Source organism: Rhodococcus sp. NS-SX18 (assembly GCF_057367935.1).
Window position 1 is genome coordinate 2,502,294 of sequence record NZ_CM170633.1, and the last position, 114,957, is coordinate 2,617,250.

Annotated in this window: 108 protein-coding genes and 2 pseudogenes (2 of these 110 running past the window's edge); 73 read left to right on the plus strand and 37 right to left on the minus strand. The window is 70.9% G+C overall.

Features of this window, described 5'->3' with window-relative positions; genetic code table 11:
• On the plus strand, positions 1–411 hold the 3' portion of the coding sequence (locus AC2IPW_RS11715) for a shikimate dehydrogenase (protein WP_486376883.1). It extends 432 nt beyond the left edge of the window; the window shows 411 of its 843 coding nt (coding positions 433–843); its start codon lies off the left edge, out of view; the stop codon is at positions 409–411.
• A gap of 173 nt (positions 412–584) precedes the next feature.
• Here the strand turns inward: AC2IPW_RS11715 and AC2IPW_RS11720 are convergent, their stop codons facing one another.
• Entirely contained in the window at positions 585–977 is a 393-nt protein-coding gene (locus tag AC2IPW_RS11720) for a DUF7144 family membrane protein (RefSeq protein WP_225222415.1), read from the minus strand.
• A 364-nt stretch (positions 978–1,341) separates the two neighbouring features.
• Between AC2IPW_RS11720 and AC2IPW_RS11725 the strand changes: the two genes are divergently transcribed.
• A complete protein-coding gene (locus AC2IPW_RS11725; protein ID WP_040271283.1) occupies positions 1,342–1,791 on the plus strand; it encodes a DUF6325 family protein in 450 nt (149 codons plus the stop codon).
• Positions 1,792–1,847: 56 nt separating this feature from the next.
• Complete coding sequence (locus AC2IPW_RS11730; protein WP_040271286.1) at positions 1,848–2,141, plus strand: SHOCT domain-containing protein; 294 nt, start codon at positions 1,848–1,850, stop codon at positions 2,139–2,141.
• A 148-nt stretch (positions 2,142–2,289) separates the two neighbouring features.
• On the opposite strand, the gene AC2IPW_RS11735 is transcribed toward AC2IPW_RS11730, so the two are convergent.
• Positions 2,290–5,088: a cation-translocating P-type ATPase gene (locus AC2IPW_RS11735; RefSeq protein ID WP_486376884.1), complete on the minus strand. Its 2,799-nt coding sequence runs from the start codon at positions 5,086–5,088 to the stop codon at positions 2,290–2,292.
• A 43-nt stretch (positions 5,089–5,131) separates the two neighbouring features.
• Positions 5,132–6,019: a polyphosphate kinase 2 gene (ppk2, locus tag AC2IPW_RS11740; RefSeq protein ID WP_003935454.1), complete on the minus strand. Its 888-nt coding sequence runs from the start codon at positions 6,017–6,019 to the stop codon at positions 5,132–5,134.
• 102 nt (positions 6,020–6,121) lie between these two features.
• Between ppk2 and AC2IPW_RS11745 the strand changes: the two genes are divergently transcribed.
• The 9 genes from AC2IPW_RS11745 to AC2IPW_RS11785 all read left to right on the plus strand — a co-directional run bounded on the left by AC2IPW_RS11745 (position 6,122) and on the right by AC2IPW_RS11785 (position 16,441).
• A complete protein-coding gene (locus tag AC2IPW_RS11745; protein WP_486376885.1) occupies positions 6,122–7,693 on the plus strand; it encodes an MFS transporter in 1,572 nt (523 codons plus the stop codon).
• Between the two features lie 409 nt (positions 7,694–8,102).
• Positions 8,103–8,519 carry an SHOCT domain-containing protein gene (locus AC2IPW_RS11750; RefSeq protein WP_003935451.1) on the plus strand — a complete coding sequence of 139 codons (417 nt, stop codon included), beginning with the start codon at positions 8,103–8,105 and terminating at the stop codon, positions 8,517–8,519.
• A 166-nt stretch (positions 8,520–8,685) separates the two neighbouring features.
• Positions 8,686–9,018 (plus strand): three-helix bundle dimerization domain-containing protein, encoded by a 333-nt coding sequence (locus tag AC2IPW_RS11755; RefSeq protein WP_486376886.1) that lies wholly within the window; start codon positions 8,686–8,688, stop codon positions 9,016–9,018.
• A gap of 31 nt (positions 9,019–9,049) precedes the next feature.
• On the plus strand, positions 9,050–10,795 hold the full coding sequence (locus tag AC2IPW_RS11760) for an alpha/beta hydrolase (RefSeq protein WP_486376887.1): 1,746 nt from the start codon (positions 9,050–9,052) through the stop codon (positions 10,793–10,795).
• A gap of 199 nt (positions 10,796–10,994) precedes the next feature.
• Positions 10,995–12,731, plus strand: coding sequence for a SulP family inorganic anion transporter (locus tag AC2IPW_RS11765; RefSeq protein ID WP_048773552.1), 1,737 nt, complete (start codon positions 10,995–10,997; stop codon positions 12,729–12,731).
• 106 nt (positions 12,732–12,837) lie between these two features.
• Entirely contained in the window at positions 12,838–13,374 is a 537-nt protein-coding gene (locus AC2IPW_RS11770; protein WP_003935447.1) for a hypothetical protein, read from the plus strand.
• Between the two features lie 105 nt (positions 13,375–13,479).
• Positions 13,480–14,301, plus strand: a complete 822-nt coding sequence (locus AC2IPW_RS11775) for a class II glutamine amidotransferase (protein ID WP_003935446.1) — start codon at positions 13,480–13,482, stop codon at positions 14,299–14,301.
• A 78-nt stretch (positions 14,302–14,379) separates the two neighbouring features.
• Entirely contained in the window at positions 14,380–14,577 is a 198-nt protein-coding gene (locus AC2IPW_RS11780) for a DUF4177 domain-containing protein (protein WP_003935445.1), read from the plus strand.
• A gap of 85 nt (positions 14,578–14,662) precedes the next feature.
• Positions 14,663–16,441: a glycoside hydrolase family 15 protein gene (locus AC2IPW_RS11785; RefSeq protein WP_029540090.1), complete on the plus strand. Its 1,779-nt coding sequence runs from the start codon at positions 14,663–14,665 to the stop codon at positions 16,439–16,441.
• A 62-nt stretch (positions 16,442–16,503) separates the two neighbouring features.
• On the opposite strand, the gene AC2IPW_RS11790 is transcribed toward AC2IPW_RS11785, so the two are convergent.
• From AC2IPW_RS11790 to AC2IPW_RS11830, 9 genes are all read right to left on the minus strand, one after another.
• On the minus strand, positions 16,504–16,878 hold the full coding sequence (locus AC2IPW_RS11790; protein WP_486376888.1) for a carboxymuconolactone decarboxylase family protein: 375 nt from the start codon (positions 16,876–16,878) through the stop codon (positions 16,504–16,506).
• Positions 16,875–18,461, minus strand: coding sequence for a long-chain-fatty-acid--CoA ligase (locus tag AC2IPW_RS11795; RefSeq protein WP_486376889.1), 1,587 nt, complete (start codon positions 18,459–18,461; stop codon positions 16,875–16,877). The genes AC2IPW_RS11790 and AC2IPW_RS11795 overlap by 4 nt, the downstream gene beginning before the upstream one ends.
• A 35-nt stretch (positions 18,462–18,496) precedes the next feature.
• Positions 18,497–19,102, minus strand: coding sequence for a 3-oxoacid CoA-transferase subunit B (locus AC2IPW_RS11800; RefSeq protein WP_052455262.1), 606 nt, complete (start codon positions 19,100–19,102; stop codon positions 18,497–18,499).
• 49 nt (positions 19,103–19,151) lie between these two features.
• Positions 19,152–19,910, minus strand: a complete 759-nt coding sequence (locus tag AC2IPW_RS11805) for a CoA transferase subunit A (RefSeq protein ID WP_040271309.1) — start codon at positions 19,908–19,910, stop codon at positions 19,152–19,154.
• Between the two features lie 71 nt (positions 19,911–19,981).
• Entirely contained in the window at positions 19,982–20,569 is a 588-nt protein-coding gene (locus tag AC2IPW_RS11810; RefSeq protein WP_003935439.1) for an RBBP9/YdeN family alpha/beta hydrolase, read from the minus strand.
• Positions 20,570–20,611: 42 nt separating this feature from the next.
• The gene (locus tag AC2IPW_RS11815) at positions 20,612–21,970 is read right to left on the minus strand and encodes an MFS transporter (protein ID WP_003935438.1); all 1,359 of its coding nucleotides are present in this window, start codon (positions 21,968–21,970) and stop codon (positions 20,612–20,614) included.
• A 153-nt stretch (positions 21,971–22,123) separates the two neighbouring features.
• Positions 22,124–23,176: a beta-keto acid cleavage family enzyme gene (locus tag AC2IPW_RS11820; RefSeq protein WP_048773550.1), complete on the minus strand. Its 1,053-nt coding sequence runs from the start codon at positions 23,174–23,176 to the stop codon at positions 22,124–22,126.
• Positions 23,177–23,229: 53 nt separating this feature from the next.
• Positions 23,230–24,120 carry a TauD/TfdA dioxygenase family protein gene (locus tag AC2IPW_RS11825; protein ID WP_048773549.1) on the minus strand — a complete coding sequence of 297 codons (891 nt, stop codon included), beginning with the start codon at positions 24,118–24,120 and terminating at the stop codon, positions 23,230–23,232.
• Between the two features lie 48 nt (positions 24,121–24,168).
• The gene (locus AC2IPW_RS11830; protein ID WP_048773548.1) at positions 24,169–25,143 is read right to left on the minus strand and encodes a quinone oxidoreductase family protein; all 975 of its coding nucleotides are present in this window, start codon (positions 25,141–25,143) and stop codon (positions 24,169–24,171) included.
• 268 nt (positions 25,144–25,411) lie between these two features.
• Here AC2IPW_RS11830 and AC2IPW_RS11835 point away from each other — a divergent pair, with 268 nt between their 5' ends.
• The 3 genes from AC2IPW_RS11835 to AC2IPW_RS11845 are packed head-to-tail and all read left to right on the plus strand — an operon-like array spanning position 25,412 to position 28,093.
• Positions 25,412–26,491, plus strand: coding sequence for an AraC family transcriptional regulator (locus tag AC2IPW_RS11835; RefSeq protein WP_054372775.1), 1,080 nt, complete (start codon positions 25,412–25,414; stop codon positions 26,489–26,491).
• A gap of 17 nt (positions 26,492–26,508) precedes the next feature.
• Positions 26,509–26,862: a YciI family protein gene (locus AC2IPW_RS11840; RefSeq protein WP_054372773.1), complete on the plus strand. Its 354-nt coding sequence runs from the start codon at positions 26,509–26,511 to the stop codon at positions 26,860–26,862.
• A gap of 7 nt (positions 26,863–26,869) precedes the next feature.
• Entirely contained in the window at positions 26,870–28,093 is a 1,224-nt protein-coding gene (locus tag AC2IPW_RS11845) for an RNA polymerase sigma factor (RefSeq protein WP_486376890.1), read from the plus strand.
• Here AC2IPW_RS11845 and AC2IPW_RS11850 read toward each other — a convergent pair.
• Positions 28,086–28,460 (minus strand): DUF1622 domain-containing protein, encoded by a 375-nt coding sequence (locus AC2IPW_RS11850; RefSeq protein ID WP_486376891.1) that lies wholly within the window; start codon positions 28,458–28,460, stop codon positions 28,086–28,088. The two genes, AC2IPW_RS11845 and AC2IPW_RS11850, sit on opposite strands and share 8 nt — an antisense overlap.
• 163 nt (positions 28,461–28,623) lie before the next feature.
• Here AC2IPW_RS11850 and AC2IPW_RS11855 point away from each other — a divergent pair, with 163 nt between their 5' ends.
• The 5 genes and pseudogenes from AC2IPW_RS11855 to thrS all read left to right on the plus strand — a co-directional run.
• Positions 28,624–29,229, plus strand: coding sequence for a prepilin peptidase (locus AC2IPW_RS11855; protein WP_486376892.1), 606 nt, complete (start codon positions 28,624–28,626; stop codon positions 29,227–29,229).
• A gap of 47 nt (positions 29,230–29,276) precedes the next feature.
• Entirely contained in the window at positions 29,277–30,464 is a 1,188-nt protein-coding gene (gene aroC / locus AC2IPW_RS11860; RefSeq protein ID WP_003935429.1) for a chorismate synthase, read from the plus strand.
• 4 nt (positions 30,465–30,468) lie between these two features.
• The gene (locus AC2IPW_RS11865) at positions 30,469–31,053 is read left to right on the plus strand and encodes a shikimate kinase (RefSeq protein WP_010595143.1); all 585 of its coding nucleotides are present in this window, start codon (positions 30,469–30,471) and stop codon (positions 31,051–31,053) included.
• Complete coding sequence (aroB, locus tag AC2IPW_RS11870) at positions 31,050–32,159, plus strand: 3-dehydroquinate synthase (protein WP_003935427.1); 1,110 nt, start codon at positions 31,050–31,052, stop codon at positions 32,157–32,159. Before AC2IPW_RS11865 ends, aroB begins: the two co-directional genes overlap by 4 nt.
• Before the next feature lie 402 nt (positions 32,160–32,561).
• Positions 32,562–33,797, plus strand: a pseudogene (thrS, locus tag AC2IPW_RS11875) (threonine--tRNA ligase); the annotation flags it as partial.
• Between the two features lie 115 nt (positions 33,798–33,912).
• Here thrS and AC2IPW_RS11880 read toward each other — a convergent pair.
• The 3 genes from AC2IPW_RS11880 to AC2IPW_RS11890 all read right to left on the minus strand — a co-directional run bounded on the left by AC2IPW_RS11880 (position 33,913) and on the right by AC2IPW_RS11890 (position 35,532).
• Positions 33,913–34,470: a hypothetical protein gene (locus AC2IPW_RS11880; RefSeq protein ID WP_040781594.1), complete on the minus strand. Its 558-nt coding sequence runs from the start codon at positions 34,468–34,470 to the stop codon at positions 33,913–33,915.
• A 136-nt stretch (positions 34,471–34,606) separates the two neighbouring features.
• The gene (locus tag AC2IPW_RS11885) at positions 34,607–34,750 is read right to left on the minus strand and encodes a hypothetical protein (protein ID WP_162919312.1); all 144 of its coding nucleotides are present in this window, start codon (positions 34,748–34,750) and stop codon (positions 34,607–34,609) included.
• Between the two features lie 161 nt (positions 34,751–34,911).
• Positions 34,912–35,532, minus strand: coding sequence for a TetR/AcrR family transcriptional regulator (locus tag AC2IPW_RS11890; RefSeq protein WP_432794045.1), 621 nt, complete (start codon positions 35,530–35,532; stop codon positions 34,912–34,914).
• Between the two features lie 110 nt (positions 35,533–35,642).
• Here AC2IPW_RS11890 and AC2IPW_RS11895 point away from each other — a divergent pair, with 110 nt between their 5' ends.
• Positions 35,643–36,527 carry a DUF2236 domain-containing protein gene (locus AC2IPW_RS11895; RefSeq protein WP_301915452.1) on the plus strand — a complete coding sequence of 295 codons (885 nt, stop codon included), beginning with the start codon at positions 35,643–35,645 and terminating at the stop codon, positions 36,525–36,527.
• 21 nt (positions 36,528–36,548) lie between these two features.
• On the opposite strand, the gene AC2IPW_RS11900 is transcribed toward AC2IPW_RS11895, so the two are convergent.
• Entirely contained in the window at positions 36,549–37,769 is a 1,221-nt protein-coding gene (locus AC2IPW_RS11900; protein WP_301915453.1) for a patatin-like phospholipase family protein, read from the minus strand.
• A 78-nt stretch (positions 37,770–37,847) separates the two neighbouring features.
• The gene (locus AC2IPW_RS11905) at positions 37,848–38,408 is read right to left on the minus strand and encodes a B-4DMT family transporter (RefSeq protein ID WP_486376893.1); all 561 of its coding nucleotides are present in this window, start codon (positions 38,406–38,408) and stop codon (positions 37,848–37,850) included.
• 101 nt (positions 38,409–38,509) lie between these two features.
• Between AC2IPW_RS11905 and AC2IPW_RS11910 the strand changes: the two genes are divergently transcribed.
• The 18 genes from AC2IPW_RS11910 to AC2IPW_RS11995 all read left to right on the plus strand — a co-directional run bounded on the left by AC2IPW_RS11910 (position 38,510) and on the right by AC2IPW_RS11995 (position 58,696).
• Entirely contained in the window at positions 38,510–39,601 is a 1,092-nt protein-coding gene (locus tag AC2IPW_RS11910) for a M24 family metallopeptidase (protein WP_040271343.1), read from the plus strand.
• Between the two features lie 35 nt (positions 39,602–39,636).
• Positions 39,637–40,200 carry an elongation factor P gene (efp, locus tag AC2IPW_RS11915; protein ID WP_040271344.1) on the plus strand — a complete coding sequence of 188 codons (564 nt, stop codon included), beginning with the start codon at positions 39,637–39,639 and terminating at the stop codon, positions 40,198–40,200.
• A complete protein-coding gene (nusB, locus tag AC2IPW_RS11920) occupies positions 40,201–40,710 on the plus strand; it encodes a transcription antitermination factor NusB (protein WP_486376894.1) in 510 nt (169 codons plus the stop codon).
• 191 nt (positions 40,711–40,901) lie between these two features.
• Positions 40,902–41,501, plus strand: coding sequence for a bifunctional pyr operon transcriptional regulator/uracil phosphoribosyltransferase PyrR (gene pyrR / locus AC2IPW_RS11925; protein WP_010595132.1), 600 nt, complete (start codon positions 40,902–40,904; stop codon positions 41,499–41,501).
• Positions 41,498–42,442 (plus strand): aspartate carbamoyltransferase catalytic subunit, encoded by a 945-nt coding sequence (locus AC2IPW_RS11930; protein ID WP_003935416.1) that lies wholly within the window; start codon positions 41,498–41,500, stop codon positions 42,440–42,442. Before pyrR ends, AC2IPW_RS11930 begins: the two co-directional genes overlap by 4 nt.
• A 65-nt stretch (positions 42,443–42,507) precedes the next feature.
• Positions 42,508–43,827 carry a dihydroorotase gene (locus AC2IPW_RS11935; protein WP_289380750.1) on the plus strand — a complete coding sequence of 440 codons (1,320 nt, stop codon included), beginning with the start codon at positions 42,508–42,510 and terminating at the stop codon, positions 43,825–43,827.
• Complete coding sequence (locus AC2IPW_RS11940) at positions 43,827–44,333, plus strand: PH-like domain-containing protein (RefSeq protein ID WP_003935414.1); 507 nt, start codon at positions 43,827–43,829, stop codon at positions 44,331–44,333. Before AC2IPW_RS11935 ends, AC2IPW_RS11940 begins: the two co-directional genes overlap by 1 nt.
• 96 nt (positions 44,334–44,429) lie before the next feature.
• Positions 44,430–45,593 carry a glutamine-hydrolyzing carbamoyl-phosphate synthase small subunit gene (gene carA, locus AC2IPW_RS11945; RefSeq protein ID WP_003935413.1) on the plus strand — a complete coding sequence of 388 codons (1,164 nt, stop codon included), beginning with the start codon at positions 44,430–44,432 and terminating at the stop codon, positions 45,591–45,593.
• The gene (carB, locus tag AC2IPW_RS11950) at positions 45,594–49,004 is read left to right on the plus strand and encodes a carbamoyl-phosphate synthase large subunit (RefSeq protein ID WP_416063527.1); all 3,411 of its coding nucleotides are present in this window, start codon (positions 45,594–45,596) and stop codon (positions 49,002–49,004) included.
• Positions 49,001–49,825 carry an orotidine-5'-phosphate decarboxylase gene (gene pyrF / locus AC2IPW_RS11955; RefSeq protein ID WP_450121698.1) on the plus strand — a complete coding sequence of 275 codons (825 nt, stop codon included), beginning with the start codon at positions 49,001–49,003 and terminating at the stop codon, positions 49,823–49,825. Before carB ends, pyrF begins: the two co-directional genes overlap by 4 nt.
• A 400-nt stretch (positions 49,826–50,225) precedes the next feature.
• Positions 50,226–50,546 carry an integration host factor, actinobacterial type gene (mihF, locus tag AC2IPW_RS11960; RefSeq protein WP_003935409.1) on the plus strand — a complete coding sequence of 107 codons (321 nt, stop codon included), beginning with the start codon at positions 50,226–50,228 and terminating at the stop codon, positions 50,544–50,546.
• A 67-nt stretch (positions 50,547–50,613) separates the two neighbouring features.
• Positions 50,614–51,261 (plus strand): guanylate kinase, encoded by a 648-nt coding sequence (gmk, locus tag AC2IPW_RS11965; protein ID WP_289380749.1) that lies wholly within the window; start codon positions 50,614–50,616, stop codon positions 51,259–51,261.
• A complete protein-coding gene (gene rpoZ / locus AC2IPW_RS11970; protein ID WP_003935406.1) occupies positions 51,258–51,560 on the plus strand; it encodes a DNA-directed RNA polymerase subunit omega in 303 nt (100 codons plus the stop codon). The genes gmk and rpoZ overlap by 4 nt, the downstream gene beginning before the upstream one ends.
• The gene (gene coaBC, locus AC2IPW_RS11975) at positions 51,557–52,840 is read left to right on the plus strand and encodes a bifunctional phosphopantothenoylcysteine decarboxylase/phosphopantothenate--cysteine ligase CoaBC (protein WP_289380740.1); all 1,284 of its coding nucleotides are present in this window, start codon (positions 51,557–51,559) and stop codon (positions 52,838–52,840) included. Before rpoZ ends, coaBC begins: the two co-directional genes overlap by 4 nt.
• 193 nt (positions 52,841–53,033) lie before the next feature.
• A complete protein-coding gene (gene metK / locus AC2IPW_RS11980; RefSeq protein ID WP_003935404.1) occupies positions 53,034–54,248 on the plus strand; it encodes a methionine adenosyltransferase in 1,215 nt (404 codons plus the stop codon).
• Positions 54,249–54,269: 21 nt separating this feature from the next.
• Positions 54,270–56,288, plus strand: a complete 2,019-nt coding sequence (locus AC2IPW_RS11985) for a primosomal protein N' (RefSeq protein ID WP_486376895.1) — start codon at positions 54,270–54,272, stop codon at positions 56,286–56,288.
• 180 nt (positions 56,289–56,468) lie between these two features.
• Complete coding sequence (locus AC2IPW_RS11990) at positions 56,469–57,455, plus strand: esterase/lipase family protein (protein ID WP_486376896.1); 987 nt, start codon at positions 56,469–56,471, stop codon at positions 57,453–57,455.
• Between the two features lie 98 nt (positions 57,456–57,553).
• Positions 57,554–58,696 (plus strand): phosphatase PAP2 family protein, encoded by a 1,143-nt coding sequence (locus AC2IPW_RS11995; RefSeq protein ID WP_486376897.1) that lies wholly within the window; start codon positions 57,554–57,556, stop codon positions 58,694–58,696.
• Here AC2IPW_RS11995 and AC2IPW_RS12000 read toward each other — a convergent pair.
• Positions 58,596–58,976 (minus strand): annotated as a pseudogene (locus tag AC2IPW_RS12000) (rhodanese-like domain-containing protein); the annotation flags it as partial. The gene AC2IPW_RS11995 and the pseudogene AC2IPW_RS12000 overlap by 101 nt on opposite strands.
• Positions 58,977–59,202: 226 nt before the next feature.
• Here AC2IPW_RS12000 and fmt point away from each other — a divergent pair.
• The 3 genes from fmt (at position 59,203) to AC2IPW_RS12015 (ending at position 62,589) form a co-directional block, all read left to right on the plus strand.
• Positions 59,203–60,126, plus strand: coding sequence for a methionyl-tRNA formyltransferase (gene fmt, locus AC2IPW_RS12005; RefSeq protein WP_289380737.1), 924 nt, complete (start codon positions 59,203–59,205; stop codon positions 60,124–60,126).
• Positions 60,123–61,568 carry an RsmB/NOP family class I SAM-dependent RNA methyltransferase gene (locus AC2IPW_RS12010; protein ID WP_289380736.1) on the plus strand — a complete coding sequence of 482 codons (1,446 nt, stop codon included), beginning with the start codon at positions 60,123–60,125 and terminating at the stop codon, positions 61,566–61,568. Before fmt ends, AC2IPW_RS12010 begins: the two co-directional genes overlap by 4 nt.
• Before the next feature lie 91 nt (positions 61,569–61,659).
• Entirely contained in the window at positions 61,660–62,589 is a 930-nt protein-coding gene (locus AC2IPW_RS12015) for a 1-phosphofructokinase family hexose kinase (RefSeq protein WP_003939456.1), read from the plus strand.
• Positions 62,590–62,610: 21 nt separating this feature from the next.
• On the opposite strand, the gene ppsA is transcribed toward AC2IPW_RS12015, so the two are convergent.
• A complete protein-coding gene (gene ppsA, locus AC2IPW_RS12020; protein WP_450121905.1) occupies positions 62,611–64,890 on the minus strand; it encodes a phosphoenolpyruvate synthase in 2,280 nt (759 codons plus the stop codon).
• Between the two features lie 172 nt (positions 64,891–65,062).
• Between ppsA and rpe the strand changes: the two genes are divergently transcribed.
• From rpe to AC2IPW_RS12100, 16 genes are all read left to right on the plus strand, one after another.
• On the plus strand, positions 65,063–65,746 hold the full coding sequence (gene rpe, locus AC2IPW_RS12025) for a ribulose-phosphate 3-epimerase (RefSeq protein ID WP_450121906.1): 684 nt from the start codon (positions 65,063–65,065) through the stop codon (positions 65,744–65,746).
• A complete protein-coding gene (ribD, locus tag AC2IPW_RS12030) occupies positions 65,743–66,786 on the plus strand; it encodes a bifunctional diaminohydroxyphosphoribosylaminopyrimidine deaminase/5-amino-6-(5-phosphoribosylamino)uracil reductase RibD (RefSeq protein ID WP_486376898.1) in 1,044 nt (347 codons plus the stop codon). Before rpe ends, ribD begins: the two co-directional genes overlap by 4 nt.
• 12 nt (positions 66,787–66,798) lie before the next feature.
• Positions 66,799–67,407 (plus strand): riboflavin synthase, encoded by a 609-nt coding sequence (locus AC2IPW_RS12035; protein ID WP_003939460.1) that lies wholly within the window; start codon positions 66,799–66,801, stop codon positions 67,405–67,407.
• Positions 67,408–67,467: 60 nt separating this feature from the next.
• On the plus strand, positions 67,468–68,718 hold the full coding sequence (locus AC2IPW_RS12040; protein WP_003939461.1) for a bifunctional 3,4-dihydroxy-2-butanone-4-phosphate synthase/GTP cyclohydrolase II: 1,251 nt from the start codon (positions 67,468–67,470) through the stop codon (positions 68,716–68,718).
• On the plus strand, positions 68,719–69,201 hold the full coding sequence (gene ribH / locus AC2IPW_RS12045) for a 6,7-dimethyl-8-ribityllumazine synthase (protein WP_416063534.1): 483 nt from the start codon (positions 68,719–68,721) through the stop codon (positions 69,199–69,201). It abuts the gene before it with no gap.
• Entirely contained in the window at positions 69,198–69,671 is a 474-nt protein-coding gene (locus tag AC2IPW_RS12050; protein WP_003939463.1) for a PH domain-containing protein, read from the plus strand. The genes ribH and AC2IPW_RS12050 overlap by 4 nt, the downstream gene beginning before the upstream one ends.
• Positions 69,672–69,680: 9 nt before the next feature.
• Complete coding sequence (uvrC, locus tag AC2IPW_RS12055; RefSeq protein ID WP_486376899.1) at positions 69,681–71,858, plus strand: excinuclease ABC subunit UvrC; 2,178 nt, start codon at positions 69,681–69,683, stop codon at positions 71,856–71,858.
• Positions 71,859–71,929: 71 nt separating this feature from the next.
• Positions 71,930–72,784: an RNase adapter RapZ gene (gene rapZ / locus AC2IPW_RS12060; RefSeq protein ID WP_193788772.1), complete on the plus strand. Its 855-nt coding sequence runs from the start codon at positions 71,930–71,932 to the stop codon at positions 72,782–72,784.
• A complete protein-coding gene (locus AC2IPW_RS12065) occupies positions 72,781–73,836 on the plus strand; it encodes a gluconeogenesis factor YvcK family protein (RefSeq protein WP_486376900.1) in 1,056 nt (351 codons plus the stop codon). Before rapZ ends, AC2IPW_RS12065 begins: the two co-directional genes overlap by 4 nt.
• Complete coding sequence (whiA, locus tag AC2IPW_RS12070; protein WP_193788773.1) at positions 73,833–74,810, plus strand: DNA-binding protein WhiA; 978 nt, start codon at positions 73,833–73,835, stop codon at positions 74,808–74,810. Before AC2IPW_RS12065 ends, whiA begins: the two co-directional genes overlap by 4 nt.
• Before the next feature lie 155 nt (positions 74,811–74,965).
• Positions 74,966–75,985, plus strand: coding sequence for a type I glyceraldehyde-3-phosphate dehydrogenase (gene gap / locus AC2IPW_RS12075; RefSeq protein ID WP_003939468.1), 1,020 nt, complete (start codon positions 74,966–74,968; stop codon positions 75,983–75,985).
• A gap of 20 nt (positions 75,986–76,005) precedes the next feature.
• Complete coding sequence (locus AC2IPW_RS12080) at positions 76,006–77,232, plus strand: phosphoglycerate kinase (RefSeq protein WP_450121893.1); 1,227 nt, start codon at positions 76,006–76,008, stop codon at positions 77,230–77,232.
• A gap of 1 nt (position 77,233) precedes the next feature.
• The gene (gene tpiA / locus AC2IPW_RS12085; RefSeq protein ID WP_450121894.1) at positions 77,234–78,016 is read left to right on the plus strand and encodes a triose-phosphate isomerase; all 783 of its coding nucleotides are present in this window, start codon (positions 77,234–77,236) and stop codon (positions 78,014–78,016) included.
• Positions 78,017–78,090: 74 nt separating this feature from the next.
• Entirely contained in the window at positions 78,091–78,324 is a 234-nt protein-coding gene (gene secG / locus AC2IPW_RS12090) for a preprotein translocase subunit SecG (RefSeq protein WP_003939471.1), read from the plus strand.
• 70 nt (positions 78,325–78,394) lie between these two features.
• A complete protein-coding gene (ppc, locus tag AC2IPW_RS12095; protein WP_486376901.1) occupies positions 78,395–81,166 on the plus strand; it encodes a phosphoenolpyruvate carboxylase in 2,772 nt (923 codons plus the stop codon).
• A 115-nt stretch (positions 81,167–81,281) separates the two neighbouring features.
• Positions 81,282–81,692, plus strand: coding sequence for a nuclear transport factor 2 family protein (locus AC2IPW_RS12100; RefSeq protein WP_054373456.1), 411 nt, complete (start codon positions 81,282–81,284; stop codon positions 81,690–81,692).
• 39 nt (positions 81,693–81,731) lie between these two features.
• On the opposite strand, the gene AC2IPW_RS12105 is transcribed toward AC2IPW_RS12100, so the two are convergent.
• Both AC2IPW_RS12105 and AC2IPW_RS12110 read right to left on the minus strand, forming a co-directional pair.
• Entirely contained in the window at positions 81,732–83,618 is a 1,887-nt protein-coding gene (locus AC2IPW_RS12105) for an alkyl/aryl-sulfatase (RefSeq protein ID WP_486376902.1), read from the minus strand.
• Positions 83,619–83,710: 92 nt separating this feature from the next.
• Entirely contained in the window at positions 83,711–84,193 is a 483-nt protein-coding gene (locus tag AC2IPW_RS12110) for an SRPBCC domain-containing protein (RefSeq protein WP_289380523.1), read from the minus strand.
• 148 nt (positions 84,194–84,341) lie between these two features.
• On the opposite strand from AC2IPW_RS12110, the gene AC2IPW_RS12115 reads away from it, so the two are divergent.
• Positions 84,342–84,503: a hypothetical protein gene (locus AC2IPW_RS12115; protein WP_161628506.1), complete on the plus strand. Its 162-nt coding sequence runs from the start codon at positions 84,342–84,344 to the stop codon at positions 84,501–84,503.
• A gap of 3 nt (positions 84,504–84,506) precedes the next feature.
• Here the strand turns inward: AC2IPW_RS12115 and pgl are convergent, their stop codons facing one another.
• The 5 genes from pgl to tkt are packed head-to-tail and all read right to left on the minus strand — an operon-like array spanning position 84,507 to position 90,962.
• Positions 84,507–85,274, minus strand: coding sequence for a 6-phosphogluconolactonase (gene pgl / locus AC2IPW_RS12120; RefSeq protein WP_371383226.1), 768 nt, complete (start codon positions 85,272–85,274; stop codon positions 84,507–84,509).
• On the minus strand, positions 85,267–86,175 hold the full coding sequence (gene opcA / locus AC2IPW_RS12125) for a glucose-6-phosphate dehydrogenase assembly protein OpcA (protein ID WP_003939477.1): 909 nt from the start codon (positions 86,173–86,175) through the stop codon (positions 85,267–85,269). The genes pgl and opcA overlap by 8 nt, the downstream gene beginning before the upstream one ends.
• Positions 86,172–87,713: a glucose-6-phosphate dehydrogenase gene (gene zwf / locus AC2IPW_RS12130; RefSeq protein WP_486376903.1), complete on the minus strand. Its 1,542-nt coding sequence runs from the start codon at positions 87,711–87,713 to the stop codon at positions 86,172–86,174. Before zwf ends, opcA begins: the two co-directional genes overlap by 4 nt.
• 4 nt (positions 87,714–87,717) lie before the next feature.
• Positions 87,718–88,854, minus strand: a complete 1,137-nt coding sequence (tal, locus tag AC2IPW_RS12135) for a transaldolase (RefSeq protein ID WP_054373467.1) — start codon at positions 88,852–88,854, stop codon at positions 87,718–87,720.
• A gap of 5 nt (positions 88,855–88,859) precedes the next feature.
• The gene (gene tkt / locus AC2IPW_RS12140; RefSeq protein ID WP_486376904.1) at positions 88,860–90,962 is read right to left on the minus strand and encodes a transketolase; all 2,103 of its coding nucleotides are present in this window, start codon (positions 90,960–90,962) and stop codon (positions 88,860–88,862) included.
• Positions 90,963–91,146: 184 nt separating this feature from the next.
• Here tkt and AC2IPW_RS12145 point away from each other — a divergent pair, with 184 nt between their 5' ends.
• Positions 91,147–92,124, plus strand: coding sequence for a heme o synthase (locus tag AC2IPW_RS12145; RefSeq protein ID WP_003939481.1), 978 nt, complete (start codon positions 91,147–91,149; stop codon positions 92,122–92,124).
• An 18-nt stretch (positions 92,125–92,142) separates the two neighbouring features.
• Here AC2IPW_RS12145 and AC2IPW_RS12150 read toward each other — a convergent pair whose 3' ends face one another.
• Positions 92,143–93,108: a quinone oxidoreductase family protein gene (locus AC2IPW_RS12150; protein ID WP_486376905.1), complete on the minus strand. Its 966-nt coding sequence runs from the start codon at positions 93,106–93,108 to the stop codon at positions 92,143–92,145.
• 22 nt (positions 93,109–93,130) lie between these two features.
• Here AC2IPW_RS12150 and AC2IPW_RS12155 point away from each other — a divergent pair, with 22 nt between their 5' ends.
• Positions 93,131–93,472 (plus strand): hypothetical protein, encoded by a 342-nt coding sequence (locus tag AC2IPW_RS12155; protein ID WP_486376906.1) that lies wholly within the window; start codon positions 93,131–93,133, stop codon positions 93,470–93,472.
• Positions 93,473–93,550: 78 nt separating this feature from the next.
• Here AC2IPW_RS12155 and AC2IPW_RS12160 read toward each other — a convergent pair whose 3' ends face one another.
• From AC2IPW_RS12160 to mptB, 4 genes are read right to left on the minus strand one after another with little or no spacing between them, the layout of a single operon-like run.
• Positions 93,551–94,516, minus strand: a complete 966-nt coding sequence (locus tag AC2IPW_RS12160) for a COX15/CtaA family protein (RefSeq protein ID WP_054373461.1) — start codon at positions 94,514–94,516, stop codon at positions 93,551–93,553.
• 49 nt (positions 94,517–94,565) lie between these two features.
• The gene (locus tag AC2IPW_RS12165; protein WP_486376907.1) at positions 94,566–95,363 is read right to left on the minus strand and encodes an ABC transporter permease; all 798 of its coding nucleotides are present in this window, start codon (positions 95,361–95,363) and stop codon (positions 94,566–94,568) included.
• Positions 95,360–96,304: an ABC transporter ATP-binding protein gene (locus tag AC2IPW_RS12170; RefSeq protein ID WP_486376908.1), complete on the minus strand. Its 945-nt coding sequence runs from the start codon at positions 96,302–96,304 to the stop codon at positions 95,360–95,362. Before AC2IPW_RS12170 ends, AC2IPW_RS12165 begins: the two co-directional genes overlap by 4 nt.
• Positions 96,301–98,043 (minus strand): polyprenol phosphomannose-dependent alpha 1,6 mannosyltransferase MptB, encoded by a 1,743-nt coding sequence (mptB, locus tag AC2IPW_RS12175; protein WP_486376909.1) that lies wholly within the window; start codon positions 98,041–98,043, stop codon positions 96,301–96,303. The genes AC2IPW_RS12170 and mptB overlap by 4 nt, the downstream gene beginning before the upstream one ends.
• A gap of 96 nt (positions 98,044–98,139) precedes the next feature.
• Here mptB and AC2IPW_RS12180 point away from each other — a divergent pair, with 96 nt between their 5' ends.
• The 8 genes from AC2IPW_RS12180 to AC2IPW_RS12215 all read left to right on the plus strand — a co-directional run bounded on the left by AC2IPW_RS12180 (position 98,140) and on the right by AC2IPW_RS12215 (position 105,112).
• A complete protein-coding gene (locus AC2IPW_RS12180; protein ID WP_371383229.1) occupies positions 98,140–98,880 on the plus strand; it encodes a helix-turn-helix transcriptional regulator in 741 nt (246 codons plus the stop codon).
• Positions 98,881–98,970: 90 nt separating this feature from the next.
• The gene (sufB, locus tag AC2IPW_RS12185) at positions 98,971–100,416 is read left to right on the plus strand and encodes a Fe-S cluster assembly protein SufB (RefSeq protein ID WP_003939489.1); all 1,446 of its coding nucleotides are present in this window, start codon (positions 98,971–98,973) and stop codon (positions 100,414–100,416) included.
• Positions 100,417–101,646 (plus strand): Fe-S cluster assembly protein SufD, encoded by a 1,230-nt coding sequence (gene sufD, locus AC2IPW_RS12190; RefSeq protein ID WP_003939490.1) that lies wholly within the window; start codon positions 100,417–100,419, stop codon positions 101,644–101,646.
• A 44-nt stretch (positions 101,647–101,690) separates the two neighbouring features.
• A complete protein-coding gene (gene sufC, locus AC2IPW_RS12195; protein ID WP_003939491.1) occupies positions 101,691–102,488 on the plus strand; it encodes a Fe-S cluster assembly ATPase SufC in 798 nt (265 codons plus the stop codon).
• Between the two features lie 14 nt (positions 102,489–102,502).
• On the plus strand, positions 102,503–103,756 hold the full coding sequence (locus AC2IPW_RS12200; protein ID WP_054373466.1) for a cysteine desulfurase: 1,254 nt from the start codon (positions 102,503–102,505) through the stop codon (positions 103,754–103,756).
• A complete protein-coding gene (gene sufU / locus AC2IPW_RS12205; protein WP_486376910.1) occupies positions 103,756–104,244 on the plus strand; it encodes a Fe-S cluster assembly sulfur transfer protein SufU in 489 nt (162 codons plus the stop codon). Before AC2IPW_RS12200 ends, sufU begins: the two co-directional genes overlap by 1 nt.
• Positions 104,244–104,627, plus strand: a complete 384-nt coding sequence (locus AC2IPW_RS12210) for a metal-sulfur cluster assembly factor (RefSeq protein ID WP_486376911.1) — start codon at positions 104,244–104,246, stop codon at positions 104,625–104,627. Before sufU ends, AC2IPW_RS12210 begins: the two co-directional genes overlap by 1 nt.
• An 8-nt stretch (positions 104,628–104,635) precedes the next feature.
• Positions 104,636–105,112: a MarR family winged helix-turn-helix transcriptional regulator gene (locus AC2IPW_RS12215; protein WP_486376912.1), complete on the plus strand. Its 477-nt coding sequence runs from the start codon at positions 104,636–104,638 to the stop codon at positions 105,110–105,112.
• 59 nt (positions 105,113–105,171) lie between these two features.
• Here AC2IPW_RS12215 and ku read toward each other — a convergent pair whose 3' ends face one another.
• The 3 genes from ku to AC2IPW_RS12230 are packed head-to-tail and all read right to left on the minus strand — an operon-like array spanning position 105,172 to position 108,118.
• The gene (ku, locus tag AC2IPW_RS12220) at positions 105,172–106,146 is read right to left on the minus strand and encodes a non-homologous end joining protein Ku (RefSeq protein ID WP_486376913.1); all 975 of its coding nucleotides are present in this window, start codon (positions 106,144–106,146) and stop codon (positions 105,172–105,174) included.
• Positions 106,147–106,198: 52 nt separating this feature from the next.
• Positions 106,199–107,308: a lycopene cyclase family protein gene (locus AC2IPW_RS12225; RefSeq protein ID WP_486376914.1), complete on the minus strand. Its 1,110-nt coding sequence runs from the start codon at positions 107,306–107,308 to the stop codon at positions 106,199–106,201.
• A 3-nt stretch (positions 107,309–107,311) separates the two neighbouring features.
• Positions 107,312–108,118 (minus strand): SDR family oxidoreductase, encoded by an 807-nt coding sequence (locus tag AC2IPW_RS12230; RefSeq protein ID WP_486376915.1) that lies wholly within the window; start codon positions 108,116–108,118, stop codon positions 107,312–107,314.
• 106 nt (positions 108,119–108,224) lie between these two features.
• On the opposite strand from AC2IPW_RS12230, the gene AC2IPW_RS12235 reads away from it, so the two are divergent.
• Both AC2IPW_RS12235 and AC2IPW_RS12240 read left to right on the plus strand, forming a co-directional pair.
• Complete coding sequence (locus AC2IPW_RS12235) at positions 108,225–109,853, plus strand: ABC-F family ATP-binding cassette domain-containing protein (RefSeq protein ID WP_003939499.1); 1,629 nt, start codon at positions 108,225–108,227, stop codon at positions 109,851–109,853.
• Positions 109,854–109,990: 137 nt separating this feature from the next.
• A complete protein-coding gene (locus AC2IPW_RS12240) occupies positions 109,991–110,236 on the plus strand; it encodes a helix-turn-helix domain-containing protein (protein ID WP_003939500.1) in 246 nt (81 codons plus the stop codon).
• Positions 110,237–110,242: 6 nt separating this feature from the next.
• Here AC2IPW_RS12240 and AC2IPW_RS12245 read toward each other — a convergent pair whose 3' ends face one another.
• Both AC2IPW_RS12245 and acnA read right to left on the minus strand, forming a co-directional pair.
• Complete coding sequence (locus AC2IPW_RS12245; RefSeq protein WP_416063547.1) at positions 110,243–110,815, minus strand: TetR/AcrR family transcriptional regulator; 573 nt, start codon at positions 110,813–110,815, stop codon at positions 110,243–110,245.
• A gap of 113 nt (positions 110,816–110,928) precedes the next feature.
• Positions 110,929–113,733 carry an aconitate hydratase AcnA gene (gene acnA / locus AC2IPW_RS12250; protein ID WP_054374954.1) on the minus strand — a complete coding sequence of 935 codons (2,805 nt, stop codon included), beginning with the start codon at positions 113,731–113,733 and terminating at the stop codon, positions 110,929–110,931.
• Positions 113,734–113,990: 257 nt separating this feature from the next.
• Here acnA and AC2IPW_RS12255 point away from each other — a divergent pair, with 257 nt between their 5' ends.
• Both AC2IPW_RS12255 and AC2IPW_RS12260 read left to right on the plus strand, forming a co-directional pair.
• Positions 113,991–114,536, plus strand: coding sequence for an Rv1476 family membrane protein (locus AC2IPW_RS12255; protein WP_486376916.1), 546 nt, complete (start codon positions 113,991–113,993; stop codon positions 114,534–114,536).
• Positions 114,537–114,873: 337 nt separating this feature from the next.
• Positions 114,874–114,957, plus strand: partial view of an NlpC/P60 family protein gene (locus AC2IPW_RS12260; protein ID WP_486376917.1) — the start only. It continues 1,749 nt past the right edge of the window; 84 of the gene's 1,833 nt are visible here — the first part of the coding sequence; the start codon lies at positions 114,874–114,876; the stop codon falls past the right edge of the window.

Below are 114,957 nucleotides of genomic sequence, written 5' to 3' on the forward strand. Positions count from 1 at the left end.
GCCCTGGTGGGGCTCGCCGAGCTCGGGGTCACCTCGGTGACCGTCGTCGCCCGCAACGAGGTCCGGGCCGCCGAGACGTTCGACTGCGCCGAGGCGGTGGGTATGAAGCCGCGTTGGTTGCCGTTCGGCGCCCCGGAACTCGCGGACGTGTGTGCGAGCGCGGGTGCGCTCGTGAGCACCGTGCCGGCGGCCGCGGCGGCGCCCTACGCGCAGCAATTCGGCCGCGCACCGTTCGTCCTCGACGCGATCTACGACCCGTGGCCCACCCCGCTCGCCGAGGCCGCCACGGCGCACGGATCCGTCGTGGTGGGCGGCCTGCAGATGCTGCTGCATCAGGCATTCGGCCAGGTCGAGCAGTTCACCGGTCGACCCGCACCGAAGGCGGAGATGGCCGCGGCCCTCGCCGGTTGACGACGCGGCGGGTTCGGCTCCGGCCCGCACCGGCGACGGTCGTCGCATCCGGGGTGATCGATGGAGCGGGGTCGATGCAGTACTGAGGAACGACTGCATCGACGCCACCCGCGCGACGCCGCGGATCGTGCGACGGGACGGATCGCCGTCGCACGACCCGGTGCCGGGCGCGGTCAGTAGTAGTCGGCCCGGGGGTTCCACGTCGAGATCGCCCAGATGACCACGACGTCCAAGGCGATGATCAGGATCGACCACCACGGGTAGTACGGCAACCACAGGAAATTCGCCAGAATGGACAGCGCGGCGATGATGATGGCCGCCACCCGTGCCCACGTCGCGCCGGTGATCAGCGCGATGCCGACGACGACGATCACGACACCCATGACGATGTGGATCCATCCCCAGGTCGTGAGATCGAACTTGAAGGTGTACTCCTGGCCCTGGACGATCACTTCGTCCTCGGCGACCGCCGCAATCCCCTGGAAGAACTGCAGGACTCCGATCGTGGCCATGATGACCGCGGCTCCGATCGACGTCCCCGCCGCGACGGCCTGTTTCGTGGACATGGGTTCCGGTTCGACATGCACGTTGTGTGACACGGTCGTCTCCCTCTCCGAATGGATCTGACGGGTCGAGTGTGCGCCGGGTTGCACAGGTCCAGCAGGGACTTTCGTCCCATTCTCGGTATCGGCGCGGTCACGCACCCCTCGCGCTCCTCCTTTCGGCGACGAGGCGGGAGCGATCCGGTTGCCTGCCCGAAAACGGCCTGCCCGAAAACCGGATGCGTGCAGACGTGTGCGAGCTATCGTCGAACATGCGGTGGACTGGTTCTCCGTTTCCCGGTCGGCGTCGCCATCTCGCGGGCGTGGCGCCGTGAAACCTCCCGAACTGCTGCCGAAGACCGATCCCGTCGCTGAAACGAGGCCTCCGGTGACCGATACCGACATCGACGAAATGGGTCCGGTGGACTATCTCGTCATCGAGTTCCCCGCCGACCGTCCGCCCGACGGGTCGGCGCTGCCCCTGCTGCGCGATCTCGTCGAGCGCGGCATCGTGCGAGTGCTGGACCTGGCGTTCGTCCGGAAGGATCCGGACGGCTCCGTTGCCGGGATCGACATCGCCGACGTCGGGCTCGAGGGCGAGGTCGATGTCACGCTGTTCGCGGAGGCCGCCTCCGGTCTGCTCGACGACACCGACTTCGCCGAAGCCGGCGCAGCACTCGAGCCGGGTTGTTCGGCGGCGGTGCTCGTGTACGAGAACACGTGGGCAGCGCCATTTGCTCGCGCTCTGCGCCGCAACGGCGCCCAGCTCGTCGCGTCGGGCCGGATTCCCGTGCAGAGTATCCTGTCGTCCCTGGATCGGATCGAGTCCGAAAGCTGAGAACAGCCAGAGGGATTCGGCTAAGTCGATCCTTCGAGTATGCAGAGGAGTGCGTCATGCCCGGACTGCTGCGGGGCGTCGCCCGAACGGCCGTGGTGGCGGGAACCGCCACCGCCGTCTCCAACCGTGTATCCCGGCGACAGGGTCAGCGCTGGGCGGGGCAGGAGCAAGCGCAATACGAACGCTACGAGCAGTATCCGCCTGAACCCGCACCGCCGCCGGCCGCCCCGGCCGGCCAGGGAGGGACGGACCGGATCGCCGCATTGAAGGACCTCGCCGAGCTGAAGGCGCAGGGCGTGCTCACCGAGGCCGAGTTCGAAGCCGAGAAGGCCCGAATCCTGGCTTCCTGACCAGCCGACGGCACGCCCGACCGCGGTGAATCATCCTGCGGGCGGGCGTGTCCCGGCGCCTTCGGGCCCCACATGCTCGAAGTCTCGGTCATCCGCTTCCCGAGTCGTACGTGCGGCCGGATCGTAGGTGCGCGATCGTGATTCGCTGTCAGCGGTGATGGACACGCTGCGGTGCCACTGCGGCCGCGACGGGGATGGGGGCCGTCGGCGCCGAACGTCGGCGTCGCCGTAGTACCTTCTCGCCTTCGATGACGACCGGAACGAGGAGCGACCAACCCACGCAGGCGAGCCACTGGCCGCCGGTCAGTGAGGTGGTCATCAGCAGATCCTGGAGGAAGCCGGCCTCGACGGCGAACACTGTGACGACGACGGGGATGGACAGGATTCCGAGCGCCCTCAGGACCGGAGCGGTCATCCCCGAGTCCGGGTCTCGGCGCAGGGCGAGTCCGCTCAGGATGGAACCGAACGACAAGACCACGAATGCGGTCGTCATCGGGACGTTGGCCGCGGTGGGGCTCATCTCGCCGGGAGCGAGGAGCATCGCAGCGAGGGTGACGGCGAACTGCAGGATGCCATATGCCAGCCACTGCAGTAGCGCCGTGCGGTTCGCGATCGGCACCCCGGGGTCGCGGGGCGTCTTGGTCATCAGGTTCGGCGGTGGCGGGTCGAGCATGATGACCGCAACCGGAAAGAGGGTGATGAAGAAGTGCTGGAACAGCACCATCAGCGGCGTGAGCGCGACGCCGTCGTTGATGTCGAAGATGCTCGCGACGAGGAACAGCAGGACGAGTGAGAACAGCTTGGACATCTGGTAGCGGATGTAGGACACGATCTTGTCGTAGATGCTGCGGCCCAACCTGATCGCGGTGATCAACGTCCCGAAGTTGTCGTCCGTGAGCACCATCTTGCCGGCCTGCTTGGTGACCTCGCTGCCCGAGCCCATGGCCACCCCGATGTCGGCCTTCTTCAGGGCCGCGGCGTCGTTGACGGCATCGCCGGTCATGGCCACTACCGCGCCGCTCCGCTGCATGAGGTCGGCCAGCCGCAGCTTGTCCTGCGGAGTGACGCGGCCGAAGACGTGCAGGTTCGGCAACGCTGCCGTCAGTTCCTCGTCCGACATGGCGTGCAGTTCGGCCCCGCCGATCGCGCCCGGCCCGAGACCGAGTTCGGCACCGATCGCCGACGCTGTGATCGCGTGGTCGCCGGTGATCATGCGGACCTCGATGCCGGCCGCTCGCGCGGTGCGGACCGAGTCGACGGCCTCCGGGCGAAGCGGATCGATGATGCCGACCATCCCGACGAAGATGAGCTCACCGACGAACGACATCGGGTCGGCCTGCACCGCCTCTTCCCGACCGTCGAGCAGGCGGACCGCGAACGCCAGCACGCGCAACCCCTGCTCCGAGAGAGTTCGGTTGGCCGCGGCCAGGTCGTCGCGGACCTCCTCGATCGGTACCTCCCGACGGCCCGGCTGGTAGGCGCTGGTGCAGCGGGCGAGGACGACATCGGGTCCACCCTTGACGAGTTCCACGAATCGGGTGGTGCCGTCGACCGGTAGGTGGTGGAACGTCGCCATGAACTTGTAAGCGGAGTCGAACGGCACCTCCGCGACCCGCGGATACGTCCGCCGGGTCAGCGGAGCGTCGATCCCGATCTTCGCGGCGAGCACCACGAGCGCGGCCTCGGTGGGATCGCCGACGATGTCGCCGGTGTCGGAGACGGTGGCGTCGCTGTCCAGGCACAGGCCGTACGCGAGCAGGGTGAAGTCCGGAACCTCCAGGCCCGCAGCCTGGGCAATCCTCCCCGTCTTGTCGTAGCCCTCGCCGTCCACGGTGTACCAGCGGCCGTGGAAGTACAGGGACCGGACGGTCATCTGGTTCATGGTCAAGGTGCCGGTCTTGTCCGAGTTGATCGCGCTGGTGGCACCGAGTGTCTCGACGTCGGTGAGGTTCTTCACGACGGCCTTGGCGTCCGCCAGCTGACGGGCTCCGAAGGCGAGCATGGCCTGAACGAACGTGGGCAGACCGGTGGGGATGGCGGACACCCCCATGGAGATGCCCAGCAGCAACAGCGTCGCCAGTTCCTGCCCCCGAACCAACCCGATGATCACGATGATCGCGACCGCAGCCCACGCAATGATCCCGAGAATCTTGGTCAGCGAGTCCAGCTCGCGCTGAAGGGGCGACTTGCTCGGTGCGACGGCGGACAGCATCGACGCGATCCGGCCCATCTCCGTGTGCATGCCGGTTTCCGTGACGATCATCGTGGCGGTGCCCCGGGTGACCGACGTGTTCTGGAAGACCATGTTGCTGCGGTCGCCGAGGGCGACATCGGCGGTGTCGAGCGTGTGTGGGTCCTTCGGGACGGGGGTGCTTTCACCCGTCAGCGCCGCCTCCTGCGTCTCGAGGGTGGCCGTCGTGAGCAGCCGGCCGTCGGCGGGCACGATGTCGCCCGCCTCCACTTGCACGATGTCGCCCGGGACGAGGTCGGTGGCGGCGAGCTGAACCAGGATGCCGTCACGGATCACGCGCGTCTGCGGCGTCTGCATCCTCGCGAGCGCATCGACGCTGGCACGAGCCTTCAGTTCCTGTTGCGTGCCCAGCACGATGTTGAGTCCGACGAGCACCACGACCACGATCGCCGTCGGTACCTCACCGATGACGATGCTGACGACGGCGACCGCGACCAGCATCAGGTTCATCGGATCTTCGAGCTGCCGAAGCGCGATCGCCCACATCGACGGTCCGGGCTCGGAGGCGATCTCGTTGAGGCCGTACCGGCGGCGGCGGGCACCGGCTTCTCCCGCGGTCAACCCCGAGTGCCGATCCGAGTTCAGCGCCGCGACGACGGTATCCGACTCCTGAACGTGCCAGGTGTTCCGCTCGGCCTGCACTTCGCCGGTGTCGGTGGGACGCCCCTGATCCGGGGGACGTGCGGTGAGGGCCATGATCGCTTCTCCTCGCCGGAGACGACTCGTCGGAGACGACTTTTCAGAAGGGCGTGGGTATCCAGTGCAATTGCTGCCTGGGCGTCCGGTATCCGTGCGGACCCCGACGCTCCGGCAGGGTGATGTCGCGGTGTTCGAGCGGTTCGTAGGGAATCTGGCTCAGCAGGTGGCTGACGACATTGAGCCGGCCGCGCTTCTTGTCGTCGTTGTCGGCGACATACCAGGGTGCCCAGCCGGTGTCGGTATAGCGGAACATCTCGTCGCGTGCCCGCGAATAGTCGTACCACCGGCTGTACGACTGTAGATCGAGGTCCGAGAGTTTCCAGATCCTGCGCGGGTCGTCGATCCGGCGTTGCAGCCGCACCGTCTGCTGTTCCTGACTCACCTCGAGCCAGTACTTGAGCAGAACGATGCCCGAGTCGACGATCGCCCGTTCGACCGCGGGCGTCATCTCGAGAAAGTGCCGCGCTTCCTCTTCGGTACAGAACCCCATCACGCGCTCGACTCCCGCGCGGTTGTACCAACTGCGGTCGAAGATCACCACTTCACCACCGGCCGGAAGGTGCGGAAGGTACCGCTGCACGTACATCTGGCTCTTCTCGCGCTCGGTCGGCGCGGGCAGGGCGACCACGCGGAACACACGCGGGCTGACGCGTTCGGTGATCGCCTTGATGACGCCGCCCTTTCCGGCGGTGTCGCGGCCCTCGAACAGAATGCAGACTTTCGCGCCCGAGGATCTGACCCATTCCTGCATGGCGACGAGTTCACCCTGGAGCGGTTTGAGACGTCGTAGATACTCCTTGTTCTTCATCGGTTTCTTCGCCGGCGTTCCCGGTTCCGCGGCAGGCGAACGGAGCTCCCCGGCTTCGGCAACGCGCTTCCGGCCGTGGCCGCCCTTCGGTGCCTTCTTCCGGGCGGACTTGGAACCCATGACCGACTCTCCCGACGTGTGGACTGGAGGCGAGGGGCCTCATCGAACGGCCGGCACTTCCGGAGCGATCGCCGGAAGGTGCATGGAAGCGATTTTCCATCAGTGCCGAGAAATCCGCCGGATTTCGACCATTTCGCCGGCTCGATCGGGGCGACGCAACGGCGGTGGACGCTCGAAATTGCCACCTTGGGTTCTTCGAATGCCCCAGAATGTCACTGGCCACGTTGTGCACGAGTCAGTGCATCTCTTTGTCGAGCGGAAGGGCTCGCCATGCCGGACAGTCTCGACTCTCCGCGCCCGTCCTCGACCCTGCGGCGGATGCTCGTGCCGCTCGCTCTGGCACAGTTCATCTGCAGCTTCGCCGGGTCGAACATGAACGTGATGATCAACGACATCAGTGCGGATCTCGGGACGACCGTGCAGGGTGTGCAGACCGCGATCACCGTGTTCCTGCTGGTGATGGCCGCGTTCATGATCCCCGGAGGCAAGCTGACCGACCGGTGGGGGCGTAAGCGGTGCTTTGTGCTCGGTCTCGTTCTGTACGGCATCGGAGCATTGATCAGCGCGGTCTCGCCCAACCTCGGGGTACTGATCATCGGCAACTCGATCCTCGAAGGGGTGGGCACCGCGCTGCTGATTCCGCCGGTGTACATCCTCACCACGATGCTCTTCAGTGATCTGACCTCTCGAGCGCGGGCATTCGGTGTCATCACCGGGATGGGCGGCATCGGAGCGGCAGCAGGTCCGCTGATCGGTGGTGTCATCACCACCGGCATCGACTGGCGCGCGGCCTTCGTGTTCCAGGCGCTGATCATCGGAGTCATCCTCGTGCTCAGCCGGGGGATCGTGGACCCGGTCCCTCCCGATCCGGCGCGACCGTTCGACGCCGTAGGCGCCCTCCTTTCCGCCGCCGGTCTGGTCTGCCTCGTGATGGGGATCCTGCAGGCCGACACCGATGTCGTTCTGATGGCGATCCTGGTCGTGGTAGGAGCGCTGTTCATCATGGGGTTCCTGCTGTACGTGCGGGCTCGTGAACGGGCAGGCAAGGAGCCACTGCTGTCGCTGTCACTGTTCCGCAACCGCACCTCGAACCTCGCGCTGGTGACGCAGAACATCCAGTGGCTGCTGCTGATGGGGATCGCGTTCGTCGTTTCCGCGTTCCTGCAGGTCGTCCGGGGATACAACGCGATCGAGACCGGCGTGATCTTCACCGCGGCCACCGCCGGCATCCTCGGTGCCTCGCTCGTGGCGGAGCGACTGACAGCGAAGTACCCGCAGCGCACGCTGATCACAGCCGGGTTCGTCACCACTCTCGCGGGTGTCGGTGTCCTTCTCCTGCTCGTGCGGGCTTGGACGAGTGCATGGGCGTTCACGCCAGGGCTGCTGCTCATCGGCATCGGACTCGGGACGATGCTGACGCCGTCGGTCAACGTGGTGCAGTCCGCATTCGCGGAGGAGCGTCAAGGCGAGATCTCGGGGTTGTCGCGGTGCGTCTCCAATCTCGGATCGTCGCTGGGTACGGCTGTGGCGGGTACCGTCCTGGTCGCCGGGTTGACATCGCCCGACCGCGCGTACGCGCTGGCCATGACAGTGCTGGCCGTCCTCGGTCTGATCGGGTTGGTGGCGGCACTGCGTCTCCCCGGGACACCTGATCGAACTCCGGCACCACGTTGACGGTTTCGGGGGCTTTGCGTATATGGGCGGCGTACGATATGTACGGTCGTCCCGCAAAAGGGGCTACATGGATGCGAGATGAGCATGCCGGGTGCTGGTGCCGACGCTGTCACGGTCGATCGGCTTACCACCGATTTCGGTGGCGATGTACCACCCGCGGTCCTCGAGGCCGCGGTGATGGTGGTGGACGTCGGTAATCGAGCGGGGTTCCGGAGTCGGATCTGCCGGAACCCGGGGGACGGTTCCTCCGTCGGGGTTCGCTGAACCGTCGGGGTCCGCTCAACTCGGTCGAGTCGCGGACGACGGCGGTACCGTAGCGCGCCGGGATCGCCGTAGCAGGATCCGAGAATTTCATTCCGGCCGGATTCGAGTTGATCACCTTGCCGGTCCGATCGAGGAGGCTGACCTGATGGATTCCTTCTGGGATTACGTGTGGTACACGGTCGTCGTATTCGCCTTCGTGGCGTATCTGATCGTGCTGTTCCAGATTCTCGTCGACCTGTTCCGCGATCACACCGTATCCGGCTTCGCCAAGGCGGTGTGGGTGGTCGTGCTGGTGCTCTTCCCGTACATCAGCGCACTGGTCTACCTGATCGTCCGAGGCCGGGGGATGGCGCTACGGGCGCAGCAGGCACAGGCGGAAGCCAAGCAGGCCACCGACGAGTACATCCGGAACGTCGCGGCCGGCAAGTCCCCGGCCGAGCAGATCGCCGACGCCAAGGCGCTACTCGACTCGGGTGCGATCACGGCCGCCGAGTTCGAGCACCTCAAAGCTCAGGCGCTGGGACGGGGTACCGCTGGTCGTGACGGCGTCCCCGTCGGCTGAGTCGCGAGCGGGACCGGAAGTCCGGTGCGATCGTCCTTTCATCATGTCGGTGAGGGCAGGTGGCCGGCAGTCGAATTCGTGATCGGGTCCGTTGCGGCAGAAGTAGATTCCAACTCTCGGGGACGGATCCGGCGGAGTCGGCCGGTGCACGCGGAAGGAGTGCGACATGGTCTACAGTGCCCTCAACCCGAGGAGCGATGTCCGTCCCGCGTCGGCGCGGTCGGCTCCGCAGCCGGCCACCAGCGACCTGAGGCGGGTCCGCACCCGGGACGTGCCCCCACCGGGCGGGGACGAAGCCGTGCAGCTCGAGCTGATCGTCACTCGCCTCGCCGTGCGCTTTCCGTCGATGTCGCGCGGCGACATCGAGGTCGTGGTGCGGACCGTCGAGAAGCGGTTCGCCGACGCGAAGGTCCGGGACTTCCTGTCCCTGTTGATCGAGAAGGCAGCCCGCCGCGAGATCGATGAGGGCACAGCGTCGTCTCGGATCGAACTCGCGTAGGCGGACGGCGATGACAGCGCACGGACCCAGGGTGGAGGACGAACCGGCGGCGAGCACGCCCGGGAAGCAGAACAGCGGAGTCCGTGCTGCCGGCACCGAGCCCCAGGACGCGCCGAGTGCGGACGACACGGATCGCGAGACCGGGCGCCGCCGGAGGTTGCTGTTCGTCACCCTTCCGGGGTGCTGGGGCGCACTGCTCTTCGCGTGCCTGTCGTTCACGCCGTCGCTGCTGCCTCGAGGAGGCCTGCTCCAGGGCGTGATCTGCGGCATCACCGCCGCGATCGGCTACGGGCTGGGAGTACTCGCGGCGTACGTGTGGCGCGCCTTCGCCGATCGCGGTCCCCGGCGCCCGCGGCGCGGCTCCTGGTACGTCTTCCTCGCCGCGGCGACGGTGCTGTTCGTCGGCTCCTTCGCCGCCGGACAATACTGGCAGCACCAGATCCGCACGTTGATGGGAGTCACCGAGTACAACGTCGCGCTCGTCGTCCTCTCGCCGTTCGTGGCAGTGCTCGTCTTCGGTCTCCTGCTCGCGATCGGACGTGGCGTGCGGGGCGCGTACCGGTGGCTGACCACTCTGCTCGACAGATGGATCGGGCATCGCGCGGCGAGGGTGCTCGGGTGGATCGCGGTCGCCTGGCTGGTCTACGCGGTCGTCTCGGGTGTGCTGCTCGGTGGCCTCGTCAACGTCGCCAACTCCGCATTCTCTCTGCGCGACACCACGACTCCCGAGGGCGTGCAGCAACCCGAGACGAGCCTGCGATCGGGTGGACCGGGTTCGGTGGTGCCGTGGGACTCGTTGGGGTACCAGGGGCGCACCTTCATCGGCTCGGGCCCCACCACCGAGGAGATCGCACAGTTCGTCGGCCGCCCGGCTGTGGAGCCGATTCGGACGTATGCCGGTCTGGCGTCGGCGGACGACTCCGAGGCTCGGGCAGCGGCGGCGGTCCAGGATCTGGAGCGTGCCGGAGGCTTCGAGCGGGCGAATCTGCTCGTGGTCACGACCACGGGGAGCGGGTGGGTGGACCCGGCGCTGGTGGATTCGTTCGAGTACCTCACCGGGGGCGACGCGGCGACCGTGACGGTCCAGTATTCGTACCTGCCGTCGTGGATCTCCTATCTGGTGGACCAATCGAAGGCTCGGCAGGCCGGTCGCGATCTGTTCGACGCGGTGTACGACGTGTGGTCGAAGCTGCCCCAGGACGCCCGTCCCCGACTGTTCGTCGCCGGAGAGAGTCTCGGCTCGTTCGGCGGCGAGACCGCCTTCAGCGGCGAATACGATCTGCGTAACCGCACCTCGGGAACCGTGTTCGCCGGGCCCCCCAACTTCAACACGCTGTTCCGGGAATTCAGCGACCGGCGTGAACCCGGCAGTCCGGAGGTCGAACCGGTCTACAAGGACGGGCGCACCGTGCGGTTCACCAACGATCCGCAGGGCGGCATTCCTCCCGCGGATCGTCCGTGGGACGGCAGCCGGGTGCTGTACCTGATGCATCCGTCCGATCCCATCGTGTGGTGGAGCCCGAATCTGATTCTCCGCGAACCGGACTGGATCGGGGAGGCGCCCGGCCGGGACGTGCTCGAGGACATGGTCTGGATTCCGTTCGTCACGTTCTGGCAGGTCACCGCAGATCTGCCGTTCTCTACCGGAGTGCCCGGCGGCCACGGCCACAAGTACACCGGCGAATATGTCGACGGCTTGAACACGGTCGTGCAACCGGCGGGGATCACCACCGAGCAACTCGCCACCCTCCGGGACATCATCGACGCGGGGGAGTAGGGCACCGGTCGGTGCAGATCGCCGTCCTCCCGCGCACGGCGTTCGGGACCCGATCGACGCAGCCCGGCACGAGCGGCCGCGTCCCGTCGGATGCCGGCGAGGCCGTGCCACGAAATCCGTTCGCGCGGCACCGAGTGCGAAGGTATGCGGACTGCCCGAAGTGCGGTGAGCGCCCCGTGGGCGGTGCCATACTTGCGGAATGTCTCGGAGGCGAGCTCTCGCTCGACTGCCCGGAGTCGAGACGGTACGCGGCTACCGTCGGGACTGGCTGCGCTCGGATCTCGTCGCGGGTCTCGTTCTCACTGCCCTGTTGATCCCTGCCGGCATGGGATACGCCGAGGCGGCGGGACTGCCCGCGTACGCGGGGCTCTACGCGACGATCGTTCCGCTGCTCGCCTACGCGATCGTGGGGCCGTCCAAGATCCTCGTCCTCGGCCCCGATTCGTCGCTGGCGCCGTTGATCGCGGCGGCGGTGGTGCCGCTGGCCGTGACCGACGACCCCGAGAGCGCCCTCGCTTTGGCCGGCGTCCTCGCCGTGCTCGTGGGCGCCATCATGATCGCCGGCGGATTCCTGAACCTCGGCTTCGTCACCGAGCTGCTGTCCAAGCCGTTGCGGCTGGGATACCTCAACGCCATCGCGCTCGTCGTCATCGTCGGGCAGTTGCCGAAGCTGCTAGGTCTCTCGGTGGACGCGTCCGGGTTGCTCGGCGAGATCGGCGCGATCGCCCGCGCGGTGGGGGACGGGCAGGTCGATCCGACAACTGCCTGGGTCGGAGTCGCATCGTTGCTGGTCATCGTGGTTCTCAAGGTGCTGCATTCGAGGGTCCCGGGGGTGCTCGTCGCGGTCGTGGGAGCCGTGATCGTGGCCGTGGTGGCGGATCTGAGCGACGACATCGACATGGTCGGCGCCCTGCCCGAGGGGCTGCCGCGTCCCTCGTTCGGCGGGGTCGACTGGGGTGACGTCGCGTCTCTGGTGGGACCGGCCGCGGGCATCGCGCTGATCGCATTCGCCGACTCCGGTGTGCTCTCCCGCACCTTCGCTGCCCGGCGGGGAGAGAACGTCGACGGGAACACGGAGATGAAGGCGATCGGGGTCGCCAACGTCGCCAGTGGCATGTTCGGGGGGTTCCCCATCTCCGCCAGTGGATCGCGCACCCCTGTGGCCGAGCAGAGCGGGGCTCGCACCCAGCTTGCCGGTGTGGTCGGCGCCGTGGCGGTGCTGCTGTTCGTCCTCCTGGCCCCGGGAGTGACCGCGTACCTGCCCCAGGCGACCCTCGGAGCGGTGGTGATCGTCGCGGCGACGGCGCTGGTCGACGTCCGCGGGCTGGTGCAGATGTGGCGTATGAGCCGGACGGAGGCGTTGCTCGCGGCCGCGGCATTCGTCGGCGTCGCGCTGGTGGGAGTCCTGCAGGGCATCCTGGTCGCGATCGGACTGTCGTTCCTCGCGGTGGTGGTGCGGGTGTGGCAGCCGTACCGGGCCGAATTGGTGGCCGTGCCCGATCGGGAGGGCTTCCACGACCTCGCCCGTCATCCCGAGGGCCGGCGCATCCCGGGATTGGTCATCGTCCGATTCGACGCCCCGCTGTTCTTCGCCAACGGCGAGATGTTCGATCGCTACGTCCGCTCGCTGGTGACCGATTCTCCCCGTCCGGTCGAATGGGTCGTGCTCGCCGCCGAACCCATCATCGGATTGGACACCACCGCGGTCGACGAACTCGTCGACCTCGACCGTTACCTGGAAAGTTGCGGCATCAGGCTGGTATTCGCGGAGATGAAGGGCCCGATCAAGGATCGGCTGGTGCGGTTCGGGGTGGGCGACCGCTTCGATCCGTCCCGCTTCCATCCCACGCTCGAGGCTGCCGTGGACGCCTTCGAGTCCCGTGATCGGCTGCACGACCCGATCCGACCGGGAGACGACGACGGCGCGGAATCGTGACACCCGGAGCGGTCCGCTCGACCGAACGGCACGTCGCTGTACGACGGTCCCACGATGTGACCTGCGAGCCACGGCTCGATCCGGTTGAGGAGAAAGATGGGATCCGATGGGAACCGATACGCACGCGCTGCTTCACGGCCCGTTGTTCTCGCGCCGTCGACCGTTGGACCGCGAGAACGCGGCGAGTCGGATCAGCGCCTACGTCTACGGCAATGTCCTCGTCCTTGCGGCGCTGGTGCCGATCGCCACTTCGAGTGAGCACGTCGGGATTCTCGTCGTCCTCGGCACGGCCCTGTCCACCTTCCTTGCCCATGCCTTCGCCGAGGGCGTGGGTCAGAGTGTCCGAGAAGGAATCACGGTGACTCGAGCGGACAAGATCCGCGAGCTGCGCAACTCCGTGCCGATTCTCAGTTCCGCTGTGCTGCCGTGTGCAGTCCTCGGGACCGCGCTGCTGGGATGGCTCGAGCCGAGGACCGCCCAGATCGTGGCCGAAGTCGCGGTGCTGGTCCGCATCGGAGGAATCGTGTGGGTCATCGGCCGGTTGAAGGGCGAACGTCCCACCCGTGCGTCGGTGGTTGCTGCTGCGCTCTTGACCGCGATCGCGACCGTCGTCGTGATCGTGAAGATCGTGCTCACTCACTGACCCTTGTCACGAGGGGGTACCGGACCGCTCGGTTCCGGCGGCAACCTCGGCATTCTCGAGCCGGGGACGGCGCCGGTGTGATGCAATGAGGTGGTGTGCAGATGGATGGCCTACTCGGGCGATCCGATCCTCGTGGAGGACTTGCTGTTCAAGCCCGAGCATTCCCTGATCGACCAGAGCCTGCATTCGCGGCTCGGGGCGACCACCACCAACGGTGACGGATTCGGGATCGGGTGGTACGGCGAGGAGGACGAGCCGGCCGTGTTCAAAGGGGTCGATCCGGCGTGGAACGACCGCAATCTCCGGGAACTCGCCGCCCATGTGCGCACCCCGCTGCTCCTCGCGCACATCCGCGCCTCGACGGGCACACCGGTTCAGCGCAGCAACTGTCATCCGTTCCGTCACGGCCGTTGGCTGTGGATGCACAACGGGGTGCTGAGCGAATTCCGGCGCATCAAACGCGATCTGGTGCTGGCGGTCGATCCGGAACTGTATCCGGACATCGAGGGATCGACGGATTCGGAGGTACTGTTCTTCCTCGCCCTGACCTTCGGCTTGTCGGACGATCCGATCACCGCGGTCTCCAGGGCCGTCGGGACCGTCGAACATGTCGCTCGCGCCAAGGGCGTCGACGACCCGGTGCAGATGACCGTGGCCACCACCGACGGCGAATCCCTGTGGGTCTTCCGGTACTCGAGCGTGGGCCGCAGCCGCTCGCTGTTCTTTTCCACGGCGGTCGACAAGGTCCGGGCGCTGCATCCGGAGGTGGAGGTGCTGCATCGCCTCGGCCCCGAGACCCGCTTCGTGGTCTCCGAACCACTGCGCGACCTGCCGGGTGCCTGGAACGAGGTGCCCGAGGCGTCCGTCGGAATCGTCCGGCCCGGGGCGGACGAGATCCTCCCGTTCCGGCCGCTCGAACCGGTCTGACATTCACCGGAAGGAATGTCGCGAGTCGTGCTGGGCACCCGGCCCGGCGGACACATCCGGCAATCAGGAGGAGGCGGCGTGTACACGTACAAGGTGATCGAAGTTCGCGAGAAGATGCTCGGCGGCAAGATGTCGGGTGACAAGCTCGAGCGGCTCCTCAACGAACAGGCCCGACAGGGGTGGCGCTTGAAGGCGATCACGTCGGCGGACATCAAGGGCCGGCTCGGTCCAGGCGGCGTCGAGGGAATGCTCGTGACGTTCGAGCGCGAAGACTGAGACACGCCGGCGGCGCCCGGCGCGTCACCGGAACCGCACGTGTGTGCATCACCGGCGGTACACGACCGACCAGCGGGAGTATGCGATGCGTATCGAAGACTACGGTCTGATCGGAGATCTGCAGAGTGCCGCGCTCGTCGGCCGCGCCGGCAACATCGACTGGTTGTGCCTGCCTCGGTTCGATTCGCCGTCGTGCTTCGCCGCGCTGGTCGGTGACGATCGGCACGGGCACTGGAGTCTGCGCCCGGCAGCCGAGATCACGGGGGTCACGCGGCGGTACCGCCCCGGAACGCTCATCCTGGAGACCGACTTCGAGACCGCGGACGGTGCGGTCCGCGTGATCGACTTCATGCCGCGCCGCGGCGACGGACCTCCGCGGCTCATGCGCATCGTCGAGGGGTTGCGCGGCAGGGTGTCGATGCGGATGCGTCTGTCGCTCCGACCGGACTACGGCACGATCACGCCCTGGGTCGAGCCCGCTGCCGACGGTGTACTCGCCACCGCGGGACCCGACTCGTTCCGGCTGAGTACTCCGGTGCCGCTGGGGATATCGGATGGTGATGCGACGGCGGACTTCACCGTCGCCGAGGGGCGACGCGAGCGCTTCACGCTGTGCTGGCACTACTCCTTCGGTCCCCCGCCGTCGGTCGAGGACGCGGACTCGGCGCTGGCCCGCACGCAGGCGTGGTGGCACGAGTGGAGCAGCCGGCTCGAGTACGCCGGACCTTACCGGGACGAGGTACTCACCTCCCTCATCGTGCTCAAGGCCATGACCTACGAGGTGACCGGCGCGCTGATCGCAGCGCCGACGACGTCCCTGCCCGAGGACATCGGGGGAGTGCGCAACTGGGACTACCGGTTCTGCTGGATCCGTGACTCTGTGCTGGCCCTGGAATCCCTTCTCGCCGGCGGATACACCGAGGAGGCGTTCTCGTTCCGCAGTTTCCTCCAGCGGGTCGGCACGGGAGACCCCGCGAAGATCCAGATCATGTACAGCATCGGCGGTGAGCGGCGCTTGACGGAGTTCGAGCTGCCCGACATGCCGGGATACGAGGGATCCGCCCCGGTACGGGTCGGCAACGCCGCCTCGGAACAGTTCCAGCTCGACGTCTACGGCGAACTGATCGGCGTCGCCTTCCTCAGCACCGAGGCCGTGGGGCGGGTCGAACCGCACCTGTGGCCGCGCTGGCGCACTCTGATCGAATACGTCGAGTCGATCTGGGGTGAACCCGACGACGGAATCTGGGAGACCCGCGGGCCGCGGCGGCACTTCACCCAGTCGAAGGTGATGGCATGGGTGGTGTTCGACCGGGCGGTCCGCCTGGTCGAACGTTACGACCTGGACGGTCCGGTCGAACGGTGGAGGCGGCTACGGGACGAGATCCACGACGAGGTGTGCGAGCGCGGCTACGATGCGCAGCGCAACACCTTCACCCAGTACTACGGATCGGAGGAACTCGACGCCAGCGTGCTGACGATTCCGCTCGTCGGCTTCCTGCCGGGCACCGACGAGCGGGTGACTGGCACGATCGACGCGGTCACCCGCGAACTCGGGCGCGACGGGTTCGTCTCGAGGTACTCGACCTCCCGGACGGACGACGGTCTGCCCGGCGACGAAGGCCAGTTCCTGGCGTGCTCGTTCTGGCTGGTCGCTGCGCTCGCCCGCAACGGCCGTGTCGAGCAGGCTCGGACGTTGTTCGAGCGGCTCGCCGCCTTGAGCAACGATCTCGGGTTGCTGGCGGAGGAGTACGACGTCGGACGTCGTCGCCAGGTCGGCAACTTCCCGCAGGCGTTCAGCCACCTGACCCTGATCGGTGCGGCCTACGCGATCGCCGCGGCAGAGGGCGCAGCCGACGAGAGGTGACCGGTACGCGGCACGAGATGTCAGGACTGCCGGCCTCGGTGCCTCGGCACGGCCGGTGGAGGTCAGGACGAGTCTCGCGCGGACAGTTCCTCCAGCAGGATCGGCACGCCGAGGTTGAGCGAGTGGATGCCGACGGTCGTGGCGAGTTTGAGGACTTCGAGAATTTCGTGTGCGGTGACGCCCAGATCGAGTGCGGCCCGGATGTGCCGCTGCAGTCCGGGGCCGTACATGTGGGTGCAGGAGGCATCGACCGCAATGCACAGCAACTGGACGACCTGCGGCGGGAGCACACCGCTTTCGTAGGGTTGCATCGTCGCAGTCAGGTAGTGCTCGGTCCATCCGGGATCGAGTTCGTCGAGTCCGTCCCACATCGGATTCCAACTGCCCTCGCGCTTGAGGCGGTCGACGATGGACGAAGCTGCGTCGTGGGTTGTCATCGGCCACTGCCCTGACCTGCGACGGCTGGAACCAGTTCGCGTTTGAGGATCTTTCCGGTGGCGGTCATGGGCAATACGGTGGCGAACTCGATGTGACGGGGATACTTGTAGCCGGCCATCTGCTCCCTGCACCAGGCGATCAGCTCGGGTTCGGTGATCGGTGCGCCCGGTTCGCGGATGACGAACGCCTTGACTTCCTCGCCGTGACGATCGTCGGGGACGCCGACGACGGCGGCGAGGGAGACGGCCGGGTGGGTCATGAGGACCTCTTCGATCTCGCGGGGGTAGACGTTGAAGCCGCCGCGGACGATGAGGTCCTTGGCGCGGTCGACGATGTAGTAGAACCCGTCCTCGTCACGCCGGGCCAGGTCGCCGGTGCGCAGCCAGCCGTCGCGCATTACCTCGGCGGTCGCCTCGGGTCGTCCGAGGTAGCCGGTCATGATGTTGTGGCCGCGCAGGGCGAGTTCTCCGACGCCGTCGTGGACGGGATTCCAGTGTTCGTCGACGAGGGCGGCCTCGATGCCCCACACCGGTACGCCGATCGAACCGGGACGCGGGGCGCGTTCGGGGTCGCTGAACATCGCCAGCGGCGAGGTTTCGGACAGTCCGTAGCCTTCGAGGATCTGGACATCGAACCTGTCCTTGAACTGCGTGAGGATCTCCACCGGCAGCGCCGCGCCGCCGGAGATCGCCCGACGCATGGTCCGCGCGATCTTTTCGACGTCGACGCCGGCCGCCTTCGCGGCGTCGAGCGCACCGAGCAGCGCCCAGTACATTGTCGGCACCCCGGCGAACACGGTGATGTCGTGCTCGTCCATCAGTTGCAGCGCCGCGGGGGCGTCGAAGCGGGGCATGAGCACGCAGGTGGCACCGACCGACAGTGCGGCGTTCATCGTCACGGTCTGGCCGAAGGAGTGGAACAGCGGCAGGGTGAGCAGATAGGTGTCCGGACGCTGCGGGGTGCTGTCGAACAGGCGGTTCGCGGTCAGGGCGTTGAGCACCATGTTGGCGTGGGTCAGTTCGGCGCCCTTGGGCCGGCCGGTGGTGCCGCTGGTGTAGAGGATCACGGCGGTGTCGACGGGTTCGCGCACGGCGGTGGCGAACGTGTCCGGCTGTTCGGCGGTGGCGTGGGCCAGGGTGGCGACGCCGTCGAGCGGGGACGGGGCCTGCGGATCGCCGGTGATCAGCAGCATGGTGCGGCAACGGTCGGCCCGGTCGAATCCGGCCCTGCCGTATTCGCCGACGGGCAGTTCCGCGGTCCCTTCGAAGCAGAGGTAGAGGGCGGCACCGGAATCGTCGAGGTGATAGGCGATCTCGCGAGGCTTGAGCTGAACGTTCAGGGGCACGACCACCGCGCCGGCCTTGAGGATGCCGTAGTAGGCGGCGGGGAACTGGGGGACGTTCGGGCACGAGAGCGCGACCTTGTCGCCCGGCGCCACGCCCTCGGCGACGAGCAGATTCGCGATCCGGTTGGCCTGCGCGTCCAGTTGCGCATAGGTGAGGCGTTCGCTGCCGAGGACCAGCGCGGTCCGGTCGGGGTAGCGGCGCGCGGAGTCCTCCAGCAACACGGAGAGATTGAGCATACGAGTCGATGTCCTGTCGGAAGGGGACGAGGGGGTCAGACGAGGGGGGCGCCGGTGGCGGCGCGGACCTGCTCGGCGGTGACGCCGGGCGCGGTCTCGACCAGGACCAGTCCGTGGTCGGTGACGTCGACGACCGCGAGATCGGTGACGATGCGCTGCACCACGGCTCGGCCGGTGAGGGGCAGCGTGCACTTCTCGACGATCTTCGGATTGCCGTGCTTGTCGGTGTGTTCCATGAGCACGATGACCTTGCCGGCGCCGTGGACGAGGTCCATCGCCCCGCCCATGCCCTTGACCATCGCGCCGGGCACCATCCAGTTCGCGAGGTCACCGGTGGCCGAGACCTGCATCCCGCCGAGCACCGCGGTGTCGATGTGACCGCCGCGGATCATCGAAAAGCTCGTCGCCGAATCGAAGAACGACGCGCCGGGCTCGACCGTGACGGTCTCCTTGCCCGCGTTGATCAGATCCGCGTCCACCTGCTCCTCGGTGGGGTAGGGGCCGGTGCCCAGGATTCCGTTCTCACTGTGCAGGGTGACCTTCACCCCGACGGGCAGATGGTTCGGGATCAGGGTCGGCAGTCCGATGCCGAGGTTGACATATTGGCCTGGCGAGAGTTCGGCCGCGGCGCGGGCGGCCATCTCGGTCCGCGACCATCCGAGGATCCGGGGTTCTGCTACTACGGTCACGTCAGGCTCCTTTTCCCGTCGAGACGGTGCGCTTTTCGATCTGCTTGTCCTGGGCGCCGGTGTGCACGATGCGGTCGACGAAGACGCCCGGCAGGTGCACCTGGCCCGGGTCGATCTCGCCCGGTGCGACGAGCTGTTCGACCTGGGCGATGCAGATGCGTCCGGCCGTCGCGGCGAGCGGGTTGAAGTTCATCGCGGCCTTGTTGAACACCAGGTTGCCCTCGGTGTCGCCGCGCAGGGCGTGCACCAGTGCATAGTCCGCGGTGATGGACTCTTCGAGCACGTACTGCTTACGGCCGAACTCGCGGATCTCCTTCGGTGGGGACGCGACTGCCACCGAGCCGTCGGGGTGGTAGCGCCACGGCAGGCCACCGTCGGAGACGGGGGTGCCGACACCGGCCGGGGTGAAGAAGGCCGGGATGCCGGCGCCGCCGGCGCGCAGCTTCTCTGCCAGGGTGCCTTGCGGCGTCAGTTCCACTTCGAGTTCACCGGAGAGGTACTGCCGGGCGAACTCCTTGTTCTCGCCGACGTAGGAGGCGGTCACGCGCCGGATCCGTCGTCGTTCGAGGAGGATTCCCAGTCCGCGGCCGTCGACGCCGCAGTTGTTGGAGAACACCTCGAGGTCGGTCGCGTCCCCGGCGGCGATCGCGGCGATCAGCTGGTCCGGGATGCCGGACAGGCCGAACCCGCCGACGGCGAGGGAGGCTCCGGAGGGAACGTCGGCGACCGCCTCGGCGGCCGTTGCATAGATCTTGGTCATTTCCTGGTTTTCGGGACGTGAGCGAGGCGCTCGGAGTGTGGACGGGGACGGGGTCGCGGTGCCGGTGGAGCTCAGCTGTGTACCGGGAGGGCGGTGCTGTCGAGCAGTTGCCGGAGCAGGTTCTCGGCGTCGGGCCAGTAGCCGTATCCGGCGGCGGGATTGAGGTGCCCGACGTCGCCGAGGTCCACCAGGCGGCTGCCCCACGTTTCGGCCATGCCGGCGATGCGCCGGTAGCCGCCGAGCGGATCGGTGCGGCTGGCGGCGACGATGCTCGGAAACGGCAGCCTGCGGCGGGGGATGGGGTTCCATCCGCCCCGGTCGAGGTCGTCGGTGGTCGGGTAGCCCTCGGGCAGGGGTAGTTCCAGGTCTGCCGGCGTGGCCAGCAGCGCGCCCTGGATCGGACGCGTCGGGTTCTGCGCCCAGTGCACGGTGATCATCACGCCGGCGCTGTGGGCGACGAGCACCACGGGTCCGTCGATCTCACGCAGGACCTCGTCGAGTGCGGCGACGCGGGCAGCGCGGCTGAGCTTGTCGCGCTCGAGCGGAGGAACGGTCCGGACGTCGGAAAGACGTTCGGCGAGCAGGGTCTGCCAGTGATCGGCGACGTGGTCGCGCAGGCCGGGGACGATGACCACGGTCGGGGAGTGGGAGGGGTTCACGGGGGACTCCGGGAGATGGGGTGGGAACGGGACGACAGTCGTTCAGGCAGCCGCGCCGGAGCCGGTGCCGAGGGTGGTGAACTTGCGCAGGCCCAGCGGGTAGAGGCGTTTGCCTGCTACCAGTGCGCCGATGGCGAGGACGTAGACCAGCGGGGACAGCTGCAGCGCTTCCCGCAGGCCGAGGCGGTCGGCGAGGATGCCCACCACGAACGGGCCGAGGGCGAGGCCGAGCAGATTGTTGGCCACGGTCAGCGTCCCCATGGCGGACGCGCGGACGGACGAGTGCGTGAGGTTGGCGACCATGGCCGCGGTGGGTCCGGAGGATCCGGCGGAGAAGAACGCACCGATCCCGAGCAGCACCAGTTGCGCGGTGCCCGTGTCGAGACGGAACGCGAGGGCCAGGCACGCCAGGGAGATGGCGCAGAAGGCGATCGCGGTGGTCCACTTGCGGGTGATGTCGTGCCGTCCGACGCGGTCGGTGACGATCCCGCACACCACCATGCCGCTGCCGACGAGCAGGACGACGATCGAGGCGGCGACGCCGGCCTTGTCCGGGGCGAGGCCGTAGTAGCGGTTGAAGAAGCTCGGCGTCCACGACAGCAGGACCGCGGCGGTGAACATCTGGAGGCCGCCGCCGACGTAGGCGCACAGCACGGCGGGGTTGGTGAACAGGCTCGACACCGGCGCGCGGAATCCGTCCGGCGGTGTGGTCGCGGCACCGGCGGCTCGCTCGTCGACGGCAGCGGGCCGGTCGTCGGCGGCGTGCGCGGCGAGCTTGCGCTCGGTGACCAGGGCGCGGAACAGTGCCACCAGGATGAGCCCGAAGACCGCCATCGCCGCGAACGACCACCGCCAGCTCAGATGAACGGCGATGACGCCGCCGAGGGCGACACCGAGGACCGAGCCGAACGAGCCGCCGGCCATGAACGCCCCACTGAGGGAGGCGTGGACCCGGGGAGCGAACACGCTCAGCACCACCGCGATTCCGACACTGCCGTAGGCGGCCTCGCCGACGCCGACGAGAAATCGCGCGCCGAGCATCTGCTCGAAGTTGGTGGCCACCGCACACATGAGAGTGGCGACCGACCACAGCACCGCCATGAGCACCAGGCTCTTGACCCGGCCCCAGCGATCGGCCAGCAGCGACAGCGGAAGCGTGAGCAGGCCGACCATGAGCGCCACGATGCTCGTCAGCGATGCGAGCTGTGAATCGGTCAGGGCCCATTCGGCTTTGAGGAACGGGAAGACGGCACTGAGAACCTGCCGGGACATGTAGTCCGACAACAGCAGTCCGAAGGTGAGAGCGAACACGAGCCACGGGTACTTCCGCGATCGGGTCCTCGGACCGGCGGGGGTGCTGGTGGCGGTGTGGTTCTCCAGGGAGGAGGTGGACGATCCCATGGGTGCTCCTGCAAGGCTGGGGCGGCGGGCGGGGATGCGCATCGGGGAGCGCCCACCGCGAGAGGGGCGAGGACAGGGAGGGCTCGACGGACTCGGTCACCGGCCGGGTCCCGGGGCACACGGTGCGGGTCGCGTGCCCCGGGGGTCCGTGGTTCAGCCGTGGTGGGTGAAGCCGACCTGTCCGGGCCGGCGATTGGGGGCGTAGCCGAGCTTGGCGAGGGTTTCGTCGGCGTCGCGGTAGGTCTCGCCGATCCGGTAGATCTCGCGGGCCTCCTTGCCGGTGGCGACCTCGCGGCCCAGTTCCTCGGCGATGCGGACCAGCTGCCGGATCTGCTCCACCGAGGTCATCTTCTCGCCCTTGCGGCCCCAGATGGTGTCCTCGTTGCCGCAGCGGGTGTGCAGGCCCATTGCGATGGCCATCGCGTTGACCGGGAGCACGGACCGCATGAGCGTCTCGAGGGTCAGGCAGGCGCCGTCCGGAACCCGCTGGACGAAATTCATGATGTTGTACGGATTGGGGCCGTCGAAGCCGCCGCCGATACCGACCCACGTCAGGTTCAACGGTCCGGTGTAGACCCCGCGCCGGATCAGGCGTTCGACCGTCTCGAGCTGCGGGATGGACGAGAGCTGGAAGTGCGGCTGAATACCCTTGGCCTGCAGTCGCTTCAGATGCTCCGCAACCCATTCCGGACCGGCGGGCACGGTCATCTCCCGGTACGTCGCCGCGAGTTCCGGACGCTCCATCGAGGTGCCGGCGATGTCGTCGGCCGTCATCAGCTCCATGATGTTCATCTGGCTGGTGTTGATGGCGATGGTCACCTGGTCCGGCGCCGGGTCGAGTTCGGCGAGCATGTGCCGGGTGTCGTCCGAGAGCCACTTCGCCTCGGCGCCTTCACCTTCGGGAGCAAAGGAGATGGATCCGCCGACCTGCAGGATCATGTCCGGCACCGCTTCGCGCAGGCCGGCGAGCAGCTCGTTGAACTTCGAGAGCCTCTTGCTGCCCTTGCCGTCGAGTTCACGGACGTGGATGTGCAGCACGGTGGCGCCCGCCTCGTAGCAGTCCACCGCCTGCTGGACGTGCTCGTCCATGGTCAGGGGAAGATCCTCGCGGAAGTCGTCGAGCTCCCATTCCGGGCCGTAGGGCGCGGCGGTGATGACCAGCTTCTCCTGGTTCTCGGGGAAGAGGGCGTCGTCGTGGAAGTGCATTGTCGGGTCTCCGTTTCGGAATGTGGACGGTGTAAGGGAAGGAAGGGAAGAGCTCAGAAGGGCCGGTCGCCGACGATCCCGGCGCGTTCCATCTTGCGAACGGCGGGCCAGTAGTCCTGCACCGCGTAGTGCTGCGTGGAGCGGTTGTCCCAGATGGCGATGCTGTTCTCCGTCCAGCGCCAGCGCACCTGGTACTCGGGAATCGACGCCTGGCTCGTCAGGAACTGCAGCAGGTTGCCGGCACCCGGGGCGTAGTCGATGCCGAAGCGGACGTTCTCGGCGGTGTGGTAGTTGACCAGGTGGGTGGTGAAGGAGTTGACGAACAGGATCTTCTCGCCGGTTTCGGGGTGGGTACGCACCACCGGATGTTCCGCATCCGGGTAGCGGGCGTGCAGCGCATGGCGCTGTTCGAGCGGCAGCTGGGCGCCGAAGCTCGCCTCGATGCTGTGCCGGGCCCGCAGGCCGGCGATCTGCTCCTTGACCGAGCCGGGCAGGCGCCGGTAGGCCTCGGCCATGTTCACCCAGATGGTGTCCCCGCCCACCGGCGGGGTCTGGACACAGCGCAGCACGCATCCCAGCGGGGGGTTGTCGCGCCAGGTGGCGTCGCAGTGGTAGGCGTTCTCGTAGTGCTCGGGCGCGCTGTCGAGGTCCTTGTAGATCCGCACCAGCCCGGGATGGTCGGGGTCGCTGCCGACCACCGGGTGATCCTCGAGTGGGCCGAACCGCTCGGCCAGGGCGACGTGCTCGGCACGGGTGATGTCCTGGTCGCGGAAGAACAGCACCTTGTGCTCGAGCAGCAGGGCCCGCAGCTCGGCGAACAGCGCGTCGTCGCGCGAGACCTCGCCGAGGTCCACGTCGAACAGTTCGGCGCCGATCGTGCAGGTCAGTGGTTCGACCCGGAAGGCCGTGGAGACCGGACTCGGCGGTCGGGTGGTGGTGGTCATGGATGGTCCTTCGGAAGTGGGCGGACTCCGGGTACGGCCCGGACGGGGTCAGAGGGCGAAGACCGACGAGCCGATGCTGCGGCCGGCCTCGAGATCGCGATGCGCCTGCACCGCGTCCTCGAGTGCGTAGCGCTGGTTGATCTCGATCGCGATTTCTCCGGTCGCGACGTGCGAGAACAGCTCCGCGGCGAGGGCGGCCCGCTCGGCCGGGTCGGCGATGTAGTCCGCCAGCGCCGGACGGGTGACGTACACCGACCCCTTGATCGCCAGCTGCATGGCGTCGATCGGCGGAATCGGCCCCGAGGCGGTGCCGAAGCACACCAGCAGGCCGCGGCGGGCCAGCGAGTTCAGCGAGGTCTCGAAAGTCGTGGCGCCGATGCTGTCGAACACCACGGGAACGCCCTTGCCGTCGGTCAGTTCCCGCACCCGCTGCGCCACATCCTCCTCGGTGTAGATGACGACCTCGTCGCAGCCGTGTGCTCGGGCGACCTGCGCCTTGCGCTCGCTCGAGACCGTGCCGATCACCCGGATGCCCAGCAGCTTCGCCCACTGAGAGAAGATCAGGCCTACGCCGCCGGCGGCGGCGTGCAGCAGCACCGTGTCCCCGGCCGCCAGCGGCCAGATGCGCCGCAGCAGGTAGGCGGTGGTCAGGCCGCGCATCGTCATCGCCGCGGCCGTGTCGAAGCCGATGGCGTCGGGCAGTGCGATCAGGTGGTCGGCGGGCATCACCCGTTCGGTGCTGTAGGCCCCGAGTGGGCTGCCGGTGTAGGTCACCCGGTCGCCTTCCCGGACCGACGTCACGCCTGGACCCACCTCCTCGACCACCCCGGCGGCCTCGACGCCCATCCCGGCGGGCAGCGGTGCCGGGTACAGGCCGGTGCGGAAGTAGGTGTCGGCGAAGTTCAGGCCCACCGCCTCGTGCCGGATGCGGACCTCGCCGGGGCCCGGTTCGCCGACCTCGACGGCCTCCCACTGCAGAACTTCCGGACCGCCGGTCTCGTAGAAGCGAACAGCCTTTGCCATGTTTCCTCCTGAACGCGCACTCGCAGGCCACGATTGGCCGGCGGAGGGCGGATGTGTATGAATTCGGTGAGCCGGTGGCGGCGATCCCGGTTCTCGGCCGTGGGGTGCGGCCGAGGCGGTGGAAGCGGAGCCGCTCGGGGGTCCGGACTCTCGATCCGCTCCGTCACACTTCGCCGTACCTTGTGATGCAACTAACAGTAGGGGATCTCGAGGCGGTACGCTTATCCCACGGGGACGGATTGTCATTCATTTCGGGACAGGGAGGGCAGTGAAACCACTGGCGCGCTACGCCGCACTGAACAGCTATGTCGAGGTGGCACACTCGTCGAAGATCGATCCGGCGACGCTGCTCCGCGCGTCCGGTCTCGACCCGGCCGGCTTGAGCCTGCAGGACCGGTGGGTGCCGGCCGAGGCGATCGCGGACCTGCTCGAACGGTCCGCCGCGGCAGCCGATCGCGACGACTTCGGTCTCGAGCTGGCCGAGCGACGGCGGTTTTCCAATCTGGGCCCGCTGAGCCTGGTGGTCCGCGAGGAGCCGGACGTCCGCAGCGCGCTGCGAATCCTCGTGCGCTACGAGCACATGTACAACGAGGCCCTGCACACCCGCCTGACCGAACAGGACGGTGTCGCCACCATCCGCATCACCCTGGACGTCGGCCGACCGGGGGAGTTCCACCAATCCGTCGATCTCGCGGTAGCGGTGATGCATCGACTGCTGCAGGGCTTCCTCGGTCCGCAGTGGCGTCCGCTGTCCGTCTCGTTCGCACATCCCGCCCCCCGGCGCCTCGACACGCACCACCGCGTGTTCGGCACCGCCGTCGACTTCGGCCGGGACTTCGACGGAATCGTCCTCTACACCGCGGATCTGGACGCGCCCAATGCCATGTCGGATCCGCTGCTGCGGTCGTACGCGCAGCAGTTCCTCGACTCGGTCGGAAGTCCACGCGAGACGACCACGGTGGACCGGGTGCGGGAGCTGATCGAGTTGCTCCTTCCCACCGGCCGGTGCTCGGTCGACCAGGTGGCCCGCAGTCTCGGCATCGACCGCCGCACCGTGCACCGCCGGCTCGCGGACGAGGGGGAGACGTTCTCGTCCGTCCTCGACGCCACCCGCGCGGACCTGGCGATGCGGATGGTCGGCAGCGGACGGCACTCGCTCACCGAGGTTTCCGACCTGCTGTCGTTCTCCGCGCCCAGCAATTTCTCCCGCTGGTTCCGGAACCGGTTCGGGTGCAGTCCGAGCCGATGGCGCGCGGAGGAGGGGGGACGCCCCGAGCCGGCGAGTGCGATGTCGATTCGGCGGCCCGCCGATCGTGTAGAGGGTGGATCACCGGCGCCGGTCCGGTGATCGTGAGGAGGAGTGCCATGACCCAGTACCTGCTGAGCATCTACCAGCCGGACGGCGACCCGCCACCGGCGGAGATCCTCGAACCGATCATGCGCGACGTCGAGGCCGTCGACGCCGAGATGCGCGCCGCCGGCGCCTGGGTGTTCGCCGGTGGCCTGCACCCGCCGAGCACGGCCACCGTGCTCCGGCTCGACGGCGACGAAATCCTCACCACCGACGGCCCGTACCTCGAGGGCAAGGAGCACATCGGTGGGTTCACCGTCGTCGAGGCGCCCGACCTCGACGCCGCCCTCGAATGGGGCCGCAAACTCGCCCGCGCGATCACACTGCCGATCGAGGTGCGGCCGCTGCAGGGCGGGCACTGCGGGTGAGGCGGCCGTGGCCGCGGTGACGGACGCGGAGATCGCGCGCGTGTTCCGCAGCGAGCACGGCCGCGCGGTCGCCGTGCTCGTCCGTGCATTCGGGGACATCGACCTTGCCGAGGAGTCCGTGCAGGACGCGTTCGCCGTCGCCGTCGCCCGATGGCCCGCCGACGGACTGCCGCCGAGCCCGGCCGGCTGGATCGTCACCACCGCCCGGCGCCGTGCGATCGACCGGATCCGCCGGGAGAACGCCCGCGCAGGCAAACACGCCGAGGCCGCCCGCCTGCACGAGGCCGGGACCAGCGCCGTCGACGAGGAGAATGCCGTGCCCGACGACCGGCTGCGCCTGATCTTCACGTGTTGCCATCCCGCGCTGGCGCCCGCCGCCCGCGTCGCTCTCACGCTCCGGTTGCTCGGCGGCCTGAGTACCGCCGACATCGCCCGCGCCTTCCTCGTTCCGGAGAAGACCATGGCGCAGCGGCTGGTGCGCGCCAAGGGCAAGATCCGCGACGCCCGGATCCCGTACCGCGTTCCGGGCCCCGCGGAACTGCCCGCCCGCCTCGCCTCCGTCCTCGCCGTCGTCTATCTCGTCTTCACCGAGGGGCACACCGCGGCCGGTGGGGACCGCCTGGTCCGCGACGACCTGTGCGTGGAGGCGGTCCGGCTCGCCCGCCTGCTGGCCGAGCTGCTGCCCGACGAGCCCGAGGTGCTGGGCCTGCTCGCGCTGCTGCTGCTCGCCGACGCGCGACGACCGGCCCGCACGAACGCCGACGGCGACCTGATCCCGCTCGCCGCGCAGGACCGCACGCTCTGGGACCGAGACTTGATCACCGAGGGACAGTCCCTCGTCCGCCGCTGCCTGCAACTGCGCCGGCCCGGCCCGTATCAGCTCCAGGCCGCGATCGCCGCCGTCCACAGCGATGCCGCCACGGTCGAGACGACCGACTGGCGGCAGGTGGTCGCGCTCTACGATCAGTTGCTCGTCGTCGCACCCACCCCCGTCGCCGCCCTGCACCGGGCCGTCGCGGTGGCCGAGGTGGACGGCCCCGCCGCGGGTCTGGACCTGGTCGATTCCCTCGACCTGGACCGGTACCACCTGTGGCACGCGGTGCGGGCCGACCTGCTCCGCCGGCTCGGTCGTCTCCCGGAGGCCGCCGCGGCATACGACGCCGCGCTCGCCCGGGCCACCAACGCCGCCGAGCGCGGCTTCCTGCAACGTCGCCGCGCCGAACTCAGCTGACCGGTGCCTTCTCGCTCTGCGGTCCGCTCCTGCTGTTCTGCCACGGCCACCGGCCGGAGATCTCGAGCTGCAGCGACCAGCTGAGGAAGGTCCGGATCAGGACGATGATCGCCAGGACCCCCACCGACGTGAAGGTGGGGGTCACGGCGACCGTTTTGATGATGTCCGCGGCCACCAGGAATTCGAGGCCGAGCAGGATGGACCGTCCCAGATCGCGCCGGTAGCGTTCGTAGATCGGCGCACCCGGCGAGCGGCGCCAGGACCGTAGGGCGATCCAGCTCGCCACCGCCGCCCCGACGACGATCACCGCCACCCCGACCACGTCGACGGCGCCGCCGACGGTCTCGAGAACGCGGGCCAGCTCCATGCGAACCTCCGGGATGCGGACGGGACGATTCGGTCATGGTTGCAGGTCCGGCTCGATCCGTCCCGGCAACCGGGTTGTCCACACCCGGCCCGTTCGTCCACAGATTCCGGCCGTGGGCGGCGAGAGCGCCGTTCGGGTGCCACCCGGACGGCACGCTGACGCCATGACCGTTGTGGTGTTCGCCGTTCTCGGTGCCGTGGCCGGAGCCGGCATGCGGCGGCTCGTCGCCCGCCTCGTCCGGCGTCTCCCACCACGAGGGATGTGCGAGGTGGCCGGCGCGGGCGGCGGTGCCGTGGCCGTGCTCGGGACCTCGACGATGCCGGGGGCGGTTAAGGTCGCGGCGCTGACCTGGTGGTGCCTGTGCCTGAGCGCAGCCGACCTGTCGGCGCGGCGGCTGCCGAACGTGCTGACCGTACCGGGCACCGGCGTCGTCCTCACGGTCGCCGCGGCAGCGGGGCAGGCAGTCCCGGCGCTCGTCGGCGCGTGCCTGCTGGCGGGACCGTACCTGCTTGCCCACCTGGCTGCCCCGCGCAGTCTCGGCGCGGGCGACGTGAAGCTCGCGGCCGGGCTGGGGGCAGCCGCGGGCGCCGCCGGCGCGGGAGCGTGGACGACGGCGGCCCTGCTGCCGCCGCTGCTCACCGCCGCGGTGGGCGTCGTCGTCGCCGCCGTGGGTTGGGCACGGGCACACCGTCGCCCGCGCGGTGTGGTGTTGCCGCACGGGCCGTCGATGTGCGCGGCAGCCGTCGCCGGGGTCCTCGCGGCGGCTTGACCGGGGCGGCGTCCCGCCGGTGGCGGCGAACGTGGAAGGATGGTCCTGTGCTGCGCTGGATAACTGCTGGAGAGTCCCATGGTCCCGCCCTCGTCGCGATGCTCGAGGGGATGGTCGCCGGTGTCGAGGTGACGTCGAGCGACATCTCGGAGCAGCTCGCGCGGCGGCGCCTCGGCTACGGCCGCGGCGCGCGCATGAAGTTCGAGGCCGACAAGGTCACCATTCTCGGCGGCGTCCGGCACGGCCACACCCTCGGCGGCCCGGTGGCCATCGAGATCGGCAACACCGAGTGGCCCAAGTGGGAGACCATCATGTCCGCCGACCCGGTGGACGCCGAACTGCTCGTCGGACAGGCCCGCAACGCACCGCTCACCCGCCCGCGACCCGGCCACGCCGACTACTCGGGGATGCTCAAGTACGGCTTCGACGACGCTCGTCCCGTCCTCGAGCGCGCCAGCGCCCGGGAGACCGCGGCCCGGGTCGCCGCCGGCACCGTGGCCCGCAACTTCCTGCGGCAGGTGTTCGGCGCGGAGGTCGTCTCGCATGTGATCTCCATCGGAGCGTCCGACCCCTACGTGGGGGCGGAGCCGACCGGGGCCGATCTCGCCGCCATCGACGCCAGCCCCGTGCGGGCCTTCGACAAGGCGGCCGAGGAATCGATGATCGCCGAAATCGAGGCCGCCAAGCGCGACGGTGACACCCTGGGCGGTGTCGTCGAGGTCGTGGTGCACGGCCTGCCCGTAGGCCTCGGCTCGTTCATCAGCGGGGCGGACCGGCTCGACGCCCGGCTCGCCGCGGCCCTCATGGGCATTCAGGCGATCAAGGGTGTCGAGGTCGGCGACGGCTTCGAGACCGCACGCCGGCGCGGCAGCGTCGCCCACGACGAGATCCGGCCCGGCCCGGACGGCGTGCTCCGCTCGACCAACCGGGCCGGCGGTCTCGAGGGTGGCATGACCAACGGCGAGGCGCTGCGGGTACGGGCGGCGATGAAGCCGATCTCGACGGTGCCGCGCGCCCTCGCCACCGTCGACATGGCCTCCGGCGAGGAGGCCGTGGCGATCCACCAGCGCTCCGACGTGTGCGCTGTGCCTGCGGCCGGTGTCGTGGCCGAAGCGATGGTGGCGCTCGTCGTGGCGCAGGCCGCGCTCGAGAAGTTCGGGGGCGACTCGATCGACGAGACCCGCGCCAACGTCCGCAACTACCTCGAGGCCGTCGCGGCCCGGGTGCCACGGTGACGCCATGACGCCACGCGCAGTCCTGATCGGGCCGCCCGGGGCCGGCAAGTCGACCATCGGCCGGCGGCTCGCCCAGGCGCTCGATCTGCCGTTGCTCGACACCGACGCCGAGATCGAGCGCACCACCGGCCGCACGATCCCGGACATCTTCGGCACCGACGGCGAACCGGCGTTCCGGCGGATCGAGGAGGAGGTGGTGGCCGACGCGCTCGCCCGGCACGACGGCATCGTCTCGCTCGGCGGCGGCGCGATCCTGTCCGAGCGCACCCGCGCCCTGCTCCAGGACCGAACGGTGATCTACCTCGAGATCAGCGTCGCCGAGGGCCTGCGCCGCACCGGGACCAACACCACACGACCGCTGCTCGCCGGGGCGGACCCCGCGGCGAAGTACCGGGAGCTGATGCGCCGGCGCCGCCCGCTCTACCGGCAGGCGGCCACCATCCGCGTGCGCACCGACGGACGCAGTCCGGGCCGGGTGGTGCAGCAGGTCCTCGCCAAGCTGGAGGCCCAGTCGGATCTGGCGGCCACCGGCGCCCACCCGTCCGCGCCCAGCACGACCAGTACAGAGAATCGGAGCAATCAATCGTGACCGAACCGGTACGCGTCGACGTCCAGACGGCCCAGCCCTACCCGGTGATCATCGGCCGGGGCCTGCTCGGTGAGCTCGTCGACGAACTCACCGGCACCCGCACCGTGGCGATCCTGCACCAGCCGCCGCTCGCGGAGACCGCCGAGGCGGTGCGCGCCGCGCTGGCAGAGAAGGGCATCGACGCTCACCGCGTCGAGATCCCCGACGCCGAGGACGGCAAGGACCTCGCCGTGGCGGGCTTCTGCTGGGAGGTGCTCGGCCGCATCGGGCTGACCCGATCCGACGCGATCGTCAGCCTCGGCGGGGGAGCAGCCACCGACCTGGCCGGGTTCGTCGCCGCCACGTGGATGCGCGGCGTGCGGATCGTGCACGTCCCCACCACGCTGCTCGCCATGGTCGACGCCGCGGTCGGCGGCAAGACCGGCATCAACACCGAGGCCGGCAAGAACCTCGTCGGTGCCTTCCACGAACCGTCCGCGGTGCTCGTCGACCTCGCGACGCTCGAGACGGTGCCGCGCAACGAGATCGTCGCCGGTCTCGCCGAGGTGATCAAGACCGGCTTCATCGCCGATCCGAAGATCCTCGAACTGATCGAGGCGGACCCGGAGGCCGCGCTCGACCCGACGGGAAGCGTGCTGCCCGAACTGATCCGGCGCTCGGTCGAGGTCAAGGCGAAGGTCGTGGCCGCGGACCTCAAGGAGTCGAGCCTGCGCGAGATCCTCAACTACGGGCACACCCTCGGTCACGCCATCGAACGGCGCGAACGCTACCGGTGGCGGCACGGCGCCGCCGTCGCCGTCGGTCTCGTCTTCGCCGCCGAGCTGGGACGCCTCGCGGGGCGCCTCGACGACGCCACCGCCGACCGGCACCGCAGCATCCTCGAGCTCGTCGGGCTGCCCACCACCTACGATGCCGACGCCTTCCCCCAGCTGCTCGAGGGCATGCAGACCGACAAGAAGAACCGCGCGGGCATGCTGCGGTTCGTCGTCCTCGACGGCCTCGCCAAGCCCGGCCGGCTCGAGGGACCGGATCCGTCGCTGCTCGCGGCGGCGTACTCGGCCGTCGCGCGGGAGGGCACGGCGGACGCCGGCACCGTGCTCCTGTGAGCTGCTGAGCCCCGGGCCGGCGCACCCAAGGGTGCGCCGGCCCTCTCGCTTTCGGGCGCCCCCCGGTTCACCGGTCCCAAAGAAATTCGGGCTGGACGGAATCGAAGAGTTTTCCGAACAATGGACCACGACTCCCGTAGCGCGGCCGTCCGCAAGAGCGACAACGAAAATGCCTCCGTCGCAACGTATTCGAATTCTCCTCCGCCACTTCGTTGATTTCCGGGTGAAACCGGCCGTACCATTCCGGTCATGATGAACGCTCAGCAGGTCACGACGACGCCGGATGCCTTCCGGCGCCGCGTCACTCACTGCTGACCCACCACGCGAGCCCCGGGAGTCGACGTCCCGGGGCTTTCGTCGTGTTCGGGCACGTCGCTTCCTCTCGCCGAGACGAGAGTCGAGGAACACGAAATGAACGGTGCAGATCATCGAGTGCTCGGTCGCGAACTCGAGATGTTCGCCACCGCACCCGCTGTGGGGGCGGGACTTCCGATGTGGCTGCCGGACGGTGCGGTGATCCGTGCCGAGCTCGAGGCCTTCGCCGCCGAGGTGGCGGCCGAGACCGGCTGTCGCCGCGTCTACACCCCGGTGCTCGCCAAGAAGGAGTTGTTCGTCCGGTCGGGTCACTGGTCCAAGTTCGCCGACGACATGTTCCCCGAGATGCAGGTCGGCGGCGAGAGTTTCGTGCTGCGGCCCGCGAACTGTCCCCACCACGCCCAGATCTTCGCCTCGCGGGGCCGCGGCTACCGCGAGCTGCCGATCCGCCTGTCGGAGCTGGGATCGATGTTCCGCAGCGAACTGTCGGGTGTGCTCGGCGGCCTGAGCCGGGTCCGGCAGATCGGTCTCGACGACGCGCACGTGTTCTGCGCGCCCGAACAGGCCGGTGCGGAGATCGAACTCGCGTTGAGCGCGATCGAGCGCTGTTACGGAGTGCTCGGGCTCGACGACCGGCGCTACCGCCTGTCCCTCCGCGGCGCCGGCGGGCGGTATCTCGGCACCGGCGAGCAGTGGGTGCACGCACAAGGTGAGCTGCGCGGTGCGCTCGAACGGTGCGGACTGGATTTCTTCGAAGCCGAGGGGGAGGCCGCGTTCTACGGTCCGAAGATCGACGTCCAGGTCGCCGGAGCGCACGGGCGCGAGGAGACCGTGTCCACCGTCCAGTTCGACTTCACTCAACCGGAACGTTTCGGCCTCGAGTACACCGGCGAGGACGGGCGCAGACACCGGCCCGTGATGATTCACCGGGGTGTGCTCGGATCGATGGAGCGGCTGACCGCGATGCTTGTCGAACGCTTCGAAGGGCGCATGCCGCCGTGGCTCTCGCCCCGCCAGGTGGCGGTCCTGCCGATCGGCGACCCGCACCGCGACGGGGCGGGCGCGTTGCGGGACAGACTGGTGGACGAGGGGATTCGCGCCGAGGTGCTCTCCGGTGGGTCGCTGGGCAGCCGGATCCGCGCCGCGCGCGTGCACCGCGATCCCTACCTCGCGATCGTCGGCGACGAAGAACTCGCGGACGCCACCGTCAGCGTCCTGGTGCCGCAGTCCGGGCAGCGGGCGCGCGTCGGGCACGAGCAGTTCGTGCGCCGGGTGTCGGCCGACGTCCGGGGCCGGGTCCTGCGCCCGTCCGCACTGCCGTGAATGTGCACTCGTCGGCGTCGAGTCGGACTGCGATCGATCGTGCCGGGACGGCAACGCGCAGCACCCGGAGCGGTCACCCCACGTCGGTCGCTGGTTCGGCGGGCCCCGGTCGGGGCTAGTCGGCGCCGTGCACGACCTGCAGACCGGGGCGAGTCGCCCGCGCCGAGGGAGGTGCTCCGCGGCGAGCGCGTTCGTCCCGGTCCGGGCGGCCGATCCGGTGGGCCTGCAGATAGGCCACGCCGACACGGGAATACCAGGCGGCGGTCCACGACGGGATCCCGCCCAGCATCGACAGGGCGAACCCGTGGTGGCGCTCGACGAAGTCGACGGTCACCGCATACAGATCCACCCCCGGGCACTTCCTGGCCGCCGCCTCGAGATCGAGATCGTCGGGCCACCAGTTCGCCGGCAGGACGGGGTCGGCCGCCTCCCTGGCCCCCGGGTGACGGAGACCGAGCACCCGTCCGCCCACCGCCACCGCGGCACTGCACGTTCCTTTCGCGAGCCCCCGCGTCGTAGACCAGAGCCCGCCTGGGCGCGTCAGCGGCAGTATCGCCCCGAGCAGTCGCCCCAGCTGTGGCTCGCCGCCGGTCCGCGAGGCGAAGGCTCCGGCCTCCTCCGAGCCGTTCGGGGCCGTCTTCCGGTCGGGACGTATCGGAGCGCGCTCTCCCATGCTTTCCCACCTTAAATGCACTGGGCGCCAGAGTGATTGGTTTTCGCCGATCGCACGGATGGGGGAGCGGCGGCCGCTGCGCCCGATGTCCCGGTGCGCGCTCGGTCGTCGGCGCGGGCGGTGCCGCGGGCCGGACTCATCCGGCGTCGACGCTCCGGTGGGCCAGTTCCTCGCGCGCGGCGGTCTCGACGGCGACCGGAAGTGTCAGGGTGCGGCCCAGTTCGAAGTCGGCCACGAATTCGGCGAGCAGGTCGGTCGGCCATCGATCGAATTCGGCCATCGCAATCCCCCCTCGGTGCGTGCGATCGAGGTGACCGGCGTGCCCCTGCCGGTCCCCGGTTCTCGATCCCGACAGTTCACATTTACACCACCGGCACGTCCCGTGACACTGCTTCCGGCCGAATCGGTCCGTTCCGCCCGGCGAGTCCGGTTCCGTCCGACCTACCCGTCCTCCGACGGAGTGACGGCGCGCCGGACGAGCAGGGCGCAGTGCTCGACGAGCGCGTCTCGCTCGACGTCGATCTGCCCGTCGATCCACGCGACGATCAGCGCCCCGATGCCCAGGCCCAGGACGGCGCCGGCGATCAGCCGGGTCTCGGCGTCCGGCTCCGGCGCGGTGACGTCCACGAGCAGGGCGCCGAGTAGGGCGGGCGCTGCATGCAGACCCTGCTGCGACAGGACCGGCTCGGTCATGGCCTCGCGGACCAGCACCCGGCCGCGACGGGGGTCGGCGGCGAAGAAGTCGATCGCTCCGGAGACGAAGGCGCGGGCCCGGGCGGTGACCTCTGCCGGAGCGGCCGCCACGACGTCCTGCATATGACGCACGAGACCCTCCGCTGTCGTCGCGAAGACTGCGGCGACCAGGTCGTCGCGCGAGGGAAAACTCTCGTAGAAGTAGCGCTCGCTGACCCCGGCGGCGCGGCACAGGGCGCGGACGGTGACCGCGCGGCCTCCGCCGGTGCCGAGCAGTTCGGTGCCCGCCGCAAGGATCCGGGTGCGGCGCTGCGCGCGCCGGTCGTCGGCGCTGACGCCGTGCCAGCTGCGGCTCGGGGGTGTGCGCATGGATCCCATCCTGCCGGACCGGGCGGCCGGAACGGGAAAGGCCGTTGACCACCCCGTAGTGGACAACATATGTTGTCCACTATGGGGTCCGGGAGCGCAACGGAGGACGAATGAAGAATGTGACGATCGGACGGCAGATCCGACGGGAGATCGAGCGGCTCGATCCGGTCCGCGACGATCGCGCCGTCGCGCGGCTCTCGCTCGAGGTCCTGAACGGGAACGCGATGCTCGTGAACGCACTGTTCACGGTGTCGTTCATCCGGCAGGTGGCCGTGCCCACCGTCGCAAAGATCCTGCACCGCCGCGGCCGCGGCGACATCGTCGTCGACACGGCGAAGCGCAACGACGACACCATGGTGTTCTTCGGCAAGTTCCTCGAACTCGGCTACGACACCGCCGAGGGCCTCGCATGGATCGAGCGGCTCAACGAGATCCACGGGCACTTCCCGATCCGCAACGAGGACTCGCTCTACACCCTCGCGACGCTCGCGCTCGAACCGCAGCGCATCGCCGCACTCGTCGGGTCCCGGCCGTTCTCCGAGACGGAACTCGAAGGACAGTGGCGCTTCTGGAGCGGCGTGGCAGCCGCCCAGCGGATCACGGACATCCCCGAGTCCCGCGACGAGCTCACCCGCTGGACGGCCGCCTTCGAGGCCGCGCAGTATGCGCGCACCGACGACGGGCTCGCCGTGACCCGTCGACTCGTCGACGACTTCGCGGACCGCTGGTTTCCCGGACCGTTGCGAGCGCTCGCGCCGGAGGTGCTGTCGACGTTCTGCGACGACCACCTGCGCGGCGTGCAGAACCTGCCCGAACCGCGGCCCGTTCTCGCCTACCTCGCGCGATCCGCGGTACGCACCTACTTCGCTGCCACCACGCTGCGCCCGGTACGGCGCGACCGCAGTTTCGTGGAGACCTTCGGGACGGCGCGGTACGGAGCCCGTGACCGGGACGCGGTGGGATATCGGCGCCCGGACCCGGCGCGACGGCGCTGACCGCCCGGATCGGGGCGGGGGTCAGGCCCGGAGCTCGGCGGCAGCCTGTGCGGAGCTCGGTTCGGCGCCGTGTTCGCGGCCCAGTTCGGCGATCGCGCGCGTGAATTCGGGGTCGAACAGCAGGAAGCTGAGCAGGTCGCCGCGATCCTCTTCGTCGCCCCCGATCAATCGTGCGACGACGGACGGCGCGGGATTGCGCACGAACTGGCGCACGAGGGACTGGTTGCGCACCACGGCGTGGGCGATCTCGGCGATCCGTCCCGCATCCTCCAGCGGCGGGCCGGCGAAGTCGATGCCGATCGGGCGGTCGGTGGCGGCCACCGCCCGGGTCTCCGCGATCCGCGCGTTGCGGAATTCGAGCTGATGCAGATCCTCGATCATCCGGTAGCCGAGCATGGCTCGCAATGCGAGGGCCGCGACGCCCGCGACGTCCGGGGCGGGCCGCCGGTGCCGGTTCGGGCGGGGCACCACCGGGGGCGGCCAGACCCGCGGCTGCGTCGCCACCACCCCGACGTGCCCCGCGCCGAGCAGAAGCGCGGGCTTGATGGGGGTGTTGAGGAGCAGTCCGCCGTCGATGTACCACCCGGTGCGCTGCGGCGCGCACGGGTCGGTGATGTGGACGGGCCGGAACAGGATCGGCACCGCGGAGGACGCCAGCAGGTGGTCGACGGTCAAGGTGGTCTCGACGTAGCTGATGTTGCGGCGGAGGTCGTACTCGGGCAGCCGCACCGAGTCGTTCTTCTCGACGAACACCACCGTGCCGCCCGAATCGACGGACGTCGTGGCCACGGCGACCGCATCCACGAGTCCGGCACGGATGTTCTCGTGCAGCCGGTCCCACGGGAGGAGACGCTGCAGGGTGTGCCGGATCGGGCTCGTGTCCAGCAGGCTGACGAGACGAGTGAGCGGGAAGCCCAGGGCCTGCCCGACGAAGGCGGCGCCGGTTCCCAGAATGCTGTGCACCGTCGAGTACACGTCGGACGAGTCCACACCGGTCCACAGGTCCACCAGCCGCTCCGAAGCTGCGGGGAACCCCTCGTCGGCGAAGGCGGCGAGTCCCACCACGTTGATCGCGCCGGCGCTGGTGCCGACGAGAAGCTCGGGCGGGCCGTTGTGCGCGGTCATTCGTGGTAGCAGTGTGGTGATCGCCCCGGCCTGATACGCGCCGCGCGCACCCGCGCCCGCGACGACCAGCGCCGACCGCCGGCGTCCGTGGGTGCCGCTCGTCCCGCGTCCGGCCATGGGCCGAACGGTACCTGCCCGCTCCGGGCTGCGGACCCGATTCCGTCACCGCTGCGGACCGCGGCCGGCGGGCAGGTGTCAGGGGCGGCGGTCCGGATCGATCCGCTCGAACACCTCGGTGGGTGCGTCGTCGTCACGCCACTCCCGATCCGGGGCCGCGGACGCTGGGACCGGTGCCTGCCTGTCGTCCGGCTTTCCCGGCGCCGCAGACTTGCGCTGGTCCCGGCGTACCAGCAGCCGCCCGAGCATCACCGCGGCCGTCGCGGGGACGAACACCAGCAGCACGGTGAACGCCGCGCCCGAGGTCAGTTCGAAGAACAGCGACTTGACCCCGACCTGGATCGGGCTGACCGTGTCGATCAGCCACGTCAGCAGGCCGGAGAGGAGACCGGTGACCGCCGCGGCCTTCAGCCACAGTATCGTCAGGTCCGCACCGTCCTCCGACTGCGGGTGCGCCCGCTGATCGCGGATCCCGTCGAGCCCGGCCCACACGATCGCGGCGAGCACGACGACGGCCAAAGCCACCATCCGCAGCATCGAGCCTTGCAGCGGCCATTGCACCAGGGCGGCCCCCAGCAGGACCCGTACCAGCACGTGCACGAGGGTCAGGCCGAGCCCGCGAAGCAACCAGGGTTTCATGTTCCTCAGAGTAACGTCTGGATCGGCGGAGATGTGTCCCGCCCCACATTCGTCACCGGCGACGGCGGTCCCGGCTGTCGGCGCGGGAGTACGTTGACCCCATGCCCGCCGCTCACTCCGCCCGCCGCGCCGCGCTGCGCCGGTTGCTCGCCGACCGGGACCTCGACGCGCTCCTGGTGACCGACCTGCTCAACATCCGCTACCTCACCGGATTCACCGGTTCGAACGCCGCGCTGCTCGTCACCACCGACGACGTCGACGAGTCCCGCACCGTCGTGTGCACCGACGGCCGCTACCTCACCCAGGTCGCCGCTCAGGTTCCCGATCTGCGGGCCGAGATCGCCCGCGCCAGTGCCGATCACCTGGTCCGTTCCGCGGCGACGCCGGCCCGGTGGGGCTTCGAGAGCCATGTCGTCACCGTCGACACGCACGTGCGCTGGGCGGGGCTGGACAGCCCGCTCACTCTCACCCCCGCGCCCGGGCTGGTCGAGCAGTTGCGCATGGTCAAGGACGAACACGAGGTCGGACTGCTGACGGCGGCGTGCGCCGTCGCCGACCGGGCACTGGCGGACCTCGTCGCCGCCGGCGGTCTGCGCCCGGGCCGCACCGAACGGCAGGTCGGTCGCGATCTCGAAGCCCGCATGCTCGACCACGGCGCCGACGGCATCTCCTTCGAGACGATCGTCGCGACCGGGGCGAACTCGGCCGTGCCGCACCACCGGCCCACCGACGCCGTGCTCGCCGCCGGAGACTTCGTCAAGCTCGATTTCGGTGCACAGGTCGGCGGATACCACTCCGACATGACCCGCACGTACGTCCTCGGGCGGGCCGCCGACTGGCAGCGCGACGTGTACGACCTGGTCGCGCGCGCCCAGGCGGCCGGGCGGGCGGCGCTCGTACCGGGCATCGACCTGGCCGCCGTGGACGCCGCGTCCCGCGACGTGATCGCCGCCGCCGGACACGGTGAGCTGTTCCTGCACGGACTCGGCCACGGCGTCGGTCTGGAGATCCACGAAGCACCCGGAATCGGCCAGGCCGCGACCGGTACACTTGCCTGCGGTGCGGCGGTGACCGTCGAACCGGGCGTGTACTTCTCCGGGCGCGGAGGCGTGCGGATCGAGGACACGCTCGTGGTGCGTGAGCAGGGACCGGAGCTGCTCACACTCACCGACAAGACATTGACCGTCGTATAAGGGCGGTACCTCGACTCTAGGAGACGCGAAACCAAGTGGCCGATACCAGCGATTTCAAGAACGGGCTCGTGCTGAAGATCGACGGTCAGCTGTGGCAGATCATCGAGTTCCAGCACGTCAAGCCCGGCAAGGGGCCGGCGTTCGTCCGCACGAAGATCAAGAACGTGCTCTCCGGCAAGACCGTCGACAAGACCTGGAACGCCGGTGTGAAGGTCGAGACGGCCACCGTCGACCGTCGCGACATGACGTACCTGTACCACGACGGCTCCGATTACGTCTTCATGGACGGCGAGACCTACGACCAGATCTCCATCAGTGAGGAGACCCTGGGCGGCGGCGCCCGGTTCCTCCTGGAGAACATGCAGGTGCAGGTGGCCACCCACGAGGGCACCCCGCTGTTCGTCGAACTGCCGGTCACCGTCGAACTCGAGGTCACCCACACCGATCCCGGCCTGCAGGGCGACCGCTCGACCGGCGGCACCAAGCCCGCGACCCTCGAGACCGGCGCCGAGATCCAGGTGCCCCTGTTCATCAACACCGGCGACAAGCTCAAGGTCGATTCCCGTGACGGCAGCTACCTCGGGCGAGTGAATTCCTGAGTGTCCGGTACGCAGAAGAAACTCGGAGCCCGGCACAAGGCGCGTAAGCGCGCCGTGGATCTGCTGTTCGAGGCCGAGGCCCGCGACATCGATCCGGTCGGTCTCGCCGCCGACCGGGTCGCGCTCGCCGTCACCGACGACCAGGTCGCGCAGGTGCCGCCGTACACGCAGACCGTCGTGCGTGGCGTGTCGGAGCGACTCGACGAGCTCGACCAGGTGATCGCCGAGCACCTGCACGACTGGACGCTCGAGCGGCTGCCCGCCGTGGACCGGGCGATCCTGCGCATCTCGGTATGGGAGCTGTTCCACGCCCCCGACGTGCCGCCGGTGGTCGCCGTCGACGAGGCGGTCGAGCTGGCCAAGCAGCTGTCCACCGACGATTCGCCCGCGTTCGTCAACGGCATCCTCGGCCAGATCGTGGCGCTCGCCGACCAGGTGCGTGCCGCCGCGGCAGCCACCTCCTCGCGCGCCGCCGACGCGGTCGAGCAGCGGGAGACCGAGCGGCCCTGACGACGCAGCGTGAGCGGGCCCGGCCGGCGACATCCGTCGCCGGCCGGGCCCGCTCGCCGCTTCGGGGACCCCGGCCTGTGTCGGGCCTCACCCCTCATCCGTGCCGGGCGGGCACCGGCCGCTGCTAGGCTGGTGCACCGTCAGGCATCCTTTAACGATCCGTCCAGCGAGGCGGAGAAGGAGGTCGCAGTATGGCCATGTCCGAAGACGGGTCACCGGCATCCCCGCCCGGTCCGGCCCGCGAATTGCTCTCCGCAGCCGACGTCGGCCGCACCGTCGCCCGCATCGCGCACCAGATCATCGAGAAGACCGCGCTCGACGCCCCCGCGGGTGAAGCCCCTCGCGTCGTCCTCGTCGGCATTCCCACCCGCGGCACCACCCTCGCGCACCGGCTCGCCGAACGCATCGCCGAGTTCTCCGGGGTGCGCGTGCCCGTCGGCTCCCTGGACATCACCCTCTACCGCGACGACCTGCGCACCAAGCCGCACCGCCCGCTCGAGCGCACGTCGGTGCCCGAAGGCGGCGTCGAGGACGCCCTCGTCGTCCTCGTCGACGACGTCCTGTTCTCCGGTCGCTCGGTGCGCGCCGCCCTCGACGCCCTGCGCGACCTGGGCCGGCCCCGCGCCGTGCAGCTCGCCGTCCTGGTCGATCGCGGGCACCGCGAACTGCCGCTGCGCGCCGACTACGTCGGCAAGAATGTCCCCACCGCCCGCGCCGAGGACGTGCGGGTCCTGCTCACCGAGCAGGACGACCGCGACGCCGTGGTGATCTCCGGAGGCAAGATTTCGTGAAGCACCTGCTCTCCATCGCGGACCTGACCGAGGAGTCCGCGACCGAGCTTCTCGACGAGGCCGAACGGTTCGAGCAGGCGCTGCTCGGCCGGGAGGTGCGCAAGCTGCCGACCCTGCGCGGCCGCACCGTGATGACGGTGTTCTTCGAGAACTCCACCCGTACCCGGGTCTCGTTCGAGGTCGCCGGCAAGTGGATGAGCGCCGACGTCATCAACGTCAGCGCGTCGAGTTCGTCGGTCGCCAAAGGCGAGTCGCTGCGCGACACCGCGCTGACCCTGCACGCCGCCGGAGCCGATGCCCTGATCGTGCGGCACCCCGCGTCGGGCGCCGCGCACCGGATCGCCGAATGGACCGGCGACGGCAACGGCGGGGGACCGGCGGTGATCAACGCCGGCGACGGCACCCACGAACACCCCACGCAGGCCCTGCTCGACGCGCTCACCCTCCGGCAGCGGCTCGGCTCGATCGCCGGCCGGCGCATCGCGATCGTGGGCGACATCCTGCACAGCCGGGTCGCGCGCTCCAACGCCCTGCTGCTGTCCACGCTCGGTGCCGAGGTGGTGCTCGTCGCGCCGCGCACGTTGCTGCCGGTGGGTGTGGAGACCTGGCCGGTCACCGTCTCGCATTCCCTCGACGCCGAACTGCCCGGCCTCGACGCGGTGCTCATGCTGCGGGTGCAGGCCGAACGCATGAACGGTGGTTTCTTCCCCTCGGCGCGCGAGTATTCGATCGGCTACGGGCTGTCGGAGAAACGGCTGGCGATGCTCGCCGAGCACGCCGTGGTGCTGCATCCCGGCCCGATGCTGCGCGGCATGGAGATCGCCTCGGCGGTCGCCGACGCCCCGCAGACCGCGGTGCTGCAGCAGGTGAGCAACGGCGTGCACGTGCGCATGGCCGTGCTGTTCCGGCTGCTCGTCGGCACGGAGAGCGCGATCGCATGACCGAAGCGTACGCGGACCGGAAGTCCGCGCAGAAGACGAAGAACACTGGGACAGGAGAAGATTCGGTGTCGCCGCAGGTGCTCATCCGCAACGTGCTCGTCTACGGGGAGGGTGCGCCGACCGACGTGCTGCTCGGCGACGAACAGATCCTCGCCCTCGGCACCGACCTCGAGGCGAGCCCCGACGCCGAGGTGATCGACGGCGCGGGACGGATCCTGCTGCCCGGCTTCGTCGACCTGCACACGCATCTGCGCGAGCCCGGCCGTGAGGACACCGAGACCATCGACACCGGATCCGCGGCCGCGGCGCTCGGCGGCTACACCGCGGTGTTCGCGATGGCCAACACCGACCCCGTCGCGGACTCCGTCGTCGTCACCGACCACGTGTGGCGGCGCGGGCAGGAGGTCGGCCTCGTCGACGTGCACCCCGTGGGTGCCGTCACCGTCGGGCTGGCCGGCACGCAACTCGCCGAGATGGGCACCATGGCCGCCGGTGTCGGCCGTGTCCGGATGTTCTCCGACGACGGGCACTGCGTCCACGACCCGCTGATCATGCGGCGGGCGCTGGAGTACTCGAGTTCGCTCGGGGTCCTGATCGCCCAGCACGCCGAGGAACCGCGGCTGACCGCCGGGGCCGTCGCGCACGAGGGCCCCACCGCGGCGCGCCTCGGACTGGCCGGCTGGCCGCGCGCGGCCGAGGAGTCCATCGTCGCGCGCGACGCCCTGCTCGCCCGGGACGCCGGAGCCCGCGTGCACATCTGCCACGCCTCCACCGCCGGGACCGTCGAACTGGTGAGATGGGCCAAGGCGCAAGGGATCCCGATCACCGCCGAGGTCACCCCGCACCATCTGATGCTGGACGATTCCCGGCTCGAGACCTACGACGGCGTCAACCGGGTCAACCCGCCGCTGCGCGAACGTTCCGACGTCGAGGCGCTGCGCCGCGGACTGGCCGAGGGCGTGCTCGACTGCGTCGCCACCGACCACGCCCCGCACGCCGAGCAGGACAAGTGCTGCGAGTTCTCCCAGGCCCGGCCCGGCATGCTCGGGCTCGAGACGGCCCTGTCGATCGTCGTCGAGACGATGGTCCGTCCCGGGTTGCTGGACTGGCGCGGCGTCGCGAAGGTCATGAGCGAACGGCCCGCCGAGATCGTCGGCCTCGACGACCAGGGGCGCCCGCTCGAGGTGGGGGAGCCCGCCAACGTGGTGCTCGTCGACCCCGACGCCGAATGGACGGTGCGCGGACCGGAACTGGCGTCGGTCGCGCACAACACGCCGTACGAGGCGATGACGCTGCCCGGCAAGGTCGTTGCGACCGTGCTGCGCGGCCGGATCACCGCACTCGACGGAGCGGTCCGGCCCGGCACCGGAAGCGGGGTGCGGTGATGGACCGCCTGTGGCTCACACTCGGCTTCGTCGCCCTGTGGGTGGTGCTGGTCCTGCTGATGTGGAAGGGCTGGCGCGGCCGCGGCCGCCGCCAGGCCGACGCCGTCGGTGCCCTCCCGCCGGTGCCGGCCGAGCTGGGGGAGCAGCTGGTGGCCCCGAGCACCGGCCTGTACGTGGGCAGTACCCTCGCGCCGAGCTGGCAGGACCGGATCGCCGTCGGCGACCTGGGCCACCGCGCGGCCGGCGAGATCAGCCGCTACCGCGCCGGGGTGCTGCTCGAGCGCGACGGCGCCTCGCCGATCTGGATCCCGCAGGACTCCATCCGGGCGGTGCGCACCGAACGCGGTCTCGCGGGAAAGGTGATGACCAAGGACGGGGTGCTGGTGATCCGCTGGCAGCTGCCGTCCGGCACCGAGATCGACACCGGATTCCGCGGCGACGACAAGACCATCTACCCCCAGTGGGTGCAGGAGACGAACGAGAATCACCGGGACAGTGAAAGCTAGGACGACAGCCTGGACGGCTGGTACAGCGACGACGGCACGCGAGATTTCGGCTGATGCGGCGAGCTCCGGTGAGGTCGAGCAGAACGGAGAGAACGCATGAGCGGCAACAACTTCGACACGGACACCGCGATCCTGGTGCTCGAGGACGGGCGCACGTTCCGCGGCACCGTCTTCGGTGCGGTGGGACAGACCCTCGGCGAGGCGGTGTTCAGCACCGGCATGACCGGCTACCAGGAGACCCTCACCGACCCGAGCTACCACCGGCAGATCGTGGTCTCCACGGCCCCGCAGATCGGCAACACCGGGTGGAACGCCGAGGACAACGAGTCCGTCGGCCCCACCGGTGACCCCGCCGCCGCGAGGATCTGGGTCGCCGGCTACGTCGTGCGCGACCCGTCGCGCCGCACCTCGAGCTGGCGCGCGGCCGGATCCCTGCAGGACGAACTCGAGCGGCAGAACATCGTCGGTATCGCCGGGATCGACACCCGCGCCCTGGTGCGGCACCTGCGCACCCGCGGCTCGATGCGGGCGGGCGTCTTCTCCGGCGACGCCCTCGCCGGCGACGCCGAGCTGCTCGACCGGGTCCGGAGCCAGCCGTCGATGCTCGGCGCCGACCTCGCCGGCGAGGTCACCACCACGAGCGGCTACGTTGTCGAGCCCGACGGCGAGGCCCGCTTCACCGTCGCCGCGATCGACCTCGGCATCAAGACCAACACCCCGCGGATGTTCGCCGAGCGCGGCATGCGCGTGCACGTGCTGCCGTCCACCGCGACGCTGCACGACATCCTGGACCTGAAAGCCGACGGAGTCTTCCTCTCGAACGGCCCCGGCGACCCGGCCACCGCGGACGGCGCGGTGCATCTGACCAAGGAAGTCCTCGGGCAGGGACTGCCGCTGTTCGGCATCTGCTTCGGCAACCAGATCCTCGGCCGCGCGCTCGGCCTGGGGACCTACAAGATGAAATTCGGGCACCGCGGCATCAACATCCCGGTCATCGAACACGAGACCGGGCGGATCGCCATCACCGCCCAGAACCACGGCTTCGCGCTCGAGGGCGAAGCCGGCCAGGAGTTCGACACCCCGTTCGGCCGGGCCGTGATCAGCCACACCTGCGCCAACGACGGCGCCGTCGAGGGCGTGCGCCTGCTCGACGGGTCCGCCTTCTCCGTGCAGTACCACCCCGAGGCGGCGGCCGGCCCGCACGACGCCTCCTACCTGTTCGATCGGTTCACCAGCATGCTCGAGGGAGAGAAGAACTAAATGCCACGCCGTACCGACCTCTCCCACATCCTCGTCATCGGCTCCGGCCCGATCGTCATCGGGCAGGCCTGCGAATTCGACTACTCCGGCACCCAGGCGTGCCGGGTGCTGCGCGAGGAAGGCCTGCGGGTCTCCCTCGTCAACTCCAACCCGGCCACGATCATGACCGACCCGGAGTTCGCCGACTCCACCTACGTCGAGCCCATCACCGCCGAGTTCGTCGAGAAGGTCATCGCCGCCGAGCAGGCCAAGGGCACCCCGATCGACGCGGTGCTCGCCACCCTCGGCGGGCAGACCGCGCTCAACACCGCCGTCGCCCTGCACGAGCAGGGCATCCTCACCAAGTACGACGTCGAACTGATCGGCGCAGACTTCGACGCCATCCAGCGCGGCGAGGACCGGCAGAAGTTCAAGGACATCGTCGCCAAGTGCGGCGGCGAATCCGCGCGCTCGCGGGTCTGCTACACGATGGACGAGGTGCGTGAGACCGTCACCGAACTCGGCTACCCCGTCGTGGTGCGCCCGTCGTTCACCATGGGCGGCCTCGGCTCCGGCATGGCCTACGACGAGGCCGACCTCGAACGCATCGCCGGCGGCGGCCTCGCCGCCTCGCCCACCGCGAACGTGCTCATCGAGGAGTCCATCCTCGGCTGGAAGGAGTACGAGCTCGAGCTCATGCGTGACGGCCGCGACAACGTCGTGATCGTCTGCTCCATCGAGAACGTCGACCCGGTGGGCGTGCACACCGGCGACTCGGTCACCGTCGCCCCCGCCATGACCCTGACCGACCGCGAATACCAGAAGATGCGCGACCTGTCGATCGCGATCCTGCGCGAGGTCGGTGTCGACACCGGCGGCTGCAACATCCAGTTCGCGATGGACCCGCGCGACGGTCGTCTCGTGGTGATCGAGATGAACCCGCGGGTGTCGCGTTCGTCCGCGCTGGCCTCGAAGGCCACCGGCTACCCGATCGCGAAGATGGCCGCCAAGCTCGCCATCGGCTACACCCTCGACGAGATCGTCAACGACATCACCAAGGAGACGCCGGCCTGCTTCGAGCCGACGCTCGACTACGTCGTCGTCAAGGCGCCGCGCTTCGCGTTCGAGAAGTTCCCCGGCGCCGACGGCACCCTGACCACCACCATGAAGTCGGTCGGTGAGGCCATGTCCATCGGCCGCAACTTCACCGAGGCCTTCGGCAAGGTCCTGCGGTCGCTCGAAACCAAGCGTTCCGGGTTCTGGACCGGCCCCGAGGTCGAGGCGGCCGATCTCGGCACCCTGCTCGGGGAGCTCGAGGTCCCGCACGACGGCCGCTTCTACGGCATCGCCAAGGCCTTCGAGCTCGGCGCCACCGTCGAGCAGCTGTTCGACGCCACCAAGATCGACCCGTGGTTCCTCGACCAGATCCAGCAGATCGTCGAGCTGGGGGAGAAGGTGCGCGCCGCCGAGACGTTCGGTGAGCGGGAACTGCGTTTTTCCAAGCACCACGGCTTCTCCGACCGGCAGATCGCGGCGCTGCGCCCCGAGCTCGGCGACGAGGACGCGGTGCGGGCCCTGCGCGAGCAGCTCGGCGTGCACCCGGTGTACAAGACCGTCGACACCTGCGCCGCCGAGTTCGAGGCCAAGACCCCGTACCACTACTCGACGTACGAACTCGACCCGGACGCCGAGACCGAGGTCGCCGAGCAGCGTGAGCGGCCGAAGGTGCTCATCCTCGGCTCGGGCCCCAACCGCATCGGCCAGGGCATCGAGTTCGACTACTCGTGCGTGCACGCCGCCCTGACCCTGTCGCAGGCCGGCTACGAGACCGTCATGGTCAACTGCAACCCCGAGACGGTCTCGACCGACTACGACACCGCCGACCGTCTCTACTTCGAGCCCCTCACCTTCGAGGACGTCTTCGAGGTGTACCGGGCCGAGTCGCAGTCCGGCACCGTCGCCGGGGTCATCGTCCAGCTCGGCGGCCAGACCCCGCTCGGGCTCGCGCGACGGTTGAAGGCCGCCGGGGTGCCGATCGTCGGCACCAGCCCCGAGGCCATCGACCTGGCCGAGGACCGCGGCGAGTTCGGCCGGGTGCTCACCGAGGCGGGTCTGCCCGCCCCGAAGTTCGGCACCGCCACCACCTTCGAGGGCGCCCGCGACATCGCCGCCGGCATCGGCTATCCGGTGCTCGTCCGGCCGTCCTACGTCCTCGGCGGGCGCGGCATGGAGATCGTCTACGACGAGAAGGCGCTCGAGAGCTACATCTCCCGCGCCACCGAGATCTCCGAGGACCGGCCCGTGCTGGTCGACCGCTTCCTCGACGACGCCGTCGAGATCGACGTCGACGCCCTGTGCGACGGCACCGACGTCTACATCGGCGGCATCATGGAGCACATCGAGGAGGCCGGCATCCACTCCGGCGACTCGTCGTGTGCGCTGCCGCCGATCACCCTCGGCCGGTCCGACCTCGAGAACGTGCGCCGCTCCACCGAGGCCCTCGCGCGCGGCATCGGCGTCAAGGGTCTGCTCAACGTGCAGTACGCCCTCAAGGACGACATCCTCTACGTGCTCGAGGCCAACCCGCGCGCCTCCCGCACCGTGCCGTTCGTCTCGAAGGCCACCGCGGTGCAACTCGCCAAGGCCTGCGCGCGGGTCATGATGGGTGAGAGCATCGCCGACCTGCGCGCCGAGGGCATCCTGCCCGCCCACGGCGACGGCGGGCACGCCCCGGTCGACGCTCCGGTCGCGGTGAAGGAGGCGGTGCTGCCGTTCAACCGGTTCCGCCGCGCCGACGGCACCGGCATCGACTCGCTGCTCAGTCCGGAGATGAAGTCCACCGGCGAGGTCATGGGCATCGACGACGACTTCGGCACCGCGTTCGCCAAGAGCCAGACCGCCGCCTACGGGTCGTTGCCCACCTCCGGTTCGGTGTTCGTCTCGGTCGCCAACAAGGACAAGCGGTCGCTGATCTTCCCCGTCAAGCGGCTCGCCGACCTCGGCTTCCGGGTGCTCGCCACCATCGGCACCGCGGAGGTGCTGCGCCGCAACGGCATCCCGTGCGAGCACGTGTACAAGGTGTCGGAGGAGGAACGGCCCGAGGGGGCCCACACCATCGTCGAGAAGATCCGCGCCGGTGAGGTCGACATGGTGATCAACACCCCCTGGGGCAACTCCGGGCCGCGCATCGACGGCTACGAGATCCGCACCGCCGCCGTCGCCGCCAACATCCCGTGCATCACGACGGTGCAGGGTGCCTCCGCGGCCGTTCAGGGCATCGAGGCCGCCATCCGCGGCGACATCGGCGTGCGCTCGCTGCAGGAGATGCACGCCGGGATCCGGGAGGACCAGGGCAGTCTCGACGGCGACGCGGCGCCGGCGTCCGGCGGCGTCGGCGGTCTGCGCGACGGACTCGCGGACACGGCGTCGTGACGACGTTCGGGCAGCGTCTGCACGCGGCCCTCGCCGAGCGCGGGCCGCTGTGCGTGGGCATCGACCCGCACCCGGAACTGCTCGCCGCGTGGGGCCTCACGGTCGACGTCGCGGGGCTCGAGCGGTTCGCCGGGACGTGCGTCGACGCCTTCGCCGGGCACGTGGCCCTCGTCAAGCCGCAGGTCGCGTTCTTCGAGGCGTTCGGTGCCGCGGGCATCGCGGTGCTCGAGCGCACCGTGACGGCCCTGCGCGGCGCCGGCACCCTCGTCCTCGCGGACGCCAAACGCGGGGACATCGGCTCGACGATGGACGCCTACGCCCGCACGTGGCTGACCGACGCGTCCCCGCTGGGCTCCGACGCGGTCACCGTCTCGCCGTACCTGGGTTTCGGCGCGCTCGAGCCCGCGCTGCGCCTCGCCGTCGACGGGCGCGGAGTGTTCGTCCTCGCTGCCACCTCCAACCCCGAGGGTGCCCAGGTGCAGCAGGCGCGCACCGCCGACGGGCGCAGCGTCGCACAGGTGATGGTCGACGAGGCCGCGGCCCGCAACGCCGGCGCCGACACCCTCGGCTCGGTCGGCGTCGTCGTGGGCGCGACCCTCACCCGCGCGCCGGACCTGAGCGCGCTGCACGGCCCGATCCTGATGCCCGGTGTGGGCGCCCAGGGCGGCACCGCCGAGGACGTGCGCCGGCTGGCGGGCGAACGCCTCGACGCCGTCGTGCCCAACGTCTCCCGCGAGGTGTTGCGGGCCGGCCCGACGGCCGCGGCGCTGCGCGACGCCGTGTCCCGCACCGTGGACGCGTTCGCCTTCCTGCGGGCCTGACGCGGCCCGGACATCCGGCCCGGGCCCCGGGCCGGATGTCCGTTCCGGTGCAGGTGGGAGGCCCCCGACACGCTCGTGCGCGGAAATTTTTCCGGGCCGTCTCCGGCGGGGACGGCCCGACGTCGGCGCCGGGGCGCGGGGCGGTACTCGCCCCGGCCCGAACAGCCGCCCATAACGCCGCTACCTGCGGTTATGTCGTGTTCGTCGAGGTGGTGGGCGGTGCCCGCGCCCCCGGGCCGGACCCGGCCGTGGGTCACGCTGTGGGCGCACTACCGCACGTGTTTTCGAGCCGAAACGCCGGGGGGTGGGTTCGCAATCGTCGTCCGGCGTGAGTACGGTCGCTATCGCCGCTGGTTAACCGGCGGATGAGACTGATTGCCAACGATGAGACGGAGGAACCGTGGCCCTTCCCCAGCTGACCGACGAGCAGCGCGCCGCTGCTCTGGAGAAGGCGGCTGCTGCCCGTCGCGCCCGGGCTGAGCTCAAGGACCGCCTGAAGCGCGGCGGCACCGACCTCAAGCAGGTCCTGGCCGATGCCGAGAACGACGAGATCCTCGGCAAGATGAAGGTGTCCGCCCTGCTCGAGGCCCTGCCGAAGGTCGGCAAGGTCAAGGCGCAGGAGATCATGACCGAACTCGAGATCGCCCCGACGCGCCGCCTGCGCGGTCTGGGTGACCGTCAGCGCAAGGCGCTGCTCGCCAGGTTCGACTTCGACGCCTGAGCGACCGGTGGTAGCTGACGCACACACCGTGTCGGACAGCGGTTCCACGACGCGGAGGGGCCGGCTGGTGGTGCTGGCCGGCCCCTCCGCCGTCGGGAAGTCGACCGTCGTCCGCCGGCTCCGCAGCCGGGTGCCCGACCTGCTGTTCAGCGTGTCGGCCACCACCCGCGCTCCCCGGCCCGGCGAGGTGAACGGGGTGGACTACCACTTCGTCAGCCGCGACGAGTTCGATCGGATGATCGAGTCCGGGGACCTGCTCGAGTGGGCGGAGATCCACGGCGGGCTGCAACGCTCGGGCACCCCCGCCGGTCCCGTGCGGGACGCGCTCGCCTCGGGACGGCCCGTGCTCGTCGAAGTGGATCTGACCGGGGCCCGCTCCGTCCGCGCCGCCATGCCGGAGGCCGTGCTGGCCTTCCTGGCGCCGCCGAGCTGGGATGTGCTGGTCGCCCGCCTCACCGGCCGCGGCACCGAATCGGACGAGGTGGTCCGTCGCCGGCTAGAGACCGCCCGGACCGAACTCGACGCCCGCGAGGAGTTCGACACCGTGATCGTCAACGAGGACGTCGACCGCGCCTGCGACGAATTGGTATCCTTGTTGGTCGGCCCCCGCGACGATCCCTCCGACCGTCCGCAGCCGATCACGACATTCCCCGCCTCGACCCCGAATCCCGAGCCCCACCAGAGCTCCGGAACGACACAGGAGAACACCGAGTGAGCAGCACCCAAGCAGCCGTGTCCGACACCGCCGGCCACGACCTGCCGGCCTACGACACCCCGCTGGGCATCACCAACCCGCCCATCGACGAGCTGCTCGAGCGCACCTCCTCGAAGTACGCCCTGGTGATCTACGCGGCCAAGCGTGCCCGGCAGATCAACGACTACTACAACCAGCTCGGCGACGGCATCCTCGAGTACGTCGGCCCGCTCGTCGAGCCCGGCCTGCAGGAGAAGCCGCTGTCGATCGCGCTGCGGGAGATCCACGCAGACCTGCTCGAGCACGCCGAAGGCGAGTGAGTCAGCGCGCCGCGGGCACCGCGGACCATTCGGAATTCGGGCAGCGCCGCCGCATCGTCGTCGGCGTCGGCGGCGGCATCGCCGCCTACAAGGCCTGCGCGCTGATCCGGGCGTTCACCGAAAGTGGACACCACGTACGGGTCATCCCGACGGATTCGGCGCTCGAGTTCGTCGGCCGGGCCACCTTCGAGGCCTTGTCCGGCAACCCAGTGCACACCGGCGTCTTCGCCGACGTGCCGCAGGTTCCGCACGTGCGGCTCGGGCAGGAGGCCGACCTGGTGGTCGTCGCCCCCGCCACCGCCGACCTGATGGCCCGCGCCGCCCACGGCCGCGCCGACGACCTGCTCACCGCCACACTGCTCACCGCGCGGTGCCCGGTCGTGTTCGCGCCTGCGATGCACACCGAGATGTGGGAGCACCCGGCGACGGTGGACAACGTCGCCACGCTCCGCCGCCGCGGCGCCGTCGTCGTCGAGCCGGCCTCCGGCCGGCTCACCGGGCACGACACCGGCGCCGGCCGGCTCCCCGAGCCCGAGGAGATCTTCGGACTGGCGTCGCTGCTGCTCGAACGACCGGACGCGTTGCCGCGGGATCTGACCGGGCGGCGCATCGTCGTCTCCGCCGGCGGCACCCGCGAACCACTGGACCCGGTGCGGTTCCTCGGCAACCGCAGCTCCGGCAAGCAGGGCTATGCCCTCGCCCGGCTCGCCGCCCAGCGCGGCGCCGACGTCACCCTCGTCGCGGGAGCGGTGGCCGGCCTGGCCGATCCCGCCGCGGTGGAGGTCGTGCGGGTCCAGACCGCCGCCCAGATGCAGGCCGCGGTCACCAAGCACGCCGCCGGTGCGGACGCCGTCGTCATGTCCGCCGCCGTCGCCGACTTCCGGCCCAGCACCTTCGCCACCAGCAAGATCAAGAAGGGTGCGGGCGAGCCGGAGGCGATCGCGCTGACCAAGAACGAGGACATTCTCGCCGGGCTGGTCGCCGCCCGCACCGAGGGCACGCTGCCGGCGAGCACCGTCATCGTCGGCTTCGCCGCCGAGACCGGTGACGCCGAGGGCGACGTCCTCACCCACGCCCGCGCCAAACTGGCCCGCAAGGGCTGCGATCTGCTGGTCGTCAACGCCGTCGGCGAGGGGAAGGCGTTCGAGGTCGACCACAACGACGGGTGGCTGCTGGCGGCGGACGGTTCCGAGACCGCCCTCGCGCACGGCTCCAAGGCGCTGATGGCCAGCCGCGTCCTCGACGCGCTGGGTCCGCTGCTGGCGCAGAACCGGTCGTGACCTCGGGGGCGGCGCGCCCGTGACCTCGGGGCGGTACGCCCGTGACCCGGGGGGCGGTACGCCCGTGACCCGGGGGGCGGCGCGCCCGTGAGCGAAAGTCTCGCGTCGGCGCGACCGGAACAGTAGCGTCGCCCATATCGTTGACATCAGTTCGTCCGTTCGAGCTAGACACAACCAGTCGAGAGGGAGTTCCGTGAGCAAGACCGGCGGTCGGCTTTTCACCAGTGAGTCCGTGACGGAGGGACACCCGGACAAGATCTGTGACGCGATCAGCGACTCCGTCCTCGACGCGCTGCTCACCGAAGACCCCCGCGCCCGCGTCGCGGTCGAGACCCTGGTGACCACCGGGCAGGTGCACGTGGTCGGGGAGGTCACCACCTCGGCCTACGCGGACATCCCGAAGATTGTGCGGGACCGGGTCCTCGAGATCGGCTACGACTCCTCCTCGAAGGGTTTCGACGGCAACTCCTGCGGGGTCAACATCGCCATCGGTGCGCAGTCCCCGGAGATCGCCGGCGGCGTCGACGTCTCGCACGAGGCTCGCACCGGGGTGCTCACCGACGACGAGGTGGCCCGTCAAGGCGCCGGTGACCAGGGCCTGATGTTCGGCTACGCCTGCTCGGACACCCCGGAACTGATGCCGCTGCCGATCGCGCTGGCGCACCGGCTCTCGCGCCGGCTCACCGAGGTCCGCAAGACCGGGGTGCTGCCGTACCTGCGGCCGGACGGCAAGACCCAGGTCACCATCGAGTACGACGGCGACCGCCCGGTCCGGTTGGACACGGTGGTGATCTCCACCCAGCACGCGGCGGACATCGACCTGAACAACCTGCTCACCCCGGATCTGCGCACCCACGTCGTCGAGGCGGTACTGGCGGACCCGAGCCTGGCAGGCCTCGACACCACCGGCCTGCGGTTGCTGGTGAACCCGTCCGGGTCGTTCGTCCTCGGCGGTCCGATGGGGGATGCAGGCCTGACCGGCCGCAAGATCATCGTCGACACCTACGGCGGCATGGCCCGGCACGGCGGTGGCGCGTTCTCGGGCAAGGACCCGTCGAAGGTGGACCGCTCGGCCGCGTACGCGATGCGCTGGGTCGCCAAGACCGCCGTGGCGGCGGGGCTGGCCGGCCGGCTCGAGGTACAGGTGGCCTACGCCATCGGCAAGGCCGCCCCGGTGGGGCTGTTCGTCGAGACGTTCGGCACCGAGAAGACCGACCCGGCGCGGATCCAGCAGGCGATCACCGAGGTGTTCGACCTGCGACCGGGTGCGATCATCCGGGACCTGGACCTGCTGCGGCCGATCTACGCGCAGACCGCCGCGTACGGGCACTTCGGCCGCACCGACATCGACCTGCCGTGGGAGAACACCGACCGGGCCGAGAAGCTGCGCGCCGCCGCCGGTCTGTAACCCGGACCCTCGACGGTCCGGGTGGCCACCGACAGGACCGCGGCCGAGACGGATCCGGTGGCGCGGATCCTGCCGCTGCTGCCGCTGCCCCACCTCGACCGCGAGTTCGACTATCTGATCCCGCGGGAGTTCGATGCCGAGGCGCGGCCGGGCGTGCGGGTGCGCGTCCGGTTCGCCGGCAGGCTCGTCGACGGCTTCCTGCTGTCCCGCGCGGCGACCAGCGAGCACACCGGCCGGCTCGGCTGGCTCGACCGGGTCGTCTCACCCGAGGTCGTGCTGACCCCGGAGATCGCCGCGCTCGCCGACGCCGTCGCCGCCCGCTACGCCGGCACCCGAGCCGACGTGCTGCGCCTCGCCGTGCCACCGCGGCACGCCCGGGTCGAGGCGGAGGACCCGCCACCCGCCCCGCCCCCCACGGCACTGGAGATCGACCGGACCGCCTGGTCCCGATACCGGCACGGCGAGAACTTCCTCGACGCCCTCGCCGCCGGCCGCGCCCCCCGCGCGGCCTGGCAGGCCCTGCCCGGCGAGGACTGGCCGCGTCGTTTGGCCGAACTCGCGGCGTCGGTCGCCGCCACCGGCCACGCCGCGGTGCTCGTGGTGCCCGACCAGCGCGACCTCGACCGCGTCGTGACGGCCTGCACCGACCTCGCCGGCGCCGACTGCGTCGTCGGGCTCGCCGCCGGGCTCGGTCCGGCCGTGCGCTACCGGCGCTGGCTCGCGGCGTTGCGCGGAACCGCCCGCATCGTCGTCGGCACCCGGGCCGCCGTGTTCGCTCCCACCCCCGCCCTCGGCCTGCTCGTGGTGTGGGACGACGGCGACGACCTGCACTCCGAGCCCCGCGCGCCGTACCCGCACGCCCGAGAGGTGGCGCTGCTGCGGGCGCACGCCACCGGCGCCGCCGTCGTCCTGGCCGGGCACGCCCGCACCGCCGAGACCCAGGCCCTCGTCGACACCGGGTGGGCCCACGACCTCGCCGCCCCCCGCGACGTCGTCCGCGCCCGCGCCCCCAAGATCACCGCCCTCGCCGACAGCGACCAGGCCCTGGCCCGCGACCCCGCCGCGCGTGCCGCCCGGCTGCCGGCCATCGCCTTCGCCGCCGCCCGTGCCGCCCTCGGCGCCGACCGCGGGGTGCTCGTGCAGGTGCCCCGCCGCGGCTACGTGCCCGCGCTCGCGTGCGCCAAATGCCGGACCCCGGCCCGCTGCCGGCACTGCAACGGCCCGCTCGCGTTGCCGCAGGCCGCCGGGCCGGACGGCACCGCGACCCCCGCCTGCCGCTGGTGCGGCATCGCCGACGCCACCCACCGCTGCCACGCGTGCGGTGCCCGCGCCCTGCGCGCCGTCGTCGTCGGCGCCGGGCGGACCGCCGAGGAACTCGGTCGCGCGTTCCCCGGTGTCCCGGTGGTCACCTCCGGTGGGACGGAGGTCAAGGCCACCGCCCCGGCCGGACCCGCGCTCGTCGTGGCCACAGTGGGCGCCGAACCCGTCACCGCCGGGGGGTACGGCGCGGCCCTGCTGCTCGACGGGTGGGCCCTGCTCGGCCGCGCCGACCTGCGGGCCGCCGAGGAAACGATGCGTCGCTGGCTCACCGCGTCGTCGCTGGTGCGGCCCTTCGCCGACGGCGGCCAGGTCGTCGTGGTCGCCGACGCCGGCATCCCCACCGTGCAGGCACTGGTGCGCTGGGACCCGATCGGGCACGCGCAGTCCCAGCTCGCCGAACGCGCCGAGGTCGGCTTCCCGCCCGCGGTGCACATGGCCGCGGTCGACGGCACCGCGGCCGCGGTCGCCGACCTGCTCGCGGCCGCGACGCTCCCACCGGAGGCGGAGGTACTCGGACCGGTGCCGTTGCCGCCGGGGGAGCGGCCGCCGTTCGGGGCCGACGACCCCGAGCCCGACGAGGTGCAGCGCATGGTGATCCGGGTGCCGCGCGGCCGGGGTCTCGCGCTCGGCCGCGCCCTGCGCGAGGCGCAGGCAGCGCGCAGCGCCCGCCGCGCCGAGGGAGCGTTGCGGGTGCAGATCGATCCGCTGCGCGTCGGGTGACGCCCCCCGGCCCCCGGGTCCGCGCGGAGGGACACCCCGGGGGCAGGGCAGGCAAAACCCTCCCGTCACCTGCGGAAAGATGGCATGCCGGCGGGGCGCAACTGTGTCACGATAGGTCACAGGGGTGGGGGTCGATCCTGGTGACGGAGCCCGGCTGCGGGCGAGCCGGAGGGAGGGGCCGTGAACGGGGCACGCAGGATTGCCGGCGCGCTGGCCGGTATCGCGGCGGCCGTCGCGGCCGTCACCGGCGCCGCGACCGTCACCGCCGCACCCGCGCCGGGCTCGTCGGCGTCCGTGCCCGTCGCCCCCGGACCGGTGGCCACCACCCACGCCCAGGCCGCCGGCTACGCCGAGGAACATCCCGGAACGGCGCCGGCGCGATCGAACGACTTCGGGTGCGTACCGTCCCCGGACCATCCACGACCGGTGGTGCTCGCCCACGGCACCGACTCCAACTCCTACTCGGACTGGGCTGCGGTCGCACCGATGCTCGCCGAGGCCGGCTGGTGCGTGTTCGCCCTCGACTACGGCAAGGCCGACGGCGCCGACGAATACGGCACCGGCGACATCCGGGTCAGCGCCGCGCAGCTGGGCGCGTTCGTCGAGCGGGTCCGTGCCGGCACCGGTGCCGGCGAGGTCGACCTGGTCGGCTACTCGCAGGGTGCGACCGTCGCGCGGTACTACGTCAACCGGCTGGGCGGCTCGGCCGTCGTGGAACGCTGGGTGGGTGTGGCCTCACCCAGCTACGGCGGCACCTTCTACGGACTGGGTACCGCGGCTGCTGCCGCGCCCGGTGCCACCGGCGCGGCCGAGGCCTTCCTCTCGGTGGCCCTCGTCCAGCAACTGCAGGGCTCGGAACTGCTCACCGAACTCAACACCCCCGTCGACACCGTTCCCGGCGTCCGGTACACCACCATCGGATCCCGCGTCGACGAGGTCATCCAGCCGTCCACCAACGTCGCGCTGCGCGGGCCCGGGGCGGTCAACCTGACCATCCAGGACCTGTGCCCCCAGGACCAGACCGGGCACTTCAACATGGTGTACGACCCGTTCTCGCTCACCGTGATCCGGCACGCCCTCGACCCCGAACGGTATGCCCTCGGCGAATGCGTCCCGGTGCCGCTCGGCACGGGCATCCCCGAACTGATCATCGAGAGCAACTCCTGACCCGATCCGCCCCCGGGAGCGTCCCGGTGCCCCGATCATGGGTATGCAGGCGGTGCGTGCCCGGTCGTCCGGGCCGGTCACGCGGGAGGGAGGTAGCGGTGAACACCCCGTTCCTTCCCGGTCGCGCGGCGCTGCGGGCGCCGCAGCTCGTGCCGCCGCGGCAGTACGCCCGGGTGGCCGCGCGGTGCGGGTATCTCGCTGCGCTGGTCGGGACCGTCGTCACCCACGGCATCCCCGCCGACCGGCTGTACCAGGCCGCCTGGATCGTCGCCGGACTGATCGCCTTCGCGATCGACCGGCCGTGGCGCGGGCACCTGCGCGTTGTCGTCGACTGGCTGCCCCTGGTCGGGGCGCTCGTCGTCTACGACCACACCCGCGGCATCGCCGACGAACTCGGCCTGCCCGTCCGGGTGCACGAACCGGCCGCCGTCGAGAGCTGGCTGTTCGGCGGCACGATCCCGACGGTGTGGCTGCAGGAGCGTCTGCTCGGCGCGGACGGCGAGCGGCCCGGCTGGACGATGATCACCGCGGTCGTCTACACCAGCCACTTCCTCGTGCCGTGGTTGCTCGCGGCCCTGCTGTACCTGTACTCGCGGTCGCGCTGGGCCGGATACATGCGACGGGTGCTGCTCCTGTCCTACTTCGGGCTGCTCACCTACATCCTGGTGCCCGCGGCGCCGCCGTGGTACGCCTCCGAGGTGGGCGTCCTGCCGGAAGGAGTCGGCCGGGTCACCGGATTCGGTTTCGGTGTCGTGCCGATCGACGTCGGCACCCGCTGGCTCGAGGCCCAGGGCAACCCGGTTGCCGCGCTGCCGTCGCTGCACTCGGCGTTCGCGTTGCTCGTCACCGTCGCGCTGTGGCCGATCGCGCGGCGCACCTGGATGCGGGCGCTGCTGGTGGCGTTCCCGCTCGCCATGGCCTTCACCCTCGTCTACGGCGGCGAACACTACGTGGTCGACGTGCTGCTCGGCTGGGGCTACGTCGGGCTCGCCGCCCTGGCCGCCCGGGCCTGGGAGACGCGCCGACACGACCGGCGCGCCCCGCAGGTCAGCCCACCTGCTCCAGCGGCATCGCCAACGTCACCCAGTCGTGCAGGCCCCCTCGGTAGTACGCCAGCGCGGACGCCGGATACCCCGCCTCGAGCAGCTCCCGGATCGCCATCGGGGACTGCGGACACTGCGGACCGTTGCAGAACAGAATCGACAGCCGGGACGGATCGAGCCGGTCCCGCAGCTCCGTGATCCGGTCGTGCGGCAGATTGACCGCGCCCGGAATGGACCTGCCCTTGCGCGAGTCCGGGACCCGGGTGTCGACGAGCAGGGCTCCGTTCGCCACCAGCTCGGTCAGCTCCAGCTCGCCGACCGTCACCACGCCGGGCGCGCACTGCAGGGGCTGCAGCTCGCCCCACGTCGTGTCGACGAGGACCACGTCCTGCTCCCGCACGGCCGGCCAGGGCACGCCCGCCGGATCCGCCGATCGCGTGCGGACGGAACGCTCCATCCGATCTCGAGTCTCTGCCATCGGCTCAGCCTATCGACGCGACGCGGCGGTCGCGCGATTCGTCGGGCGGGGACCGTCCCGCCGCGTTCGCGGACGGCCGTCACCGTCGGCCGGCGCGGTCCCTAGACTGAGGGCACGTTTCGTCGTCGACATCCGGGAGCAGCATTCGTGAACAGTTCGGTCGGCCCAGCACGGTCCTCGTCCCGGGGCCGGTGCCTCGCCTCTCGCCCCCGGACGGGCCGCTGACGTGCGGCTGGTGTTCGCCGGGACGCCCGAACCGGCCGTACCGTCACTGCGCCGCCTGCTCGAGTCCCCGCGCCACGAGGTGGTCGCGGTGGTGACCCGGCCCGACACCACCGCCGGCCGCGGGCGGCGCACCGTCCGGTCGGCGGTGGGCCGGCTGGCCGACGAACACGGCATCGAGGTGCTCACCCCGGCGCGGCCCCGCGATCCCGACTTCGTCGCCCGGTTGACCGAACTCGCCCCCGACTGCTGCCCGGTCGTCGCCTACGGCGCGCTCATCCCGCAGCCGGTGCTCGACATCCCGAAGTTCGGCTGGGTGAACCTGCACTTCTCGCTGCTGCCCGCCTGGCGTGGTGCCGCGCCCGTCCAAGCCGCACTCGCTGCGGGGGACGAGGTGACCGGCGCGAGCACGTTCCGGCTCGAGGCGGGCCTGGACACCGGCCCGGTCTATGGGGTGGTCACCGAGACGATCCGGCCCGACGACACCGCGGGAGCTCTGCTCGGCCGGCTCGCCGACTCCGGTGCCGCGCTGCTCGAATCCACCCTCGACGGCCTCGAGGACGGGGTGCTCACCGCGGTGCCCCAGCCCCCGGACGGCGTCTCGCACGCCCCGAAGGTCACCGTCGAGTCGGCGCGGGTGAGCTGGGACCGTCCCGCGCACCTCGTCGACCGCCACATCCGGTCGGTCACGCCCGCACCCGGCGCCTGGACGATGATCGGTGACCTGCGCGTGAAGCTCGGCCCCGTGACCGGCACCGACGAGACCCTCGCGCCCGGGCAGATCCTGCCCCGCAAGGACGGTGTCCTGGTCGGCACCGGCAGCACCGCCGTGCGACTCGGGCAGGTCCAGCCGCCCGGTAAGAAGACAATGGCGGCCGCGGACTGGGTTCGCGGCGCCCGCCTCGACCCGGAGGTACGTGCCCAGTGACCGAGTCCCGCCGCCCCGCCCGCCGCTCCCGCCGCGGGCCCGGCGACCGCAACAACAAGCCCCGGCAGGCCCGCCGGCCGTCGCCCGCCGAGGCCGGCCTCGACCCGGCGCGGCTCGCGGCCCGGGACGTGCTGCGCGCGGTCCGGGAGCGTGACGCCTACGCCAACCTGGTGCTGCCGGCGCTGCTGCGCGAGCGGCGACTCGACGGGCGCGACGCCGCCCTGGCCACCGAGCTGACCTACGGCGCCGCCCGCGCCCAGGGCCTGCTCGACGCCGTGATCGCCGCGTGCGCCAACCGGGCCGTCACCGAGATCGACGGGGCGCTGCTGGACACCCTGCGGTTGGGCACCTACCAGCTGCTGCGGACCCGCATCGCCCCGCACGCGGCCGTCGCGACGAGCGTCGACATCGTCCGTGGCGAATTCGGCCACGGCAAGTCCGGATTCGTCAATGCGGTGCTGCGCCGCGTCGCGGAGAAGCCCGAGGAACAATGGGTCGCCGAGCTCGCCCCCGACCCGGCTCGCGACCCGGTGGGACACCTGGCCTTCCGGTATGCGCATCCGGAGTGGATCGCGAAGGCCTTCGCGGTCGCGCTCGGCCCGGACGCCGGGGAGCTCGAGGAGGTGCTCGCGGCGGACGACGCCCGGCCGGTGGTGCACCTGGTGGCCCGGCCGGGGGTGATCACCGCGGAGGAACTCGCGCTGGCCACCGGTGGCGAGATCGGACCCTGGTCGCCCTACGCCGTGCATCTCGACGCCGGCGGTGATCCCGGCAAGCTCGACGCCGTGCGCGAGGGCATGGCCGCGGTGCAGGACGAGGGCAGTCAGCTGGTGGCGCGGGCGCTCACCCTCGCCCCGCTGGGCGGACCCGATCGGGGTCGGTGGCTGGACCTGTGTGCCGGTCCCGGCGGCAAGGCCGCGCTGCTCGGCGCGCTCGCGGACATCGACGGCGGCACCGTCGACGCCGTCGAACCGGTCGAGCACCGCGCCGAACTGATCCGCAAGTCCACCCGCGGACTCCCGGTCACGGTGCACGTCGCCGACGGCCGCGAGCCCGGCCTGGAGCCCGGCTACGACCGCATCCTGGTCGACGCGCCGTGCACCGGGCTCGGCGCCCTGCGTCGCCGGCCCGAATCACGGTGGCGCCGCAACCCCGGCGACGTCGCCGAGCTGGTGCGGTTGCAGAAGCAGCTCCTCGCCTCGGCGATCGGGCTGCTGCGGCCGGGCGGGGTGGTGCTGTACGCGACGTGCTCGCCGCACACCTCCGAGACCCTCGCCGTCGTGGCCGACGCTGTCCGGCGGCACAACGTCGAGCAGCTCGACACGCGTGAGCTCGTGCCCGGCGTGCCGCGTCTCGGCGACGGTCCGGCCGTGCAGCTGTGGCCGCACCGGCACGGCACCGACGCGATGTTCATGGCCGCGCTGCGCGCCCCGGCGAGCTGATCGGCGAGGTCGCCGCGCGAACGCCGGGAGAATCGGCCTGCGCTCGGATACGGTCGGACGCGACCCGACCGCTCCCGGCAGGAGGCACGTCGTGCCCGACATCGTCACCTTGACCATGAATCCGGCACTCGACGTGACCACCTACACCGAGCAGGTGCGGCCCACCAGCAAACTGCGCTGCGAGGCGCCGCGACTGGAGGCCGGCGGCGGGGGGATCAACGTCGCGAAGGTCGCCGGGGTGCTCGGTGTCTCGGCCGGAGCGGTGTACCCGGCCGGCGGTCCGACCGGGGACACGCTCTCGGCGCTGCTGTCCGGCGGCGGTGTCGACAGCCGGCGCATCGACATCGACGGCATGACCCGGGAGTCGTTCACGGCGATCGAGCGCAGCACCGGCCAGGAGTACCGGTTCGTGCTGCCCGGCCCGGAGCTGAGCGTGCGGGATCAGGAACGGTGCCTGGACCTGCTCGTCGAGACCGCCACCGGCGCACGGTACGTCGTCGCCAGCGGCAGCCTGCCGCCGGGCGTGCCGGGTGAGTTCGTCCAGCGGGTGGCCGACGCGGCCACCGATGCCGGTGCCCGCTTCGTCCTCGACTCGTCGGGGGACGCACTGCGCCGCATCAAGTCGGGCGTGCACCTGGTCAAACCGAGTCTGCGAGAGCTGCGCGAATGGGTGGGCCGGGAACTGCGCACCCCGCACGAACAGTCCGCCGCCGCCCACGAACTCGTCGACGCCGGGATCGCCGAGATCGTGGTGGTCTCGCTCGGGCCGGACGGGGCACTGCTCGTCTCCGCCGACACCACCGCCCGGCTGAAAGCGTTGGACGTACCCGTGCGCAGCGCCGTCGGGGCGGGTGACAGCATGGTCGCCGGACTGGTCGTGGGCCTGCTGCGGGGCCGGCCCCTGCGCGACGCCCTGGCACTGGGCATCGCCGCCGGCTCGGCGGCGCTGCTCACCCCCGGCAGCCAGGTCTGCCGGCGCGAGGACGTCGAACGGTTCGACGTCCTCGCGCGTCAGCGGTGACGCCCGGGAGGGACGCGGCCGTCAGTGCTCGTGCCGGGCGCGGTCCAGAACGATCCGCTGCTCGGCCCGCGCCACCGTGCGCCGGGTCTGGGCGGCCGCGTCCGGCGTCACCGACACCGACGTGATGCCCCGCCGCACGAGATGCTCGGCGAGCTCGGTGCTGGTGGAGACGGCCTGCCCGCACAGCGACGTGGTCAGGCCGGCCGCCGACGCCCGTTCGATGATGTGGTCGATCGCGTCCAGCACCGCCGGGTCGAGCGTGTCGAACAGGTCCTTGCACACCTCGGAGTCACGGTCGACACCGAGCACGAGCTGGGTCAGGTCGTTGCTGCCGATCGACACCCCGTGGATGCCGAGCTTCGCGTACTCGGGCAACCAGTACACCACCGACGGGACCTCGGCCATGATCCAGCGCAGCATCCGCCGATCGGAGCCGAGCGGGTGCGCGTCGAGCTGGGCCAGGCACTCCTCCAGCTCCCAGCGGGTGCGCACGAACGGAATCATCAGGTGCACGTTGGGATGCTGCGCGCGCACGCGGTGCAGGACGTCGAGGTCGAGCGAGAACAGCTCGGGGTCGCGCACGTAGCGGAAGCAGCCGCGGTACCCGATCATCGGGTTCTCCTCGTCCGGCTCCGTCTCGCCGCCCTTCAGGTTCGCGAACTCGTTGCTGCGCAGGTCGATCGCTCGATACACCACCGGACGCGGCGCGAAGGCCGCCGCGATCCGCGCGACGCCGTCGGCCATCTTCGACACGTACTCCTCGCGTCGGCCCTGCGCGATCATGTAGGCGGGATGCTCCCCGGCGAGCGCCTCGGTGATCATGAACTCCGCTCGCAGCAGCCCCACCCCGTCGACGTCGGTGTCGGCGACGGCCTGCGCGGCGTCCGGGGTGGCGAGATTGACGTACACCGCCGTCGCGGTGACGGCCGAAGCGGGTGCGGCGGCCGCCGGAGCGGCGGTCTGCGCCGCGGCCGGCCGCTCCGCGCGGACCTCCCCGTCGAACACGACGCCGGCGTCGCCGTCCACGGTGATCAACTGGCCGTCCTGCAGGTCCTGCGTCGCGGTGCGGGCGCCCACGACGACGGGTTTGCCGAGTTCGCGGCCGACGATCGCGGCATGACAGGTGATGCCGCCGCCGTCGGTGACGATGCCGCCGGCCCGGCGCAGGATCGGCAGCCAGTCGGGCCGCGTCATCGGGGCCACGAGGATCTCCCCATCGCTCAGGCGCTTGCCGTCGACCAGCTCGTGCAGCACCCGGACCCGACCGGTCGCCCGGCCGGGACCGGCACCGAGCCCGGTCAGCAGCGGCGCCGCCTGCCCGTTGCCCGACGCCGCCGCGGCGGCAGGCATCCCCAGGGTGGTGATCGGGCGGGTCTGCACGATCCACAGCTCACCCTCGGCGAACGCGAACTCGAGGTCCTGCGGCCGGCCGTAGTGCTGCTCGACACCCGCGGCGAGCCGCGCGACCTTCTCGAGCTGCCCTTCGTCGAGGACGCGGGTCTGCCGCGACGAATCGACCGCGACGCGGCTGTCGCCGGTGTCGGTGGAGGCGATCTGGAACTCCTGATGCCCGAGATGCACATCGAGCACCGTGAAGCCGTCCTTGGCGACGACGTAGGTGTCGGGCTCGACCTGCCCGCCGACGACGACCTCGCCCAGACCGAGGGCGGCCTCGACGACGATGCGATCGAGCTCACCGGTGCGCGGGTCGGCCGTGAACGCCACCCCCGACGATTCCGAGCGCACCATCACCTGCACCACGACGGCGATGGACGGCTCGTCGGTCACCCCGCGCAGTCCCCGGTAGGTCCGGGCGCGTTCGGACCACAACGACGCCCAGCACGCCTGCACGGCACGCACCACCGCGTCGGCGCCGACGATGTTGGTGTACGACTCGTGGATTCCCGCGAACGAGGTGTCCGCGGCGTCCTCGGCGGGCGCGGAGGACCGCACCGCCACCGGCACGTCCACGCCCAGCTTCTCGTAGGCGGCGACGATGTCCGCGCGGATGTCGTCGGGCACCGTGGCCTCGGTCACCAGCGCCGCCAGTTCCGCGGAGGTGCGGATCAGCGTCGCGTCGTCGATGTCGGGGGCCGGAACGGCCTCGGCGCGCAGCCGGTCGCGCACCCCCGCCGCGGCCATCGAATCGAGATAGGCGGCGGTGGTGATCGCGAAGGCAGGCGGCACGGGGAACCCGGCGCGGGTCATCTCCCCGAGGTTCGCGGACTTGCCGCCCACGGTCGGCGCGTCCTCCGCGCCCACGTCGCCGATCGGTCGAACCCACACCGTGTGCGTGGCCATTCTCGCTCCCCACTGCCGCATCGGGCCCAGCGGTTCCGGACCCGCCACCGTCCACTCAAGCATCGCCCAGCGCACCGAACCAGAGGCCGAAAGTCATGAAAACCCGCACCGGCCGCGGAGGCACCGTGACGCGCGGCAGAGTCCGCCGCCGGGACCGTTAAACTCGGTGGACGTGGCCCACCCGATGATCGCTCCCTCCATCCTCTCCGCGGACTTCGCCCGGCTCGCCGACGAGGCCGCCGCGGTCGCCGACGCGCACTGGCTGCACGTCGACGTCATGGACGCGCACTTCGTCCCCAACCTGACCCTCGGCCTTCCGGTGGTGCAGTCGTTGCTGAAGGCGACCGACATCCCGCTCGACTGCCACCTGATGATCGAGGATCCGGGTCGCTGGGCGCCGCCCTACGCCGAGGCGGGCGCGCACAATGTCACCTTCCATGCCGAGGCCACCGACAACCCCGTCGCCGTCGCCCGCGACATCCGGGCCGCCGGTGCGCGGGCCGGGCTGAGCGTCAAGCCCGGCACCCCGATCGAGCCGTACCTCGAGATCCTGAAGGAGTTCGACACGCTGCTGGTGATGAGCGTCGAGCCCGGCTTCGGCGGCCAGTCGTTCATCCCGGACGTGCTCGACAAGGCCCGCACGATCCGCCGGCTCGTCGACGCCGGCGAGCTGACCCTGCTCGTCGAGATCGACGGGGGCATCAACGCCGACACCATCGAGGCGGCCGCCGAGGCGGGTGTCGACTGCTTCGTCGCCGGGTCGGCCGTGTACGGGGCCGACGACCCGGGCGAGGCGGTGCGCAAGCTGCGCGAACGGGCCGCCCACGCCTCCCCGCATCTGACCCTGGCCCCGTGAGCGGCGCTCCGCGCGGGGCGGCGGTGAGCGGCGCACCGCTCGACGCGGCCCTGCGCCTCGCGCTCGACGCCGGCGAGTCGGTGCGCGGGTCCACCACCCCCAACCCGCCGGTCGGCGCGGTGATCCTCGACGCGGCCGGGCGGGTCGCCGGGGTGGGGGCGACCTGCCCGCCGGGTGGGCCGCACGCCGAGGTCGTGGCGCTGGCCGCGGCGGGGGAACGGGCCCGCGGTGGCACCGCGGTGGTCACCCTCGAGCCGTGCAACCACACCGGCCGCACCGGGCCGTGCGCGCAGGCGCTGCTGCGTGCCGGTGTCGCCGCCGTCTACTACGCGGTGACCGATCCGAATCCGCCCGCCGCCGGCGGCGCACAGACCCTGCGCGCCGCCGGGGTGAGCGTGCACGGCGGCTTCGGCGCCGACCTCGCCGAGGCGGGCGCGCTGCGTGCCTGGCTGCACCGCCAGCGCACGGGACGTCCCCATGTCACCTGGAAGTTCGCGGCGAGCCTGGACGGGCGCAGCGCCGCGGCCGACGGCACGAGCCGCTGGATCTCCGGCCCGCAGTCGCGCGCCCGCGTGCACGCCGAGCGGGCCCGCCTCGACGCGATCGTCGTCGGCACCGGCACCGTCCTCGCCGACGACCCCTGGTTGACCGCCCGGCAGCCGGACGGCTCGCTCGCCCCGCACCAGCCGCTCCGCGTGGTCGTCGGCCGCAGTGAAATCCCTAGGACTGCACGGGTTCTCGACGATGCCGCACCGACCCTGATGCTGCGCACCCACGACCCCGACGAGGTGCTCGGCGCGCTCGCGGACCGGGCGGACGTGCTGCTCGAGGGCGGCCCGCGCCTGGCCGGGGCGTTCCTCGCCGCGGGCCGGGTCGACCGCGTCCAGGCCTACCTCGCGCCGGTGCTGCTGGGGGCCGGACCGTCCGCCGTACGGGACGCGGGCGTGGGCACGATCGCCGAGGCGCTACGGTTTCGTCGGGAGCGCGTCGAAACCGTCGGCGCCGACGTGTTGCTGACCCTGGTCCCCGACCGGGAGTGAAGGAGCGGGTACGTGTTCACCGGGATCGTGGAGGAGCTGGGGGAGATCGTCGCGCGGGAGGACCTCGCCGACGCGGCGCGGTTCACCGTCCGCGGGCCCGTGGTGACCTCCGACGCCGGCCACGGCGACTCCATCGCCGTCAACGGTGTGTGCCTGACCGTCGTCGACATCCAGGGCGGTGACTCCTTCACCGCCGACGTGATGAAGGAGACCCTCGACCGATCGAGCCTGTCGCAACTCGCGCCCGGCAGCCGCGTCAACCTGGAGCGGGCCGCGGCGCTCAACAGCCGTCTCGGCGGGCACCTGGTCCAGGGGCATGTCGACGGCACCGGCACCGTGCTCTCGCGCACCCCGTCGGAGAACTGGACCGTGGTGCGGATCTCGCTGCCGGCCGACGTGTCCCGGTACGTGGTCCACAAGGGCTCGATCACCGTGGACGGGGTCTCGCTGACCGTCTCCGCGCTCGGCGGGGCGCCCGGTGACGAGTGGTTCGAGATCTCCCTGATCCCGACGACGCTGTCGCTGACCACCCTGGGCAGTGCCGCGCCCGGCACGCTCGTCAACCTCGAGGTCGACGTCATCGCCAAGTATGTGGAGCGGCTGCAGGCCGCCGGCCGCTGAGTCGTACTGTTGAACTCGGCAATCAGTTTGTCCGTACACGAGATTTTGGAGCCCACGCAAGTGACGAGGTTCGACACCATCGAGCGCGCGATCGCCGATATCGCAGCCGGCAAGGCGGTCGTCGTGGTCGACGACGAGGACCGCGAGAACGAGGGCGACCTCATCTTCGCGGCCGAGAAGGCCACCCCCGAACTCGTGGCGTTCATGGTGCGCTACACCTCCGGGTACCTGTGCGTGCCGCTGGCCGGGGAGGACTGCGACCGCCTCGGCCTGCCCCCCATGTACTCGACCAACCAGGACAAGCACGGCACCGCCTACACGGTGACCGTCGACGCCCGCGAAGGGATCGGCACCGGCATCTCCGCCTCGGACCGGGCCACGACGATGCGCCTGCTGGCCGATCCGAACAGCACCGCGCAGGACTTCACCCGCCCCGGGCACGTGGTGCCGCTGCGCGCCAAGGAGGGCGGCGTGCTGCGCCGGCCCGGCCACACCGAAGCCGCCGTCGACCTCGCCCGCATGGCCGACCTGCGTCCGGCCGGGGTGATCTGCGAGATCGTCTCGCAGAAGGACGAGGGCCACATGGCTCAGACCGAGGAACTGCGGGTCTTCGCCGACGAGCACAAGCTGGCCCTGATCTCCATCGCCGACCTGATCGCCTGGCGCCGCAAGCACGAGAAGCACGTCGTGCGCATCGCCGAGGCCCGCATCCCCACCCGGCACGGCGACTTCACCGCCGTCGGCTACCAGAGCGTCTACGACGAGGTCGAGCACGTCGCGCTGGTGCTCGGCGACATCCCCGGCCCCGACGGTGCGGGCGCCGACGTGCTCGTGCGGGTGCACTCGGAGTGCCTGACCGGCGACGTGTTCGGCTCGCTGCGCTGCGACTGCGGTCCGCAGCTCGACGCCGCGCTCGAGATGGTGGCCATGGAGGGCCGCGGCGTGGTGCTGTACATGCGCGGGCACGAGGGCCGCGGCATCGGGCTGATGCACAAGCTGCAGGCCTACCAGCTGCAGGACGCGGGCTCGGACACCGTGGACGCGAATCTGCAGCTCGGCCTGCCCGCCGACGCCCGCGACTACGGCATCGGCGCGCAGATCCTGGTGGACCTGGGTATCTCGTCGATGCGGCTGCTCACCAACAACCCCGCCAAGCGCGTCGGCCTCGACGGCTACGGGCTGCAGATCACCGAGCGGGTGGCGATGCCGCTGCGCGCGAACTCCGAGAACATCACCTACCTGCGCACCAAGCGGGACCGCATGGGCCACGACCTGATCGGCCTCGACGACTACGAGGCGGGGGACGCGTAGATGAGCGGCGAAGGACTACCCGAGCTGCAGCTGTCCGAGGCGGCCGGGTTGCGGCTGGCCATCGTCGCCGGCCGCTGGCACCCCGAGATCTCCGAGGCCCTCGTCGCCGGGGCGCGCCGGGTCGCCGAGCAGGCCGGCGTCACCGACGTCACCGTCGAACGGGTCGCCGGCGCGATCGAGCTGCCGGTCGTCGCCCAGCAGCTGGCCCGCACCCACGACGCGGTCGTCGCCCTCGGCGTCGTGATCCGCGGCGGCACCCCGCACTTCGAGTACGTGTGCGACGCGGTCACCTACGGGCTGACCCGCATCGCCTTGGACGAGGGCACCCCCGTCGGCAACGGCGTCCTGACCACGAACGACGAGCAGCAGGCCCGCGACCGGGCCGGACTGCCCGGCTCCGTCGAGGACAAGGGCGGGCAGGCGTGCGCCGCCGCCCTCGACACCGCCGTGACCCTGCGGCGGCTGCGCGGGACCGCGCGGTGACCTCCGCCGCCGACACCGTCTGGGACCTCGAGGTCCGCAGCCGCAAGATGTCCCGGTGGGCGATCGTCGCGGCGGTCCTGCTCATGCTCGGCCACATCGGGGCCGCGCTCGTGCTGCGCGCCGGCGGCGACACCGGCGTGAACCTGCGCCTCGCCGATCAGATCGCCATCGTCTGCGTGGGAGTGGTCGTCTCCGGCGGTGTGCTGCTGCTGACCCGGCCCCGGCTGCGGGCCGGAGCCGCCGGCGTGGCGGTCCGCAACATCCTCGGCGAGAAGATGTTCGGCTGGGAACAGGTGCGAGGCATGAGCTTCCCCCAGGGCAAGCCGTGGCCGAGGCTCGAGCTGCCGCAGGACGAGTACGTGCCCGTCGTCGCGGTACAGGCCCGCGACGGCGAGCACGCCGTCGCGGCACTGACCGCGTTCCGCGAGCTCGAACAGCGCTACGGCGGGGGTGTCGGCGCAGCCGACTAGCCTGGACCCGTGCCCGACCCCTCGACCTATCGCCCTGCCCCCGGCACCATCCCGCTGGAGCCGGGGGTGTACAAGTTCCGCGACCCGCACGGCCGCGTCGTCTACGTCGGAAAGGCCAAGAGCCTGCGTTCGCGGCTGAACTCGTACTTCGCCGACGTCGCGTCGCTGCACCCGCGGACCCGCCAGATGGTGACCACCGCCGGGTCCGTCGAGTGGACCGTGGTGGGCACCGAGGTCGAGGCGCTCCAGCTCGAGTACAACTGGATCAAGGAGTTCGATCCGCGCTTCAACGTCCGCTACCGCGACGACAAGACCTACCCGATGCTCGCGGTGACGCTGAACGAGGACTACCCGCGGCTGTTCGTCTACCGAGGGCCGCGCCGCAAGGGCGTGCGGTACTTCGGTCCCTACTCCCACGCCTGGGCCATCCGCGAGACCCTGGACCTGCTGCTGCGGGTGTTCCCGGCCCGCACCTGCTCCGCCGGGGTGTTCAAGCGCCACGCGCAGATCGGCCGCCCGTGCCTGCTCGGCTACATCGACAAGTGCTCGGCGCCGTGCGTGGGCCGCGTCGACGCCGACGAGCACCGGCGCATCGTCGAGGACTTCTGCGACTTCCTCGCCGGCCGCACCGACAAACTGGTCCGCGACCTCGAACAGCGCATGCAGGCCGCGGCCGAGGACCTCGACTTCGAGACCGCCGCGCGCCTGCGCGACGACCTCGGGGCGCTGCGCCGGGCCATGGAGAAGCAGGCGGTGGTGCTCGGCGACGGCACCGACGCCGACCTCGTCGCCTTCGCCGGCGACGAACTCGAGGCGGCCGTACAGGTGTTCCACGTGCGCGGCGGCCGCGTGCGCGGACAGCGCGGCTGGGTGGTGGAGAAGTCCGGGGACGTGGTGGACCGGCCCGAGACCGCGTCGGGTGCGTCCGGCGCCGACCCGGAAGTGTCGCTGCTCGTCGAGCAGTTCCTCACCCAGTTCTACGGCGAGGAGGCCGCCCTGTCGGCGGCCGGTGCCGAACCGGCCGGCAGCGCGGTGCCGCGGGAGGTGCTCGTGCCCGCCCTGCCGCCCGACCCGGAGGAGATGAGCCGCTGGCTCGGCACCCTGCGCGGGGGGCCGGTGCGGCTGCGGGTGCCGCAGCGCGGGGACAAGAAGGCCCTCGCCGAGACCGTGCAGCGCAATGCGCACGAGGCGCTGACCCAGCACAAGCTGCGCCGCGCCGGCGACTTCACCGCCCGCTCGGCCGCCCTGCAGGGCATCCAGGAGGCCCTCGACCTGGACTCGGCGCCTCTGCGGATCGAGTGCGTCGACATCAGCCACGTGCAGGGCACCGACGTCGTGGCGTCGCTGGTGGTGTTCGAGGACGGCCTGCCCCGCAAGTCCGACTACCGCCACTACGCCATCCGCGAGGCCGCCGGCGACGGACGCTCCGACGACGTCGCCTCCATCGCCGAGGTGACCCGGCGCCGGTTCCTGCGGCACAACCGGGACCTCGCCGGGGCCGGCGGTGACCCGGTCGCGGCCCGCGGTGACTCGGTCGCGGCCCGCGGTGACTCGGTCGCGGCCCGCGGCGGTGACGGCGGTGACGGCGGTGACCTCGCCCCGGAAGCCGCGCTCGACCCGGCCACCGGGCGGCCCCGCCGCTTCGCGTACCCGCCGAACCTGTACGTCGTCGACGGCGGTGCCCCGCAGGTCGCCGCCGCGGCGGAGGTGCTCGACGAACTCGGCGTCACCGACGTCGCCGTGATCGGCCTGGCCAAACGGCTCGAGGAGGTGTGGGTGCCGGGGGAGGACGATCCGGTCATCCTGCCGCGCACCAGCGAATCGCTCTACCTGCTGCAGCGGGTGCGCGACGAGGCGCACCGCTTCGCCATCACCTACCACCGCAGCAAGCGGTCCCGGCGGATGACCGCGTCCGCGCTCGACGGGGTTCGCGGGCTCGGTCAGGCACGGCGCAACGCGCTCGTCGCGCACTTCGGGTCGGTGGCCCGGCTGCGGGAGGCGAGCGTGGAGGAGATCACCGAGGTGCCGGGCATCGGCGTCGCCACCGCCCGCGCCGTGCTGGACGCACTGCGCGGCGACGTCCCGGACCCCCAGGCGACGCCGGCGGGTGAGGCTGCGCCGGACACGCCGGTGAGTGATGATGGCACCGTCGGCGTGTCGGGCGGACGAACGGAGACGGAACAGTGACGCAACAGGCGGAGACGGCGCAGCCTCGACCCCGGCCGCAGGGTGACCTCCGCCCGCGGGCCGAGGTCGCCCTGGTCACCGGCCTGTCCGGGGCCGGTCTGAGCACCGCCGCGACGGCACTCGAGGATCTCGGCTGGTTCGTCGCCGAGAATCTGCCGCCGCAACTGGTCACCTCGATGGTCGATCTCGCGGTGCAGGCCGACCCGCCCCTGCAGCGCCTCGCCGTGGTCATGGACGTCCGCAGCCGCCTGTTCACCGGCGACCTCGGCTGGGTCGTCACCGAACTGGCCGCCCGGCCCGTGCGCACCCGGGTGCTGTTCCTCGAGGCCACCGACGAGGTTCTCGTGCGTCGCTTCGAACAGGTCCGGCGCAGCCACCCGCTGCAGGCCGACACCGCCGACCGCACCCTCACCGATGGCATCGCCGCCGAACGCGCCCAGCTCGCCGCGGTCAAGGCGGCCGCCGACCTGGTGGTCGACACCTCGTCGCTGTCCGGCCCGGAACTGCGCCGCAAGATCGACTCCGCGTTCGGGGACGGCGACGCCGACTCGATCCGGGTCACCGTCGAATCCTTCGGGTTCAAGTACGGTCTGCCGATGGACGCGGACGTGGTGTGCGACGTGCGGTTCCTGCCCAACCCGCACTGGGTACCGGAACTGCGCCCGCACACCGGCCAGGACGACGACGTCCGCGACTACGTGCTGAGCCGGGACGGGGCCCAGGACTACCTGCAGACCTATCATCGGCTGCTCGAACTGACCACGGCCGGTTACCGCCGGGAGGGAAAGCGCTACATGACGATCGCGGTGGGATGCACCGGCGGCAAGCACCGCAGCGTGGCGATGAGCGAGGCCCTCGCCGCGCGCCTGGAAGCCGACCCGACGCTGTCGGTGCACGTCGCGCACCGCGATCTGGGGCGCGAATGACGGGCCCGGGCACCGCGGCCCCCACACCCCGGCCCGGCGGGCAGGCCGCCGCGCCGGCACCGTCGATCGTCGCCCTCGGCGGCGGCCACGGCCTGTACGCCACGCTCAGCGCCGTGCGCCGGCTCAGCGACCGCGTCACCGCCGTCGTCACCGTCGCCGACGACGGGGGTTCCTCCGGCCGGTTGCGCGCCGAACTCGGCGTCATCCCGCCCGGCGACCTGCGCATGGCCCTGGCCGCGCTCGCCGCGGACACCCCCGACATCCACACCTGGACCGAGACGGTGCAGCACCGGTTCGGCGGCACCGGCGCCCTGGCCGGCCACTCGGTCGGCAACCTGATCCTGGCCGGACTGACCGAGGTGCTCGGTGACCCCGTGGCCGCCCTCGACCGCGTCGCCGAGCTACTCCAGGTGCGCGGCCGGGTGCTGCCGATGTCGCCGATCGCCCTCGACATCGAGGCGGACGTGTCCGGCCTCGAATCCGACCCGCGCGCCAGCCGCATCATCCGCGGGCAGGTCGCCGTCGCCACCACCCCCGGCAAGGTGCGGCGCGTGCGGCTGATCCCGGCCGACCCACCGGCGTGCCCCGACGCGCTCGACGCGGTGGGCGCCGCCGACCTCGTCGTGCTCGGGCCCGGCTCGTGGTTCTCGAGCGTCATCCCGCACGTGCTCGTCCCCGAGCTGCACGAGGCGCTGGTGGCCGCCCCCGCCCGCAAGGTGCTGGTGCTCAATCTCGCCGCCGAACCGGGGGAGACCGCCGGATTCTCCACCGAGCGGCACCTGCACGTGCTGGCCCAGCACGCCCCCGACTTCCGGGTCGACCACGTCGTCGTCGACTCCGCGTCGGTACCCGAAGGACGCGAACGCGAGCACCTGTGCCGGGCCGCCGCCGGATTCGGCGCCCGGGTGGTCTACGCCGACGTCGCCGAGACCGGCACCCACCGACACGATCCCGCCAAACTGGCGGCGGTCCTGGAACGACACCTGCCCGACGCGGCCCGCCCCCGGGATCTCGCGCAGCGGGACGGAAGGGAGATCCCGACGTGGCAATGACAGCGGAGGTCAAGGACGAGCTGAGCCGGCTGGCGGTCACCCGCACCAGCAGCCGCAAGGCCGAGGTGTCCGCCCTCCTGCGCTTCGCCGGCGGGCTGCACATCGTCGGCGGCCGCGTCGTCGTGGAGGCCGAGGTGGACCTCGGATCGATCGCCCGCCGGTTGCGCCGCGAGATCTTCGAGCTCTACGGCTACTCGGCGGAGGTGCACGTCCTCGGCGCCGGCGGCCTGCGCAAGAGCTCGCGGTACGTGGTGCGCGTCGCCAAGGAGGGCGAGGCCCTCGCCCGCCAGACCGGCCTGCTCGACGTGCGCGGCCGCCCGGTCCGGGGCCTGCCCGCCCCCGTCGTCGGCGGCAGCATCGCCGACGCCGAGGCCGCGTGGCGCGGCGCCTTCCTCGCCCACGGCTCGCTCACCGAGCCGGGCCGCTCCTCCGCCCTCGAAGTCAGCTGCCCCGGCCCCGAGGCGGCGCTCGCGCTCGTCGGCGCCGCCCGCCGCCTCGGCATCGCCGCCAAGGCCCGCGAGGTGCGCGGCGCCGACCGGGTCGTCGTGCGCGACGGCGATGCCATCGGTGCGCTGCTCACCCACATGGGCGCCCAGGACACCCGGCTGACCTGGGAGGAGCGCCGGATGCGGCGCGAAGTCCGCGCCACCGCCAACCGGCTCGCCAACTTCGACGACGCCAACCTGCGCCGCTCCGCGCGCGCCGCCGTGGCTGCGGCCGCCCGCGTCGAACGAGCCCTGGCGATCCTCGGCGACGACGTGCCCGACCACCTCGCCGCGGCGGGCGCCCTGCGCGTCCAGCACCGGCAGGCCTCCCTCGAGGAACTGGGCCAGCTCGCCGACCCCCCGATGACGAAGGACGCCGTCGCCGGACGCATCCGCCGACTGCTGTCCATGGCCGACCGCCGCGCCAAGGATCTCGGCATCCCCGACACCGAATCGGCAGTGACCCCGGAGCTGCTCGACGAGGCCTAGCCGACCGGCCCGGGCCTCCTGCCGCACTCCGCAGGCACCGCAGATAGGGTAGGGGTCACATCGACCGATGAGTCCTGCCGGTGGGCGCCGCTGTCTCCGGCACCGCGGCGGGCAACACTGGCACAACCAGAAGAAATGGGCAAAGGAGCGTAATTGTGACTGTCCGGGTAGGCGTGAACGGCTTCGGTCGTATCGGACGTAATTTCTTCCGGGCTGTCGAGGCGCAGAAGGCGCTCGGCACCACCGACATCGAGATCGTCGCGGTCAACGACCTCACCGACAACGCGACTCTGGCCCACCTGCTCAAGTACGACTCGATCCTCGGCCGGCTGCCGCAGGACGTCAGCCTCGACGGTGAGGACACCATCGTCGTCGGCGACCACCGGATCAAGGCCCTCGAGGTCAAGGAAGGCCCGGCCGCGCTGCCGTGGGGCGACCTCGGCGTCGACGTCGTCGTCGAGTCGACGGGCATCTTCACCGACGCGTCGAAGGCGAAGGGTCACCTCGACGCCGGCGCCAAGAAGGTGATCATCTCGGCGCCCGCCAAGGGCGAGGACCTCACCGTCGTGATGGGCGTCAACGACGACAAGTACGACGGCAGCCAGAACATCATCTCCAACGCCTCGTGCACCACCAACTGCCTCGGCCCGATCGCCAAGGTCCTCGACGACAGCTTCGGCATCGTCAAGGGCCTGATGACCACGGTCCACGCCTACACCCAGGACCAGAACCTGCAGGACGGCCCGCACAAGGATCTGCGCCGCGCCCGCGCCGCCGCCCTGAACGTCGTGCCCACCGGCACCGGCGCCGCCAAGGCCATCGGCCTCGTCCTGCCGCAGCTGGTCGGCAAGCTCGACGGCTACGCCCTGCGCGTGCCGATCCCCACCGGCTCGGTCACCGACCTGACCGCCAACCTCGCCACCCCGGCCTCCATCGAGGAGATCAACGCGGCGATGAAGGCGGCCGCCGAGGGCCCGCTCAAGGGCATCCTCAAGTACACCGAGGACGAGATCGTCTCCTCGGACATCGTCACCGACCCGCACTCGTCGATCTACGACGCCGGCCTGACCAAGGTCATCGACGACCAGGTCAAGATCGTCTCCTGGTACGACAACGAGTGGGGCTACTCCAACCGCCTGGTCGACCTCATCGGCCTGGTCTCGAAGTCCCTCTGACCGAACAGGACAGTCGAACAGTGGCAGTTCAGACTCTCGAGGATCTGCTCGCCGCCGGCGTCGAGGGCCGTGGCGTGCTGGTGCGCTCGGACCTCAACGTCCCGCTGGACGGCGCGACGATCACCGACCCCGGTCGCATCGTCGCGTCCGCCCCGACGATCGCCGCGCTCGCCGAGGCGGGTGCGAAGGTCGTCGTCACCGCCCACCTGGGCCGGCCCAAGGGCGAGCCCGATCCGAAGTTCTCCCTCGCGCCGGTCGCGGCGAAACTCGGCGACGTGCTCGGCCGCAACGTCCAGCTCGCCGGCGACGTCGTCGGGCAGGACGCGCTGGCCCGCTCGGAAGGCCTGACCGACGGCGACATCCTCCTGCTCGAGAACATTCGCTTCGATCCGCGCGAAACGAGCAAGGACGAGGCGCAGCGGCAGGCACTGGCCCGCGACCTCGTCGAACTCGTCGGCGACGACGGGGCTTTCGTCTCCGACGGGTTCGGCGTGGTGCACCGCAAGCAGGCATCGGTGTACGACGTGGCGAAGCTGCTCCCGCACTACGCGGGCAACCTCGTCGCCGCCGAAGTCGAGGTGCTCGGCAAGCTCACGAGCGACCCGGAGCGGCCCTACGCGGTGGTGCTCGGCGGCTCGAAGGTCTCCGACAAGCTCGCCGTCATCGAGGCCCTCGCCCCCAAGGTCGACACCCTCGTCATCGGTGGCGGCATGTGCTTCACCTTCCTTGCCGCGCAAGGCATCCCGGTGGGCAACTCGCTACTCGAGGAATCGATGACCGAGACCTGCAAGGGCCTGCTCGAGCGGTTCGGCGACGTCATCCACATCCCGCAGGACGTGGTGGTCGCCGACTCGTTCGCCGCCGACGCCGAGGCGAAGACGGTGCCCGCCACCGAGATCCCGGACGGCTGGATGGGCCTGGACATCGGACCCGAGTCGGTGGCCCGGTTCGCCCAGTACCTCACCGGCGCAAAGACCGTGTTCTGGAACGGCCCGATGGGCGTGTTCGAGTTCGAGAAGTTCGCGGCCGGCACGAAGGGGGTCGCCGAGGCGATCGTCGAGGCCACCCGCTCCGGCGCGTTCAGCGTCGTCGGCGGCGGCGACTCGGCCGCGGCCGTGCGTCTGCTCGGCCTGCCCGAGGACGGGTTCTCGCACATCTCCACCGGCGGCGGCGCCTCCCTCGAATACCTCGAGGGCAAGGATCTGCCCGGCATCAGCGCCCTCGACGACACCGCACCGGAGGCCTGAGATGACCCGAAAGCCGCTCATCGCCGGCAACTGGAAGATGAACCTCAACCACCTCGAGGCCATCGCCCTGGTGCAGAAGATCGCCTACGCGCTGCCGGAGAAGTACCTCGAGAAGGTGGACGTGACGGTGCTGCCGCCGTTCACGGACATCCGCAGCGTCCAGACGCTGATCGAGGGCGACAAGCTGCTGCTCACCTACGGTGCGCAGGACGTCTCCGCCCACGACTCCGGTGCCTACACCGGAGAGATCAGCGGCCCGATGCTGGCCAAGCTGGGGTGCACCTACGTGGTCGTCGGCCACTCCGAACGGCGCACCCTGCACGGCGAGACCGACGAGACCGTCCTCGCCAAGACCAAGGCGGCGTTGCGGCACGGCCTGACCCCGATCGTGTGCATCGGCGAAGGCCTCGACATCCGCGAAGCCGGTCAGCACGTGTCCCACAACGTCGCCCAGCTGCGCGGATCCCTCGCGGGGCTCTCGTCCGACGACCTCGCGAAGATCGTCGTCGCATACGAGCCGGTCTGGGCCATCGGCACCGGCAAGGTGGCCTCGGCCGCCGACGCCCAGGAGGTGTGCGCCGCGGTGCGCGCCACCCTCGCCGAACTCGCCTCCCCGGAGACCGCCGACACCGTCCGCGTGCTGTACGGCGGCTCGGTCAACGCCAAGAACGTCGGCGAACTGATCGCCCAGCCCGACATCGACGGCGGTCTCGTCGGGGGCGCCTCGCTCAAGGCCGACGAGTTCGCCCAGCTGTCCGCCATCGCCGCGGGCGGGCCGCTGTAAGGGCACCCGCGGTGCCCTTCCGGATCCGCCGAGGCCCGGAAGGGCACCGCGACGGCGCCCTGTAGTCTGACGCCATGGCACTGTTCCTCGACATCCTGCTGATCACCACCAGCCTGCTGCTGATCCTGCTCGTGCTGCTGCACCGCGGCAAGGGCGGCGGTCTGTCCACCCTGTTCGGTGGCGGTGTCCAGTCCAGCCTGTCCGGCTCCAGTGTCGCCGAGAAGAACCTCGACCGGCTGACCGTGTTCACCGGCATCGTCTGGCTGATCGCCATCCTCGGCATCGGCCTGCAGATCAAGTTCAGCTGAGCCCTGCGCACGACGGCGCGACCCGGAATTCCGGGTCGCGCCGTCGTGCGTCGGCCGCGATACTGGCCGGATGACGGATACCGCCCGCCCGGCCGACCCCTCCCGGTCCCGCTCCGCCACCGAGCCTCTGCGCCAGGACATCCGGCTGCTCGGCGGGATGCTGGGCCGCATCGTCCGCGAACAGGCCGGCGAGCACCTCTTCGCCCTCGTCGAACGCGCCCGCGTCGAGAGCTTCCGCGTGCGCCGCTCCGAGATCGACCGCGCCGAACTCGCGGCGATGTTCGCCGACGTCCCCACCGACGACACCCTCCCCGTCATCCGCGCCTTCAGCCACTTCGCGCTGCTCGCGAATCTCGCCGAGGACCTGCACCGGGAACGCCGCCGCGCCGTGCACGTGCGGGCCGGGGAACCGGCCCAGGACAGCTCCCTGGCCGCCACCTACCGCAAGCTCGACGCCGCCGAACTCGACCCCGCCGAGGTCGCCGCCGCGCTCGACGGCGCCCTCGTCTCCCCGGTGATCACCGCCCACCCCACCGAGACCCGCCGCCGCACCGTCTTCGACGTGCAGAGCCGCATCACCGACCTCATGCGCCGCCGCGAACACGCCGAACCCGACGAGCGGTCCGACATCGACCTGCACCTGTGGCGGCAGATCCTCACCCTGTGGCAGACCGCCCTCATCCGCCTCGCCCGCCTGCGCATCCAGGACGAGATCGAGGTGGGCCTGCGGTACTACGACGCCGCCCTGTTCCGCGTCGTCCCGGCCCTCAACGCCGAGGTCCGGCGCGCCCTGCGCGAACGCTGGCACGGCGTCCCGCTGCTGCCGGACCCCTTGGTGCGCACCGGAACCTGGATCGGCGGCGACCGCGACGGCAACCCCAACGTCACCGCCGAGGTCGTCCACCGCGCCACCGGCCGGGCCGCCGCAACCGCTCTCGGGCATCACCTCGCCGAACTCGAGCGGCTCGAGCAGGAACTGTCGATGTCCGCACGTCTGGTCCGCGTCACCGACGACCTGGCTCGGCTCGCCGACGCCTCCGGTGACGACGCCCCCTCGCGCGCCGACGAACCGTACCGCCGCGCGCTGCGCGGCATCCGGGGCCGCCTGACCGCCACCGCGGCACGACTGCTCGACGAACCACCGCCGCATGCCGTGTCGAGCCCGCTGACCGCCTACGACACCCCCGCCGAACTGCTCGCCGACCTCGACATCCTCGACGCCGCCCTGCGCGCCGGCGGCAGCGCGGCCCTCGCCGACGACCGGCTCGCGCACGTGCGCGGCGCCGTGGAGACCTTCGGCTTCCACCTCGCCTCCCTCGACCTGCGCCAGAACGCCGAGGTGCACGGCCGGGTGATCGCCGAACTGTTCAGCTGGGCCGGCGTCACCGACGACTATCTCGCGCTGCCCGAGGAGGAGAAGGTCGCGCTGCTCGCGGCCGAACTGCGCACCCGCCGTCCCCTCAGCGCGCCCGGCGCGCGGCTCGGCGCCGACACCGCCCGTGAACTCGGCGTGCTCCGTGCCGCCGCCGACGCCGTGGCCCGGTTGGGCCCGGCCGCCGTACCGCACTACATCGTCAGCATGTGCAGCTCGGTCTCGGATCTGCTCGAGGCGGCGGTGTTGCTCGACGAGGCCGGGCTCGTCGAGCACGACGTCGCCGGACCGCGCTGCCCGGTCGCGGTGATCCCGCTGTTCGAGACCATCGACGATCTGCGGCACGGCGCCGACATCCTCACCGCCGCCCTCGCCGTCCCCGAGTTCCGCAACCTCGTCGACTCCGCCGACGGGATCCAGGAGGTCATGCTGGGTTATTCGGACTCGAACAAGGACGGCGGGTACCTCGCCGCCAACTGGGCGCTGTACCGGGCCGAGCTCGACCTGGTGGAGGCCGCGCGCACCGCCGGGATCCGACTGCGCCTGTTCCACGGCCGCGGCGGCACCGTCGGTCGCGGCGGCGGACCGAGCTACGACGCGATCCTGGCGCAGCCGCCCGGGGCCGTCGCCGGTTCGCTGCGCCTGACCGAGCAGGGCGAGGTGATCGCGGCGAAGTACGCCGAGCCGAAGCTGGCGCGCCGCAATCTCGAATCCCTCGTCGCCGCGACCCTCGAGTCCACCCTCCTCGACGTCGAGGGGCTCGGCAGCGACGCCGGTCCGGCGTACGCGGTGCTCGACGAGCTCGCCGAACTCGCCCGCGCCGCCTACAGCGACCTGGTGCACGAGACCCCCGGCTTCGTCGAGTACTTCCGGACCGCCACCCCCGTCGCGGAGATCGGATCCCTGAACATCGGCAGCCGGCCCACCTCGCGCAAGCCGACGTCGTCGATCGCCGACCTGCGGGCCATCCCCTGGGTGCTGGCGTGGACCCAGTCCCGTGTGATGCTGCCCGGCTGGTACGGCACCGGGACGGCCGTCGAGACCTGGATCGCAGGCGACGAGACGCGCCTGGCCACCCTCACCGGCCTGTATCGGCGCTGGCCGTTCTTCCGCACCGTGCTCTCCAACATGGCGATGGTGCTGGCCAAGTCCGACCTCGGTCTCGCCGCGCGCTACGCCGAACTGGTGCCCGACCCGGATCTGCGGCACCGGGTGTTCGACAAGATCACCGCGGAGCACGAGCGCACCGTGCGCATCTACCTGGCGATCACGGGGCACTCCGAGCTGACCGCGGACAACCCGGCACTCGCCCGGTCGGTGCACAACCGCTTCCCGTATCTCGAGCCGCTCAACCACCTGCAGGTCGAGTTGCTGCGGAGGTTCCGGGCGGGGGAGGACACCGACCGGGTCCGCCGCGGCATCCAGCTGACGATGAACGGCCTCGCGACCGCGTTGCGGAACAGCGGATAGCGCAGCGGGCGGGGCGACGGCGGCCGGGCCGGAGCGACCGGCCGCCCTGCCCGGTGGTGTCCGCTCAGCGGGAAGGCGGCGCACCGAACGGCCGTGACCCGCTACACCTGGACCGGTGACACATGACCGCGAACAGATCGTCGAACGGCTCGCCGAACTCGCCGCCGCCCTCGACCGCCGGGACTGGGCTGCCCTCGGCGCCGCCTTCACCGACTCCGCGACCGGCTACGGCGCGGCGGGGCGCGACGGCATCGTCGCCGTGGTCCGCGCCCATCTCGGCGGCTGCGGACCGTCGCAGCACCTGCTGGGCAACCACCGCATCGAGATCGACGACGACCGGGCCCGGTCTCTGACGTACGCCCGCGTCCACCACGTGGGCGCGGGCCCAGCCGCCGGGGCGAGCTACGAGTGCTTCGGCGAGTACGACGATCGGTGGATCCGCACCCGCGACGGCTGGCGACTGACATCGCGCACCTTCACCATCTCCTACGACCTCGGCGACTTCGGCGTCCTCCGGCCCGGCTGACCCGGGGCGCGCGCACCACGATTTCGGCCGAGGCGGACGTCACGGCGTGACGATCGCGAAGTCCGGATCCACCGGTGCGAGCACCTCGACGAGCCGGCCCACCACCGTCGGGTCACCCGTCACCGCGATCGTCCCGTCCGCGAGGGCCGCCGCCGCATCCAGCTGTCCGGTGAGGGCACCGATCAGCGTGCGGCGGGTGAGGGTGAACACGGTGCTGCCCGGCGGCGGCTCGGGCACGGTCCGATGGTTGAGCACGCCGTGCCGCAACTCCGTGAGATACGTGGCCCCGAGGTCGGTGAGGACCCATGTGATCACCAGCTGCAGATCCCACGCGCGGGGCCCGTCCACCCGCACCGCCAGGCTGTCGAACAGCTGCGGGACGGTCAGCGCATCGAGGAAGTCGCCCGAGGACTGCACCGGCGAACCGAAGATCCCCTCGCGGAGTTCCTTCGCGCCGGCCAGATAGATGCAACGCCAGGTGCCGTTCTCGGCGCCGTACGCGAGTTGCTCCATCGCGTCGGCCTGCAGATCCCGGGCGGCCTGATCGGTGTCGTCGGTGAACAGCAGATGTTTGCAGACCTCGAGCACCCAGCGGTAGTCGCCCTCCTCGAAGGCGTCCCGCGCGACGGCGAGGGTGGCGTCGGCGCCGCCCATGGCATCGACGTACCGGCGGGCGGCCTCGGCCGGGGGATGGGCCCACAGGTTGGCGGGGTTGCCGTCGTACCACCCCATGTACCGCTGGTAGATCGCCTTGACATTGTGACTCACCGAGCCGTAGTAGCCGTGGGTGTGCCACGCCGCCGCCAGGGCCGGAGGCAACTCGAACCGTTCGGCGATCTCCGGGCCCACCAGGCCCTGGTTCATCATCCGCAATGTCTGATCGTGCAGGTACAGGTACATGTCGCGCTGCACGGCGAGGAATTCGAGCGCCCGCTCGCGGCCCCAGGTCGGCCAGTGGTGCGAGGCGAACACGACCTCGAGCGCGTCCCCCCACAGCCCGATCGTCTCGTTGAGGTAGTGGCCCCACGCGTGCGCGTCGCGCACCACCGCGCCGCGCAGCGTGAGAATGTTGTGCATGGTGTGGGTGGCGTTCTCGGCCGCGCACAGCGCGCGCCGCTCGGGGAACCAGATGTTCATCTCGGCGGGGGCCTCGGTGCCGGGGGTCAGCTGGAAGACCATCCGTACCCCGTCGACGGTGAGTTCCTGTCCGGTCGCGGTGATGTCGACGGTGGGCGCGATGAGCGTGACGGTGCCGGCCGACGTGGTCTGGCCCAGCCCGGCACCGATCTGCCCGGCCGGTCCCTTCGCGAGCGCCGCGCCGTACATGTAACCCGAGCGCCGCGACATCGCCGTGCCGGCGAACAGGTTCTCCGACACCGCATGTTCGAGGAACCCGGCCGGGGCCACGACGGGGACCGTCCCGGCCGCGACGAGTTCCGCGTCGAGCACCCCCTTGACGCCACCGAAGTGGTCGACATGGGAGTGCGTGTAGATCATCCCGGAAACGGGCCGGTCGCCGCGGTGCTGCCGGTACAGCGTCAACGCCGCCGCGGCGGTCTCCGCGCTGATCAGCGGGTCGATCACGATCACCCCGGTGTCACCTTCGACGACGGTCATCACCGACAGGTCGAAGCCGCGCAACTGGTAGATCCCCGGTACCACCTCGAACAGGCCGTCCTCGCCGAGCAGCCGGCCCTGCCGCCACAGACTCGGATGCGCCGTCGGCGGCGCGGGCCCGTCGAGGAACGCGTAGGCGTCGAGGTCCCACACGACACGTCCGTCCGCGGTGGTGATCGTCCGCTGCTCGCTGCGGCCGACGAAGCCGCGCGTCGCATCCTCGAAGTCCTGCCCGTCGTCCGCGGGCAGCGCGGCCGCCGCAGCCTGCAGATTCCGCCGCGTGGTCTCGCTGGCACCGGAAGTGCTCATGGCCGCCGTCCTCCCCGGAAGTTGCGCGGTGCCCCGAGCCTAGAGGACGTCGCCGGTACAGACCGGTGATCACCGGAATCGGACGCTGCCGCTCACCGGTACTCGTCGGCGAGGTCGAGGTAGCCGTCCCAGTGCGGCATGGCCCGGCCGGTGAGCACGGCATCGAGCCGGTCGAGGTAGTACTGCCAGCCGGGACCGATCTCCGAGGTCTCCGACCGCGGGACGTGCCGGTGCGAGAGCTCGAGGGTGGTGACGGCACCCACCTGCTTCGTCGTGAGCTCGAGTTGCCACCCGTCCTGGTCGACGACGAGGACGTGGGGTGGGTCGCAGCGCAGGATCCGCACGTCCGTCGTCGCCGTGTCGTGCTCGTCGGTCATCGTCAGCCGCACCCGTCCGGAGGCGGGGTCGCCCGTCCACCGTCCGTACCAGCGTTCGAGCCGGTCGGTCAACGCCGCCCACACCTCACCGACCGGCAGGGCGAAGCTGCGCACGTAGTGCAGGGTCACCAGGGAAGACCCGTCCGGGCAGTCGTGCTCGGGCCGGATCTCGCCCAGGACGGTGGTCGGGGTGCTCATCGAACGCTCCTTTCCACGCGGTGCTGTCCCCATTGTGGTCCGCCGGGCCGCCGCCTGCCGGGTATGCGCCGGTCCGTCCCACGGGGAACCGCCGGGCCGGCCGCGGCGTCGAACTGGGCAGGGAACACCGTAGGGGAGGAGCTTCGCGATGGACCGTAGGACGGAGCGATGCCGCCGTGGCCGCCTCACCGGGCTGCGCGCGACCCGCAATCCGAGCTGGGCCGCACGACTGCGCTGCGGCGTGACCGACGGCCGTGTGCCCCCGGATCCGCGGCCCGGAGGACCCGACCGGGACGGGCAGCGGTGGTGACGGTCACCCGGCGGGCAGCGCCGCGGCGGCCTCCGTGTCGAGGAACCACACGGTCCGGTCGAGGCCCCGTGCCCCGGCGGCCGGGACGTCCACCGCGTCGGCGCCGCCCACCGCGGCCGCGACGGCCTCGGCCTTGGCCGCGCCGGTGACGAGCAGCCACACCTGCCGGGCGCGACGGACCGCTGGGAGGGTGAGCGTGACCCGCGCGGCGGGCGGCTTGGGGGAGTCGTCGACGCCGACGACGAAGCGATCCTGCTCGCGCACGGCATCGGTGTGCGGGAACAGCGAGTTGACGTGGCCCTCGCCGCCCATGCCCAGCAGGTGCACGTCGAACTCGGGGGCGCTGCCGTCGGGGGAGTTCGCGGCGAGCACCTGCGCGTACGTGCGGGCCGCCGACTCGGGGGAACCGGCCCCGGCCTCGTCGAGAGTGGGCATCGCGTGCACCCGCGCCGGATCGAGCGGCACATGGTCGAGCAGCGCCGCGCGGGCCTGGACCTCGTTGCGCTCGGGATCACCCGGCGGCAGGTACCGCTCGTCGCCGAAGTACACGTCCACCGCGGACCAGTCGATTCCGCCGGGAGCCCGCAGGACCGCGTCGAGCACGGCGATGCCGGTGCCGCCGCCGGTCAGCACCACCGCGGCGTGGCCGCGGTCGCGCTGCGCGGCGACCACGGTCTCGACGAACGCTGCGGCGGCCGCCCGCGCGAGCTCGTCGCCCGACTCGAAGCGCCGTACGTGGACGTTCCCGGAGATGTGGTGCGCGTCAGACATATTCCACCTTCGACAGGGCCGTCAGGGCCGAGTGGTACACCTCGTCGGGGTCGAGCCGCCGCAGCTCCTCGGCGAGGCATTCCGAGGAGTCGCGGCGTGCGAGCGTGATCAGCGAATCGGGTTTGCCGGTGCGCCGCAGCGTGGCGACGCGCCCGTCCTGGGGCCGCTCGAGCGAGATCGTCTGGGTGCGGGTGCGCAGCTCGACCCGCAGGTCGCCCACCGCACGCTGGACCGGGCCGTCGATACGGCTCGCGAGCCAGCCCGCGAGCAGATCCACCGCCGGTTCGCTGCCGAGTCCCGACACCAGCGCCGACTCGACCGGCTCGAACGGTGGCTGGTCGAGCGCCGAGACGAGCAGCGCCCTCCAGTAGGTGATCCGGCCCCACGCGAGGTCGGTGTCGCCGGGGGTGTAGCCGGACAACCGCGAGACGATCTCGGCCATCGGACGCGACGAGTTCGTCGCATCGGTCAGGCGCCGCACGGCGAGCCGCCCCACCGGGTCCGCCGCCGGCACCTCGGGCGGGGTGTTCGGCCACCACACCACCACCGGGGTGTCCGGCAGCAGGAACGGCACGATCACCGATTCCTGGTGATCGGCGAGCGGGCCGTGCAGCGCGAGGATCAGCACCTCCGAGGCGCCGGCGTCCCCGCCGATGCGGATCTCGGCGTCCATGCGCGGTTCGCCGCCCGCGCGACCACGGCCGACGACGATCACGCGGCACGGATGCTCCCGCGACGCCCCGATGGCCGCGGTGATGGCGGCTTCGAGACCACGTGGACCGTCGGTGCACACCACCAGGGTGAGCACTCGGCCCTGCGTGACGATGCCGCCGGTCTGCCGCAGCTGGACCAGCTGTTTGCTGATGTCGATCGCGGTGGCGTTGCGCAGCTGCATCCTCACGGGCGTCTCCATTCGCGACCCGAGCGACGGAGCACCTCGTCAGCCGACGACGGCCCCCAGGTGCCGGCCTCGTACGGCTCGGGCTTGCCGTGCGCCGCCCAGCGCTCCAGTACCGGGTCGAGGATCTTCCACGACAGCTCGACCTCGTCGTCGACGGGAAAGAGCGACGGCACCCCGAGCAGCACGTCGAGGATCAGCCGCTCGTACGCCTCGGGGGAGGACTCGGTGAACGCCTGGCCGTAGCTGAAGTCCATGTTGACGTCGCGGACCTCCATGCTCGAGCCGGGCACCTTGGAACCGAAGCGGAGCGTGACGCCCTCGTCGGGTTGCACACGGATGACGAGTGCGTTCTGGCCGAGCTCGGTGGTCATCGTCTGGTCGAACGGCAGGTGCGGGGCCCGCTTGAACACGATCGCGATCTCGGTGACGCGCCGGCCCAGGCGCTTGCCGGTGCGCAGGTAGAACGGCACTCCGGCCCAGCGGCGGGTGTCGATCTCGCAGGTGATCGCCGCGTAGGTCTCGGTGGTCGAGTCGGCGGCGAAGCCCTGCTCGTCGTGCAGACCGACGACCTGCCCGCCGTTCTGCCAGCCGGCGATGTACTGGCCGCGGGCGGTGGTCTCGTCGAGGGGCTCGGCGAGCCGGGTCGCGGACAGCACCTTGATCTTCTCCGCCCGCAACTCGGCCGGGTCGAAGCTGATCGGTTCCTCCATCGCGATGAACGCGAGCAGCTGCAGCAGGTGGTTCTGGATCACGTCCCGGGCGGCGCCGATGCCGTCGTAGTAGCCGGCGCGGCCGCCGAGACCGATGTCCTCCGCCATCGTGATCTGCACGTGGTCGACGTAGTGCGCGTTCCACAGCGGATCGAACAGCTGATTCGCGAACCGCAACGCCAGGATGTTCTGCACCGTCTCCTTGCCGAGGTAGTGGTCGATGCGGAACACCGCCTCCTCGGGGAACACCTCGGCGACCAGCCGGTTCAGTTCCCGGGCGCTCATCAGATCGTGACCGAACGGCTTCTCGATGATCACCCGGCTCCAGGTGCCCTCCCGCGCGATCGCGAGTCCGGACTGTTTGAGCTGCGCGGACACCACCGGGAACGCGTTCGGCGGGATGGACAGGTAGAAGGCGTGGTTGCCGCCCGTGCCGCGGGCCTTGTCCAGCTCGGCCAGCGTCGACGCGAGCTCGGCGAACGCGGCGTCGTCGTCGAAGCTGCCCTGCACGAACCGAATGCCCTCGGCCAGACGGTTCCACACCTCCTCGCGGAACTTGGTGCGCGAGTTGGCCTTCACGGCGTCGTGCACGACCTGACCGAAGTCCTCGTCGGCCCAGTCCCGGCGGGCGAAGCCGACGAGCGCGAACCCGGGCGGCAGCAGACCGCGGTTGGCCAGGTCGTACACCGCCGGCATCAGCTTGCGGCGGGCGAGGTCGCCGGTGACCCCGAAGATCACCAGGGCACACGGCCCGGCGATCCGGGGCAGCCGCCGATCACGCTCGTCCCGGAGTGGGTTGACCCACGCCGCCGTCTCGCGTTCGCGCACCGCGTCAGCTCTTGGCGCCGTGCGCGATCAGCTGCTCGGAGGTGGCGGCGAGCAGCTCGTTCCAGGACACCTCGAACTTCTCGACGCCCTCGTCCTCGAGCTTGCGGAACACCTCGGGCAGGTTCACCCCGATCGTCGACAGCGCGGAGAACACGTTCTGCGCCGCCTTCTCGGTGCCGGTGACCGTGTCGCCGGTGACCGCGCCGTGGTCGGCGACGGCCTCGAGGGTCTTCTCCGGCATCGTGTTGACCGTGTTCGGGGCGACCAGTTCGGTGACGTACAGGGTGTCCGAGTAGTCCGGGTTCTTCACCCCGGTCGACGCCCACAGGGCGCGCTGCGGACGCGCACCGGCCGCGGCGAGCTGCTCGAACCGGGCCCCGGACTCGAACGCCCGGCGGTACGCCGCGTACGCCAGGCGGGCGTTGGCGACGCCGGCCTTGCCGCGCAGCGCGAGCGCCTCGGGGGTGCCGATCGCGTCGAGCCGCGCGTCGATCTCGGTGTCGACGCGGGAGACGAAGAACGAGGCCACCGAGTGGATCGTCGACAGCTCGTGCCCGGCCGACTTGGCGGCGGTCAGACCGTCCAGATAGGCCTCGATGACCCGTTCGTAGCGCTCGACCGAGAAGATCAGCGTCACGTTCACGCTGATGCCCTCGCCGATCACGCGGGCGATGGCCGGCAGGCCCGCCACCGTCGCGGGGATCTTGATGAGCAGGTTGGGCCGGTCCACGATGTGCCACAGCTCGATCGCCTGCTGCACGGTCGCGTCGGTGGAGTGCGCCAGTCGCGGGTCGACCTCGATGGAGACCCGGCCGTCGACACCGTCGCTGGCCTCGAACACCGGGGCCAGGACGTCGCACGCGGCGCGCACGTCGTCGGTGGTGACGGTGCGGATGGTGGTGTCCACATCGGCGCCGGCCAGCGCGAGCTCACGGACCTGGGCGTCGTAGACGTGGCCCTTGCTGAGCGCCGCCTGGAAGATCGACGGGTTGGTGGTCACGCCCACGACGCTGCGGGTGGCGATCAGCTCGGCGAGGTTGCCGGTCTCGATGCGGTCCCGGGAGAGGTCGTCGAGCCACACGGACACCCCGGCAGCGGAGAGCTGTGCGAGATTCGCGTTCTGGGTTACCTGCTGGGTCATCGGGATCATCCCTTCACTCGGGTCAGCGAGCGGCGGGCGGCGTCGACGACGGCCTCGGCGGTGATGCCGAACTCGCGGAACAGGGTCTTGTAGTCGGCGGAGGCGCCGAAGTGCTCGAGCGAGACGGCCTCGCCGGCGTCGCCGAGCAGGCGGTGCCACGGCATCGCCAGTCCGGCCTCGACGGAGACGCGCGCACGCACCGCCGGCGGAAGCACCTCGTCGCGGTACGACTGGTCCTGCTCGAGGAACCAGTCGAGGACCGGCACCGAAACCACGCGGGTGGGCACACCGTCGGCCTCGAGCACCTCGCGGGCGGCGACGGCGAGCTGCAGCTCGGAGCCGGTGCCGAGCAGGATCACCTCGGGCGTGCCGGTGGACGCCTCGGCGAGCACGTACGCGCCGCGGGGCAGGCCCTCGGCGGCCTTCTCCCGGGTGCCCTCGAGCACCGGCACATCCTGGCGGGTCAGGGCCAGGGCGGTCGGGCCGGTCTTGTTCTCGAGCGCCGCGGCCCACGCGAACGACGTCTCGTTCGCGTCGCCGGGACGGATCACAGCCAGATTCGGGATCGCCCGCAGCGCGGTGAGGTGCTCGACCGGCTGATGGGTCGGGCCGTCCTCGCCGAGGCCGATCGAGTCGTGGGTCCACACGTAGATCGCGGGGGTCTGCATGAGCGCGGCGAGCCGCACGGCGGGACGCATGTAGTCGCTGAACACCAGGAAGGTGCCGCCGTAGGGGCGGGTCGGGCCGTGCAGGGCGATGCCGTTGAGGATCGAACCCATCGCGTGCTCGCGCACACCGAAGTGCAGCGTCCGGCCATACGGCTGGGCGTTCCAGTCCTTCGTGGAGATCGACACCGGGCCGAACGAGTCCGACCCGGGGATCGTGGTGTTGTTCGAGCCGGCCAGGTCGGCCGAGCCGCCCCACAGCTCCGGCAGCACCGGGCCGAGTGCGGCGAGGGCGCTGCCGGACGCCTTGCGGGTGGCCGGACCCTTGGCGGCCGGCTCGTAGGTGGGCAGCACCTCGGTCCAGCCGGCGGGGAACTCCCCGGCCTGCAACCGGTCGAACAGTTCCTTGCGCTGCGGCTCGCGACCGGCCCACGCGTCGAACTCGGCCTGCCATGCGGTGCGGGCCGCCGCGCCGCGCTCGACGACGCCGCGGGTGTGCTCGATCACGGCGGGGTCGACGTCGAAGTGCTGCTCGGGGTCGAATCCGAGGGCGGTCTTGACGGCGGCGACCTCCTCGGCGCCGAGGGCGGCGCCGTGCACGTCGCCGGTGTTCATCTTGGTCGGCGCCGGGTAGCCGATGATCGTGCGCAGCACGACGAGCGACGGCTTGTCGGTGACGGCCTTGGCGGCCTCGACGGCGTCGAGGATCGCGGTGACGTTCTCGCCGCCCTCGACGGTCTGCACATGCCAGCCGTAGGCCTCGTAGCGCTTGGCGACGTCCTCACCGAGGGCGATCGCCGTGTCGTGCTCGATGGAGATCTTGTTGTCGTCGTAGAAGACGATCAGGTTGCCGAGCTGCTGCACGCCCGCGAGGGACGAGGCCTCCGACGTCACGCCTTCTTCGATGTCGCCGTCGGAAGCAAGGACGTAGATGTGGTGGTCGAACGGGCTCGCGCCCGTCGCCGCGTCCGGGTCGAACAGGCCGCGTTCCCGCCGCGCCGCCATCGCCATACCCACCGCGGAGGCCAGGCCCTGCCCGAGCGGGCCGGTGGTCATCTCCACGCCCGCGGTGTGCCCGAACTCGGGGTGGCCGGGCGTCTTCGAACCCCACGTGCGCAGCGCCTCGAGGTCGGCGAGTTCGAGACCGTATCCCGACAGGTAGAGCTGGATGTACAGCGTCAGGCTCGAGTGTCCGCACGAGAGCACGAACCGGTCCCGTCCCACCCAGTGCGGGTCGGTCGGGTCGTGCCGCATCACCTTCTGGAACAGCGTGTAGGCCACGGGGGCAAGGCTCATCGCCGTGCCCGGGTGCCCGTTGCCCACCTTCTGGACCGCGTCGGCGGCGAGCACGCGTGCGGTGTCGACGGCCTTGGTGTCGAGGTCGGTCCAGTCGGCGGGGTGCACTGCCTGGGTGAGGGAGCGGATCTCGTCTGTGATCGACACGAGCAGAAGTCTCCTGACATGGGTATACGGGGAGCGTGCGGGCGCGAAAGCCTCGAGCGCCCCTCCAGAGTAATGTGCTGCGCTTTGCGGGTCGATTCGGTCCGGGCCTGCGCGACGTCTACCATCGTTCGTAGTAGGGCGACGGCGAGCGAAGGTGCGTAATCGCGTGGTGCAAGGAGACAGGGTGCGGGCAGGGCAACGGCCGGGAGGACACGGCTTCGGCGCCCCCGAGGCACCCGGAGCGCCACGCCCCGACACGGTGTGGGGACGCGTTTCGGGCACGGTGCTCGCCTATATCGCGCTGACCAAGCCGCGCGTGATCGAGCTGCTGCTGGTGGCGACCATCCCGGCGATGCTCTTCGCCGCCCGCGGCGAGGTGGATCTGGTGCTCATCGCGAGCACCCTGTTCGGTGGGTGGATGGGCGCGGCGAGCGCGAATGCCCTCAACTGCGTCGTCGACGCCGACATCGACAAGGTCATGAAGCGGACGGCGCTGCGGCCGCTGGCCCGGCAGGCCGTACCGACCCGGCACGCGTTCGTGTTCGGCGCGGTGCTCGGCGTCGTGTCGTTCCTGTGGTTGTGGTGGCGGGCGAACCTGCTCGCCGGCCTGCTCGTGGTCGCGACGATCGCCTTCTACGTCCTGGTGTACACGATGGTCCTCAAGCGCAGGACCTGGCAGAACGTGGTGTGGGGTGGGGCCGCGGGGTGCATGCCCGTGATGGTCGGCTGGGCCGCGGTCACCGGCTCGCTGAGCTGGGAACCGATCGTGCTGTTCCTGGTGATCTTCTTCTGGACGCCGCCGCACACCTGGGCCCTGGCCATGCGGTACAAGGAGGACTACAAGGCCGCCGGCGTGCCCATGCTGCCCGTGATCGCGAGCGAGCAGCACGTCACCAAGCAGATCCTGCTCTACACCTGGGCGACCGTGCTGGCGACGCTGGTGCTCGTGCCGGCCGCCGGCCTGGTGTACGCGGTGGTCACCGTCGCTGCCGGTGCCTGGTTCCTGCTCGTCGCGCATCAGCTGTACCGCAGCGTCCGGGGTGGGGCGGCGGTCAAGCCCCTCAAGCTGTTCCTGCAGTCGAACAACTACCTCGCGCTGGTGTGCCTGGGCCTGGCCGTGGACTCGGTGCTCGACCTGCGCACGATCGCCTCGTTCTTCTGATCCGCTGCAAGCACCCGCTCAGGGGAGCAGCACGATCGAACCGGTCGTGCGGCGGGCCTCGAGATCCCGGTGTGCCTGCGCCGCCTGCGCCAGCGGGTACCGCGCGCCGACCCGGACGGTGAGGGTCCCGTCGGCGACGGCGGCGAACACGTCGCCCGCCCGCCACATCAGCTCCTCGCGGGTGCGCACATGGTGCGCGAGGGTCGGCCGCGTGACGTACAGCGAGCCCGCGGGGTTGAGCCGCTGCAGGTCGAACGGCGGAACCGGACCGCTGGCCGCGCCGAACAGCGCCAACGTGCCGCGGATGCGCAGCGAGGCGAGCGACGACTCGAACGTGGCCGCGCCGACGCCGTCGTAGACCGCCGCGACGCCCTCCCCGCCGGTGAGGTCCCGGACCTGCTCGGCGAGGTCGTCGGAGTAGCGCAGCACCTCGGTCGCGCCCGCCCCGCGCGACAGTGCCTCCTTCTCGTCGGAGGAGACGGTCGTGATCACCCGCACGTCCTTCGCGGCGGCGAGCTGGGTGAGGAGCAGGCCCACCCCGCCGGCGCCCGCGTGCACGAGCACGGTCTCGCCGGGCTGCGCCGGATACGTCGAATTGAGCAGGTAGTGCGCGGTCATGCCCTGCAGCAGCGCCGACGCCGCCTGCTCGGCGGGAACCGCGTCGGGCACCGGCACGGCCACCGCCGCCGGCACGAGCACCTGCTCGGCGTAGGAACCGTCGGCCGCCGCCCAGCTCACCCGGTCGCCGACCGCGACGCCCGCCACGCCCTCACCCGTCGCGACGACCCGTCCGGTGCCCTCGGTCCCGGGAATGTACGGCAACTCCCGGGGGTACAGCCCGGTGCGGAAGTAGGTGTCGATGTAGTTGACGCCCACGGCATCCGTACGGACCAGCAGCTGACCCGGCCCCGGCTCGGGAGCCGGGACCTCGACGGGGGTGAGGACCTCGGGGCCGCCGAACCGTGCCACTTCGATTGCGCGCATGCGTTCACAGTATTCTGCAGGCATGAGCGCCGATACTCAGGTCGTGGCCGCACCGGCCGACATCGTGAAGTCCCTCCGCAGCTTCGTCGCCGCGCACGGTGGCTCCGCCAAGGCGGTGCTGCAGCCGGTCGCGCGGGGCGCGGTGCGCATCACCGTCGTCGCCGGGGACGGTGTGCTCGGCGACCGGGTGGTGCGCGATCTCGCCACCGCGCAGGCGGTGGTCGAGGCGCTGCCCGACGTCACCGTCTCGGAGTGGGATCGCGAAGTGACCAGCATCGCGACGCCGCAGCAGGGCCACTGGAAGAAGATGGCCGGCTGGGTGGCCCGTCAGACCCGGTTCCCGCGGGCCCGCAACGAACGCTGACCGATCCTCGACCGGCTCCGGGGGCCACCCGTCACGGGTGGCCCCCGGAGCCGTTTCTCGCTCGCGCGTGCGCGCGGGTCAGACGGCGACCGGTTCGCGGGCCGGTTCGGTGGTGCGGACCCGTCCCGCCGCCCACACCGCTGCCGTCGCGGCCGTGCACAGCCCGGCTCCGGCGACGTGCACGGCGACCAGGGCGGCGGGCACGTCGGTGAAGTACTGCACGACCCCGACGAGGGCCTGGGCGACGACGAGGGCGAGCAGCACGTGCAGGCGCGTCTTCACCGCCTGCGGGGCGGCGACGGCGTACAGCGCGAAGGCCAGGCCGACGAGCAGACCGAGGTATCCGACGAGCAGTTCGGCGTGCAGGTGCACCAGCGACTCGATGTCGATCTCGAGGCGCGGCACCGGCCGGTCGGCGCTCTTGTCCCCGGCGTGCGGGCCGGCGCCGGTGACCATCGTGCCCGCGACGAGCACCCCCGCGAGCAGCGCGGCGGACAGGGCGGTGAGGGTCCGCAGGGGGCGGGGGATCGTCGCCACGACCACCCCGTCGTCGGGCTCGCCGACCTTCGCGTGCAGCAGCACCGCGAGCCACACCATCAGCATCGACGCCAGCAGGTGCACCGCGACGGTCCACCAGGCCAGGCCGGCGAGCACGGTGATGCCACCGATGACGGCCTGCAGGACGGTGCCGGCGGGCATCAGCCAGGCGTAGACGAGAACCTCGCGGCGACGCCGGGCCCGGGTCACGGCCAGCACGACCGCCGCGGCGGAGGCGACGACGACGAACGTCAGCAGCCGGTTGCCGAACTCGACGACCTGGTGCAGGGTCGCGACCTCCTCGGACACCCCGACGGGCACGAAGCTGCCCGGGAAGCACTGCGGCCAGGTGGGACAGCCCAGGCCGGATGCCGTCACGCGGACGATCGACCCGGTCACGGCGATGCCGCCCTGGGTCAGGATCGCGATGAGCGCGAGCAGCCGCTGGGTCCGCAGGGACGGCAGTGGCAGACGGTCGACAAGGCGCAGGAAGCCGCGATACAGCACATCGACGATGGTACGGGCCGGTCCACTACAGGCTGTAGTGGGGTGCCGGTCAGACGAACCGGAACAGTCTGCTCGCCAGGACACCGCCGACGGCCGCCCACGCGCCGAGGATCGCCACGGCCAGCCAGTCGACGCTGCCGCGTAGCGCCGCGTCGAGGGCGAGGGCGAGCGCCCCCGACGGGACCAGGCGCGCCAGGTGCACCACCGCATCGGGCAGACCGTCGCCGGCGAGGACGATGCTGCCGATCCCGAGCAGCACGAACCAGATGATGTTGGCCAGCGCCAGTACGATCTCGGCGCGCAGGGTGCCGCCGAGTAGCAGGCCGAGGGTGGCGAACGTCACGGTGCCCAGGGCGATGACGGCGGCGCCGAGCAGCAGCCCGACGGGTTCCGGGCGCCAGCCGAGGGCGAGACCGATGCCGCCCAGCAGAATCGACTGCAGCGCGACGACGAGGGCCACCGCACCGCTCTTGCCTGCGATGATGCCCCATTTCGGCAGGGCGGTGGCACCGAGTCTTTTCAATGCACCGTATCTGCGGTCGAATCCGACCGCGATGGCCTGGCCGGTGAACGCCGTCGACATCACCGCGACCATCATCACCGCCGGCAGCACACGCTCGACCCGGGCCTCACCCAGATCGCCGATCGGGAGCAAGGTGAGTCCGATCAGCAGGGTGATCGGGATGAACATCGTCAGCAGCAGCTGCTCGCCGTTACGCAGCAGGAGCACCAGCTCCATGCGGGTCTGCGCGGCGAGCATCGCCGCCGGGCCGTTCGGGCGGGGCGCGGGAGCGAAGGTGCCGGGCGTGAACCGGTTCGCCGCCAGGCGCTCGTGCGAGGTGCTCATCCGCGGATCTCCCGTCCGGTCAGGTCCAGGAACACGTCCTCGAGGCTGCGCTGGTCCACCCGGATCTCGCGGGCCAGCACGCCCTGGTCGGCGCACCACGCGGCCGCTGCCGCGACGACCTGCGGATCGATGGGGCCCTCCACGAGATACCGGCCGGGCCCGGCCTCGCGCACCCGGAAGGCCTCCGCCAACGCGGCACGCAGGGGAGTGAGATCCAGCCCCGAGGCGGCGGTGAGCGACAACTGGCCCTCCGCGCCGGTGCTGGCGACCTCGGCGGGGGTGCCGGCGGCCACGATTCGGCCGTGATCGATGATGACGACCTCGTCGGCGAGTTCCTCCGCCTCGTCCATCAGGTGCGTGGTGAGCAGCACCGCGACCCCGTCGCGCCGGAGGGCGTCGATCAGTTCCCAGACCAGCAACCGCGCCTGCGCGTCCAGACCGGCGGTCGGTTCGTCGAGGAAGACGAGTTCGGGCCGGCCGACGAGGGCGCAGGCCAGCGCGAGCCGCTGCTGCTGCCCGCCGGACAGTCGCCGGTAGGGGGTGCGCCGTGCCTCCTCGAGTCCGAGACTGCGCAGCAGCCAGGCCGGATCGAGGGGATCCGCGGAGTAGGCGGCCACCAGATCGAGCATCTCCCCGGCCTTGGACCCGGGGTAGGCGCCGCCGCCCTGCAACATGACCCCGATCCGCGGGCGCAGGGCCTCGGAGTCGGCGATCGGGTCGAGTCCGAGGACCCGCACGGTCCCGGAGTCGGGGGTGACGAAGCCCTCGCACATCTCCACGGTGGTGGTCTTGCCGGCACCGTTGGGGCCGAGCAGCGCGAGCACCTGGGCGCGGTCGACGGTCAGATCGAGCCCGTCGACCGCGGTGAGGTCGCCGAACCGCTTGACGACGCCCTCGAGGCGGACGGCAGGCGGCGCAGCGGCGTGGGATCTCGAGGTCACGAGGTTCCAGCGTAGGCGCCGGGCGAATCGGCGGGACGCGGTGGTGTGTCGTCCTCGTCGCGCCAGGGCAGCCGGTTGCGGGTGGCGAAGATCGCCAGTCCCACCACGACGACCGTCGCGATCGCTGCCTGCACGATGATGAACGGCTGGTACTCGCCGCCGTTGGGCATCAGGATCACGCTCACCAGCGACGAGAACGCCACGGTGGGGAGCCGGAAGATCGGGCGGGTGGCCCACGCGGCCAGCGGGATCACCGCCCACAGCAGGTACCAGGGCTGCACCACCGGGAACAGCAGCACGATCGCGCCGAGAGACACCCCGAGCGCGCCCACCGGGTGCAGCCGGCCGGTGAGCACCGCCAGCATCATCCGCACCGTCACCAGCGCCGCGATCAGCGCGGCGACGGGCCGGGTGAGCGACAGGATCGCGGTCGTGTGGTCACCGAGACCGAGCAGCACCCCGGCCAGGCCGGTGCCCAGGCCGAGCAGCGTCGGGATGGACATCCAGCTGCGCACCTCGGTTGCGGTGCCGAGGGTCTGCGTCCAGCCGAACCCGAGCCCACTGCCCCAGCTGACCGCGCCCACGACGACGACGGCGACCACGGCGAGCAGCGCGGCGGCGGCGACCACTGCGCGCAAGGTGCCGCCCCAGCGGTGCGCGAGCGCCATCCCGACGAAGCCGAGGGCGAGCAGCGAGGGCACCTTGACCATCGACGACAGCGCGATGACGGCGGAGCCCGCCAGCAGCCAGCCCAGCGCGCGGCCGCGCAGCGGCGCCGCCGGGTCGGCGGTGTAGATCCCGCGCAGCGCCAGTTCGAGACCGGCCAGCATGAGACCGAGCATCAGGGCCTCGTTGTGGATGCCGGCCACGAGGTGGAACAGCAGCAGGGGATTGGCCGCACCGAGCCACAGGGCGCTGACGGAGGCGACCCCGCAGCGGCGCGCGAGCCGCGGCAGCGCCCACACGATCAGCGCGACCCCGGCGAGCGCGGTCACGCGGTGCAGGAACACGCCGGCGACGATGTTCTCGCCCGTGAGGTCGGTGATCCGCTGTCCGAGCCACAGGATCGCCGGCCCGTACGGCGCGGGGGTGTCGCGCCAGATGTTGGGCACGGTGCGGGTCAGGACGTGGTCGACACCCAGGGCGCCGGCGGGGCCGATCCCGTAGGGGTCGAGACCGCGGGCGGCGATCTCGCTCTGCGCGAGATACGAGTAGACGTCCTTGCTGAACATCGGGGGTGCCACCGTCAACGGCAGGATCCACAGCAGCAGGGTGCGGTCGAGCTGGGACCGGCTCAGCCGTCGGGGTACCCCGTCCGGGTCGCGGCGGCCGACGGCGAAGCGGCCGAGCAGCAGCCAGGCCAGCACCACCAGCACGGTGCCCGTCATGGTCAGCGTCAGCGCGGCGCTGGGCATGCGGGCGGGCAGCCCGAGCACGCGCAAGCCCTGGACGGGGTTCTGCAGCACCGGTTGCGCCCCCGCGCCGAGCGCCCCCACCGCCATGAGCACGGTGCCCGTCGCGCCGAACAACCGGATGCGGTGCAGTTGGGTGGTCTCGGTGGCGTCGAGGCCGCGGCCCTCGAGTTCGTCGCCGTGCAGGATCGTGGCCACGGCGGGGCCGCCGCCGCGCCCGTCGAGTCCGAGGGCGCGCCGGCCGAGTCCCACGGCGCGGGCCCCGAGGTCCGCGGCACGGCGGCTCGGCGCCGGCCCGCTCGGGTCGGGTTCCACGGTGGACGGCACGCGAGCAGCGTAGCGGGCCGGAAACCGGGACCTCGCCGCCTGTAAGGTAGGGCACCCTTTGTAGACCGGCCGGAGTAATTCCGTCACACTGGTGTTGTGAAAACGACGTCCGATACCGGGGTGCACGGGGAACGCGCAGGTCATCCGCCTGCCGGGTTGCCGGTGGCCCAGGTTCCGGGCGCGCACGAGGGTCAGACCCGGGCGGCGGTGGTGCAGCTGCTGCTCGAGGAGGGACCGATCACGGCCACCGAGATCGGCGCCCGTCTCGGCCTGAGCGCGGCCGGGGTGCGTCGCCACCTCGACGCCCTCATCGACACCGGAGAGGCCCAGGCGGCTCCGGCCCCTCGACGGGAAGGTCGGGGACGGGGACGGCCGGCGCGCCGATTCCAGCTCACCGCGGTGGGCCGGGCGCGGCTGGGGCACTCCTACGACGACCTGGCCAGTGCCGCGATGCGGCACCTGCGCGAGGTCGGCGGCGAGGCGGCGGTCGAGGACTTCGCCCGGCGTCGCGTGCAGTCCCTGCTCGGCGGGGTCGCCCCGGTCGAGTCCGGCAGCGGCGCCGAGATCGAGGACACCGCCGAGGACATCGCGGCGGCGTTCACCGATGCGGGGTTCGCGGCCTCGACCCGGCGGGTCGGCACCGGCGTGCAGATCTGCCAGCACCACTGCCCGGTCTCGCACGTCGCCGAGCAGTTCCCCGAGCTCTGCGAGGCCGAGCTCGAGGCGTTCACCCGGATACTCGGCACCCACGTGCAGCGACTGGCGACCATCGCCAACGGCGACAGCTTCTGCACCACCCACGTGCCGGTGCCACCGTCGGACACCCGGAAGACCTGAGCGGAACCCGTCCACCCCGACAGAAGCACGACGTTGACCGCCGGCGATCAGCCCTCGCCGGTACCGAACAAGACTCCGGAAGGAGCTCACATGACCGTCACATCGGATCAGGCGTCGGCCGGCGCGCCGCTGACACAGGAGGAGACCATCGCGTCCCTCGGTCACTACGGCTACGGCTGGTCGGATCCCGACGCGGCCGGCGCCACGGCCCAGCGAGGGCTGTCCGAGGCGGTCGTGCGCGACATCTCCGCGAAGAAGAACGAGCCCGAGTGGATGCTCGACATCCGCCTCAAGGCGCTGCGCACCTTCGAGAAGAAGCCGATGCCGGTGTGGGGCTCGAACCTCGAGGGCATCGACTTCGACAACATCAAGTACTTCGTGCGCTCCACCGAGAAGCAGGCCACGAGCTGGGAAGAACTGCCCGAGGACATCAAGAACACCTACGACAAGCTCGGCATCCCCGAGGCCGAGAAGCAGCGCCTCGTCGCCGGTGTCGCCGCCCAGTACGAGTCCGAGGTCGTCTACCACCAGATCCGTGAGGACCTCGAGTCCCAGGGCGTGATCTTCCTCGACACCGACACCGGCCTGCGCGAGCACCCGGAGATCTTCCGCGAGTACTTCGGATCCGTCATCCCGGCCGGCGACAACAAGTTCTCGGCGCTGAACACCGCCGTGTGGTCGGGCGGCTCGTTCATCTACGTCCCGCCGGGTGTGCACGTCGACATCCCGCTGCAGGCCTACTTCCGGATCAACACCGAGAACATGGGCCAGTTCGAGCGGACCCTGATCATCGTCGACGAGGGCGCCTCCGTGCACTACGTCGAGGGTTGCACCGCCCCGATCTACAAGTCGGACTCGCTGCACTCGGCGGTGGTGGAGATCATCGTCAAGAAGGGCGGGCACTGCCGCTACACGACCATCCAGAACTGGTCGAACAACGTCTACAACCTCGTCACCAAGCGCACCAAGGTCGAGGCCGGTGGCTCGATGGAGTGGATCGACGGCAACATCGGGTCCAAGGTCACCATGAAGTACCCGGCCGTGTGGATGATGGGCGAGCACGCGCGCGGCGAGGTGCTCTCCGTGGCGTTCGCCGGCGAGGGTCAGCACCAGGACACCGGCGCGAAGATGCTGCACCTGGCGCCGCACACCTCCTCGACCATCGTGTCGAAGTCGGTGGCCCGCGGCGGCGGACGCGCCTCCTACCGCGGTCTGGTGCAGGTCAACAAGGGCGCGCACGGATCGAAGTCGACCGTCAAGTGCGATGCGCTGCTCGTCGATCAGATCTCCCGCTCGGACACCTACCCGTACGTCGACATCCGTGAGGACGACGTGACGATGGGGCACGAGGCGACCGTCTCCAAGGTCTCCGACGATCAGCTGTTCTACCTGATGAGCCGAGGCCTCACCGAGGACGAGGCCATGGCGATGGTGGTGCGCGGCTTCGTCGAGCCCATCGCCAAGGAACTGCCGATGGAGTACGCACTCGAGCTCAACCGCCTGATCGAACTGCAGATGGAAGGGGCAGTCGGCTAAATGACTGCGGAAGCGAAGAACACCCCCGCCACCGGTTCGCCGGTCGTCGCCACCGGGGTGCAGGGAGCCGCGCGCTCGGAGAAGGCCGGCGGGCCGGCTGTCAACAAGGGCGAGGTCTTCACGTCGTACGACGTGAATGCCTTCGAGATCCCCTCCGGCCGCGACGAGGCGTGGCGATTCACCCCGCTGCGCCGTCTGCGGGGCCTGCACGACGGCACCGCTGTCGCCGACGCCGACGCCACCGTCGAGGTCACCTCCGCGGACGGCGTGCAGGTCGAGACCGTCGGCCGCGACGACGCCCGCCTCGGCGAGGGCGGCGTGCCCGCCGACCGGGTCGCCGCTCAGGCCTACTCGGGCTTCACCACCGCCACCGTCGTCACGGTCGGCCGCGAGGTCGAGGTTCCCGAGCCCGTCACGATCACCGTCACCGGCCCCGGCGAGGGCAAGGTCGCGTTCGGGCACCTGCAACTGCGGCTCGAGCCGTTCGCGTCGGTCACCGTCGTCCTCGACCAGCGCGGGTCCGGCACCTACGCCGAGAACGTCGAGTTCGTCCTCGGCGACAGCTCGCGCCTGAACATCGTCGCCATCCAGGACTGGGCCGACGACGCGGTCCACGTCGCGGCCCACCACGCCCGCCTCGGCCGCGACGCCGTGCTGCGGCACTTCACCGTCGGCCTGGGCGGTGACCTCGTGCGCGTGTCCCCGACGGTCCGGTACGACGCGCCCGGCGGCGACGCCGAGATGCTCGGCCTGTACTTCGCCGACGCCGGCCAGCACCTCGAGCAGCGCCTGCTCGTGGACCATGCGCAGCCGCACTGCAAGTCCAACGTCGTGTACAAGGGGGCCCTGCAGGGCGATCCCGGCTCCGGCAAGCCGGACGCGCACACCGTGTGGATCGGGGACGTGCTCATCCGCGCCGAGGCCGAAGGCACCGACACCTTCGAACTCAACCGCAACCTGGTGCTCACCGACGGTGCCCGCGCCGACTCGGTGCCCAACCTCGAGATCGAGACCGGTGAGATCGTCGGTGCCGGCCACGCCAGCGCCACCGGCCGGTTCGACGACGAGCAGCTGTTCTATCTGCGTGCCCGCGGCATCTCCGAGGAGCAGGCCCGCCGGCTCGTGGTCCGCGGATTCTTCCACGAACTCGTCGAGAAGATCACCGTGCCCGCCGTCCGGGAGCGGCTCGAGGCCGCCATCGAGGCCGAACTCGCCGCCGTCGGCGCCTGACCCCCACCCGTTCTCCCCATATTCGCGAAGGAACCGTTACCGACATGTCCACCGAGCAGAACGTCCTCGAGATCAAGGACCTGCACGTCCGCGTCGCCCAGACCGACGACAACGCCGAGCCGATCAACATCCTCAAGGGCGTGAACCTCACCGTCCGGTCCGGGGAGACGCACGCCATCATGGGCCCCAACGGCTCGGGCAAGTCCACCCTGTCCTACGCCATCGCCGGCCACCCCAAGTACGAGGTCACCTCGGGATCGATCACCCTCAACGGTGAGGACGTCCTCGCGATGAGCGTGGACGAGCGGGCCCGCGCCGGCCTGTTCCTGGCCATGCAGTACCCCGTCGAGGTCCCGGGCGTGTCCATGTCGAACTTCCTGCGCACCGCCGCGACCGCGGTCCGCGGCGAGGCCCCGAAGCTGCGCCACTGGGTCAAGGAGGTCAAGTCGGCGATGACCGAACTCGACATCGACCCGGCGTTCGGTGACCGCTCCGTCAACGAGGGCTTCTCCGGCGGCGAGAAGAAGCGCCACGAGATCCTGCAGCTGGGCCTGCTCGCGCCGAAGATCGCCATCCTCGACGAGACCGACTCCGGCCTCGACGTCGACGCCCTGCGCGTGGTGTCCGAGGGCGTCAACCGCTACCAGGAACGCGAGCACGGCGGCGTGCTGCTGATCACCCACTACACCCGCATCCTGCGCTACATCAAGCCGCAGTTCGTGCACGTGTTCGTCGGTGGCCGTGTCGTCGAGTCCGGCGGCCCCGAGCTCGCCGAGGAACTGGAGACGAACGGTTACGTGCGCTTCACCCAGGCCGCCGCGGCCGCGGGTGCCGACAAGTAAGGAATGGTGAGCCGATGACGGTGCAGGTGCCCACGGTGGACGTCGCCCGGATCCGGGCCGACTTCCCGATCCTCGGGCGCACGGTGCGCGACGGGAAACCCCTGGTCTACCTCGACTCCGGGGCCACTTCGCAGCGCCCGACGCAGGTCCTCGACGCCGAACGCGCGTTCCTGACCACCTGCAACGCGGCCGTGCACCGGGGAGCGCACGAGCTGTCCGAGGAAGCCACCGACGCCTACGAGGGCGCCCGCGCCGTCATCGCCGACTTCGTCGGCGCGGACGCGGACGAGCTGGTGTTCACCAAGAACGCCACCGAGTCGCTCAACCTCGTCGCCTATGCCTTCGCCGACGCCCGGTTCCCCCGGCGGGTCGGTCCCGGCGACGAGATCGTCGTCACCGAACTCGAACACCACGCCAACCTGGTGCCGTGGCAGGAACTCGCCCGCCGCACCGGCGCAACGCTGCGCTGGTTCGGCGTGACCGACGACGGCCGCATCGATCCCGATTCCCTCGAACTCACCGACCGGGTCAAGGTCGTCGCCTTCACCCACCAGTCCAACGTCACCGGGGCCGTGGCCCCGGTCGAGGAGCTGGTGCGGCGCGCGAAGTCCGTCGGCGCGGTCGTCGTGCTCGACGCCTGCCAGTCGGTGCCGCACATGGGCGTGGACTTCCATGCGCTCGGGGTCGACTTCGCGGCCTTCTCGGGGCACAAGATGTTCGGCCCGTCCGGCGTCGGCGTCCTCTACGGCCGCCGCGAGCTGCTCGCCGACGTGCCACCGTTCATCACCGGTGGCTCGATGATCGAGACCGTCACCATGGAGGCCTCGACGTTCGCGCCGCCGCCGCAGCGCTTCGAGGCGGGCTCGCCGATGTCGTCGCAGGCCGTCGGACTCGGCGCCGCGGTGCGGTATCTGCAGCAGATCGGCATGGACGCCGTCGCCGCACACGAGCACGAGCTCACCGCGGCGGCCCTGGCCGAACTCGCCGGCATCGACGGCGTGCGGATCGTCGGCCCCACCACGGCCGAGCAGCGCGGCGGTGCCGTCTCGTTCGTCGTCGACGGCATCCACGCGCACGACCTCGGACAGATCCTCGACGACGAGGGCGTGGAGATCCGCGTCGGGCACCACTGCGCGTGGCCGCTGCACCGCCGCTTCGGGATCGCGGCGACCGCCCGGGCCTCCTTCGCCGTGTACAACACGCTCGACGAGGTGGCCGCGCTCGGTGCGGCGATCCGCCGCGCCCAGGACTTCTTCGGAGCACGCTGATGCGGATGGAACAGATGTACCAGGAGGTCATCCTGGACCACTACAAGCACCCGCACCACCGGGGCCTGCGCGAGCCCTACGGAGCGCAGGTGCACCACGTCAACCCCACGTGCGGCGACGAGGTGACGTTGCGGGTGCAGCTCGCCGACGACGGCACCGTCGAGGACATCTCCTACGACGGGCAGGGTTGCTCGATCAGTCAGGCGTCGACCTCGGTGCTCACCGACCAGGTGATCGGGCTCCCTCTCGACCGCGCCCTGGCCACCGTCGACGCGTTCGCGGAGATGGTCGGCAGCCGGGGAACCGTCGAGGGTGACGAGGACGTGCTCGGCGACGGCATCGCCTTCGCCGGGGTCTCGAAGTACCCGGCGCGCGTGAAGTGCGCGCTGCTGGGCTGGATGGCCTTCAAGGACGCCGTCGTGCAGATCACCGACGGCGCCGACAGCACTCACCGGACCGCACCCGTAGCCAGTGGAGGACAGAACTGATGACCGAACCCGTGACCCCGGCGGACAACACCGCCACCGCCGCCGCCCCGGACGCGTCCCCCGCCCTCGACCCCGAGCGGTACGACGAGCTCGAGGAGGCGATGCGCGACGTCGTCGACCCCGAACTCGGGATCAACGTCGTCGACCTGGGCCTGGTCTACGGCATCTCCGAGGACGACGAGGCCGTCACCATCGACATGACGCTCACCTCGGCGGCCTGCCCGCTCACCGATGTCATCGAGGACCAGTCCCGCAACGCCCTCGTCCGCAGCGGCCTGTGCGACGAGCTGCGCATCAACTGGGTGTGGATGCCGCCGTGGGGGCCGGACAAGATCACCGACGACGGTCGCGAGCAGCTGCGCGCGCTCGGCTTCACCGTCTGACCCGGCCGGTGACCCGGCACGTCCCCCAGGTGCCCCCGGACTCGGGAGCCGCCGGCTCCGTGGATCCGATCACCGCCCTCGAACACGAGTTCATGGCGCTGATGCGCCGCGGCCGGGACCAGCTGGGGGTGCGCGCCCGCGCCGTCCACCCCCACCTGGATCCGGCGTGCTACCCGCTGCTGGTGCTGCTCGGCCGCGCGGACGCGGTGGCGATGTCGGACTTGCTCCGTGATCTTGCGATCGAGAAGTCGACGTTGACGCGGCGCATCGACGCCGCCGTGCGGCTCGGGCTGGTCGAGCGGACGACGGACCCGCACGACGCACGCGCACGGCTCGTCGCGCTCACCGCCGACGGCCGGGACCGCTTGACCGCGCTGCAGCAGGAACAGACAGCGCGGTGGCGCCGTCGCCTGTCCACCTGGGATCCCGCCGACGTCGAGCAGCTCACGGCTCTGCTGCGCCGCCTCCGCGACGGGCTGGACTGAGGTCGTCCCCGCCCGACGCCCGACGCCCGACGCCTGAGGCCCCGGCCGGTGCCGGGGCCTCAGGCCCGCTTGCGGGCGGTGGACTTCTTCGCGGTGGACTTGGTTGCCGCCGTCTTCTTCGCGGTCGACTTGCCGCTGGACTTCGCGGCGGTCTTCTTCGCCGGTGTCTTCTTCGCAGCGCTCTTGCGGGCGGGTGCCTTCTTCGCCGCCGAACCCCGGGCGGGCGCAGCCTCGTCCGACTTCTTCTCTCCGGACGCGGCGTGCACGCTGCGCTGCAGCGCAGCCACCAGATCCAGCACCTCGGCGTCCTCGGCCGCGGGTTCGCCCGCCGGGATCACCGGCAGCACCTTCTCGCCGCCCCGGGCGATGATGTCGTCGATCAGCGACCGCAGCTCGACCTGGTACTCGTCGGTGAACTCGTCCGGACGGAAATCGTCGGCCATCGACTCGACGAGCATCTCCGCCATCGCCATTTCCTTCTGTTTCGGCGGCTCCGCGTCGTCGAGCACGGGGAACGACACCGAGCGCACCTCGTCCGGCCACAGCAGGGTCTGCAGCACGAGCACGCCGTCCCGGTTGCGCAGGGCCGCCAGCCGGGTCCGTTGGCGCAGCGTGAAGTGCACGAGCGCGGTGCGATCGGTCTGGGTGAGCGTCTCGGCGAGCAGCGTGTACGCCTTCGGCGACGCCGAGTCCGGCTCGAGGTAATAGGACTTCTCGAACAGGATCGGGTCGATCTGCTCGGACGGGACGAACTGCAGCACCGGGATCTCGTGCTTCTCCGCGACGGGCAGTTTGTCGAAGTCCTCGTCGGTGAGCACGACCCTTACGCCTTCGTCGGAGTCGTAGGCCTTGTCGATCTCGGCGTAGGGCACCGACTCGCCGCATTCGGTGCAGACCCGGTCGTACTTGATCCGGCCGCCGTCCTTCGCATGCACCTGGTGGAACCGGATGTCGTGGCTCTCCGTGGCGGAGTAGACCTTCACCGGGACGTTCACCAGTCCGAACGCGATGGCACCCTTCCAGATCGAACGCATGGTTCCATCATGATCGAGATCGGCGTCCGCCGCGCGGAACCGGGCGAACTCGTCACCACAGGGCACGCAGCATGGCCCCACGCAAGGCCGGCGAGCCCGTCGTGAACATCCGGGTCATCGCCGCCACCGTCCCCCCGACGTCGGTGCGACCGGACAGGTAGGAGCGCTGGCGCTCGGGCGGCAGCGTGAAGAACCCGGCGAAGAACGCCGGGGTCTGTTCCGGGTGCAGTTTCAGCAGCACCCGCAGGCCCGAGGCGCGCAGCTGCGCGACCGCCCGCGCCGACGGCGACCACAACGCCGCCGTGGCCTTGCGGCCTCCGGCGAGCGCGTGCGCCACGGGATCGGCCGCCGCCAGCGACGCCGCCACCGCATACCCGGTGCCCGGGTGCATCAGACCGCCGCGGGCACCGAACCGGGCCACCCCGCGCGCCGGCCCCGGCGGCGGCTGCACCCCGAACCGCACCCGCTCCACCGGCTCCGAGCCGCTCAGTTCCACCCCCCGCGCGGCGAGCCGGACCTCGAGGCGTCGCTGCAGCTCGGGCAGGGGGATCGCGGGCCGCCCCACCAGACACGTCTCCTCGAGCAACACCTGGTCCTGCCCGAGGGGCACCGCGTACAGAAACGACGGCGCATCCCCGGAGCCGGTGCGGTTGTCGCGCCGCCAGTCCATGAACCAGGCGGCGCGCCCCTGCAGCGCGGGTGCAGCGGTCGCGGTGTCGACGATCACGCCGAAGGCGGTCTGCTGGGCGCGGGAGCGGTGGGCAGGCACCCCGCGCGCGTCGATCACGGCCGGCGCGCGCAGTACCGCACCGTCCGCGAGGACGACATGGTCGGCGTCGACGACGTCCGCCCGGGCGGCGCAGACCCGCACGCAGTCCAGCGCCAGACTTCGTTGCAGTGCCGATGTGTCGAACACACCGTAAGGGCGCGGAATTCGGTGCGGGTGCGTGGTCCACGCCGCCGGTTCCGCGACCCGCGCCGCGAGTACCGACTCGGGCAGCCATCGTGGCAGCTCGTCGAGCCAGGCCGCGTAGGTCGCCGTCCACGGCCGGTCCGGTCGCGGGTCCACCGCGAGCACGTCGAGGCCGGCCGCGGCGACGCGGTGCGCCACCGCGCGCCCGGCGGGCCCGAGCCCGACGACGATCACCTCCGCGTCGATCACCTGCTACATCGCTCCCGTCGCCAGCAGTCCACCGTCCACCCGCACAGTCTCCCCGGTGATCCACCCGGCCGCATCCGAGACGAGGAACGCGACCAGTTCGGCGACGTCGGCCGGGGTGCCGAGCCGGCGCATGGGATACCGGGCGGCAGCGCTGTCCTCGCCGTCGGCGACGAGTGCGGCCGCGAACTTCGTCTTCACCACCCCGGGCGCCACCGCGTTGACGCGCACACCCGGCCCGAGCTGCCAGGCCAGCTCCTCGGTCAGCCGGATCAGCGCCGCCTTCGACGCCCCGTACGCGGCGATCACCCCGGTCGAACGCAGGCCCGCCACGCTCGCGATGTTGACCACGGACCCGCCGTGCTCACCCATCCACGCGCGGTACGCCTGCTGCACGAATCCCAGCGCGGCGACGACGTTGACGTCGAAGATCTTGCGGACGGCGTCGAGGTCTGCGTCCATCAACGCCCCGAACACGGGGTTGATGCCCGTGTTGTTGATCAGGATGTCGAGGGCGCCGAGTTCGGCGACGGTGCGGCGCACCGCCTCGGCCCGGGCCTCGGCGTCCCCGGCGTTGCCGGGCAGCTCGAGCACCCGTCCGCGGTGACCGAGGGCGCGCAACTCGCCGGCGGCCTCGGCGAGCGGTTCGGCCTTGCGGGCGGTGAGGGCCACGTTCGCGCCGCGGGCGAGCAGCGCCGCGGCGATCGCCTTGCCGATCCCACGGCTCGCGCCGGTCACCAGTGCCGTGCGGCCCGTCAGGTCCGAGCCGGCGGGCAGTTCGGGGGAAGTCGTCATGCCGGGAACGTAGCGCATCTCACGTCGGGTGTCGGCGGTCCGGACGGTAAAATGAATGGTTCGTGCGCCTGTCGCTGCGGCATCATCGACAGCCGATCCGAAACATCCCTGAGGAGTCCCACGCGTGATCACCGCCACCGATCTGGAAGTCCGCGCCGGCGTGCGGACGCTGCTCTCGGCGCCGGGACCGGCGCTGCGGGTGCAGCCGGGCGACCGGATCGGGTTGGTCGGACGCAACGGCGCCGGCAAGACCACCACCCTGCGCATCCTCGCGGGGGAGGGGGAACCGTACGCGGGTGCCGTCGTCCGCTCCGGTGACCTGGGGTACCTGCCGCAGGACCCGCGCGAGGGCAACCTCGACGTGCTCGCCAAGGACCGCGTGCTCTCCGCACGCGGCCTCGACGAGATCCTGCGTGCGATGGAGAAGCAGCAGGCCGTCATGGCCGAGGCCGTCGACGAGAACGTCCGCGACCGGGCGGTGCGCAAGTACGGGTCGCTCGAGGAACGCTTCTCGGCCCTCGGCGGGTACGAGGCCGAATCGGAGGCAGCCCGCATCTGCACCAGTCTCGGCCTGCCGGACCGGGTGCTGGGCCAGCCGTTGCGGACCCTGTCGGGCGGCCAGCGCCGCCGCGTCGAACTCGCCCGCATCCTCTTCGCCGCCTCCGACGGTTCCGGCAAGTCCGCCACCACCCTGCTGCTCGACGAGCCCACCAACCACCTCGACGCCGACTCGATCACCTGGCTGCGCGGATTCCTGCAGAACCACGACGGCGGACTGGTCGTCATCAGCCACGACGTGGACCTGCTCGCCGACGTCGTGAACAAGGTGTGGTTCCTCGACGCGGTGCGTGGTGAGGCCGACATCTACAACATGGGCTGGAAGAAGTACCTCGACGCGCGGGCCACCGACGAGGCGCGCCGTCGCCGCGAACGCGCCAACGCCGAGAAGAAGGCGTCCGCGTTGCGCCAGCAGGCGGCCAAGCTCGGCGCGAAGGCCACCAAGGCCGTCGCGGCGCAGAACATGGCCAAGCGCGCCGACAAGCTGCTCGCCGAACTCGACGAGGTGCGGGTGGCCGACAAGGTGGCCAAGATCCGGTTCCCGGAACCGGCGCCGTGCGGCAAGACCCCGCTCACCGCCGAGAGCCTGACGAAGGTGTACGGCTCGCTGGAGATCTTCACCGGCGTGGACCTGTCGATCGACCGGGGCAGCCGCGTCGTCGTGCTCGGCCTCAACGGTGCCGGCAAGACCACGCTGCTGCGCCTGCTCGCGGGGGTCGAGACCCCGGACGCGGGCGGGCTGGTGCCCGGACACGGCCTGAAGATCGGATACTTCGCACAGGAGCACGACACCCTCGACGACGATGCGACGGTGTGGGAGAACATCCGGCACGCGGCACCGGACGCGGGGGAGCAGGACCTGCGGGGGCTGCTCGGGGCGTTCATGTTCACCGGTCCCCAGCTCGACCAGCCCGCCGGGACGCTGTCCGGTGGTGAGAAGACCCGCCTGGCGCTGGCCGGGCTGGTGTCCTCCGCGGCGAACGTGTTGCTGCTCGACGAGCCGACCAACAACCTGGACCCGGTCTCGCGGGAACAGGTGCTCGACGCGCTGCGCAGCTACGCCGGTGCGGTCGTCCTCGTCACCCACGATCCCGGCGCCGCCGAAGCGCTCGATCCGGAGCGCGTGATCCTGCTCCCGGACGGTACCGAGGACCACTGGTCGCAGGAGTACCTGGAACTGATCCAGCTCGCCTGAGGTCGCGGGCTCCCCGTCCGGTGCCGAGCCGGACCCGGGGCGGCCGCCGCGGCCCGGACCTGCGCGATTCCTCCCGGCGCTCCGCGCCGTCCACTAGCCTGGGAGGCGGGGCCTTGCCGATCCGACGGGAGGATCCGATGGCACGCAAATCCGAGCACGCCGGGAGTGTACTGACCAAGGGCACACGGGTCACGGGGGAGTCGCGTGATCGTCTTCAGGCAGAACTGAAACGCCGCTACGAGGCCGGGGCGAGCATCCGGACGCTGGCGCAGGAAACGGGCCGGTCCTACGGGTTCGTGCACAACGTGCTCGTGGAGTCCCACGTCGCGCTGCGCGGCCGGGGCGGACCGAACCGGCGCAGCGCGGCCCGCGCCGCCACCTGACCGGGGTCAGCCGGCGGCGGTGCGTCGCACGGACTCCTCGACCAGGTCCAGCACCGCCGCCAGTTCGTCGTCGGCGGTGCCAGAGGCGAGCCGCGCGATCAGCCCGTCGAGAACCAGGTCCAGGTAGCTGAGCACGACCTCGGTCGGCACATCGTCGCGTAGCCGGCCCGCCTCGCGTTGCCGTTCGAGCCGGCCCACCGTCGCCTTGGTCAGCTCCGCGGAGTGCTGGGTCCAGGCTTTCGCGAAGTCCGGGTCGGTGCGCAGGCGCCGCGTGATCTCGAGCCGGGTGCCGAGCCAGTCGAACTGCTCGGGTGAGGCGAGCATGTCCCGCATCACCTGTACCAGGCCCTGCTCGGCGGCGACGTCGGCCATCCGCGCGGCGTCCTCCTGCGCCAGGGCCAGGAAGAGGCCGTCCTTGTCCTTGAAGTGGTGGAAGATCGCGCCGCGGGACAGTCCCGTGGCGTCCTCCAGGCGGCGCACCGTGGCGCCGTCGTAGCCGAACTCGGCGAAGCACCGGCGGGCGCCGGCGAGGATCTGTCTCCGGCGCGAGGCGAGGTGGTCCTCACTGACCTTGGGCACCGCGAACGTCCTTTCGGGGAGGAGACGGCGGGCCCGAGACGAAGTCGCCCCGAGCCCGCCGCCGGTGCACAGCGTGGTCCGCCCGCGGGTGCGGGCGGCCGATCCGGGTGGTGTCAGCCCCGGATCATGTTGCGCAGCACGTACTGCAGGATGCCGCCGTTGCGGTAGTAGTCCGCCTCGCCGGGGGTGTCGATGCGCACGACCGCGTCGAACTCGACCGTGCTGCCGTCCGCCTTGGTGGCGGTGACGTGCACCGTGCGCGGCGTCGTGCCCTGGTTGAGCTCCTCGATGCCCGCGATGTCGAACACCTCGGTGCCGTCGAGTCCGAGAGACTTCGCCGACTCACCCGCGGGGAACTGAAGCGGGATGACGCCCATGCCGATCAGGTTCGACCGGTGGATGCGCTCGAACGACTCGGTGATGACCGCCTTGACGCCGAGCAGGCGGGTGCCCTTGGCGGCCCAGTCGCGGGACGAACCGGAGCCGTACTCCTTGCCGCCCAGGACGACCAGCGGGATCCCGGCCTTCTGGTAGTTCTGCGAGGCGTCGTAGATGAACGCCTGCGGCGCGCCGTCCTGCGTGAAGTCGCGGGTGTAACCGCCCGAGACCCCGTCGAGCAGCTGGTTCTGCAGGCGGATGTTCGCGAACGTGCCGCGGATCATCACCTCGTGGTTGCCGCGCCGCGACCCGAGCGAGTTGTAGTCCTTGCGCTCGACCCCGTGGGAGTCGAGGTACTGCGCGGCGGGGGTGCCGGGCTTGATCGGTCCGGCCGGGCTGATGTGGTCGGTGGTGACCGAATCGCCGAGCAGGGCCAGCACGCGGGCGCCCTTGATGTCGGAGACCGGAGCCGGATCCATCGTCATGCCGTCGAAGTACGGAGCCTTGCGGACGTAGGTCGAGTTCTCGTCCCACGCGAAGGTGTCGCCCTCCGGCGTCTCCAGGTTCTGCCAGCGGTGATCGCCCTTGAAGACATCGGCGTACGACTTGCGGAACATGTCCTGGCTGATCGCCGACTTGATGGTGTCGTCGATCTCCTGGGCCGACGGCCAGATGTCCTTCAGGAAGACGTCGTTGCCGTCCTGGTCCTGTCCGAGCGGGTCGGTCTCGAAGTCGAAGTCCATCGTGCCCGCCAGGGCGTATGCGATGACGAGCGGCGGGGACGCGAGGTAGTTCATCTTCACGTCGGGGGAGATGCGCCCCTCGAAGTTGCGGTTACCGGAGAGCACCGCGGTCACCGACAGGTCGTTGTCGTTGACGGCCTTGGAGATCTCCTCCGGCAGCGGCCCGGTGTTACCGATGCACGTGGTGCAGCCGTAGCCACCGAGGTAGAACCCGAGCTTCTCGAGGTACGGCCACAGGCCGGCCTTCTCGTAGTAGTCGGAGACGACCTGAGAGCCGGGTGCCATGTTGGTCTTGACCCACGGCTTCGACGACAGGCCCTTCTCGACGGCGTTGCGGGCGAGCAGCGCGGCGCCGAGCATCACCGACGGGTTCGAGGTGTTGGTGCACGAGGTGATGCCCGCGACGACGACGGCGCCGTGGTCGAGCACGAACTCCCCGCGCTCCTCGGAGACGACCCGCACGGGCTTGGTGGGCCGGCCGTCCGCGCCGTTGGCGGCGGACTGGACGTCGACGGCACCGTCGTCGGCGAAGGACAGCGCGACCGGGTCGGACGCCGGGAAGGATTCCTCGACGGCCTCGTCGAGCTTGGTGTGCTCGGCGGGGTGCTGCTCCTCGACGTAGTTGTGGATGTCCTTGCGGAAGGCGATCTTCGACTCGCTGAGCAGGATGCGGTCCTGCGGGCGCTTGGGGCCGGCGATGGACGGGACCACGGTGCTCAGGTCCAGCTCGAGGTACTCGGAGTAGGAGGGCTCCTTCTCCGCGTCGTGCCACATGCCCTGCTCCTTGGCGTACGCCTCGACGAGCGCGAGCTGCTCGTCGCTGCGGCCGGTCAGGCGCAGGTAGTTGATGGTCTCGCCGTCGATCGGGAAGATCGCGGCGGTGGATCCGAACTCGGGGCTCATGTTGCCCAGGGTGGCGCGGTTGGCCAGCGGCACCTCGGCGACGCCCGCGCCGTAGAACTCGACGAACTTGCCGACCACGCCGTGCTTGCGGAGCATGTCGGTGACCGTGAGGACGACGTCGGTGGCGGTCACACCCGGCTGGATCTCGCCGGTCAGCTTGAAGCCGACCACGCGCGGGATGAGCATCGAGACCGGCTGGCCGAGCATCGCGGCCTCGGCCTCGATGCCGCCGACGCCCCAGCCGAGCACGCCGAGGCCGTTGACCATCGTGGTGTGCGAGTCGGTGCCGACGCAGGTGTCGGGGTAGGCCTGGCCGTTGCGCACCATCACGGTGGGGGCCAGGTACTCGATGTTGACCTGGTGCACGATGCCCATGCCCGGGGGGACGACCTTGAAGTCGTCGAAGGCGCCCTGGCCCCAGCGCAGGAACTGGTAGCGCTCGCCGTTGCGCTCGTACTCGAGGTCGACGTTGCGCTCGAGGGCGTCGGCCCGGCCGAAGACGTCGAGGATGACCGAGTGGTCGATGACCATGTCGGCGGGGGAGAGCGGATTGACCTTGTTCGGGTCGCCGCCGAGGGTGGTGACGGCCTCACGCATGGTGGCGAGGTCGACCACGCAGGGCACGCCGGTGAAGTCCTGCATGATCACACGGGCGGGAGTGAACTGGATCTCGACGCTCGGCTCGGCCGACGGATCCCAGTTCGCGAGGGCGCGGATGTGATCGGCGGTGATGTTCGCACCGTCTTCGGTGCGCAGCAGGTTCTCGGCGAGAACCTTCAATGCATAGGGCAGCTTTTCGGTGCCGGGTACGGCCGAGAGGCGGAAGATCTCGTACGAGTTCTCTCCGACCTCCAGCGTCCCCTTGGCGCCGAACGAATCAATACTGGTGCTCACGTCAGCTCCACTCGTCGATGAGGCTCGCCGCCGACGGGGCTGTGTCGACGGCCGAAGCGAGGCTCCGCAGCCGGGCCGGGCCGCAGAACAGGGCCGGACGGCGTCGGAGGCGTCTCGCGGCAAGTCTAACAGTACGCTTGTCCTGTGAAGCGATGGGACGGAACCGCCGATCCGGCGTCCGGCCGCCGCGATCGCCTCGTCGCGTAGGGTACGAACGGCGCCGCACGAGCGGTGGCCGTCGAGTACCACGGAGAGAGATGTCTGCGCCCCTGTCACGTGTCCTGACGCCGTCGGCCACCGACCTCCCGCCGGGCGTCTCGCTCGAGCAGGTCCTCGCCGACCTCGCCGACGACCAGGTCTCGGCACCTCCGGAGCGCGTCGGCGATCTCGTCGCCGTCGTCGACCGCGCGCAGCAGCACGGGATCGATCTGAGCATCGTCGTGCTCGACCGCGATCCCCGCCTCGATTCGCAGCTGCGCGACCTCGCCACGGACGTCGCCGGCGAGGACGGCGGCACCGTGCTCGTGCTCAGTCCCGGCTGGGTGGGCGCCCACAGCGACAGCATCGACCGGGTGCTCCTCGAGTCCGCGCAGGACCGCACCTACACCGGCGACCCGGTCGTCTCGGCGTCGAATTTCGTCGATGCTCTCACCGAGCCCGCGCCGCCCTGGACGCTGTTCACGGTGCTGCTGCTGCTCGCGGTCGCGGGCGCGGCCGGAGCGACCTACCTCGCCAAGGCCGTCCGTCGCCGTCGCGACACCGACACGACGACAGCGGCGGCGGCCGACCGGATCGAGCGCTGACGCGGCGGAGATTTTTCGTCTCGCGCTGTGGCCGTCGTCACAGCTCAGGCCGTTGACACAGGTCTCATTCCGCTTCCGTCTTCTGTGACTGGAGTTTCATCGGGGTGCGAAGTGTCGTACGGTGCACTTGGCGCTCTTGGGGAAGGGGTGTCACACATACCCGGTTCCGGGTCGCGGTGCGAACCGTGAGTCGACGCCGGGCCGTCGAGCGGTGCAACCGCGGCCTCGTCCGCGGTGGATCGCTGCTGCACCGACCCCTTTCCCGGTTGCGCTCGGGTGCGTCCCGCCGGCGCGACCGAGGGAGGGCGATGTGAGGCGTAGCGGAATACGGCAGGCGATGTCCCGGCAGTCGTCGCGGACGCCCCGAAGACGCCGCTTGTCCCGCACGGCGCGGCTGGTCCTCGGCATCGGCCTGGCCACC

Excerpts from the sequence above, each read along its gene's own strand:
- carA (WP_003935413.1), top strand. The coding sequence starts at position 44,430 with ATGAGCGGCAACAACTTCGACACGGACACCGCGATCCTGGTGCTCGAG.
- ppc (WP_486376901.1), top strand. The coding sequence starts at position 78,395 with ATGACGGATACCGCCCGCCCGGCCGACCCCTCCCGGTCCCGCTCCGCC.
- AC2IPW_RS11815 (WP_003935438.1), bottom strand. The coding sequence starts at position 21,970 with ATGGGATCGTCCACCTCCTCCCTGGAGAACCACACCGCCACCAGCACC.
- tpiA (WP_450121894.1), top strand. The coding sequence starts at position 77,234 with ATGACCCGAAAGCCGCTCATCGCCGGCAACTGGAAGATGAACCTCAAC.
- pyrR (WP_010595132.1), top strand. The coding sequence starts at position 40,902 with ATGGCCATGTCCGAAGACGGGTCACCGGCATCCCCGCCCGGTCCGGCC.
- tal (WP_054373467.1), bottom strand. The coding sequence starts at position 88,854 with ATGACCCAGCAGGTAACCCAGAACGCGAATCTCGCACAGCTCTCCGCT.
- pgl (WP_371383226.1), bottom strand. The coding sequence starts at position 85,274 with ATGTCTGACGCGCACCACATCTCCGGGAACGTCCACGTACGGCGCTTC.
- AC2IPW_RS11865 (WP_010595143.1), top strand. The coding sequence starts at position 30,469 with ATGACGCCACGCGCAGTCCTGATCGGGCCGCCCGGGGCCGGCAAGTCG.
- sufU (WP_486376910.1), top strand. The coding sequence starts at position 103,756 with ATGCGGATGGAACAGATGTACCAGGAGGTCATCCTGGACCACTACAAG.
- AC2IPW_RS11905 (WP_486376893.1), bottom strand. The coding sequence starts at position 38,408 with ATGAAACCCTGGTTGCTTCGCGGGCTCGGCCTGACCCTCGTGCACGTG.
- carB (WP_416063527.1), top strand. The coding sequence starts at position 45,594 with ATGCCACGCCGTACCGACCTCTCCCACATCCTCGTCATCGGCTCCGGC.
- ku (WP_486376913.1), bottom strand. The coding sequence starts at position 106,146 with ATGCGTTCGATCTGGAAGGGTGCCATCGCGTTCGGACTGGTGAACGTC.
- AC2IPW_RS11840 (WP_054372773.1), top strand. The coding sequence starts at position 26,509 with ATGACCCAGTACCTGCTGAGCATCTACCAGCCGGACGGCGACCCGCCA.
- AC2IPW_RS11795 (WP_486376889.1), bottom strand. The coding sequence starts at position 18,461 with ATGCTCAATCTCTCCGTGTTGCTGGAGGACTCCGCGCGCCGCTACCCC.
- AC2IPW_RS12105 (WP_486376902.1), bottom strand. The coding sequence starts at position 83,618 with ATGAGCACTTCCGGTGCCAGCGAGACCACGCGGCGGAATCTGCAGGCT.
- AC2IPW_RS11770 (WP_003935447.1), top strand. The coding sequence starts at position 12,838 with ATGGGAACCGATACGCACGCGCTGCTTCACGGCCCGTTGTTCTCGCGC.
- AC2IPW_RS12255 (WP_486376916.1), top strand. The coding sequence starts at position 113,991 with ATGTCTGCGCCCCTGTCACGTGTCCTGACGCCGTCGGCCACCGACCTC.
- AC2IPW_RS11805 (WP_040271309.1), bottom strand. The coding sequence starts at position 19,910 with ATGACCAAGATCTATGCAACGGCCGCCGAGGCGGTCGCCGACGTTCCC.
- AC2IPW_RS11880 (WP_040781594.1), bottom strand. The coding sequence starts at position 34,470 with ATGGGAGAGCGCGCTCCGATACGTCCCGACCGGAAGACGGCCCCGAAC.
- AC2IPW_RS11775 (WP_003935446.1), top strand. The coding sequence starts at position 13,480 with ATGGCCTACTCGGGCGATCCGATCCTCGTGGAGGACTTGCTGTTCAAG.
- AC2IPW_RS11900 (WP_301915453.1), bottom strand. The coding sequence starts at position 37,769 with ATGGCCGGACGCGGGACGAGCGGCACCCACGGACGCCGGCGGTCGGCG.
- AC2IPW_RS11750 (WP_003935451.1), top strand. The coding sequence starts at position 8,103 with ATGGATTCCTTCTGGGATTACGTGTGGTACACGGTCGTCGTATTCGCC.
- AC2IPW_RS11800 (WP_052455262.1), bottom strand. The coding sequence starts at position 19,102 with ATGGCCGCCCGCGCCGCGGCCGAACTCTCGCCAGGCCAATATGTCAAC.
- AC2IPW_RS11720 (WP_225222415.1), bottom strand. The coding sequence starts at position 977 with ATGTCCACGAAACAGGCCGTCGCGGCGGGGACGTCGATCGGAGCCGCG.
- AC2IPW_RS11910 (WP_040271343.1), top strand. The coding sequence starts at position 38,510 with ATGCCCGCCGCTCACTCCGCCCGCCGCGCCGCGCTGCGCCGGTTGCTC.
- AC2IPW_RS11755 (WP_486376886.1), top strand. The coding sequence starts at position 8,686 with ATGGTCTACAGTGCCCTCAACCCGAGGAGCGATGTCCGTCCCGCGTCG.
- AC2IPW_RS12155 (WP_486376906.1), top strand. The coding sequence starts at position 93,131 with ATGAGCGCCGATACTCAGGTCGTGGCCGCACCGGCCGACATCGTGAAG.
- AC2IPW_RS11885 (WP_162919312.1), bottom strand. The coding sequence starts at position 34,750 with ATGGCCGAATTCGATCGATGGCCGACCGACCTGCTCGCCGAATTCGTG.
- ppsA (WP_450121905.1), bottom strand. The coding sequence starts at position 64,890 with ATGGCCACGCACACGGTGTGGGTTCGACCGATCGGCGACGTGGGCGCG.
- AC2IPW_RS11735 (WP_486376884.1), bottom strand. The coding sequence starts at position 5,088 with ATGGCCCTCACCGCACGTCCCCCGGATCAGGGGCGTCCCACCGACACC.
- AC2IPW_RS11890 (WP_432794045.1), bottom strand. The coding sequence starts at position 35,532 with ATGCGCACACCCCCGAGCCGCAGCTGGCACGGCGTCAGCGCCGACGAC.
- AC2IPW_RS11765 (WP_048773552.1), top strand. The coding sequence starts at position 10,995 with ATGTCTCGGAGGCGAGCTCTCGCTCGACTGCCCGGAGTCGAGACGGTA.
- AC2IPW_RS12065 (WP_486376900.1), top strand. The coding sequence starts at position 72,781 with ATGACGGGCCCGGGCACCGCGGCCCCCACACCCCGGCCCGGCGGGCAG.
- secG (WP_003939471.1), top strand. The coding sequence starts at position 78,091 with ATGGCACTGTTCCTCGACATCCTGCTGATCACCACCAGCCTGCTGCTG.
- AC2IPW_RS12115 (WP_161628506.1), top strand. The coding sequence starts at position 84,342 with ATGGACCGTAGGACGGAGCGATGCCGCCGTGGCCGCCTCACCGGGCTG.
- whiA (WP_193788773.1), top strand. The coding sequence starts at position 73,833 with ATGACAGCGGAGGTCAAGGACGAGCTGAGCCGGCTGGCGGTCACCCGC.
- AC2IPW_RS11730 (WP_040271286.1), top strand. The coding sequence starts at position 1,848 with ATGCCCGGACTGCTGCGGGGCGTCGCCCGAACGGCCGTGGTGGCGGGA.
- AC2IPW_RS11820 (WP_048773550.1), bottom strand. The coding sequence starts at position 23,176 with ATGCACTTCCACGACGACGCCCTCTTCCCCGAGAACCAGGAGAAGCTG.
- AC2IPW_RS11825 (WP_048773549.1), bottom strand. The coding sequence starts at position 24,120 with ATGACCACCACCACCCGACCGCCGAGTCCGGTCTCCACGGCCTTCCGG.
- AC2IPW_RS12150 (WP_486376905.1), bottom strand. The coding sequence starts at position 93,108 with ATGCGCGCAATCGAAGTGGCACGGTTCGGCGGCCCCGAGGTCCTCACC.
- AC2IPW_RS12200 (WP_054373466.1), top strand. The coding sequence starts at position 102,503 with ATGACGGTGCAGGTGCCCACGGTGGACGTCGCCCGGATCCGGGCCGAC.
- AC2IPW_RS12110 (WP_289380523.1), bottom strand. The coding sequence starts at position 84,193 with ATGAGCACCCCGACCACCGTCCTGGGCGAGATCCGGCCCGAGCACGAC.
- AC2IPW_RS11790 (WP_486376888.1), bottom strand. The coding sequence starts at position 16,878 with ATGACAACCCACGACGCAGCTTCGTCCATCGTCGACCGCCTCAAGCGC.
- AC2IPW_RS11855 (WP_486376892.1), top strand. The coding sequence starts at position 28,624 with ATGACCGTTGTGGTGTTCGCCGTTCTCGGTGCCGTGGCCGGAGCCGGC.
- sufD (WP_003939490.1), top strand. The coding sequence starts at position 100,417 with ATGACTGCGGAAGCGAAGAACACCCCCGCCACCGGTTCGCCGGTCGTC.
- AC2IPW_RS12210 (WP_486376911.1), top strand. The coding sequence starts at position 104,244 with ATGACCGAACCCGTGACCCCGGCGGACAACACCGCCACCGCCGCCGCC.
- AC2IPW_RS11850 (WP_486376891.1), bottom strand. The coding sequence starts at position 28,460 with ATGGAGCTGGCCCGCGTTCTCGAGACCGTCGGCGGCGCCGTCGACGTG.
- AC2IPW_RS11895 (WP_301915452.1), top strand. The coding sequence starts at position 35,643 with ATGAAGAATGTGACGATCGGACGGCAGATCCGACGGGAGATCGAGCGG.
- ppk2 (WP_003935454.1), bottom strand. The coding sequence starts at position 6,019 with ATGGGTTCCAAGTCCGCCCGGAAGAAGGCACCGAAGGGCGGCCACGGC.
- AC2IPW_RS11785 (WP_029540090.1), top strand. The coding sequence starts at position 14,663 with ATGCGTATCGAAGACTACGGTCTGATCGGAGATCTGCAGAGTGCCGCG.
- sufB (WP_003939489.1), top strand. The coding sequence starts at position 98,971 with ATGACCGTCACATCGGATCAGGCGTCGGCCGGCGCGCCGCTGACACAG.
- sufC (WP_003939491.1), top strand. The coding sequence starts at position 101,691 with ATGTCCACCGAGCAGAACGTCCTCGAGATCAAGGACCTGCACGTCCGC.
- ribH (WP_416063534.1), top strand. The coding sequence starts at position 68,719 with ATGAGCGGCGAAGGACTACCCGAGCTGCAGCTGTCCGAGGCGGCCGGG.
- AC2IPW_RS12165 (WP_486376907.1), bottom strand. The coding sequence starts at position 95,363 with ATGAGCACCTCGCACGAGCGCCTGGCGGCGAACCGGTTCACGCCCGGC.
- AC2IPW_RS12230 (WP_486376915.1), bottom strand. The coding sequence starts at position 108,118 with ATGCGCTACGTTCCCGGCATGACGACTTCCCCCGAACTGCCCGCCGGC.
- AC2IPW_RS12240 (WP_003939500.1), top strand. The coding sequence starts at position 109,991 with ATGGCACGCAAATCCGAGCACGCCGGGAGTGTACTGACCAAGGGCACA.
- AC2IPW_RS11940 (WP_003935414.1), top strand. The coding sequence starts at position 43,827 with ATGGACCGCCTGTGGCTCACACTCGGCTTCGTCGCCCTGTGGGTGGTG.
- AC2IPW_RS11830 (WP_048773548.1), bottom strand. The coding sequence starts at position 25,143 with ATGGCAAAGGCTGTTCGCTTCTACGAGACCGGCGGTCCGGAAGTTCTG.